Here is a 115,343-nt window from a genome sequence, read left to right on the forward strand (position 1 = left end):
ACCAGTGCACGGGCAATGGACAAACGCTGCTTCTGGCCGCCGGAGACATTACCTCCGCCCTGGGAGATTTCCGAATTGAAGCCGTCCTTCATAGCGGTTACGAAATCATAGGCTTGGGCCACCTTGGCGGCATGAAGGATTTCATCCTCCGTAGCGTCTTCCTTCCCGTAACGGATATTCTCGTTAATGGTACCGGTGAACAGCACGGCTTTTTGCGGGATATAGCCAATCTTGCTCCGCAGATCCTCCTGCGTCATCTGGCGTACATCCACTCCATCGACGCGGATCGCACCTTCAATAGCATCATAGAATCTTGGAATCATGCTTAGCAGCGTTGATTTCCCTGACCCGGTTCCGCCGATAATAGCTGTAATCTCGCCGGGGCGTGCACTGAAGGTAATTCCGGACAGCGCAGGCTGTTCAGCCCCCGGGTAAGAGAAGGATACATTGTCGAACTCCACAAAACCGCGCATTCCGTCACGGCCGTCCGCATGGGTAGCTGTAGCCGTAGTCTTCAGGTCTGCGGTTGTCGGATCCATAATTTCAGGCTGCATATCGAGGACTTCATTGATACGCAGTGCAGAGGCAGAGGCTCTTGGAATCAGGACAAACATCATCGAAACCATGATGAGGGAGAACATAATCTGCATTGCATATTGAATGAAGGCCATTAGTGAACCTACCTGGAGATCGCCGTCGCCAATCCGGATTCCACCATAATAGAGGATAGCGATCATGGAGAAGTTCATCACGATCATCATCAGCGGCATCAGTCCGGCCATAACCTTATTCACTTTGATTGCAGTATCCGTCAGATCTGCATTGGCCAGACTAAACCGCTTATTCTCATGCTCAATCCGATTGAACGAGCGGATTACGCGGATACCGGTCAGATGCTCACGCAGCACAAGGTTTAATTTATCCAGCTTGATCTGGATGGCTTTAAACAGCGGAAGTCCCTTCATTCCAATGAAGAAGATCGCTCCAACCAGCAGCGGAATGACCACTACAAAGATCAGCGAGAGCTTGGCATCCTCGGACACCGCCATAATGATCCCGCCGATCATCATCATCGGAGCACCAATCATCATGCGAAGCATCATAGTTAATACGGTCTGGACTTGTGTAATATCGTTGGTGGTACGTGTAATTAATGATGCCGTACCCAGCTTGTCGAATTCATGCAGCGTGAAGTTCTCGACATGGTTGAACATCCGTGACCGGGTGTTCTTACCGAAGCCGGCTGCAACCTTAGCCGACAGATAGCTGGCAATAATGGAGCAGACTGCACCGCCGGCCGCTACCAGCAGCATGAAGCCGCCGATTCTCCAGATATAAGGCTGATCGCCATCTACAATCCCCTTATCAATAATGTCACTCATCAGGGTCGGGAGATACAAATCCCCCATGGACTGCAGGAATACGAGAATCAGTACTGCGGCTATTGCCAATCGGAAGGGTCTCAAATGCTTTAGTAATTTAATCAAGTTTCTCATCTCCGTTCATTTGTAACCGGTCTAGATTAGGCGGAGGATTGTCTTTCATGAAGGCATGTACTTTAAGCAGCAGCTCTGCCAGCTGGTCAGACTCTTCCTCACCCAGATACTCCACCATTTTGTTAAGCGTGGTGTCCATGTGCTTCTTGGCCTTGCGGGTAATAATTTTCCCCTGTTCCGTCAACTTGATGCGTACCACTCTCCGGTCGGAGGCGTCGGCTTGCCGTTCCACCATCTGCTTAGCCTCCAGACTGTTGATCAGCTGGGTGACCGTGGGCGGAGTCAGCCCCAGAAAGCGGCTGATTTCAGAAACCTTGAGTCCTACATCAGATGAATGGGACGCCCGTGCAATACATATCAATAAAGTCATCTCACTTGGCTTATGACCCTCCACGGAATGATGCAGGTGGCCTTTGCGCAGCTTCCGGAGTGCGGAGAAAAGCTTGTGTCCGACTGAATTTTCATCTTCTCTATTTATCCCAATGTTCCCACCTCCTTTTTAGTTAGGTATACAAATAATTAAATACTATATTAATTAGGCTACCTAATTATATTTTCCGAGCAAACCTTTGTCAATTCCTGAATACGCTATCAATTATTACAGATTGAAGAACGCAGGTAGATAGATGTTTGTACTTTTTTTCACATAACCACGTACAAAAGCTCCCTCAGCACGGATGGCCGGGGAGTAATCCTTAGATAAAGTAATGATAAAGCTAAATAACGCCAAAACGCTGGCTCTCATGATCAGTAACTTCTTCACGCTGTCTTACCTCCCGCAGCAGCTCCCTGTAAGCGGTCTGCTGGGTGTCGGAGGAAGCATCTCTGTTCAATTCGAACAGCGTCACACAATTAATGAAGTCCTTTCCGCTATTCAGCCTGACGGTTAACCGCAGACATTGAATAATATAGTCAATTCCCTTGGAGTACTGTTTACGGGAGATATAATACATGGCGATTTGGTAATAAAGACGGTACACACGGTCCACATTAATCGGGTCCTGAAATTGTTCAAACCGCAGCATTTCCCTGGAAAAGCGTGACAGCACAGCGTCTGCAGAGAATCCGAAACGGTTGGCCGACTCCAGGATAATGACCATACCGGATAGGATCTCACCGGGATGCTCTGCCAAAAAAGCTATATATGCCGGCAGCACCGAAGTATTGCCCATTAATATCTCAAGAGTAAAGCCATTGGCTACAGCAAACAGCCGGAAGCTATCCACGGCACTGCGCCCTTCATCATCCAGCAGCTCAAACCATCCCAGATCCGCATAACCGGCGGTGTATTTCTTGGCCTGCTCATATTCTCCCCGCTTGGTAAGCGCCGAAGCCTTCAATAGATAACCATGGCCATAATAGACTACCAGCGGGCGTTCCGCCTGGAAAGCCTCCACCCGTTTCCCCTTGCTTCTGCGCAGCTCCTCACGGTAGATCCCATGGGCTAATGCCCTCAGCTCATCGGCATATTTCTCTACATCCTTCCAGCGGTGCAGGGCAAAGCATACCTTCGCCAGCTTAAGCAGCCCGTCGAGCTGCATGTCCTCGGGAAGCAGACCGCGAAACGGCTCGAAGCGGATTACCGCGCGCAGCTTCTGTTCCATATCCACATCAGGAGTAGACTGCAGGGATTTGAAAATACGGTACTGGCTGATGGCCAGCCGTTCTGAGTAGCTATCCGGCTCATTCTCTACAATAAGCCTGTAGAACACGACCGACTCCTGTGTCTTGCCGCTGCAGAACAGCCTCTCCGCAACCGTATAGACGATATCCAGCGGCCTGGGGTATTCCATAATTCTGCTCAACACTTCATCAATACACTGCTGCTTGCCAATTTCTGCACACCGGACCAAAAAAGGCTCCACACGGCGCCGGGAAATTCTGTCCTCACTAAAGCACTCTTCCACATATAGCGGATACAGCCAGCCCTCCGGGAATCCGAATGCCCGGGTCATCGCATCCATTTGTCCCAGAGAAATCGGCTTGGGCGGATTGCCATGAAGGATCGCACTGAGACTACCGCGGTTGAGTCCGGATATTTTGGCAAATGAGGCAAGATTATGGCCCGAGCGGGACAAATTTTTCTCAATTTCCGTTCGTAGCGTTGTCAGTTTCGCCTCCACCCGGCACCTCCTCAAGGATTCACTTGTAACCCTTCTATTTATTGCCATTATAGGTGATGACTATTGAAAGCACAACAAAACGGCCCCACATCGTGAGACCTCAACATCCAGACGCTAACTGGAGTTATTGTATAATTCAGACTACTGCTGCAAGGCTGCTTTATTTCTGATCCGCTGGTTTTTGGTGTTCTTGATGTACCCTGCTGCCCCGTTCTTGCGGCTGCGCAGACTCTCCATCATCAGATTCTGGGCCAGGACAATATATCCGTCCAGCCGCTGGCTGAGTTCCAGAACCGCATGATCACTCAGACTCCGCTCCTGAGCCACTTCCAGCAATTCACTTCTTAAGTTTTCTATAGTAAGAAACAGCTCATCTTCTCTATAATCCCTGCTCTGGTTATCGGGAGAATTCTGGTAAAGGTTCACGGTTACTCACCTTCTCTCTATCAACTTCTCCCTTATCATAATTCATGATGCCAAAAAACATATTTTGAAAAAAAAGAAAAAAATGTCGTTTACAGTTCCCCGAGCACTTTCATCGCGAAGGCGATCCACTCCCGCGCCGCGAAGGACAGATAACGGTCTCTGCGCCAGATCATCCCCAGATGCCAGGGAATCACAGGCTCGGTCAGGGGGATGACAGCGATCCGTGAACGGTCCATATCCCGGCATATGGTCTCCGGCAGCAGCGCAATGCCCATTCCGGCAGCTACCATCCGGCTGATCAGATCCCACTGAGAGCTCTCATAGACCACCTTGGGCTGGAAGCCTACTTTGACACATTCCGATATAATCCGGTCATGCAGGGCGAAGTCCTCCCGGAACAGCACGAATTCCTCTTCTGCCAGCTCTTTCAGCGGCACATTCTGCGCCCCGTCCAGACGGTGTCCTGCGGGAACCAGCAATTGCAGCTTCTCCTCCACAAAGGTGAAGCAGTGAAACTTGGCTCTGTTGACAGGCAGGACAATCGCCCCGATATCAAGCAGGCCGGACTCCACATCATCCTCTACCTTTTTGGCGCCGTCTTCATGCAGCCTTATCGTCACTTCCGGGTAACGTCGGTGAAATTCCCCGATGACAGCAGGGAAGAAACTGGCTCCTACCATAGGAGGCAGCCCAATGCGGATATGCCCCTGCTTCAAATTGCGCAGACTGTCCAGCTCTGAGGAGAGGCTCGTGAAGGATTCCACAATATTCTGCGCCTTAACCAGCAGAAGCTCGCCGGCATCGGTCAGACGGATGCTTTTGCCCTCCCGGTAAAATAGATCCGCCCCCAGTTCAATCTCCAGATTGCGGATCATCTTGCTGATCGTGGGCTGGGTAATGTACAGCGATTCCGCCGCCCTGGAGAAGCTGTTCAGCCTGGCCGCCTGCACGAAATACTCCAGCTGTCTGATGTCCATAACGATAACCTCCATGTATAGATGAAAGGAATGTGAGATATTCAATCTATTCATTGTACCTATGAAAGAAAAGGTTGTAAACTTTCAGTAAGACGAAAGGAAGTAATCGCTATGAAAAAGATCGCCTTAGGCTTACTGCAGGTTGCCGGACTTACCGTCTTCTCCCTGCTGGTGAATACGTTAACCTCATTTCTGCATATTCCGCTTCCCGGAAGCATTATCGGGATGATTCTCTTATTTCTGCTGCTGGAGTCCGGTGTGATCCGGCTGAACTGGGTAGAGGTTGGCGCCTCGTGGCTGCTTGCCGAGCTGCTGCTCTTCTTCATCCCTTCCGCTATAGGTGTTATGAAATACTCGAAGCTGCTCGAGGCAGACGGTCTGCAGGTGCTGGCGGTTGTACTCGTGGGTACGTTTGCTGTAATGGCCGGCTCCGGGGTACTCACAGGTGCTATTTATAGAATAAAGGAGCGTAGAAGCTCATGATAACCGGATTATTATTTCTTGGACTCACCATCGCTGTCTACCTCCTGGCCAAACGCATCTATGCCTCCAGCGGCAAAATGTACACTTCACCGCTGATTATTACACCGCTGCTGATCATCGCCTTCCTGCTGATGACGGGCAGCTCCTATGAATCTTACAATGCGGGAGGCAAATGGCTATCGGACCTGCTTCAGCCGGCGACTATCGCCTTTGCGATCCCACTCCATAAAAACTTCAGGGTACTCAAAAAGCACGCCGCCGAAATTGCGGCAGGCGTGCTGTCAGGAACGGTTATTGCCGTGATCTCATCCATGCTGCTGGCCAAATGGCTGCATCTTAGCGGTGATCTGGCAACCAGTCTGGTGCCTCGCTCGGTGACCACACCGATCGCCATGAGCATCTCGCAAAGCATCGGCGGCGTTCCCAGCATTACAGCGGTCTTCGTCATTCTGACCGGTGTACTGGGAACGATGATGGGACCGTCCGTGCTCCGCCTTTTCCGCATTGACAATGAAATTGCGCGCGGGGTATCGCTGGGAACCGCAGCGCATGGTACAGGCACGTCCAAAGCCTTCGAGCTGAGTTCGCTGACCGGCACCATCTCCAGTATCGCGATGATTCTGACGGCGCTGTTCTCTATCGGGCTTGCGCCGGCACTAATCGCGGTTTTCATCCACTAGGCCGTCCCGGCTTGGGCCATAGACCGGCTGCACACGGCGAAAGCCATGCTGCCGGTCTTTTTTCTACATAGTAACCGTACAAGCCTACAGCTTCACCGGCACTCCGCTCTGTGCGGAATCATAAGCTGCGCAGGTCACCTTCAAGGTCTTATATCCGTCCTCATAATCGCTGAGAATGCGGGAACGGTCTCCGGTCCGCACAGCATGCAGGAATGCTTCGCTCTCCACCGCATAGGGGTTACCAGTGTTCTTGAATTCCTTGCTGTCCCCGCTGCGGACTTCCAGCAGACGTTCCGGGTTCCAGTCGAGCATTCCGTTATCATTATAGAAGCTGATGCCCGCTTTACCCACTTCCCCTGGCAGCACACAGGTGTTGGAGATGCTGGCAATGATGCCGCTCTCCAGCTTCAGGGACACTGTACCCACATCGGACACAGTCACCCCTTCATGCTTCTCGTGCATAATCCGGTTGCCGAACATCCCATAGACTTCGGTTACCTCACCAGCCAGGTAACGCAGCAGGTCGACGATATGCGTAGTCTGCTCCGTGAATTGTCCGCCGGACTGCTCCTGGTTGCGCCACCAGGCCACGCCCGGCATCCCGCCCATCCATTCTCCGACGATCATCCCTACCTTGTCCGAACTTAGCGATTGCTTCAGCCGCTGGATGTTCTCCTGATACCGGAAATGATAGCCGACGGAAGTCAGCAGCTGATGCTCCTTAATATCCTGCAGCAGGCTGGCCGGAATGGCCGTGCTTGAGCCCAGCGGCTTCTCGACAAAGAAAGGGATATCTCTTCGGATCAGCGACCGTTCAATCGCCCCGTGTGACTGTGGAGGCACGCAGATATAGACGGCATCCAGCTTGTGCGCATCCAGCATCTCGATGATATCCCCATAGCCCTCGGCTCCGTAAGGACGGGCCATGTCCTCACCCTTTGACTTGCTGCTGCCGCAGACTGCCTTCAGTGATACATCCTCCATCCCTGCCAGCAAATCCGCATGTACCTTGGAGAACCACCCTGTTCCGACTATTCCGATATTTAGCGTCATGTCCTTACCTCCTGTTGTCTGATGAATGCCTTTTCATTCGATTATACCTGCTTATGCCATGACAAAGTAGTCCCGCCACTCCTCGGGGAGCAGCTGCCGGTAAGAATTCTGGAGAAAGCGGTCATCCGCCAGCACAATAATTCCACTGTCGTTCTCGCTGCGGATCAGCCGGCCCCCTGCCTGCTGCACCTTGCACATGCCCGGGTAGACATAGGCGTAATCGAACCCGTTCTTCCCCTGTGCCTGAAAGTAGCTCCGCAGCAGATTGCGCTCCAGCCCCACCTGCGGCAGGCCGACCCCAACCACCATTACACCATTCAGCCGGTCGCCCGGCAAATCCACCCCTTCGGAGAAAATGCCGCCCAGCACGGCAAAGCCGAGCAGGGTATCCGGATTGTCCGGGCGGAACGCCGCGAGGAAGTTCTCCCGCTCGGTCTCGCTCATCCCGCTGCCCTGCAGCAGGGTAGCGACTTCCGGGTATTTCTCAGTGAACACTTCATATACATTCTTCAAATAGAGATAAGAGGGGAAGAAGACCAGGTAATTGCCTTTCCTGGAGACCATCCCTTTCAGTGCATCGCTAAGCGGCTGTAAGGAGGCGTCCCGGTCATGGTAGCGGGTGGATACCGGAAGCACAGATACCTGCCACTGCTCTTTATGAAAAGGCGAGGACAGGCTCAGGCTGTAGTCCTCCTCATCTGCGCCGATCATATCCCTGTAATACGAGAGCGGCGAGAGTGTCGCCGAGAACAGGATCTGGCTGCGGAAGCTCTTAGCCATCTGCTGCAGCAAATGCGACGGATCGAGATTGAACAGCTTCAGGTACACATCACCGCTGCGCACTTCCGCGTAGGTAATGTAGCGCTCATCATAGGTCTTGAACGTACGAAGCATTCCCTGTACCGCATAGAACGTATCCAGCAGGCTGCCGGCTTCCCCCTCCTCCGCCGGCGGAGTAATCAGCGGGGAAGCATGCAGCAGCTCCAGTTCGGCTTCGGAAGCGAAAAGTTCGAGCAGCTCCGGCAGCTCTGCGGGATACTCCTTCCATTCTCCAGCCCCTTTGTCCCCGCAGCTTTTACGCAGCGCAATGAAGAAGGCATTTACGGCTTTCGCGGTGCTGCTTAGCCGCGGATTCACCGTTTTGTATTGCCGCTGAAGTCCCAGGAACGGCGCCTTGGTAAGCGAGGCGGAGTACATCTCCCGCCCCCGGTCCACCAGATTATGCGCTTCATCCACGAGCAGCACCGTTTTTTTCTTCCGCTCCTCGGACATCCGCTTCAGGCTGATCCGGGGGTCATAGATATAATTATAATCGCAGATGACAATGTCGCAGGCGTAGGCGGCATCCAGGGAGAATTCGAACGGGCAGACCTCATGCTTTCGGGCATAAGCGGCAATGGTCTCGCGCGTCATCAGCGTTTCGTGCTCCAGCATATCGAGCATGGCGGCATTGATCCGGTCATAGTAGCCTTCTGCAAAAGGACAGGAATCCGCACCGCAGCTTCCTTCCTCACGGAAACATGCCTTCTCCTTGGCCGTAAGCGTAATCACATGCAGATGCAGCCCCCGGCTGTTCAGCATCATCACCGCCTCCTGTGCCGCAATCCGTGTAACCGTCTTGGCGGTCAGATAGAAGATGCCGGACACCTTGTCCTCACCAAGTGCCTTGACCGCCGGGAACAGGGTGGACATCGTTTTGCCGATGCCTGTGGGGGCCTGCGCGAAGAGATTGGCCCCCTCTGCAATCGAAGTGTAGACTGCAGCAGCGAAATGGCGCTGGCCGGGCCGGTAACCCGAGAAAGGAAACGACAAGCTATGGATGCTCTCTCCCCTCTTCGCCTGGTAGCGGACCATCATTTCAGCATACGGCGCATACTTGGCTACCGTCTCTTCAGCAAAGGCTGTCAGCTCTTCGCGGGTCATTTCCCTGTATAGGCTGTACTGCTCCTCACTTCCCCGCTGCACGTAGGTTAACTTAACCTGTATTGCCGGGAGATCCAGATCCTGCGTGAGGATATAGGCATACATGAAAGCCTGTGCCCAGTGTACCTCCCGTCCTTCCAAGGCGGAATCCGGCGTTCCGGCGATAGATTTGATCTCCTCCACAGTCAGGCTGCCGTCCCCGGCTGCAAGCAGGCCGTCGCAGCGCCCGTCGATGATGAACAGCAGATCCCCATGCGGAATCTCCGTTTTTAAATACACCTCTTTGCGGTCCGCTTCCTTATATTGCTTCTGAATCAGCTGATGGCTGCGCGTACCCTCCACCATAGCCGCACCGCTGCGGAATCCCGGCTCCAGACTGCCGCTGCTGAAGGCATACTCCACAAGTGCTCTCACGGATAAAGCGATTTCTGCATAGCTCATCATGTATCACCTCCATTAATTCCCGGTTTATTCTTTTGGCTCAGACGTCATTTTCGTCCTTTATCAAGGATATAAGCCTGCCTGAGGGCGTTACCGGCCCTTGGATTCATTCAGGATTGATTTTACGCTTTCCCCAAAGGGCATACGGCGGTTTCTGATTTTTGACATTCCTTGCCTGGCGCTGCATAATAGGCTTTATTGATAATGGTATTCTTTTGTCCTCATGCTGCTGTTTCCTCCCAGCCGGGAAACATGTTTATTCTTAAGAAAGAAGGCGAAGCTGTGTCATCCGTAACGATCAAACGATGGTTGCTCAAGCCATTTGTGTTCTTCTCAATTATTTTCGTCCTTAAAAGCCTTTTAGCCTGGGGTGTCATTTTTGAAGACATGCAGTTCTGGAAATCGGTACTGACTGAAATCCCTTTTGTCTGGGCACTTTTCTTCCTGATTGAGCGTTTTGCCTCCAAACGGAAACTCGGATATTACATGACGGTTAATCTGCTGGTCACCGCCATCTTTTTTGCCGCTATTATGTACTTCAAATATTACGGGGTTATTGTCACTTACCATGCGGCAGAGCAGGTGAACCAGGTCACTGCGGTGCGCAACAGCGTATTCTCACTCATGGACCCTTATTATCTGCTGATCTTCACCGACATTATCGTCCTTGGCTTCTACTTCTTCATTAACAAGAACGGGCGCAACTACAAGAAGGATAAAATTAACCGCCACAACGGAAGAATGCTGCATGTCGTCCTGTTCGCAGTTTCACTCGGACTCTGCCTGTTCAATATTCTTCCCAACAAAGCAAGCATGAATGAAATTAAGAAGGCCCAGGAAATGGGTATCCTTAATTATGAAGCATATACTATCTTTGCTCAAGATAAACCAGAGCTTGTAAATGCCAGCGAGATTACACAGGATACCATTAATCAGCTCAAAGGCATCGATCCTTCTGCGGTATCCCCGTATGCCGGGGCTGCCAAGGGCAAGAATCTGATTATTATTCAGCTGGAATCCTTCCAGAACTTCCTGCTCGGTCTGAAGGTGGACGGCCAGGAAATCACACCTAACCTGAACCGCCTGATGGAGGACAGCCTGTATTTCAACAACTTCTATCAGATGGTCGGTCAGGGCAACACTTCAGACGCAGAATTCGTAGTTAATTCGTCCTTCTACATTCCACCGCAAGGCGCAGCTACAATGTCTTATGTGGATAAGGAAGTGCCAAGTCTGCCGCGTCTGCTGCAAGCCAGCGGGTACCAGTCAGCCACCTTCCATACCAATGATGTGGAATTCTGGAACCGCGGCGAGCTGTACAGCTCACTGGGCTGGGATCATTATTACGATCACAAATTCTTCGGGGACGAAGATACCTTCTTCTTCGGCGCTTCCGATGAAGTGCTCTACCGCAAAACTTCAGAGAAGCTGAAAGAAATGAGCGATGAGGGACAGCCGTTCTACGCACAGGTGATCTCAATGTCTGCCCACCATCCGTTCACCATCCCTGCAGAAAAGTATAAAATGAAGCTGCCTGAACGTTATGAAGGTACTTTCGTCGGAGATTATATCCGGTCGCAGAACTATGCCGACTATGCCTTCGGACAATTCGTGGATGAACTGAAGGCGGACGGAATATGGGATAACAGCCTGATTATGGTCTACGGAGACCATATGGGACTGCCTATCTACTCGCTTGATCACGACGACAAGGAATTAATGAAGGAAATCTACGGTTATGATTATGCCTATGCGAATATGCTGAATATTCCGCTGCTCGTTCACGGCAAGGGATTGGCGCCGCAGACACTTGAGCAGGTGGGCGGAGAAGTGGATATTATGCCTACTGCTGCCAGCCTGCTGGGCGTATCGATGGATAACAATATTCATTTCGGCCAGGATTTGCTCAGCCAGTCTTACAATCTGCTGCCTCAGCGGTATTACCTGCCTACCGGTTCGTTTATCGCCAGCTCCGGCCTGCTGATTCCCGGCAACAGCTTTGAGGATAATACACAATATCCGCTTGCTAACGGCGGTCATACTCCGGCCGGCACCGAGGATGAATATACCCGTGCCTTACGGCTGCGCCAGTTGTCGGACAGCTATGTTACACAGCTGCCGGACAAAGAACCGGATAAAGAATAGTTCTGAGCCTATCGTAGAACATACAGAAATAAGCCAGCCTCCCGAAACTTTGGGGGCTGGCTTATTTTATATACTTCATGGCAGCTATCACTGTTCAAGGATTATCGTTCCTGCTTCTCAAGCAGCAAATAATAGTGTGCGAAATTCTCGAGCTCTTCTGGCTCAAGTATGGATAAGTGCTCCTCCAGCAGCAGCATCGACCGGTGTTGCGCTTCTTCCAGAACTCCTTGCCCCTTACCCGTTATCGTCACGATTACCGCCCGGCGGTCGTTCTCATCGGGAACGCGCGCAATCAGCTCCAGCAGCTCCAGACGGTCCAGCATTACCGTGACCGCACTGGATTTCACCTCCATTTTATCGGCCAGATGAATAACCCGTGCCTGTTTCTCCTGAGCAATCATATGCAACAGTCCGAACTGCGGAACCGTTAATCCTATTTCCTTATGCAGAGACATCTGCGACATTATTTTGCGCTGCACCTTCCACATGGATATGCCCACACGTTCGATCAACGGATTGATATCTTGCGTCATCCCTTCAGCTCCCAGTCCGTTTGTCTTATTCCAAGCGTACCATTATCTTGGCTATAGATTCAATGTTTTTCGTTTACACAAATCATCATTCTCCGACACAAAAATACTTTATTCTGGCTAATGCCTTGGCAGCAGCGATGCGCTATAATCGTAGCAGTGATAAGAACTCACTTAATATACTTAGAGTCAGGGCTGGTGATCATTTTTATGAAATTGGCAACAAAATTAACTTGGATGATGCTGATTGTACTGCTTCTGGTCGGATCATCCATTGGCTTCTTCGGTTATAATGCTGCTTACAAGCAAATCGATGAAGCCGCAGGAATTGAACTGGTAGGCTGTGCCAATATAACTACCGGCCTTATTGATCCCGCCGATATAGCTGCTCTTGCTGCAGGCGATACGAGCAAGTTAAGTGCCATTGAAGACCGCATAGGCTGGATTAATGAACATAAACCTATTTTTAAAGAAGCGTTCATCCTCTCGCTCGACGGCAAAGTGCTAGCTGCTGATGCCCGGTTCAAAGAACGAGGTTATAAAGCAGGAGACCCCTTCTATTTCTCCGATGAAGATAAAGAAATGATTACAACCATGAAGCATTCCGCATACTCCAAAGTATATACATATCAAGGAACCTCGCTTAAAACCGGCTACGGCCCCATTTATCAGGACCATGACCCTACCAAACCAATCATTGCTTTGATGGCTATTAACTTTGATGGACCGCTGATTCAGACACGGACTATGCAAATTATTACTCAGCCTTTCATTATCGGGGGCTCGATTCTGATTGTGGCCATAATTGCCGCATATCTGATGATTCGCCGTATGGTGAACCCGCTCACCAAACTGTCCGCTTCCGTAAATACCGTAGCCAAAGGTGATCTTAGCCGGGAACCCCTACTCTTCAAGAGCAGAGATGAGATCGGGAAGCTGTCGAGCGATTTCAATGACATGACCCTGAATCTGCGCAATCTGATTACACAGGTTAATGATACCTCGATGCTGGTCGCCTCCTCCTCCCAGGAGCTCTCCGCCAGTGCGCAGGAGACCAACCGCGCCGGGGAACACAGCGTCAATGTTACCCTCGAATTGGCAGACGGTGCACATACGCAATTGCAGAACCTCGAAGGCAGCTACAAAGCCGTACAGGAAATGTCGCATTTCATTACCGAAATTGCCGACAATGCGGATAGCGCGATGAACAATGCCGCCATTAACGCCCAGAAAGCCCGGACAGGCCGGGAGTCTATGGATTTGACTACATCCCAGATGGGGATTGTGAGCGGAAGCATCTCCGATCTTTCCGGCATTATTCAAACGCTTGGCAGCCATTCCAAGGAGATCGAGAATATTGTCGGTACGATTGCCAGTATTGCCGAAGAAACGAATCTGTTATCCCTGAATGCAGCTATTGAAGCGGCGCGTGCCGGGGAAGAGGGCCGGGGATTCGCTGTTGTGGCAGGCTCTGTCCGCAAGCTGGCTGAACGTTCGGCGAGGTCTGCCGGCCAGATCGGTGAACTGGTCAGTCTGATTGTGAATCAGATGGACAAAGCCGGAGATACCATGAAACGTTCCACGGAAGAGATGCATCAAGGCAAAGAGATGATCATCGCTGCCGGACATTCCTTCTCAGAGATCGAGACCTCCGTCTCCGATATGTCTTCGCAGAGCCAGCAAATCTCGGCAACCGTCCGTGAGCTGGCGCTGATCTCCGATGGCCTTGTAACTGCAATTCAGAAGATTGTAGCCGTCTCTAACCAGACAGCTGAAGGTGCAGAGACCTTATCGGCCTCTTCCCAGGAACAGCTTGCCGCCATGGAGGAAGTAGAATCTTCCGCAGCCTTCCTCTCCTCCCTCGCCGAGAAGCTGCAGGTATTGGTCGAGAACTTTAAAATAGCCTCATAAAGCGGGGCCTGGCTTCGAGGATTACGCAGGTACTATCCGGTGACCCACGGCATATAAATTCTCCTCTTTCAAAAAAAGGCTGTCCCGAACGTGGAATGATCCACGGCCGGGACAGCCTTTTATTTCGAATGAATCTGCATGCATTATGCCGTATTCTCTATGAACCATTGGCCCAGTTCATTGACCGGCATGGGCCGGCCGTAGTAGAAGCCCTGCATCACTCTGCAGCCCAGGGATTGCAGCAGTTCAATCTGCTCTGTAGTCTCTACGCCTTCGGCAACAACCTCCATATTGAGATTGCTGGCTATGGCAATGATATTACTGATAATTGCTTTCTTGGAGTGCATCTTGCTCTTACGGATGAATACCTGATCAATCTTCAGTGTATTGACCGGAATCTCATCCAGATTGCCCAGGGAAGAGAAGCCTGTCCCGAAATCATCCAGCGAGACTCTTACTCCGAGATTCCGCAGCTTGGAGAGCTGGGCAACCGTTTCTTCCATGTTGTTCATCGCAATGGACTCTGTAATCTCAAGCTCAAGGAAATGCGGCTCCAGGCCAGCACGCGACAGCGCTTCTTCCACCACATCGTACAGACTGCCGTTCTCAAACATCCGGGCCGACATGTTGATCGAAACTGCTACATTCGCCACCTTCGCCTTATGCCAGAGCATATTCTGTCCGCATACATCATGCAGCATCCAGTAGGTAATCGGCACAATCAGACCTGTCTCCTCGGCAATCGGAATGAATTCAGCCGGAGAGATGATTCCGTGCTCCGGATGTCTCCAGCGCAGCAGCGCTTCAAGACCTACGGTAACATTCATGAGTGAATCCCACTTGGGCTGATAGACAACCATGAACTCCGAGCGGGCCAGCGCCTTGCGCAGATCCTTCTCCAGCGACATCCGCCGTACCTGATGGCGGTTCATTTCCAGATCGAACACACTGAACTTGTTCTTGCCCGAGTCCTTGGAGGTATACAGCGCTGTATCTGCAGCCTTCATTAGCGCCGAACGGTCCGTTCCATGGGCGGGAGTCATGCTGATCCCTACACTGGCCGTTACATACAGCTCATTGCCTTCGATGCTATAAGACTTCTTAAGCTCCTGCAGAATATGCTGCGCTTCTTCCTCCGCTGCTCCAATCGTACAATCGGGCAGGGCAATCAGGAATTCATCGCCGCCCAGCCGGAAGACCTTGCCCTTCCCGCCCACACAGCGAGTCAGCCGTTCGGATACTTCCCGCAGCAGCAGGTCGCCGATATCATGTCCGAGCGTATCATTAATGGATTTGAAGCGGTCCAGGTCGACGAAGAACACGGCTCCCGAGATACCTCCGAAGAAATCATCCTTGAAATAACGCTCCAGTCCATGCCGGTTCGGTAGTTCAGTAAGCGGATCATGGTAAGCCATACGCTCCAGCACATGCCTGTCCAGAAAAACAGCTCCGCCGGAGAGTGCCAGCATAAACAGGGTAACCAGCGAAATGCCGGTCAGCAGAATGACATCTGCCTCCATGAGTACAGGTTTCGTGCCCAGCCAGTTGTCATACTGCAGATGGCTTGTTGTCAGACTGGTATAATGCATTCCGGTAACCGCAAGGGCGATGAACAGCGCCGAATACAGCCTCCAGCGGCTATAGCCTCTATAATCCTTGAATTTGCGAAACATAAATACTCCGATGTAGGAGGCCAGCAGAGCAATCAGAACGGACAAGGCCTGGTCCTTAATTTCGTAATGAACCTTTGCCTCCATCTCTATGGAGGACATTCCGATATAATGCATGAGTGAGATGCCGCCGCCCAGTATGACACCCCCAATAAGAAACCGCCACATTCTCTGGCGGGAAGCCGTCGCTATCTGGAGTGCCGCATAACAGGACAACATACTGACGAGCAGGGACAGAACGGCTGTACCCGGATGGTAGCTGACCTTGAAAGGGAGATGGCTGGCCATAATGCCTACAAAATGCATGGCCCAAATTCCGCTTCCCAGCACGCAGGCACCAGAGAGCAGCCAGAGACGCCTGACCCGGCCAGTGGAATGGGAAACCTGCGAAATCAGATTAAGCGCAGAGTATGCCGCTGTTGCAGCAAGCGCAAAAGATAGTAAAACAATCCAAATATTATAGTGGATTCCCATTTGATCCATAGTTGACCTCTTCACCGGTTTTATTATCATCGTCATTTGCAGTGTTAATCTCAAGTTAAAAATCAATATACGAATAGTAGATGAATGGAAGAGTGCATAGAGATTATAGGCGATCCCTGAAATATAACTTTAGCTGTATTTTACCTTGTATTTGGCAGACTGTCTAAGTAAATACTGGAACTTAGACCCTTTTTTTAGTGTCGGCAAAAAATGTCCATATTTGGCGTCAGCCCCCCGCGCGGAGGGTTGGAAGCCGGCTGCTGCCCGAATCCTCCGGCAGGAAGGCCCGGTGCCATATCCAGGCATTTGCAGCTGCCAGAATTACCAGATAGATGTATATTCCCGCGGGAATTAAGGTGAACACATAATGTATCCCGGCCAGTCCCGCCAGAACAAACAGCTGCACAAAAGCACTGCCGGTGAATTCCTTCCGCCGCGCTGCCTCATATTTCTCCGAGAACGGCAGCGCCCTGGGGAACAGAAGAAAGCACAGCACCGAATACAGCAGCAACGCAAGCAATACGGCGGCCATATCAGCAATAATCCAGGACCCGAACAAGCCGATGAATACGGCGGCCTCCAGAGTAAACAAAGGCACCAGCAGCTTAAGCACCACTGCCTTCAGCATCCCGCGGTATACCATAGCCGTTCCCGGCAAGGGGATTACTTTATAGATCCATGCGCCTTTGTAGCTGGTGGAGTAGCGGAGCATCTGTACCGCCGTCATCATCAGGAGAGCACTGTAATAGATAAACAGAAACGATCTGGAGCCTCTGATGGCTGCCAGGTCCCCGCTCCACACCTGATTGAAGATAAAGATAAAGGGCAGCACGAGGGACAAGCCTACAGTTGGATATACCCTAAGCTTGAATTCGCGCTCATGCTTCATCATCGACCAGGTGAAACGGAAGAACATCGCCTCTACCTTGTTGCGGCATGTTATCTCTGACAGCCTGCGGGATATCCGCCCGGTGCCCTGTCCTGAAGCGCCTTGTTCAGCCAGCTTCTGGAGACTGCGTTCAAACAGCGGCATCAGCCGGATATAGGTTGCAAACAACACGACAGGAGCTGCGAGAGCGAGTACGGCCAGGATAGTTAGATGCCTGCCTTCCGCTCCCCCAACCAGCAGCTCAAACGGAGCCCCGAACCAGACGGGAGGCAGCGCGAAGTGCCACCAGGCAGGAGTGAAATTCAGGCCGAACTCTGTGATATTGAACAGGCGCGATACGAGCTGAGCACCGACAGTTACGCCAACTGACAGAATAATCTGCACATAATTGATGATGTCCTTAAGCTTTTCACCGTCAAAAAACCTTAAAATCAGCAGATAGACCAGCGCAGTAAACACCAGAATGAAGCCGTCCATCAGGATGATCTCCGCAGCATACAGGAAGAAGAACAGCGCTCCGTGCCGGAATAACGAGAACAGAAGCGAGGGGCCGGTGAAGGTCAGGGTCAACGTGAGCAGATAGATCAGAATATGTATGCTTTTGGCCATGTTTAGCGTCCGGCGGTCCACCGGCTTGGAGAAGAGAATGTTTTTGTCCCGCAAATCCAGCATGACTGTCGAGAAATCCGATATCAGCGTCGTTGTGATCATGAACATCACTATGCTGAACATCAGGCTCATGGTCAGAATATAATTGTCTGCAGGTGCAACCAGCGCGATCAGCATCAGCCCGAGCAGCAGATACAGCCACTGTACCCGGAACGGAGAGCCTTCCATATTCAGCTTGGGTTCCTGCGTTCCCGAGAATATCGTTGGTGTCCGCCGGCCGTCCATCGTGAGCTTAACCTGAAGAATGCGGCGCAGTACGGCATAATCGGCTCCGAGCGCCTTAAATATCCATTGCATCCGGTCCAGCAGCTTCAATACAAAGAAATCACGCATGCGGCGCACCCTCTCCAATCACAGCAACGAACTCACTGGCGATATCCCTGTACTTGTCAAATCCGGTCAGCTGATTGAAAATCTCCTCAAGCGAGCCCTCCCGGCTCTGCTCCCGCAGCTGTGCGAAGGTTCCGTCCGCAACGATATCGCCCCCGTCCAGCAGAATAATCCGGCTGCTGATCTTCTCCACCACGTCCATAATATGCGAGGAATAAAAGATTGTTTTGCCCCTGGCCGCAAGTGTTGCAAAAATCTCCTTCACCACCATTACACTGTTGGCATCCAGACCGCTGAGCGGCTCGTCCAGGAACAGAATATCCGGGTCATGCAGCATGCTGGCAATCAGCAGCACCTTCTGCTTCATCCCTTTGGAGTAGGAGGCAATCCGCATATCGTAGGCCTTATTCAGGTTCAGCAGTCCCATCAGCTTCTCCGCCTTGAGCTCAGCATCCGCCTTCTTCATGCCATACAGCTCTCCGATAAACGTAAGATATTCCCGGGCTGACAGGCTGTCATACAGCTCTGCCACCTCCGGCACATAGCCGATTCTTCTTTTGTAGGCCGTGTCCCCGTCTGAGATATCTCTGCCAAAAATACGCACCGACCCGCTATAGCCCTCCACGAGCCCCAGCATGATCTTGACCGTGGTACTTTTGCCGGCGCCATTGGGTCCGATGTACCCGATAATCTGTCCCCGGTATACCTCCAGGTCAATTCCCCGCAGCACCATTCTGTCACTGTAATTCATCCATAGTCCTTCAATTGAAATGACCGGTTCTTCTGTATTACCCACTACCCTCTCTCCCTTCGGCATGCACATCCATCATCTTCATATTACGTTTTAGCTGTTATCCCTATTTTAGCAAATTTTAACACCAGTTACCTATGAGTTATCGCAACAAGTGCAGTGTAGGGGTAAACGTCAAATAACCCCACAAAGTGGGGCTTAAGCTTCGATGATGATACAGATACTTTGCAGAGAAAACATATCAATTCTTATATTTTCTCTAAGAGCAGCCCTCTGGCCGCCCTTAGAGAAAATGTTATCCTATCATTTACCGGGCAAGCAGGTTGTAGATCACCTGTGCCGCCTCAGCCCGTGTGGAGAATTCCAAAGGATGAATTCTGCCGTTGTCACCTTCTACTACACCGCGCTGCACCAGAGCCTGCAGAGCTTCTTGTGCGTAGCCGGCAACCTGCGGCGCATCGCTGTAGGTGGAGAGCGCCAGATCTGTCGTGGAGTCCGGCAGCTGACCCAGAACATTCAGCGCACGGTACAGCAGGGTAAACAGCTCCTGCCGTGTAATCTGGTTATCCGGCTTGAACTGGTTATCCCCGGAGCCCGTAGCAATTCCCAGACTCTTGGCAGCAGCCAGATAGCCGGAATAATAGGCTGTTCCTGCATCTGTAAAGTTTGCTCCGTTGCTGTCCGGTGCTATTCCGTAGGCCTTGAGCAGCAGGACAATGAATTGTCCTCTGGTTACTAAGGCGTTCGGACTGTAGCTGCTATTGTCCGTGCCGGAAGTGATGCCTCTGGCTGCCAGGAAGCTTACAGCATTGTTGTACCAGGCAGTATCAGCAATGTCAGCAAATGCAACCTTATTGTAGGCAATGATATATTGCGAGAAATGAGTGGTCACAAATTCGACTGCTGCGGTAGCTGCCTTGTACTTGCCCTGAACAACATCCAGGCCGCCTTCCTTGTTGATGTTATATACGATAATAGAATGTGCCTGTTCACCCGCCAGCGGTGTATAAGGAAGACTGATGTGCACCTTCCCGCCGCCGAAGACAGACACCTCGCTATCTCCTGCCCGTACAGTCAGATCATATACCGGTCTGTCTCCAAGTACTGATTTGCCTTCCTCAGTTAAAGACACCTTGGCAATTCTAATGAGTATTGCCCCGCTATCCGCAGCAGCACTGATGCCGGCTACAGCAGTAGAATCGAACGTAATCTGCCCGACGTTCAGAATATTAATCTTAAGACTGGCATTCGTGGCAGAGGCTGCTTCATTAAATGCACTTCGTGGAATGCTGAGCTCCGCTGTCTTGGTATTGGCATCTGCGGCAACGCTGATTTCCAGGACAGCCTTCTTGCCTGCGGCTTCTGCAGCCTTGGCACTGTTCACAAGGCCTGCAGCGGCTTCGGCAGAAATAGAAGCTGTTGTTACGCCTGTAGCTGTATCCGTTGTAGCAGTGGCGGCCGCCACTACAGTTACGGTATCCCCGGATGTCGTAGCAGATGGGGATGGGGCCGGACTGGCGCTAGCTACCGGCACAACCGGAGCTGCGCCGCCATTGCCCCCTCCTCCACTATTCGAACCGGTTGCCGGTGCATATGCCGGTACGACAACACTGGTATCCGGGCTTGCCTTGTAGCCGAGCTTAGCCGCTGCTCTGACATTATAGGTTCCGGCGGACAAGCCCGTAATTTCCTTGTCCGGGGCCGGTGTGTACGCAGAGGCCGTGGACAACTTATATTCAAGCGCTGTGGTGGTGCCCGTAATGGCTCCGTTCTTATTCTCGGATGAGGTTGGGGCAACACCTTTAAGGCCGGTTGGGGCTGCCTGTTCCTGAATATTGCCCGGAACCACCACTTTTGCTACCGGACTGGCTGTGTAGCCTTCTTTTGCCGGATATCTCAGATCGTACACTCCCGGGATTAAGCCCGTGGTTTCTCCCTCTCCCGCATAGACATAGGCAGTAACCGTGGACAGCTTGATCTGTAATTGACCGGTAGTGCCTGTGATCTTCCCGTCCTTGTTCTCCCAGGTTGTCGGCTTCACTCCCGTAAGTCCGGCAGGTGCCGCCTGTCTCTCCGTGAAGGCAGGAATTGTAATATTCGCCTCAGGGCTTGCCGGAATCTCTTCCTGGGCAATATATCTTACCTGATAGCTACCAGGTGTAAGATGGATAGGAGGTATATCCTTGGCATACGTATATTCCGTTACCGTTGTCAGCTTGTACTCCAGCAATTGCAGCTCCTCAGTACTCAGCGCCCCTCTTGCACCGCTGATCTGCCCATCCGTATTCGCTGCGGAGGTCGGCGGGAGTCCCTTCAACCCTGCCGGGGCTGCCTGCTCTCCGGGCAGCGGTACAACAACCTCTACTGCTTCTCCCGCAGCATAAGGTATAACAGTGGTTCCTGCAGGTTTAATGATAGGTCCCTGCGAACCCGTAGTCGCTTTATACCGTACCAGGTAAGTCCCCGGAACCAGGCCAGAAATGGTATCACCTGCGGCCGGCTGATATTCATAGACCGAATCCTGTACAGTCTTGTACTTGTATTCCAGCTGGTCATTGGCTCCTCTGATGGTGCCGTCTGCACTTCCATACAGCCCTGCAGGCACAGCCTCTAATCTGGAATACAGCGTGTTTAAAGCCTGGATTGCATTAGTATATCTGGCACCATCGGAATATCCGCTGCTTACATACTCCGGCTGGATATTCGTCCAGGAGTACATCAGCTCCACATGCCCAAGAATAGGGGCGCTTTCTCCGGCAGCATCCTTGTTATCTTTGTTGTAAGTAAAGAGATACGGCACCTGAAGTCTGTCGCCGGTGACCGTTTCGTTCAGATCATTCACATAGCTGATCACAGAGGGCTTAGCTGCCTGATTGTTCTCTGTCTTGATATTGGTAAGGTAGGTATTAACCAGATCAACATACAGATTGGCATACGGATGATTGCTCGTTCTGATCTGCAGCTCATTGTTATTATGAGGGTTGGCCCGCCCGCTTGTTCCGGTGTTATTGCCGGACTCCGCTACCGTCAGACCCGCATCAAGCTTCGTATCAAAGAAATAGATCTTGCTTATGTTATGGGCTATCGCCTGTTCATTAATATATTTGATGATGGCCTGGGTATTCGGGCACCATGAGCCCCCGAACAGCAGTGCATAGTTCCCGTCACTGGCCAAAATCTGCTGCAGCTGATGATAGGTTACATGCTCCAGCACAAGGTCCTTATCCTCCGGAGTAAAAATAATATTCCCGTTGTTCTCTCCGGCATAGTTGCGGTTGAACGCTGTTTTAATATACTCGGACTCATTAATCACACTATAGGCGGAGGCTGCTTCAAACACCTGACGCACAGAGGCCTTATAATCATTGACCTTGGCTGAGTCAAGCTGGCCGTCTGTCAGGAATTGCTCCCAGGACTTTCCGTCCTTCAGGTAAGAAACAACAGGCGCGCTGTTGCCCTGCGCATCCTTATGATCCTTGTTGTACAAGAACAGGAATGGGGAATCAATCTTGTTGGCAGTAACCGTCTCGCCGGCCGCATTCACATAACTGACATTGTGCTGCGGGTCTGCCTTGTCATACAGCGAAAGATTCTTCAAATACTTATTGACCAGATCCACATATTTATAGGCATACGGATTATTGCTGTCTGCAATATCAAGAGTGGCCCCGTCCAGCCTGGTATCAAAATTATAGATCACCGGCACATTAATGCCTGTTTCCTTGGCAACCTCATTAATAAATCCGATATCCGCCTGTGTGTTCCCGCTCCAAGTACCGCCAACCAGTACGGCATAGGTACCCTCACTCTCAAACAGATTGGCGATATCTTCATATGTAGCCGTCTTATATACATGGTTACGGTCATTCAGCTTTGGATAATTCTCATAAAAATAATTATATGTGCTGACTGCTCCAGCGCCGCCCGCTGGCAGGATTGGCTCTGCAGCCGCCTTGCCGGGGATACCCGGCAAGACAAGGAGAGCAGACGCCAGCAGCGGTGCGAGGATTTTATTAAGTTTTTGCTGTGTTTTCATTAGTTGCACCTCAACTTTATCTTTTTTCTGTACTTTGCAATACCAGCCTGCCCGTCAGTTAGTAAGACGCGAAAATCTTAAGGGCAAACTTCCTCTACAGCAGCCGGGGCAGGGGCAGGAGCAGGATTGCTCACAGCAGGCGCCGGGGCTGAGGTATCAGCAGCTTGAGATGCGGAATTGCCGGAGGCTTGCGATGAGGATGTGCTGGCAGCCGGGGCTGAGGCCGGGGCGCTTGCACTCGCTTTGACCACCTCGGTTGTAGAGAACGTCACCTTCTTCGGAGCGGGCTGTTCGGTGGCCTGTGCCGGCGCTGGAGCGGCCGGAGCCGGGGCGGCCGTTTTAACTGGTGCGGCAGATGGTTGCACAGTCTCAGTCTTCGGCGCGGATGCCGTCTGCGGAGCGGCAGTTGCCTGCGGAGCGGCAGTTGCTTTGGGAGCCGCAGCCGTTTGGGCTTGGGCAGCTACAGCAGCGGCTGCCGTCTTGGCTGTAGCCTGCGGCTGTGTCTCTTTAGCCGCAGGAGCAGCAGTCGCCTTGGCTTCGGCTTGGACAACCTCTGCCGTCCCGGCGGATGCTGCCGAAGCCGTCTTGCCGGCCTCAGGTGCGGAATTCACTGAAGCCGGTGCGGCAGAGGCTGCTGCAGGGGCTGCAACAATCGGCGCGGCTGCCGTCTCAGCCGTGTCTGTTGTTGCAGCAGCTGCCGCTTCAGGCTTAACAGGCTCTGCTGCAGGGGCTGCAGCAGTATCAGCTGGCGCCGGGGTTTCCACAACATTTGTGATTGTGCCTGCAGCAGCTGCCACTTCCACAACTAGGGGTTTTGCGGCTGCTTCAGCCTTGTTGTTCTGCTTGGCTGATACTGCCGCATATGTCAGTACTGAGAACACTACGGCTGCAGTAATTACGGATATAGTAAGCTTTTTCATAGAGGTAACCCTTCCTTTCACTTCGCCCTAGGCAGTTTTTGGGGAACTCAATTACTCATCACAAAAAGACTCAACAAGACACACTGCTCGCGTGCTCATTGAATCTCTGGCGGTCCAGTCGATTCTCCTTACGAATTGCTCTCTTACAGCAGCAGTATCCTATCCCCCCCTTTTAGAATCAAAAAAGAGACTCAACAAAACGCATGGTTATGCGCTTTTGTTGAATCTCTGGCAGTCCAGTCGATTCCTGAATGACTTGCGGATAAGTTCCATATTATTCATACTGACATCCCTTGTCAATTAAAATTTTATTTATCCTATTTGTTTTGTCGGATTAAATAAAATTAACATATTTATACATTGACAATCATAAAATTTGTCTATACATTTGATCTCATTATTCACATCAAAAAACTAGGCTTAGGGGGTCTATAACGGGAATGAACAACATCGACAACAATCTATTATCAGCCATTGAGACAAACTGGTATGGCTTCGTGGTTTCTATTTTTGTGTTTGGCATCCTGTATTTCCTGGCACGCAAACGGGTCGGCTTCGGCACCCGGGTCCTGGTCGGGCTCGGAATCGGGCTGCTGGCCGGAATCTTTTTTCAATATTTCGAATTCGAAACCAATGCCATTACTACCTTCGGCAGTATTTATGTCAGTCTGATCCGCATGCTCGTTGTGCCGCTCGTATTCATTCTGGTGCTCAATAGCATATCCTCACTAACAAATCTTGAATACCTGCGCAAGATCGGAATCAAGACCTTCGCCTGGTTCCTCGGAACAACCGGGATTGCTTCGGTCATCGGATTATCCGTAGCCCTGCTGTTCAATCCCGGAAAGGGCATCCAGCAGGCTGTGCCGGAGGGCTTCACCGCCCGTGAAATCCCCACATTCTCACAGGTTATTCTTGATCTCGTCCCATCCAATCCCGTTAATGAAGCAGCTACCGGCAAGGTTGTGCCACTGCTTATTTTCGCCATCTTCCTGGCGGTGGCCATTATCAAAATCGGCTCCAAAAAACCGGAGGCCGTTAAGCCTGTACGCGATCTTATCGAATCCCTGACCCTGGTGCTGCACCAGGTAGTCAAATTTGTAATCCGGTTAACGCCTTACGGCGTGTTCGCGCTGATTGCCGGAATTACGGCACGATATGGATGGGAGACCCTTCAGGAGCTGGGCAGTGTCATTGTAACCTCTTATGTCGCATTGATTCTGCACTTTGTGCTGGTCTTTGGCGGACTCGTGCTGCTCGTGGTCAAAGTAAATCCTATCCGCTTCTTCCGCAAGGTCTACCCGACGCTAACCGTTGCATTCACCACCAGAAGCAGCTATGCTACACTTCCGGTGAATCTTGAGGTTATTACGAAACGTCTGCATGTCTCACCGCGGATTGCCAGCTTCGTTGCTCCGCTCGGCGCCTCTGTCAACTTCAACGGATGCGGGGGCGTATGGCCTGCTATTGTGGCTGTGTTTACGGCTCAGGTCTATGGAATTCAGCTTACCGGAACCGACTATGTCACACTGGTGCTGGTCAGTATCATCTCCTCCATCGGGGTAGCAGGAGTACCCGGACCGGCTGTAATCTCAACAACCGTCGTATTAACGGCACTCGGCCTGCCGCTGGAGGGGATAGCCATTGTTGCAGGAGTAGAAGCGCTTATCGATATGGGACGTACCGCTGTCAATGCTACCGGAACTGCCGTTACTGCCCTGCTGGTCGCCAACTCTGAAGGTGAATTCGACCGCGAAGCCTTCAACCGGGGCGATAACGAGGATGAAATTCTTCTTAACACAATATAAGTACTCAAGCAGATATAGGATAGCGTCAGATTTAAACTAGTGAAAAAACACTTGTGTGCAGTGACCCGATTACGATATATGCGGTAATATGCGGTATGCTTAATTGTACTTTGTACAACTAAATCGTCTGATTTACAACCGATTATCGGTTTAGTTGTACTTCGTACAATTAAACTGCCGTGTGAACCTTTATTCTCACCATTCGGGCAGATTTAGTTGTACAGACTACAGTTATTAGATGCACGCCTGCCTTTTCGCTGTTTTTAATTGCACATTATACAACTATCACTGAGTCTCCACTTGGAACTGAATACATACATGGCTGCCTTGTTGAATGAATTCACTTCCTTAGTGCTGATGTTGCACTAGAGCATAAAGACATACAGAAACGGATACCGCCCATGGGATGGTATCCGTTTCTCCTTGAAAGAATATTTATTCACGAAGGGAGCTTACTATCTCCTGTGACGGCTACACCAGGCTGATTCTTTCCCGTTTCCGGGCAGATTCCAGGCAGCTCTCAATCAGCTTCATATTAAGCACCGGGTCCTCTTCGGCGATCCAGGGCTTGCCGCTGAATACCGCAGTGGCGAAATGATCCGCCTGCTGCACGTAAGGATTGGCTCCGAAGGCTTCCACCTGCCGGGGCTCTCCGCTGCTGCTATACACGAAGAACTGTGCATCGTCGAACCTGGCGTTGAACGGCATCGGGATTTCGATCCGGCCTTCTGTGCCAAGCACCTCCAGCAGCTGGCGGTTATACGCCCACATGCCGCAATCGAAGATCAGGCTCCGCCCGCCGGAGAACTCAACCAGGCCGGAGGCCATCATGTCTACGTTATCATGCTCCGGTGAGAAGAGCGCCTGCACAGTTACGGCTTCCGGCTCTGCACCGAACAGCAGCCGCGCCGCTGTGAGCGGGTAGCAGCCGACATCATAGAGCGAGCCGCCTCCCCAGGCAGACTTGAAGCGGATATTGGAAGTATCCGTTGCATCGTTATAGGTAAACGTGCCGCGGATGGAGCGCAGCTCCCCGATCTCGCCGCCCGCTATGATCTCCTGAAGCTCAGTGATCCGCGGATGATGGCGGTACATATAAGCCTCCGCCAAGTGAACTCCCGCCTTCCGGCAAGCCTCCACCATCCCGGCTGCCTCGCGGCTGTCCAGGGCAATCGGCTTCTCGCACAGGACATGCTTGCCTGCCTCTGCCGCGCGGATCACCCATTCATAGTGCAGATGATTCGGAAGCGGAATATAGACCGCATCGACATCCGGATCGGCCAGCAGTTCTTCATAGCTGCCATAAGCCTTCCCAATACCGAACTCGGCCGCAGCAGCGCTGCTCTTCTCAAGCCCCCGGCTGGCAATCGCCGTAATCACTCCGGTCTCTGACTGCTGGATGGCCGGCATTACCGATCCTGTGGCGATCTGCGCGCAGCCCATAATTCCCCAACGAAGCTTCTGTGTCATAGTCATACACCTTCCTTATATGAATTCTTCCGCGTATACTCTATAAACACAATATCATAGAATCGGGTATATCTCTAAGCAGGCCATATGGAGACCCATATAACAGCTATACCCAGCACTATGATTCTTGCCGCGCTCATGAGCATGAAATTCTTGACGGACAGAATGAAGGTCGTACCTTTATGCTGCTCCTGCTGGAACCGCGCGATATTGCGGCGCAGCGGAATCAGTGTCAGCAAGAGCAGAAGCACCAGTACCGGATGAATGCCAAGCAGGACCAGCACGATCAGATCAACAAATGAAACATAGTAGAGCAGCTTGAACAGCAGCAGCGCATTTTTGCGTCCGATATACACAGGCAGCGTATACCTGCGGTTATCCATATCATCCTCAATATCGCAGATGTTGTTAGCCAGCATGATGCCGGCAATCCCGAGGATGGCCGGTACTGAGAACCAGAACAAATACAGCACCTCAATGAAATTAATGTGCAGACTGATCCAGTTACCCTGAAGCAGGAGGGTCACCACCGCCTGATCTGAGTGAATGTAGGCCGAGATGAAGATAATGACGAAACCCATGAACAGGCCGGAGAACAGCTCCCCCAGCGGCATCCGCGAGATCGGAATCGGCCCGAAGGAATACAGGATGCCGATCAGGAAGGACAATCCGCCGAGCAGAAATACAATCAGTCCCGTCTGGGAGACCAGAGCGATCCCGCCGCCCGCCGCAAGTACAAGAAGAATGACGATCGTCGCCACCACCGTGCTTTCCTTCAGCTTGTAATGGACGACGGGATTATGGGTTTCATACCCGTAGCCGTGGGTTTTTGCCGCTTTTTTGTAATCATAATAGTTATTGATCGCCGTTGTTGCCATATCGAAGCTGAGGAGCGATACAAACATCAGCGCGAAGCGCAGGATATAGAAGTCCTCGAACCGGTATAACGCATAGAGTGTCCCCAGCAGCAGCGGCAGCATACTGGCTACCTTCGTTGGCAGCTCGACAAACTTGAAGAAGGTTTTTATATTCACGGCCATTCATCCTTATCTGTTAGATGCGCACTGTTACTTTGCAGAGGTTGTAACCGTCACCGGTGACCATTCTGCGATTACCGTCTGCCCGTGTGCGGATACGCTGCCCTCCGGCGTCAGATCCTTCTCGGTCATAATGCCCAAAGCGATAGTGAAGCTGTTGAATTTAACCGGCACATTCTGCTCACGGCGCACCTCTTGACCGTTCACAAAGAATACAGCCTCGTTTTTGCCCCGGTGGTAAGTGATTTTGTAAGTATTGAATTCACGCGCCTTGAAGCCGGTATCCTCTGTGAAGATGCAGAAGTATTTGGTTCCCCCGGTCTCGGGTACTGTTACACCCGGAAACGGCAGAATTCCATACACACTGGCATATTTATCGTTACCGGCAAAGAAATCGAGCGCAGCACCTGTTGTGAAATCAAGTAAATTCAGCGAAACATAGCCGTCATACAGATCGCCCGGCGCTGTCCCCTGCGTACGGGCACGGATCTGCAGCTCGAAGCTGATCTCCCCCTCTTCAGGCACTTCTACCGGCTGGGCCGAATAATACATATGCTTGGCATTATCAAGAATCTGCACATGGTCGTTCTGGCGGCTCAGCTGAGCCCGCACATACAGATATCCATTACGTACAATCACTACGGCTTCCGGTTCACGGTAAGCCCAGAACGAGCCGTCAGGCAGCGTGAAGCCGCCGGTTCTCCAGACCTTACCCTCAGTCAGAATGGTATGGAAATCTCCGATTACGGTTTGTTTGACCTCCGCCGGTTGCACTTCTTCACTAATTGGTTTGTTCTTGTCCATGGGTTCTCCCGCTTTCTGTAATGTAGTAAATTCCGGTTTCAGACCAGTCCCTGAATGAGCAGTGCCACCGCCATGATCATCCCGCAGCGCACAGAGGCCCGCTGTGAGGCGCCCATGAGCGGCAGATAAGCGGCGGATGCATTCTGCGGCTGCAGGTTGCGGTAGACATGCACCGGTGCAATGGCCGTCAGCAAGGCGAGCAGCGCATACACCGGCAGTACATCAAGCAGTACACAAACAATAAGGGATGCATATGAGATATAGAGCAGTACATGAGAGAAAATCAATGCTCTGCGTTCGCCCCATACTACAACAAGCGTACGCTTGCCGGCCTGCTGGTCAGCTCTCCAGTGCAGGAAGTGGTGGTTGAACAGCAGTAGCGTTGTCAGAAGCCCGATCGGCAGAGACAGCAGGACAGGCTTCAGGCTGAATTCCCCGGTCTGAACGAAATAGGCGCCCAGAACAGGCATTAATCCGAACGCAAGGAAGATCGCAAGCTCACTGTAGCCCTTGCCGCGGTAGCCGAAGCGCAGCGGCGGGGCGACATAGAAATAAGCGATCAGCGCACCGCCGGCGACAAACCATAGTATCTCCCAGCCGCTGTACAGGCTAAGCAGTAAGCCGCAGGCGACCGCAACGGCCAGCAGGCCCCAGGTCAGAAGCGCAAACAGCGACTCGCGCATCATTCCTCCGGACAGGAAACCGGAATTCGTAGAGATGGCCTCAGGTGTATTATGCGCCTCCGTGTCGGTTCCGTTGCGGAAGTCCCATAAATCATTCACCATATTGGAGAATAGGTGCGCCGCAGCTGCTCCGACAAAGGTTATAACAAACAAAAACGGATGGAATACTCCCTGCCATACATATGCCCCGACCGTTCCCAGGACAACCGGTATGAGCATAACGGGAATAACTCCAAACCGTGAGGCTTTCTTAAAAATCGTCCATTTTTCCATCATGCCAAGGATTATCTCCTTCAATTATTATTTGATAATAATTATCATTAAATTATTATACATCAAATTTCGACACTTTGGGGAGATTTACGCTGCAAAATATTCCCTAATCGTGGTACACTATTATAGATGGTACTTATTTCCTATTAAGTCTAAAATATTAAAGGGGAACACCATGAAACTCCGCAAAAAAATATTTATCTTCATTGGCTTTGTAGCCGTGCTCGGAATAGGCGCTACCTACCTGCTTCTTCACATGATTCTGCTTAACCGTTTCGAGAAGCTGGACGAGGCGCAGCTGCAGCGCAACTTGACCAAAGCTGTGGCTTCCTATAATGAAGAACTGCAGGACATGAAGACCGGACTTCTTAATTACTCCGTGTGGGATGAAACCTACAGGTTCATGGAATCCGTAAGAAATACCGGCCCGGCCTTATCCGGCGGTACTGCCCCCACCCCCAGCAGCTTTGACCAGACCACCTATGAAATCAACCGTTTCGATATGATCGCCCTGCTGGATTTGAACGGCAGTCCAATATATGGCGGCTCCTACGATCCGGCATTAGGAAATGTTACCCCCCTGACACAGGAACAGCTCACTCTTTTCAAGCTGATCCACAGCCGTCTGCCTGCTTTCACCGGAACCGAAGAGAGCAGGAGCGGCGTTGTTATTCTGGATAAGGGGCCTATGCTGATCACACTCACGCCCATTGCCGGCAGCAGCAGTGACAAGCCGGTGATTGGCACGGCCGTTGCCGGAAGAATGCTACACCCGGAAGAGATTTCGCATATCTGGAAGGACACCCTCTCCACTATTCACGTGTCCCGCGCCACCTCTGCGCTGCTTGCGGAGAGCGGAGGCCAGCCGACCTGGACCCATCCGGTCTCGGACGGTATGATGTCGATTCATACGGCGGTGAATGATTTGTTCGGTGATCCGGGCCTGATCATCTCCCTGAAGGAGCCCCGGCAGCTCTACAATAGCGGACTGAAGTCCATAAGCACCTTCCGCATGCTCTATTTCATCTCCATGCTGCTGCTGCTTGCCGCAAGCATGCTCTTCGTCAACCGGTTTATTCTGGACCGGATGTCATCACTGGTAAGAAATATCCGAGCTATTGGCAGCAGCAAGGATCTGTCTATCCGGATTCCCAGCACCGGGCGGGATGAATTCGGCGAAGTGGAGGTTGAATTCAACCGGATGATCGATTCACTGGAACAGGTGCAGGACGAGCTGCGGCAGCAATCCCTGCTGGACCCGTTGACCCAGCTGCCTAACCGCTCACTCTTTTTTGCCAAGCTGAATGAAGCCATCGCCGCGGCCAAAGGACTCAACCGGCAGATTGCCCTGGTATTTATTGATCTGGATCATTTCAAGACGGTGAACGACACTCTGGGCCATGATTTCGGGGATGCCATCTTGAAGGAGACGGCCTTCCGGATCTCACAGGTTGTCGGCAAACACGATGTGGTCTCCCGGCTTGGCGGGGATGAATTCACCATTCTGCTCTCCGATGTCCCCGATGCCGGGAGCATTCATACGCAGCTGTCGCGGATTCAGGAGGCCCTCTCCATGCCGCACCATATTAAGGGGCATCTTCTATATAATACGGCCAGTATCGGCATCAGTATTTATCCGCAGAACGGTGAAGATGCTGATTATCTGGTCAAACAGGCTGATCTGGCCATGTTCCATGTCAAGGAGACAGGCCGCAATAACATCTTTCTGTATTCAGAGGATCTTGAGGCAGGCATCCGGCGCAAGAAGGTCCTGGCCCAGCAGCTGCTCTCTGCCGCAGTGGCGAACGAGTTCGAGGTGCATTATCAGCCTATCCTTGGTGCAGGCACTTTACAGGTATCGAAGGTGGAGGCGCTGCTGCGCTGGACCAGTCCGAGCTACGGAAGTATCTCACCGGCCGAGTTCATCCCGCTCGCGGAGAGCAGCGGCTCGATTGTCGGCATTGGCGGCTGGGTACTGCGGCAGGTCTGCTCCGATATGCGTGAATTCCGCAGCCGGGGGCTGGAGGTTACCGCTGCGGTTAATATCTCTGCCCTGCAGCTGATGCAGCCCGGCCTCCTCGAACTGCTGCTCGATCTGCTTCATGAATATGAACTGCCTGCTTCGAGTCTGGAGCTGGAGATCACAGAGAGTGTTCTGGTCTCCGGGGACAGCATCTTCCGGTCACTGCAGCAGCTTAGAGCCCACGGCTTCCGGATCTCGCTTGATGATTTCGGCACAGGCTTCTCTTCCTTAAGCTATCTGCGCCGTTTCCCTGTCGATGTCATTAAGATTGACCGTTCCTTCGTTTCCGAGATGTCTCCGGCCCCGCCGGGTGATGTGCTCGTCAAGGCGATTATTGAGCTAAGCCATAACCTTGGGCTGCGGGTCGTCTCCGAGGGCATAGAGCATCAGGAGCAGTTCGACATGCTGCGCGCGCTGGGCAGTGACGAGCTGCAGGGATACTATATTAGCAGGCCTCTTCAGGTCACGGCACTTTATTCTTTTTTAGCGCAGAAAAATTACTTTCCGGAGTCAAAATAAGCAGTAATTTTATAGGCAAGCTACCGGGTATATGATATGATAGGCAAGCTGATAACAGCACCCGCTCCGGGTGCTGTTATCCTATGCGAACAATTATGAAAATTGGAGGCTTTAATTGTTATGTCAGCGCAACCGCAAACAACTCAATCCGTCAAAATTGTCACCGCCGACCCCAGCGCCATCGGCTTGTTCGGATTGGCTATCGTCACCTTGGTCGCTTCTTCACAAAAGCTCGAAATTACAACAGGTCTAAGCTACGCTATTCCATGGGCTATCTTCCTCGGAGCCTTCGCCCAGCTGTTCGCATCCATTCAGGATGCCAAGCACAACAACACCTTTGGCATGACCGCCTTTGGTGCCTATGCATTCTTCTGGTTCGGCATGGGCGCAAGCTGGCTGATCAAGCTCGGGGTATTCGGTACGGTGCTGGCAGAAGGCGTTGATCCCAAGCAGCTCGGATTTGTTTTTGTAGGATATCTCGTGTTCACCCTGTTCATGACGCTCGGCGCCGTTGAAGCAAACCGCGTCCTGCTGGTCATCTTCATTCTCATCGACTTCCTGTTCCTCGGCCTCTCTATGGATGCCTTCGGAGTCGCTGCGGAATTCTTCCACAAGCTGGCTGCCGTTGCGGAAATGGCTATCGGAATTGTATCGCTCTACGGCTGCGGCGCATCTGTGCTCAATGCTCATTTCGGACGTACTTTCCTGCCGATCGGCGCACCGCTGGGCATCTTCAAGAAATAATTACAGGTTCAGGCTCAAGCTACTTGGGCTCCAATCTTAAGAGCAACGGATAAATACTTGCTGCCTTCGGGGCAGAAGGTGTTTATCCGTTTTGAATTTACACGGCTGTTTGTTAGGTTTTTCCTTGCGCAAAGACGATAAAAATGACATGCTATAGAAACACCTACGACATATCTCGACATTTTTCTGCGGTGCAGGAACCGCTTTTTATGAATAGCAAATCTACTGCTTTAATCTTTCGGGTATCGGAGGCAATCCATGGCTTTCATTAATAAAAAGCCTTTAACGATTATTGTCGGCTTCTTAGTCGTCCTGCAGCTCTCGCTGTTCTATTATTATTCCTTGTCCGTGAACCGGGAATACAGGGCTGAGAAGGCCGATCTGTCCTCACAGGCAGTCATGCTGGCCTCAAATATTGAGGAGAGAGTGGCAATTGTCAAAGGCGTAAGTTCCTTTATTCAAACGGTCGGCTTCGATGCTGATCCCGCACTCATTAATAACTATCTGGTAACGGCACACAACAACAACTCAAGCCATGTCACGAACATTATGATCGCTCCTGACGGTCTTATCCGCTACCTCTACCCTCTTGAAGGCAACACAGCGATTCTGGGCAAAAGCCTGCTGCTGGATGCCTCCCTGGCCTCCCCCGGCATGATCCAAGAAACGATACGCTCCCGCGGCATTACGGTAGACGGGCCCCGTACATTAGCCCAAGGCGGCTATGGAATGGTAATCCGGCAAGCTATTTACAAAGACAACTCTTTCGAGGGCATCGTCTCGGTTACAGTGAAGATTGATAACATTGTGAACCAGCTTGCACTCGAGGACAGCAATATATATGTTACAGCCGAGGACCACACGTTCCTCTTTGGCAATGAATCCCATGCTGATGACCTGCAGCTTACCGTTCCTGTTCAGGCCTATAATCAGCATTGGCTGATGGGAATATCCCTGCCTTCCTATAAGAAGTGGCAATTGTTCCGCAGCGTGCTGTGGATTGATATTGCCTTCCTGCTTGTAATTGCTTTCATTCTCTATGTCTCATGGCATCAGAGCCGGTTCAACCGTGAGCTGGAGCGTGTAGTCAGTCTCCGGACCCGTGATCTGAGCATCTCCAAGCGTTTATACGAGAAGCTCGCGCATTACGACAGTCTGACGGACATTCCGAACCGGCGTTATTTCATGGATGAATTCGAGCGGCTGCTGCAATGCTCTGACCCGACTCAGACTTATACCTTGTTCTTTTTCGACTTGAACCGGTTTAAGGAAATCAATGATACGCTTGGGCACTCTACAGGGGATCAGGTGATTAAGACACTGGCCGGCCGGCTGAAATCCGGTGAGCTGCCCTTCAAGCTGTTCGCGCGTACCGGCGGAGATGAATTCGTCATGATCTTCCCTGACCTGCCGCGTGAGCAAATCCCCGTGATTGCCGAACAGATTAGCTTATTAATCTCGCAGACGCTGCTGATCTCCGGAGCACATCTCAGCTTGTCCACCAGCATCGGCATCTCCCTGTACCCTGAGCATTCGAAGAATAAGGATGATCTGCTCAAATTCGCGGATATGTCCATGTACCAGGCCAAGACACAGGAAGACGCCAACTTCTTCATCTTCGACTGGGAGCTGCGCGAGAAGCTGGAGCAGAAGACGATGATCGCTAAGTATTTGCATTCTGCACTGGAGCGGGAAGAATTCGTGCTGTATTATCAGCCGCAGATCAATGCCGTCACAGGTAAAATGATCGGTATGGAGGCGCTGATCCGCTGGAACCATCCCGAGAAGGGTCTGATCGGGCCCGGCACCTTCATCGCCGCCGTGGAAGAGGCCGGTCTGATGATCCAGCTCACCGACTGGGTGCTGCGCGAGGTATGCCGCCAGCTCTGCGAGTGGCGGAACCTGGGAATGCCGCTGCTGCGGACATCGATTAATATCTCCAACAGCTGGTTCTACAACCGCAATCTGATCGAGAATCTGCTCTCTGTCCTTGACCAGTACGGACTGGATACCGATATGCTGGAATTCGAGATTACAGAGAGTACCGCACTGCTGGAAGAACACTATCCGCTGCTGCAGCAGATGCGCGATCACGGAATCATCGTTTCCATTGACGATTTCGGCACGAAATATTCCTCACTGAATTACCTGAAGCATTTTCCCGTGAACAAAATCAAAATTGACCGCACCTTCATCACCGGCATCGGAGTCAGCTCCATTGACGAGACCATCATCAAATCCATCGTCTTCGTCGCCTCGCAGCTCGGCTATGACCTGATTGCCGAAGGGGTAGAGACGCCGGAGCAGCTCGCCTTCCTGGTGAAGCATGATTGCCCGCATATCCAGGGATTCCTGTTCTTCCCTCCGCTGCCTGCCGACGAAATCCGCAAGCTGGCTTCATAAACGGAGGATCGTTCGTTATAATAAAGGTAAGACTGAAGTTAACCCGAAAGGATTATGAGAACATGAATGGATTAACTACCGGCGAAATTGCCGGAACCGTTATATTTGCGCTGATCCTGGCCATCCTTGCCTACCGCATTATCCGCGGCATGCCGAAGATGGCCGGAGATATTACAGCTTTCCGCAAACGCACACTCGTCTGGACCCAGGTGGCATTGGTACTTACAGTTCTCCAGTTGAACTTCAAAGCAGGAGACTGGCGTTTCGGAATTATTCTTGGACTGATCGTGCTCTTTACCGGAAGCATCTGGCTGTCCGCCCGCCGTTATGATAACGCCCGTCTGGCTGAGTCCGCAGCAGAGCCGCAGGACAGCACCAGAGAATAATACACTAATCTTTCAAGTGGAAACGGATACCGTCCTTTTGAAGGACGGTATCCGTTTCAGCGAGAAATAGAAGGACAATTTATAGCGTGTAACATATAAATTCTTATATTTGAATTTGAAGCTCCCGCATGGGGGCTTTTTTTAGGAGGAGTTGCTGTGGGCAGTACAAAAGCATTGGGCATCTACGGCTTCCGCTTCAGTGAGCCGGACCGGCTGCCGCTGCTGAATCTCTTTGCAGCCGGGCATTCGGTTGAGCTGAGCCCGGATTATCACTGGAACGGCCTGGAGCGCAGTGATGGTCCGCTGCTGCTCTTCCAGTACACCGTTTCGGGAAGCGGGATCTATGAGCTTGACGGGGAGAGCTTCAGCATCGGCCCCGGACAGGCCTTCATGGCTGAGATTCCCGGCAGCCACCGGTATTATCATCCCGGCGGCACGGAGCCGTGGGAGTTCTATTTCCTGCTCTTCCGGCCGGAGCCGCTGCTGCCGCTCTGGAATGATATCAAGTCCAGAATCGGGGCAACCCCGGCCCTGGATTCCGGAAGCCCGCCGGTCCGCATGCTGCGCGATATCGTCCGTGAAGCCCACGCCGGACGGATTACCGATCCCTACTCGGCTTCCTCGCTGCTTCACCAATTCATGATGGAGCTCGGCAGGCATACCTCCGGCGGTCCGCATGACGCGGCCGGCTGGCCGCCGGCCATCCGCGAATGCGTCCGGTTCATCGAAGCGAATTACAGCTCCATGATCGGCCAGGAGCAGCTCGCCGGGAAGCTGGGCCTCTCGAAATTCCATTTGCTGCGGACCTTCAGCAAGGCAGTGGGTGTTACCCCCAATGACTATTTGAACCGGGTCCGCATTGAGCATGCCGTGGAGCTGCTGAGAACAACAGACTGCAGCATCGAAGCCATTGCCGGTCAGGTCGGCTATTCCTCTGGCAGTTACTTCATTAAGGTATTCCATAAGCTTACCGGACAGACACCGGGTGCCTTCCGTTCAGGGAACGGCAGCCTGAATTACAGCCGGCTGTTCTTCAGCTGACACTTGAAAGTGTTACCTTTTCCGCACCCCGTAAAGGATCAGACCGAACAGGAGCAGCAGGACTGGAAAGCCGGTGAGCAGCAGAAGAGAAGAGGCCATTCCCTCGTATGAGGTTGTGCCGACTACAATCGGAATCTCAAACACTCCGGATTGGGTAAGTATGAACATTACCAGACCGATACCTAGTCCGATTAACGCCATTCTGGTCATGTGTCTGGAAAATGATGTTGATTTCATGTGGATTTCCTCCATTTTTCATGATTAATAGTGATTAATCTTGGTCCAGCCGTCTTCTTGACAGGTAAGCAGCCGTTAACAAGCCCATGCTGATTAATAGATAGACCATATTCGTAATGAGCAGATTACCCGCAGAAGTCTCTGAATTCCTTGTGCCCAAAAAGTTAAGATAAGGCATTCTGCTGAACGGACCGAGGTACCAGATGATCAGGTATACCAGCTCAAAGGTACGGCCTGTCCCGGTCAACACCCCGCATGCGAGGGCCAGACTGGGAATCAGAAATACCGCTGCAGTCCAATAGAGGATATGTTTACAATCTCCCTCGAGGAGCATTCGCAGGAGCAGACCTCCTCCCGTGATGCAGGTAAGCATAACTCCTGAAATCCACATCGCGGATAACTGACGGGTAGCGTAACGCGGGCTCGAAGCTACAAGGTATTGCGTCCCGCAGCGTGCGTCCCGGCTCCCCAGTCCGGACCAGAGCCTCAGCGGCCAGATCCAGACGGCAGGCCAGATCTTCCACTCGGCTGAGACGGAAATCGGAACCGCGAGTCCCAGGATGAACAGCACGGAGGCAATGACAAGCCAGCGTAGTGTAGCGGCGTCCTTCATCATTAAGCGCCATTCTGCATGGATTAAGGTCAGGAAGGAATCCCTGATGACTACAGGCGGCAGCATGGATACATACACCCCGGAAACGGGGTGCCCAATTTCCTTTTGCAAATCAAACACTGTGTTATCCGCATCCGCGAGCCCCGTTCCAGCCCTCTTAGGCTTTCTTATAGCGTAACCTGTCTCCCTGAATCCATGAAACAGCATAGACGCTGCAGCAATCAGCACAAAGGCTGCTAGCCCAATCGACAGTTGCTGCGACAGCAGCGGCCACGTCCAGTCCACACCTTGCCATTCGAACAGACGGAGCGGCTTCTCCGGAAAGAGAATTCCCATCCCATAGGAGCCCGAGGATTGCGGACTGATCGCCATCAGGTCCTTCTGCATCGCTGAAATAATGAGATCCGGCCCGAATGGCATAACACCCGATCCAGCAGTAAAGAGCAGATATAAAACGAAGTAGAGAACATTACCCAGCGTCCCCTTAAGGATACGGGTTGTCTCGAACCCTACAGCCAGAGCAGCCACAACAGACATGAATGGCAGCGTCAGGAACAGAAATGGAGATACAAGCGGCCACCATTCGATCACCCGTTCCTCTCCCCGGACCCATTGCATAATTACCGAGGCTGCCATGACAGCTACGGTGATAGCGGACAGAACAGCGAAGTTACTGATCCATTTGCCGAACAAATAATATAGCTTCTTCACGGAGGAGGAAGCTATAATCTGTCCGACTCCGGTGGTCTCATCCCGTTCAATGCTGTTCTTAACCAAATAGAAACCCAGCAGAGACAGCAGCAGTGTGGTGGAGATGGCTACGGAGCCGCCGATCCAGGCTGAATTATAAATCCCCCGGTACCCGTCCAGATCCAGAGTGACATAAGCAGCCTCTGCCGGAGGGACAAAGAAGTAAGCCGCCAGCAGGGTTAGGCCGAGGATGACCAGAAATGCGTATTGTCTGATCCTTTCGAGAAAATCCGCCCGCGCAATATAGGAAATAGTCCGGATGATCCTCACTTTACACCCTCCTCCTGTATGGCTCTGGCATACAGGTAGGCTTCTTCAAGACTTGGAGCTGCTTCCACCGCCTGTGGAAGCGGCCGCGCCTCCGAGACCATGCGCACCAGCATCCCGTTCTCCTGCCGGATCGTACCGCTGATCAGCCAGCCGTTACGTCCTACCTGATATTCTTCATCCGGGATGAGGACGGACCATACCTTCCCTTGCACCTTGCCTAAAAGTACAGCCGGATCAGAATAGGCCATAAGCTGCCCACGGGATAGGATGGCAATCTGACTGGCAACAGCTTCGACATCGGAAATTACATGGGTTGAAAGAATTATAATCCGCCCCCCGGACAAGTCTGTGAGCAGGCTGCGAAACCGCATCCGCTCTTCCGGGTCCAGACCTGTGGTCGGTTCGTCAATAATCAGCAGGCTTGGATCATTCAGCAGCGCCTGGGCAATGCCGATCCGCTGGCGCATCCCTCCGGAGAAGCTGCCTATTGGGCGCTTCAAGGTATGCTGGAGATTCAGCAGCTCCAGAATATCCATAATCCGCCTTCTCATCAGACGGCCGCCCAGACCTTTCAATGCGGCTGCGTATTCCAGGAACTCCAGCGGATTCAGATGGGGATATACGCCAAAGTCTTGGGGCAAATATCCCAAGACCCGGCGAAGTTCATCTGGCTTCTTCTGAATATCTGCCCCGTTCCAGGTGATCTTCCCGGCTGTTGGTTGTGAGACGGTCGCCAGAATCCTCATCAGTGTTGATTTACCCGCCCCATTAGGCCCCAGCAAACCTATAATTCCCGGCCTGAGCTGAAGGCTAATCTCCCGCAGTGCCCAGACCCCCTTCTTGTACTGCTTGCTAACCTGTTCTATCTCCAGCATACTCATTCCCCCTGTTGCTCTTATTGTAGGGTTCCAAAGTAAAATCGGAGTAAACGGCAGACAAATATCAGCCTAACTATGCAGCGGCAGCGTTACGCAGACCGAGGTTCCTTCGTTAAGACGGCTTGTCACGCTGATGTCTCCTGCGTGTGCCAGCACCAGCTGACGCGCAATCGCCATACCTAATCCGGTTCCTTCCGACAGGATATCAGTGGAGGTACCGCGGTAATATTTATCGAACAAACGGCTGACGTTCTCCTCGCTCATCCCTGCTCCATCATCTGCAATAACAATCTCCAGCCGGACATCCTGCCTAATGAGAATCTTAATACGGGTATCCGGAGGATTATGAAGAATGGCATTGAGGATTAAGTTATGCAGCGCCCGCCCAAGAAGCCGCGGGTCCAGCTCCGCTTCAATATGGGACTCTGCGGTTTCGAGGGTCAGGTTATATCGGGCAGCACGGGGATCATTAGTCACATCTGCCACAATCCGCCGCACGAATTCAACCAAATCCGTCCGTTCCCGCTGCAGGGGAGTCTGTTGCTCATCCAGCCTGAAGGATAAATTCAAATCACCGATAAGCTCCTGCATGTGATTGGCCTTTTGTTCAATTTCCGTCAGAAATTTAATGGTTTCTTCCTTCGTCCAATCATATTGGGGAGACAGCATCATCGAAGAATAACCTTTAATATAAGTAAGCGGGGTCTTGAGATCATGGGAGATCCCGGCGACCCACTCCATCCTCATCTCGTCCAGATGTCTCCTCTCTTGCTTGCTGTTCTCCAGTATGCCAGATAATGTCTGCAGCTGGACAATCAGCTCTTTGAACAAGCGGTACGGCCGCTTCAGCTTCTCCGATCTCCGGGTATAGATCTTCCGGTCACCCGCCCGATCGATGTATACTCCACCTGCCAGAAGGTCAATTCTGCGGATAATGTAATACAGCGGCTTCCCTAATGTCCAGCCGGCAACGATCATGAAGCAGAACAGGATGGCAGGCAAACTGATCAATACCGCGAGATCCTGTTCTGGCCCCTCGTGCGGCAGAATCTGCTCCGTTAGAAGGACTAGAACGCCACTTATAACCAGAGCAAGCAGAGGCAGACTCAGCATGAGATATAAGACAAGACGAAGACTCTGGCGCAGATTAATCTTCATGAATAGCCGCCGCCTTCCTGGCGGGAACGAATTTGTAGCCGATGCCGCGTAAATTCACTATGTATTTGGGATCTGCCGGATCTTCTCCAAGTCTTTTTCTAAGTCTGGAAATATGAATCACCACGGTCTTCTCATCTCCTGTCAGCGCCTGTCCCCAGACCTGTTCATATAACTGAAGCGCGGTGAACACCTGATTGGGATGCTCGCACAGAAAAACCAGCAGTTCGTATTCTTTCGCCGGACAAGGGGTATCCACTCCATGTACGGTCAGTACAGCAGCGCTTTTATCCACAGCAAACACACCGAAGTCCATAACCTGCGCTGCCGGCGCCGCCGGAGCACCGTACTGATTCTTCCGGCGCAACTGCGCCCGGATTCTCGCCACAACCTCCATCGGGTTGAACGGCTTTGTAATGTAGTCATCTCCTCCGATGCCAAGGCCCATTAATTTATCATAATCGCCCGAGCGTGCAGTCAGGAATAACACCGGAACCGTTGTATACCTGCGGATCTGCTGACACAGCCCGAATCCGTCTGTATCCGGGAGCATCACATCCAGCACAATGAGGTCGAAGGAAGCGCCTTCGACCAGCGCCATAGCTTCCTGCCCAGAAGCTGCTGTTGAAATATGCCTGAATCCCTCTTTATGGAGCAGCAGCTCAAGCATCGTCAGAATCCCTTTTTCGTCGTCTACCAGCAAAATGTGTTCATCCTGCAACCTTATCCCTGCCTTTATCCAGAATATTGAAAATCCTCACCTGTATGCTGTATTCGCCGGGCAGGCATACTTTACCTCCGTACAACCATACTAATGACATTCTATGGATACTGATGGAGGGTTAACGAATGGGTAAAAAATTAAATCTGCTGATGTTCAGCGGAGAATATGACAAAGCCATGGCGGGGCTGATTCTGGCGAATGCCGCAAGGGATATTGAGGTGGAGGTTACGATGTTCTTCTCATTCTGGGGGCTGTTCCTCATCCGGGACCCGGAGACAATGACGCTGGAGGACAAGAGTATCTACGAGAAGCTGATGGATGTTATCACGCCCAAAGGGCCGGAGCAGCTGCCGCTCTCGCGGATGAACTTCAGCGGCCTAGGCAAGCTGATGCTGGAGGAGATGATTGAGGATCAGGGGGCGCCGAAGCTGATTCATTTCCTGAAGGGGGCGCGCAAAAAGAACATCAAGTTCTATGCCTGCAAGCTCTCGGTGGAAATTATGGGCTTCAAGCCGGAGGAGCTGCTGCCGGAGGTGGAGATTATCGACGCTGCGGCATACCTGAAGGACGCACTGGAGAGCGATATTCAGCTCTTCATCTAAGCAGTATTGTGGTCCGGCATGGGCTTTAACCTAATTCCGGGCGCGGGCATATACTGAGGGCAAGCGGAAACGGATTTGCCGTCCTTCTATCAGGACGGTACCGCCATCCCTCCAAGGACGGTCCCCTTCCGTATCCGCGACAACAGATTCATTGTCTGGAGGGATTATCCGTGCTGAGTATCCGCCACGCCGGTGCAGTAGATGCGCCGTCATCACTGCAGGAGCATTTCGCGGCTTTTCGCGAGCATATCATAGGAAACCGTCATATGATTACTACCCCGTACGGCCGGCAGCCGCTGCTGTATGCCGACTGGACGGCCAGCGGGCGGCTGTACGAGCCGATCGAGCGCAGAATACAGGAGAGCTTCGGCCCCTATGTCAGCAATCCGCATACTGATTCCAATACCACAGGGCTAACGATGACCCTGGCTTATAATGAAGCCCGGCAGATCATCCGGCAGCATGTGAATGCCGGTCCCGGAGATGCGCTGCTCTTCTGCGGCAATGGCACTACCGGAGCGGTGAACAAGCTGCAGCGGATCATGGGCCTTAAGCTGCCGGAATGGCTGCAGCAGAACTACGTCTGCCCGCCGGAGGAACGCCCGGTTATCTTCGTGAGTCATATGGAGCATCATTCCAATCTGCTGCCCTGGCAGGAGGGCATCGGCGATGTGGTCACCGTTCCATCCGGGCCGGGCGGGCAGGTTGACCTTAAGCAGTTAGAGGAGCTCCTGCTGCGCTACCGGAACCGCCGCTTCAAAATCGGCTCCTTCACAGCCTGCTCCAATGTCACCGGCATCCAGACACCCTACCATCAGCTGGCCGCCGTCATGCACCGGCATGGCGGAATTTGCTTTGTCGATTTTGCCGCGAGCGCACCTTACGAACGGATCGACATGCATCCCGTATCTCCGCAGGAGAAGCTGGATGCCATCTTCTTCTCTCCGCACAAATTCCTCGGCGGCCCCGGAACCGGCGGAGTGCTGCTCTTTGACGCCGCACTTAGCACCGGCAGCGTGCCGGATGAACCCGGCGGAGGCACCGTGGTATGGGTCAACCGCTGGGGCGGGCGCCGCTATATTGCTGACGTGGAGGTACGCGAGGACGGAGGCACCCCCGGTTCCCTGCAGGCTATCCGCACAGCGCTGTGCATCAGACTGAAGGATCAGATGAACGGACCCGGACAATATATGGTGGTCCGGGAGCAGGAGCTATGCCGGAAGCTGCTCGCGGAGCTTGCGCAGATTCCAGGCTGCTCCGTACTGGCAGGCGCGCAGACTGAGCGCCACGGGATTATCTCCTTCACACTGAAGGAGATCCACTACAACCTCGCCGTCCGCCTGCTGAATGACCGCTTCGGCATTCAAGCGCGCGGAGGCTGCTCCTGCGCCGGCCCGTACGGCCATCAGCTGCTCGGACTGGACCCTGCGGATTCGCAGGCGTTCATCCAGGCGATCCACGCCGGCGACCAGTCACTGAAGCCGGGCTGGGTCCGCCTGTCCCTGCACCCGGTCATGACGGACCGGGAGGTGGAGCATATGGCCTTCGCCGTCCGTTCCATCGTCAGCCGCATCGGCGAATGGAGCAGCGATTACCGCTATAATTCTGCCACCAACAGCTGGCTTCACACCGGGGATACAGGAGAGCCCGGGGGCGAGATCCGCGAATTATTCTCTCTGTAGCGGTTTGCTGCTTGATTCCCGTTCCCGGGCCAGCCGGGCGAATCTGGACTCAATCGCCTTAACCCCCCAGAGCGACACTCCGATAAACAGCAGCACGTAGACAATCTCTCCCGGATGACGAATGAACCGGTCCACATCATTGCCGATGTAGGAGACCGCGAAGACCATAATGGCTTTGCCGGCGCATAGGGCAATCAGATAGGAACGAAGACGCATGGCGGCAAGCCCGGCAGCCATATTAATGACTACGAATGGCCCTACCGGAAACAGACTGAGCAGAAAAACATAGCTGAACCCGCTCTGGCGGACCCAGGTCATGCTTTTGGCGACCTTGGGCCGCTCCGCCCATTTGCGCAGGTAGCGGTGGCTGCCGATTTTACGGATAATCAGGAAGGTAGTTACACAGCCGGCTACAAGACCGATCCAGGAATACAGGAATCCGAGCCATAACCCGTATACCGCCCCGTTAAGCCCCACAATCGCAATGGTCGGCAGCGGCGGCACGAATGATTTCATGAAGGTAAGTCCAACTCCTGGCAGCGGCCCGAGCGAGCGGTACTGCTCCAGCAGAGTCCGCAGCCGCTCCTCGGTCAGCCATGACATTATATCTAAAAAGAACATTTCCTCAGCTCTCCTCATTACATTCTGGAATAGTTGCCGTTATACATAGCATTGAGTTTCAATTATACAATACTTCTGTCCGCCTGACGCCAAAACGTCAACTGACTAGACAAGCATAAGCTGCCGGAGATATGATGAAATCAACTAGTAACAGAGTCGGCGTTAACTTGGATATACTCTTATCTTGTCGAACCAACAGCCAGCCCGAAGTGAGGTCTTCATGAAACCATTTGATTATAGTCTGCTGGCCAAAAGAGCGCTCGCCCTGCTGTGCATCTGCCTGCTTGCCGCATCCGCACTGGTGCCGCTCCTGGGCACCTCTTCTTCCAAATGCTCCAGCCGGCAGAACGGTTATATAGATTTGTCCGCATGTACCTTTAATGATTCCTCTGTCTTCCCGCTGGACGGTGAATGGGAGTTCTATTGGCAACAGCTGCTGGACCCGCAAGACACACTCTCCGGTACCGCGAAGGCTCCGGCTTATATGGCTGTACCCGGAGCCTGGGGTCCGGGCACTGAGACTACCGGGTTCTCCCGTTACGGATATGCCACCTACCGCCTGCTCCTTCAGCTTCCGCCGGAGGTTCCTGCCTTTGCCCTTAAGGTGAACAATATCCGTAATGCCAGCCAGGTATTCGTGAATGGCGAGCTGCTGGGAGAAAGCGGACTTCCGGGGGTATCCCTTCAGAGCACGGAACCGCGCAACAACCCGTATTCCTTTACTTTCAGTGCCAAGGACAATCAGGCTGAAATCCTTATTCATACCTCCAACTTCACCTATGCGAACGGCGGCATTGCCGAATCCATCCGGATCGGCACACCTTCATCCATAGGGGCCATAGACCAGCGGAACAGTACCTACGATATTTTGCTGGTGGCCGGTTTTGCTTTTATCAGCTTCTACTTTCTGGGACAGGGATTCCAGCGCAAAGAGGACAACTCTTCCCTGCAGCTGGCTATGTATTGCTTCACCATCGCTCTTTATATGCTGACGCACAGCGAGAAGCTGTTGTTCCAATACCTTCCTTCCATTTCCTATGAAGCCTTCAGCAAATTACAGGTCATGTCCGGCGTAATCGGGTTCTACTTCGTATCCAGCTATACTTATTCCCTGTTTCCCGCACTCTATTCCCGGCTCTTCCGGCGGATCACCTTCGTATATTCGCTCGGCTTCTGCATTATTGTACTGATGAGTACGATCCTTATTTACTCACGGATCGCAAGTATACTGCTGGTCTTCAGCTTCATTTCGGTCTGCTATACCTTCTATGTTATGGCCAAGGCAACCTGGCGGCGTGAGATCGGCTCCTATTATTTGCTGATCGGTGTGATTGCGGCGATTATGTTCACCTTCTCCCTGGCGGGCAATCTGTTCCTGGGCACGGGACTTTATGCCATTCCGCCGGTATCCGGCCCGATCTTCATCCTTGCCGAGGGCCTCTTCCTGTCTGCACGCCATGCGTATGCTTATCAGACGATCAAGCAGCTCTCCCTTCAGCTCGAACGCAAGGACCGGGACAAGGATGAGTTCCTGCTCAAGACTTCGATCGAACTGCGTACACCGCTGAATGCTATCATCAATATCTCACTGTCTATGTATGAGGGCGCCGGCGGGCCGCTTACCCCTTCACAGCGTGAGGATATGCGGCTGATCCTCGGAACCGGAAGACGGCTTGCCTTCCTGGTCAGGGATATCCTTGATTATGAACAGATCAAGCGGCAGCGCATCACCCTGCACTGGGGTGCTGTGGATATTCAGGGCGTTGCAGAAATTGTAATTGAAGTCTTCCAGTTTCTGAATAAGAACGGCGAGATCCGCATCAAGAACCGCATTCCGCCGGGTGCGTTTCTGGTCCAGGCCGATGAGCAGCGGCTGATGCAGATCCTCTACAACCTGATGGACAATGCGCTGAAATTCACCGATCGCGGCAGCGTGATTATTGAGGCCGTTCAGCTGGATGATTCCATATCGGTAACGGTCACCGATACCGGCCGGGGCATTCCCCGGGAACAGCTGGAGAGCATCTTCCGTGATTATGAGCAGGTTAACGAAGCCGATTCGCTGGAGACTGGCGGACTGGGGCTGGGGCTGGCCATTACCCGCAAGCTTGTGGAATTGCACGGGGGAAGGATCACCGTGTCCTCCACGCTTGGCCGCGGAAGCAGCTTCACCTTCACACTCCCCGCCAGGCAGGCTGACGCAGCCGTTACGGAGGAGCCGGAAGACCGCCAGCTGCTGCTTACGCCGGTGCAGGCGCCTCCGGAAGCTGTGGATGAGGAATGGAAGTACAGAACCACTCCGGTAACGCACTCCACCGGACAGGCAGGCCCCTATGCTCCCCGCATTCTGATTGTGGATGACGATTATGCCAATCTGAAGGCGCTGGCCAACCTGCTGTCACTGGAGAATTATACGATCTCCAGTATGGGCAGCGGCAAGGACGCACTGGCCCTGCTTGCAGAGGACCGTGATTTCGACCTCTGCATCATCGATGTCATGATGCCGGGAATGTCGGGCCTTGAGCTGTGCAGGAGGATCCGCCAGACTTACACGCCGCTGGATCTGCCGATCCTGATGGCCACAGCCGGGCAGCAGCTTCACTTCAATGAGGCGGCCTTCCGTGCCGGAGCTAACGACTTCATCCATAAGCCTTATGCCTGGAGCGATCTCAAGGGACGCGTCAATACCCTGGTTCAGCTGAGACGATCGGTATCCGACCGGCTAAGTTCGGAGATCGCTATGCTGCGCGCGCAGATCAAACCGCATTTTCTCTACAATGCCATTAATACGATCATCTGGATGAGCACACGCGACAATGAGAAAACCCGGCATTTGCTGTACGATTTGAGCCATTTTCTGCGCGGCAGCTTCGATTTCAGCAATCAGGAAACGGCGATTCCGTTTGAGAAGGAGCTTGAACTGATTGAGGCTTATCTGTCACTGGAGCAGGCCCGTTTCGGGAAGCGGCTTAATGCCCAATATAATATTGAAGTCAGTGAATTTTCATTGCCGCCGCTGATTGTGCAGCCGATCGTGGAGAATGCCGTCCGCCACGGACTGATGGAGAAGATTGATGGAGGGACCGTAATCCTCTCCACAAGACAGGAGGGTAATGCCATCCTAATCACCGTCACCGATAACGGTAAGGGAATGAGCGATGAGCAGCTCTCCTCCTGGATGAACGAGGGCTACCGTTCTCCACATGGAGAAGGCACCGGAATCGGCCTGCGGAATATCAACCGCCGGCTGCTGACACAGTTCGGCTATCCGCTTGTTATTACACGCGGGAGCAACGGGGGCATCGAGGTACTTATAACAATCCCATGGAAGGATGAGGTCTCCTGAGTATATCTGTAATGGTTATTGATGACGAATGGCCGGCGCTGGAGCAGATGCGTGAGCTGCTGCTTCAGTGTGACGGCATTTCCTCTGTTCTTGTGTATGATAATCCGCGCGAAGCTTTTACGGCTGCCGTAGAACATAAGCCCGACATTCTATTTCTGGACATCCAGATGCCTGAGCTGTCCGGCTTGGCTTTTGCCGAGAAGCTGCTGCCCTTCTCACCGGACACGGATATCGTATTCGTGACAGCGTACCGGAATTATGCCGTTGAAGCCTTTGAGCTGTCGGCGGTGGATTATCTGCTGAAGCCCGTAGACCCCCCGCGCCTGCTCAAGACGTGGAACAAGATACTCTCCAAGCGTATGCTGCCCGGCGCCACCGGGACAAGAAGTGCGGAAACGGCCTTCCGGCTTCTTGGCGGTTATGAGCTGACCGGTCCGCAGGGCGCCGTGAAATGGAGCACTCATAAGGCGGAGGAATTATTCGCCTATCTATGGATTCACAGACAGGGCAGCGTAAGTGTAATTCTGAATGATGTGTTTCCGCAATGGAACTATGAGAAGGGCAAGCAATATCTGCACACCACTGTCTATCAGATCCGCAAAACCTTAAAGAAAGCTGCGCTGGGGGACAGTATTGAGCTGACCTTCGACAGGGAAAACTACCGGCTGGAATCCAGGGGGATCGAAGGCGATACCGAAAGATTCATGGAGGCAGCCACGCTTGCACTGCAGAACAATCAGCCGGAGGAGATGCGTGATGCTGCCGCCCAGTACACAGGGGATCTGCTGCAATCGCTGGACAGCCTCTGGGTGTATTCCTCCCGCGACAAATACCGCCGGATCTATCTTAAGCTGCTGGAGCAGCTTGCCCTGGAGCTGATACAGTCCGGACGTCATTATGAAGCTGAAGATTACGCCGTACGCCTGGCCGAGCTGGAGCCGCTGGATGAGAGTTATGCCCTGCAATTGATCTCCATTTATTATGAAATCGGCAAACCTCTGAGAGCGCAGCGAAAATTCACCCAATTCAGGGACTCCTACAAAGCCGAGACGGGTGATGACCTGCCGGAATGGTTCATGGAGGTCTATCAGCGCCTGGGTAAATAAGTGCTGAAGCATGTTCAAAGATTAAAGCACACTAAAAAAGCAGCTCCGGCTTCCTTCCTCCTGCCCGGGCTGCTTTTTAGCGCAAATATGTATATTTTGTGCTCACCGTTTCGATATTTTATGTCATAGTTCGACGTTTATCAGCGTTTTATCAGTGACAATTGTTACCATTGTTCTTACACAGGTTGATTCAGGCACAGGATGCATGATTAGAGCTACGGAGGTTGAAGAATGAATACATGGACCGGATTCAAAAAAGTTGTCAAAACTACCCGATTGCTGCCGCTTATGATGTCGATGATTCGTGAGGTTACTGCAGATAGTACGGCTCCTGCGATGTCCGTAGAAGTTACCACGGATAAAAGCGCCTATTTACCCGGTGATGAAGTAACCGTGCAAGTCCTTTTGCGGGATTTCGCTCCCAATGACCAAGGCTACAGCTATTTCAACTTCATTGTGCAATATGACAGTCAGGTATTCGACAACGCTGAATACACGCAGCAGTCTGTCTATATGGATGCAGACTATACTCCCGGCGATGAAGTGAATAATATCTTTCAGTTCAACTTCCAGAACCCGGTTGACGGCAGCATCTATCTCGGAATGAACACCACTATGCGCGGAATCGATATTCAGGTCGAAGCGGCCAATAAACTAAGCTGCATTCCGGCTGTAGACCAGACGCTGGTAACCTTCAAGCTGCGGGTCAGAGAACAGACACTTGCATCCTCCTCGACCATCAGTCTTGCTAATGAATTCACCAGAATCCGAACCTCTGAAGCAGGCAACAGCTTTTATCTATACTCGCCCGATGTTACAGAGATCACTCCAGCCCCTGTTGAAATTACCAGTTCCCCGTCCGTATCTGTCTTCTCATCCCCGGAGTCAACCAACCGTCTGGCATAGCGGAGTACCCCTCAAATCCAGATCCAGCTTCATATTACACTGCAGATTGGCAGCCGTCTCTCCTTCCTGTACTATAGCTGTATACATACTCAGGAAGCAGGTGGATTGTTATGCTGCATTCAGAACTTATAAAGTTACGGGCAACAACCCTGGAAGATCTCGACTTTGTCCTGGATGCCGAGGGGGCTGAGCTAAACCGCCGGTTCATCGGCCAGTGGAGCAGGGATCAGCACACAGCAGCTTTGGATGACGGAGATATTATGCACCTGATTGTTCAAGACTCAGCCGGGGAACGGGCCGGTTACGTGATCCTTACAGGAATTCAGGACCGTAATCTCACGGTCTGTATCCAGCGGATTGTCATCCAGACCAAGGGCTGCGGCTATGGAACAATGACACTGAAGCTGCTGACCAACTGGGTCTTCACCCATACAGATACTCACCGGCTGTGGCTGGACGTCAAAGATTATAACGCCAGAGCACAGCATGTCTATGAAGGGGCCGGCTTTAAACTGGAAGGCACCTTACGCGAGTGTGTACGGACTGAGGAAGGCTTCGAATCGCTGCAGATCATGTCTATCCTGCGACAGGAATACAGATACGAATAGTTACAGCAGAACAGCCGGTCAGCCCATGTTCAGGAGTGATCCGGCTGTCTTTATATTTAGAATGCCGGAACTACCGCCACGATAATATTGGCAAAAAGCCGCGATCCTAAGATCGCAGCCCTCTATCCGTATTGCTGATTTACGTATGGGTTTCGATCGGAGCCGCCGGCTTGCTGCCGCCAAAGATCAGCGTCGTCACATGCTTGCGCGCATCTGCTGTAAGCAGCAGCAGCTCTACCGGTTCTCCGGCCGGCTCCCTGCGGATAAATCGGACCTTCGCGCCGTCCAGATCCTCGAAGATGCCGGTAACCGTATATCCCTGCAGCAGGAGGCTGTCAATCGCCTGCCGCTCTTGGTCGAACTCGTCGAATGCCGACATCTCAGATCACTCCTCCGCTGATTTCCGCCTGGGCCGGACGGGGCGCTTCCGCCTCGAAACGCTTGCGGTGCAAATATTTGCCCGCACCGGCTGTACCGACGAACGCCTTGTCGCGGATAACGAATTCTCCGCGGCTAAGCACAGACACCGGCTCCCCCTTAATCTGCATACCTTCAAAAGCATTATAATCCACATTCATATGATGAGTCTCAGCGGAGAGCGTTCTTTCTACCGCAGGATCGAAGATGACGATATCTGCGTCACTGCCTACAGCGATTGTGCCTTTTTGCGGGAACAGGCCAAACAGCTTGGCACTGGAGGTGGAGATAATATCCACGAACTTGTTAAGTGAAATGCGGCCCTTCTGCACACCTTCAGAGTAGAGTACGCTGAACCGGTCTTCGATGGTTGGCCCGCCGTTCGGAATCTTCGAGAAATCACCCAGCCCCAGATCCTTCTGTCCCTTGAAGTTAAAAGAGCACTGATCAGAACCTATCGTCTGCAGCGTGCCGCTCCACAGCGCATCCCATAATACGTCCTGATTCCACTGCTCGCGCAGCGGAGGAGACCAGACATACTTCGCACCCTCGAAGTCCGGCTTCTCAAGCGCTGACTGGTCCAGCACCAGATACTGCGGGCAGGTCTCACCGTAGACGCGCAGCCCTTTCTTGCGGGCTTCTGCGATCTTCCAGGCGGCTTCGGCACAGGTCACATGCACTACATAGAGCTGCGAATCCGTCAGCCCGGTTAAATATGCAGCCCGGCCGGTGGCCTCGCCCTCCAGCTCGGGAGGTCGGGTCAGTGCGTGATAGATCGGATCGGTGTTGCCGGCAGCCAGCGCCTGGTCGACCAGATACTCGATCACATCGCCGTTCTCGGCATGCACCATTACAAGTGCGCCTTCACGCTTGGCCGCCTGCAGCGTCTTGTACAACACGCCATCATCGGCCTGGAACGTGTTCTTATAAGCCATGAACACCTTCAGCGAAGTGATGCCTTCCTTCTCAATAATCTGCGGCAGCTCGCCAAGCACCTTGTCATTCAGCTCCGACACCATGAGGTGGAAGCTGTAGTCAATGACTGCTTTATCCTGCGACTTGTTATGCCAGGTGTCTACCGCCTGCTGCAGCGGCTGTCCCTTGGTGGTCAGGCAGAAGTCGATAACCGTTGTGGTTCCGCCATAGGCAGCGGCAATCGTGCCGGTCTCGAAATCATCAGCAGTGACGGTACCGCCAAAAGGCATATCCAGGTGCGTATGCGGGTCAATCCCCCCCGGAAATACGTAACAGCCGGAAGCGTCGACAATCTCGGCTCCCGGCGCTTCAAGGTTCAGGCCAATTCCGGTGATGATCCCATCTTCAATCAGGACATCCCCTGTATAAGTATCCGCTGCTGTGACGATAATGCCGTTCTTGATGATCTTCTTCATCTTAACCCACCTCCACTTCCGAATAAGAACCGTTTAATCCGCTAATGACCTGATTACGCTGATTCCAGGTCATCGGGGCCGCTCCGCTATCCAGTGCAACCATATCAATGGCACCCTCCGCCGGGCAGACAATCGAACACAGATTACAGCCTACACAGTCTTCCTCACGCACCTGTAGAATCGCCTTGCCTTCAGCATTCGTAAGCATGTCGATACATTGATGCGAAGCGTCCTCGCAGGCGATATGGCATTTATTGCAGTTGATGCAGTTATCCTCGTTAATCCGCGCAACCACTTTATAGTTGAGGTCGAGATCGCCCCAGTTGGAATACTTGGGCACCGACTTGCCAATCAGTTCCATGACGGAAGCCAGCCCTTTCTCATCCAGGTAATTATTCAGGCCGTCGATCATCTCCTCCACAATCCGGAAGCCATGATGCATAACCGCCGTACAGACCTGAATGCCGGTGGAGCCCATTAGCATGAACTCTACGACATCCTGCCAGGTGGAGATGCCGCCGATTCCGGAAATCGGAACACCGACTGCGCGGTCACGCGCACACTCCGCCACCATGCTGAGGGCAATCGGCTTCACCGCCGGGCCGCAGTAGCCGCCGTGCGCGCCCTGGCCGCCGACATTCGGGATCGTGTTCCAGCTGTGAATATCCACCCCGGCCAGGCTGTTGATCGTATTGATCAGGCTGATCGCATCCGCGCCGCCTTTGACGGCATGCCGGGCTACGACCGTAATGTCGGTGATATTCGGCGTCAGCTTCACAATGACCGGCGTTGTCGCCACTTCCTTGACCCAGGTGGTCTGCGCCTGCACCAGATCGGGCTGCTGGCCGGAGGCTGCGCCCATTCCGCGCTCGGCCATCCCGTGCGGACAGCCGAAGTTGAGCTCAAGGCCGTCTACGCCGACCGCTTCGACGCGCTTGACGATTTCATGCCATTTCTCCTGCTTGGGCTCAACCATCAGCGAAGCGATAATCGTATTGTTCGGGAATCTCTTCTTCGTCTCATAGATTTCCTTGAGGTTAACCTCCAGCGGACGGTCGGTAATGAGCTCGATATTGTTGAAGCCCGCTACACGCTGCCCGTTAAAATGAACGGCGGCAAACCGTGAGGAGGTGTTAATGACCGGCTCGCCCAGCGTTTTCCACACCGCGCCGCCCCAGCCTGCTTCGAATGCACGCTGCACCTGATAACCTGTATTGGTAGGCGGCGCAGAGGCCAGCCAGAACGGATTCGGTGACTTGATTCCTGCAAAATCAATACTGAGATCTGCCATTGATATTCCCTCCCTGTCTTATGAAATCTATACCGCAGAGCCAACCACACTGTCCTGATGGCCCGACATTTGCTTCACAATTGCATAGGCGGCATCCTTGCCCTGCTGGGCGGCGGAGACAACCATCGCTTCACCTGCACCGGAACCGAAGACGATATCACCGGCAGCATAGATCTGCGGATCAGAGGTACGCCCGGTTGCCCCGTCAATCTTCACTACACCCCGGTGATGCTCCAGGCCCAGCGCTTCAATCAGATCCATCCGCCGCTTCTGCCCGATCGCCACTACGACCGCGTCCACAGGCAGAATGAATTCGGAGCCCTCCACCGGCATTGGAGCAAGGCGGCCGTCCGGACCGGTCTCGCCCGTCAGCTTCATCAGCACACATTCCAGCCCGGTAACGTTGCCAAGCTCGTCCCCGACAATCCGCTTCGGCAGGGTCAGCCAGCTGAACTCCACGCCTTCCTGCTTGGCGAATTCATATTCGAAGTCATAGGCCGTCATCTCCGTACGGGTCCGGCGGTAGACCATCTTCACGTTCGCTGCGCCAAGCCGCACGGAGCAGGTAGCCGCATCGATCGCCGTGTTGCCTGCGCCAATGACAGCAACGCGCCGGCCCATCAGCTCCAGGGTAGGAATCCCGGTCTTCGTAGTTTCCACCAGCTCTATCGCATCATAGACACCGGACAGCTTCTCGCCCTCGATGCCCAGCGGTGGGACATAGCCCATGCCTGCAGCCAGCACAATAGCGTCATACCCGGCCTTCAGCTCTTCTACAGAGATATCCACTCCGACCTTCATTCCGGTGCGGATCTCTACACCCAGCTTCTCTACCTGCTCTACTTCCCACAGGGAGATAGACTGCGGCAGCCGGAAAGATACGATCCCATGCGTATCGAGGCCTCCTGCCAGCTGCTTCGCTTCATAGATCACCACCTGGAAGCCTTCCCGCGCCAGCTCTCTGGCTGCAGACAGCCCTGCCGGTCCGCCGCCGATCACGGCAACTTTTTTGCCGTTGGGACTGCCAGCCTTGAATAACTGAACTCCGCTGCTGATCGCCCAGTCAGTAGCGTAACGCTGCAGCAGGCCAATCTGAATCGGCGCCGAAGCGTCATTCAGGACACAGGCGCCTTCGCACAGCTCTTCGGTAGGGCATACGCGGGCGCAGCTGGCGCCTACCGGATTGGAATCCATAATCGTCTGCGCCGAACCCTTGAGGTTATCGGTGGCGATTCTTTTGATGAAGGAAGGGATATTAATGCTGGTCGGACAGGCCTTGATACAAGGGGCATCATAACAATACAGACAGCGGTTGGATTCCTCGATTGCACCTTTGCGGGTAAGTCCCGGCTCAGCCTCGGCAAAATTGCGCATGAACATATCAGGTGTGAATGTTAACGGAAAAGCCTGCTCCATCGGTTATCCCTCCTTCTGTATGATAGCTTCCGCTTTCGAATCAGGTTTGTGTTATATAATATAACATTATTACGATGATTGCCTTAATATTTTACTTACTTATCAGGATTATTGTAGTAAAATGAACTCTAAGCCAACATCAACACTGATTCATATTCAATATTGAGTCATATTTCCTGACATTCTATATTCAAACTATAGCCAATTCGATTTTTCGTTACATTAGACACATTGTCTAATTTCAAAAGTCTATTTTTTACCTGTGGGAATGTGCTGAGAATGGAGAAGCCGCGCAGGCGGGCTGCAAGGCATACGTTCAACGAGGGGGAAGCTTATGGATTGGGAACTTGTATTTACGATCCGCGATGCGCTGAAGAGACCGCTGTTTGCGGAAGCCGAGCTGATTGGAGGAAGAAACGGCCTGAACCGGGCGGTCCGCTGGGTGCATGTGCTGGAGAGCTCAAGCTTCGACAGCCTGATTCACGGAGAAGAGATGATTCTGACCACCGGGATGAGCGCAAGCTCTGATTTAGCCGCTTCATTATCTTTTATGCAGAATTTGATCGATAAGAACGCCGCATGTTTATGCATTGAGCTTGGAGCGTATTTCAGCTCGATTCCGCAGGAAATGATTGATCTGGCTAACCACCACGACTTCCCGCTGATACAGTTTACCCGCACTGTGCGTTTTGTTGATATCACACTCGATCTGCATTCCCTCATCATCAACCGCCATCACCGCATGCTGCAGGAGCTGGAGAGCATCTCCCGCGAATTCCACCGTCTGACGCTGACCTCCCAGGGGACCCTTAAGGTATTGCAGTTACTATGCAAAAGCACCCGCACACAGATTGTCTATATGCAGCTTCAGGGTAAACCCCTGTTCTTCCCGGCCCTGCCGCCCGAGGAGCAGCAGCCGCTGCTGAGTTTCTTCGAGGCCTTCAGTGAAGAAATGGAGGGCGTTCAACCGGATGCCGCACCGCATATCCGTGAGTATGGCCATAAGACCATTGCCCTGAAGCCAGTCGGAGCCTTGGACCAGACCTGGGCCTATATCCTGATGGTCTGCAATCACAAGCCGCAGGAATTCGACTGCCTGCTGCTGGATTCCGCCTCCCTGTCGATCGCCCAGGAGCTGCTGCGCACGCGGTATATGGAGGAACGCAAGCTTTTCTCCGAGAATCTGTGGGTGGATGAGCTCGTTAGCGGCCGCGGCCAGGATGATAACCGCCTCAAAGGGCTGGTCGGACCCGACTTCAACGTGGTTAACGAGCTGCCGTACCGCGTATGCCTGATCGAGATTGAGAACCCCCGCGACGTCAAATGGAACAGCTCGGAGAATGACTGGGAATCGATCACCTTCCATCTCTCGCTCATTCTGCGCTCGATCTTCGAGAAGTACTCCCTGCGCCCGCTGATTACGCTGAAGAATAACCGGCTGACTGTCATTGCGCTGGATATCCAGTCCAAGCTGCCCGGCAAGCTGCGTCTGCAGCAGGCGCTCGATTCCCTGCAGCATATCCGCTCGGATGAGAAGCTGAAGGACCTGCAGCTCGTTACCGGAGTCAGCAAGTCCCATAGAGGTCTGAAACATGCCCATGCCGGATACCAGGAAGCCGTACAAGCGCTGTCTCTCTATTCTTGTTACCAGAAGTCCATTCTGTTCTATGAAGAGCTTGGCGTCTTTCAGCTGCTGCTGAGCCTGAACGACGGCAAGACGCTGGAGAATTTCATCCGCAGCTATCTCGGCCCGCTGATCGACCACGATGAGGCCAAGGGCAGCGAGCTGATGCTCACACTGCGCGTCTACCTCGACCATGACGGCTCGAAGCAGATTGCCGCGCGGAATCTGTTCATTGTACGGCAATCCCTCTACTACCGGCTGGACAAAATCACCGAGCTGCTCGGCGAGGACTTCATGCTTCCGGAGAACCGGATCTCCATTCAGGTGGCCCTGCGGGCTTACCAGTTCCTGTACCCGGAGAAGTTCAGTCTGCCCAGCTCCCGTTCAGCACAGCTTTGAAGGTGTCGATAATGAACTGAATGTCCTCATCGGTGGAGGATAAAGGGGGAGCGAACGTGAGGACATTATTGAAGCCCGCCACCGTATCCCCGTTCTTGCCGATGATCAGCCCCTTGGATTTGCATTCCGCGATAATACCCTTGACTATGCTGAGGTCAGCAGGCTGTTTGGTGGCTTTATCCGCTACCAGCTCGATGCCAATCACCAGCCCGAAGCTGCGGATATCGCCTACCAGCTTGTGATCCAGAAGACTAGCGAATTCCTCGGCCAGCCGCTTGCCCAGAATGGCGGCGCGCTCCACCAGATTCTCCTGCTCCAGAATCTCCAGGTTGCGCAGCGCGAGCGCACAGGCAGCCGGATTGCCGCCGAAGGTATTCACATGGCGGAAGTGCCCATAGTCGTCGCTGTTATCCTTGAAGGCCTCATAGATCTCCTTGCGTACCGCCGTGGCCGACAAAGGCAGGTAGGCGCTCGTCAGCCCTTTGGCCATCGTGACAATATCCGGCTTGATACCGAAGTTGTGGTGGCCGAACTTGCGGCCGGACCGCCCGAAGCCGCAGATCACCTCATCGATGATCAGCAGCACGCCGTGGGTGTTGCAAATCTCCTGCACCCGGTCCAGGTAGACCTGATGCGGCACAATGACGCCGCCGCCGGTAATGACCGGCTCCATAATCACCGCCGCGACCGACTCCACGCCCTCCCAGATGATCATGTCCTCAATAGCCTGCGCACACTGGAGGTTAAACGCTTCTTCCGTCATGCCTTCAGGACGGCGGTAGCTGTCAGGCGGAGCCACATGAAGGAATCCGCCGCCCAGCGGTTCATATTTGTATTTGCGCTGCGCCTGGCCGGTCGCCGACAGGGAGCCCATCGAGCTTCCGTGATATCCGCGGTAGCGGGCAATGAATTTATGGCGGTAATGATGGCCGGTCTGCTGCTGGTACTGGCGGGCGATTTTGAAGGCGGCTTCATTGGCTTCCGAGCCGCTGTTGGAGAAGAAGATGACATAATCGTCCTCCAGCCATTCGTTCAGCTTCTCCGCCAGGGCGATCGCAGGCATATGACTCTGTGTCAGCGGGAAATACGGCAGGGTCAGCAGCTGATTGTAGGCCGCTTCCGCCAGCTCCTTGCGCCCGTATCCAACATTCACACACCATAGCCCGGACATCCCGTCCAGAAATTTGTTGCCATCAATATCGGTAACCCATGAACCGCTTGCGGATGCGGCTATCATCGGCGGGTTCTGCTCGCTGTATGGTGTAATATTATGCCATAAATACTGCTGATCCTTCTTGAGCAACTGCTCGCTTTCTTTGCCCAGGCTCTGCACGGCACTCTCTCCTCTCGGAAATCCCATTTGATATTTGTATGAATCAACTAATAACGCGCGGTGACCATTTTCTTGCGGGTGTAGAATTCAACGCCGTCGCGGCCATTGGCATGCAGATCGCCATAGAACGACTTCTTGTAGCCTGAGAACGGGAAGAATGCCATCGGGGCCGGTACGCCCAGATTAACCCCCAGCATCCCGGCATCGATCTCTTCGCGGAACTCGCGGATCGCCTTGGCGCTGTCCGTATAGATACAGGCCCCATTGGCAAAAGGCGACTCATTCGTGACGGCTATCGCCTCCGCCAGGTCCTTAACACGCACTACAGACAGCAGGGGCGCGAAGATTTCATCACGCCAGATCGTCATGCCCGTCTGCACATGGTCAAAGATCGTCGGCCCGATGAAATAGCCGCTGCCAGAAGCAGCAGCGTCCTTCCTGCCGTCCCGCACCAATTCCGCCTGCTCGGCAAGCCCTGTCTCGATGTAGGCAATCGTCCGGTCCTTGTTCGACTGCCGGATGACCGGCCCCAGGAACACGCCGTCTTCCTTGCCGTCCCCGATCTTCAGCCCGTCGGCCGCCTCCTTCAGACGGTTCACCAGTTCGTCCGCGATTGTCTCATGCACCGCGACCACCGAGCAGGCCATGCAGCGCTCACCAGCCGAACCGAAGGCGGCGGAAATGATATTCTTCACCGCATTGTCCAGATCCGCATCGGGCAGCACAATCGAATGATTCTTGGCTCCGGCCAGCGCCTGTACCCGCTTGCCGTGCGCCGTACCCTGCTTATATACATATTCCGCCACCGGCTGTGACCCGACGAAGGAAATCGCCTTCACCTCTTCATGCTCCAGCAGACCATTCACGACCTCATGTGCGCCATGCACGACATTCAGCACACCCGGAGGGAAGCCCGCCTCTGCGAACAGCTCCGCCAGCCGGTTCACCAGCAGCGGTGTACGCTCGGAAGGCTTCAGCACAAAGGTATTGCCGCAGGCAATCGCCAGCGGAAACATCCAGCAGGGCACCATCATCGGGAAGTTGAACGGGGCGATGCCGCCGATTACCCCCAGCGGGTAGCGGTACATCCCCGACTCCACGCCCGTGGCGATATCCGGCAGCTGGCTGCCCATCATCAGTGTGGGAACGCCGGCGGCAAATTCCACGCATTCGATGCCGCGCTGCACCTCGCCCAGCGCTTCCTCCAGGCTTTTGCCGTTCTCCAGCGTGATCAGCTCCGCCAGCTCATTCCAGTGCTGCACCAGCAGCTGCTGGTACTGGAAGAAATAGCGGGCACGGCGAGGAACAGCTACTCTTTTCCACGATGCATAGGCCTCTGAAGCTGCCTGTACGGCAACGTTCAGCTCAGCACGGCTGGAGATCGGTACATAAGCAATCACTTCGCCCGTTGCCGGATTGAACACCTCCTCTTCCTGCCCGGATGAGGATTCCACCCAAGCACCATTCACATAGTTCTTCACTTTACCGGCCTGCCCCACGAGCAGAGACATAGTCTGCACCTCTTTCCATATTCTGGGCTGTTTATTATAATAGATGACCGCCGTGCCCGGGCGGCCATCTAATATAGCTATATAAGCTGAACTTAAGAATGATGCCCTGCTGATTCTTAAACTCACTATATATAGAAGGAAATTGGTTATTTTGCCGCCATCTCGACAATTTCGTTCGTATAGGCTGCATTCACATCAGATGCCGTCTTGATTACACCGAATTTGAGCGCAATATCGGCTGTCTGCTGGAATGCCGCTGCATCCGTATAACCCATCTTGGAAGCATCGAAGCCCTCCGGCTGAATCAGCTTGGCAACTTCAGTCATCATCGTCAGCTGATGCTCGCGGGACGTGCTGCCTTCTTCCGCAAGCTTCATTACACTGTCAACAGCCGCTTCAGGATCGGCAATCGCATCTGCCCAGCCCTTGAGGGAAGCACGGACGAATTTGGCTGCCGTTTCTTTATTGGCATCCAGCCATTCCTTGTTGGCGAACAGGTTGTCTTCGAGCATCGCCACACCCTCGTCATTCATGTCAATTACGCTCAAATCCTCTGCCTTGATGCCTGATTCCAGCACCACCTGATATTCGTTGTAGGTCATGGCCGATGCCGCATCGATCTCACCGCCGAGGAACTGGTCCATGGTGAAGCCCTGCTTGGTGAAGTTCAGATCCTTATTAGAATCCAGTTTGTATTTATCAAAGAGGGCCAGAATTTCGAACTCGTTACCGCCCATCCAGTTGCCGACCTTCTTGCCCTTCAGGTCAGCCGGTGTAGCGATACCCGCATCCTTCTTGGATACCAGCACCAGGCCGCTCTTCTGGAAGATCTGGGCGATCTGCACCAGCGGCATTTCCTGCTCCTGGCTGGTCAGCAGACTCGCCACCCAGTCTACGCCGATATCCGCCGAACCGCCCGCCACCTGCTGCTCCGGCACGATATCCGGACCGCCGGGCAGAATCTCAACCTTCAGCCCTTCTTCGGCATAGTAACCTTTGTCCTGGGCTAAGAAGTAGCCGGCGAACTGCGCCTGCGGAACCCACTTGAGCTGCAGCTTCACGGTAACCGGATCAGCCGCCGGTTCTGTGGTTGCCGCCGCTTCCGGCGAAGCCGCAGCCGTATTGCCCGCTGTCGCCTCTGCCGCAGGAGCATTATTGTTGTTGCCGCCGCAGCCTGCCAGTAGTGAAATCATCATAATAACCGCAGCCATCATTAACCCGCCACGAAATTTGCTTTTTTTACCGTTCATCTCAGCAACTCCCCCTACCAAATTGAGTTTTGTAATCCGGCCAAACACAGCATGGTTGCCATCGTGATGCTCTATGCATACGGTCATGCGTTGACAGCTTCTCTATATCCCGTCAGCGCAGAAGCCGGATGTAACAGGTACAGGGTGTTACGGTTGTTGCAAGTGTTACGCGCGCTGGGAGGGATGCCACTTGATGAATGCCTTCTCCAGCCGTTCAACGGCCAGGTAAAAGATGACTCCGGCAATGGCTGCCAGCACAATGCAGGACCAGCCCAGCGGCATTTTGGCCACCTTGATGGAGTTGGAGAGCAGATAGCCGAGTCCCCGCGAAGAGAAGAAGAACTCCCCGACAATGGCTCCGATCATACTCGCCGTAGCGTTGATCTTCAGCGCGGTGAATACATAGGGCAGGCTGTTCTGAATCCGCAGATAGCGGAATACTGCCGGTTTGCCCGCTGCATAGGAATGCATCAGGTCAAGGGCCAGCGGATCAACAGCCGCCATGCCCTTGTAGGCATTGATGGCCATGGCCGCCATCGTGGTCGCGGTAACAATAGCGGCCCGTGAGCCGATGCCGTCACCAAACCACAGGTTCATGATCGGGGCAAGCGCCACGATCGGCACGGCATTCAGCGCAGCAACCATTGTCAGGCTGCCCCCGCCCCAGCGGGGCCAGGCCGTTGCGGCCAGCGCAATGAGGAAGCCGCAGGCTGAACCGATCAGCATGCCAAGGACGGCTTCAGTGAGGGTATATCCGGTGTAAGAGAGCAGCAGGCTGAAGTTGTCCCGCATAGCTTCCGCTATGGCCGAGGGCAACGGCAGCTGATATTTCTTCAAATCGAAGATTCGGTGAAACACTTGATATTCCCACAACACCAGGAATATCACCCCGGCCAGGAGGGGAAGGATGATTCCGGGATTCAGCCGCCGCAAGGGACGGCGGGGATTCTTTTGCTTCCCTGGTTCTGATGAAATTCCGTTGTTAGATGCCGGGATTGGAGCAGAACCCGCCTCCGTGCCGGCAGAAGTAATGAATGGGATATCGCGTACAGAATTGCTTGCCATCAGCGGCTCCCTCCTTTGGGACGGAATTCCGGCTGCCAAGGCGCCACCAGACGTTCGGCCAGGCTCATCAGCCAGTAGCTTGCCATGCCGAGCAGGGCGCCGACCAGTACGGTGGACCAGAACATATACGTATGGGAAGGGCCATAGTAGAGATTGCGGAGCATAATTACACCGATGCCGTGCTGCGCACCCATCAGCTCAACGAGAATAGCGCCCGTTACAGCCAGCGGTGCAGCAATCTTCAGGCCGCTGAACAGACCCGGCAGCGCTGCGGGGAAACGCAGCTTCCAATAGACTGCCCAAGGCTTAGCAGCATAGGAATGCATCAGCTCCAGCGCGGATAGATCCACACTGCGCAGTCCGCGCAGCATGTTAAGCGCCACCGGGAAAAAGGTGATATACCCGGATATAATAATCCGCGACACCTGCTCGTCGCGTACAATACCATAGATAATCGGCGCCAGGCCAAGGATTGGAATCATCTGGGAGGCAATGGCATAGGGGAAGGCAAGCTGTTCTATTGTCTTCGACAGGCTCATCAGTACTGCCAGAACGACCCCGGCCAGCGCTCCGATCAGAAATCCGACACCGGCATTGCCGAAGGTGGCCCCGCCCTCTTGCAGGAGCGTCCCGCTATACTTCCAGAGGGTTGCGGCCACTTCATGGACATAAGGCAGCTTAGACTGGGCGAGCGGTGTCTTCGCTACATTCAGCAGCCACCATGAGACAGCCTCCCAGACCACCAGCAAACCAAAGATCCAGACGAACAGCGGCAGCACGCGCTCCCGCATAAACGCACTGTTCTGCTTCATGCCTACACCCCTTCGAAGCTGTCGCGGATGCGGGCGATCAGTTCAAAAAACTCAGGACTGTTTCTCATCTCCGCCGTCCGCGGGCGCGGCAGCGGAATATCAACAATCGCAGACAGTCTTCCCGGATGCGGGGATAACACGAATACTCTGTCTGACAGAAAGATGGATTCAGGGATGCTGTGAGTGACGAATACAATCGTACTCTGGACCTTGCTCCAGACCGAGAGAAGCTCTTCATTCAGGCGTTCGCGGGTAAATTCGTCCAGCGCAGAGAAGGGTTCATCCATGAGCAGAATTTCCGGCTCCATCGAGAGTGCTCTGGCGATGGCTACGCGCTGCTGCATCCCTCCGCTCAGCTGCCAGGGATATTTATCAGCAAACCCCTGTAACCCCACGAGATCCAGCAGTTCCAGCGCCTTATCCTCTCGGACCGATTTCTTAACGCCCATCAGCTCCAGCGGCAGCGTAATATTATGTTTGACCTTCCGCCAGTCATACAGCACCGGACTCTGAAAGACAATCCCATACTTTTGTGCCAGCCGCGCTTCCTTCGCCGTCTTTCCGGCCACCATAATATTTCCGGCTGTTGGTGTTATAAGATCTGCCATCAGTCTCAGCAGTGTGGTTTTACCGCATCCGGAAGGTCCCAGCAGGGACACGAACTCTCCTTTGCCAATATCAAGGCTTACCTGATGCAGCGCAAGCACGTCAGCCGTTTCCGTCTTATAACGCATCTCGACGCTCTCCAGCTGTATTTCAGGAATTTTCGTCGCTACTAATGACATTTCCAGCTCCCCCTTCATCCCTGAATCTATTATATGTTAAATAACATAACACATATGTTGTGAAAAAACGCCTTTTTCTCGTTACATGTTCGATTAACTAACATCTTACACTTTGCTCTGCAGACCCACATTAGACAAATCGTAAAATGGACGCTGAGAAATTCCGTCATTTTGTCCAGGAGCCCGTTTGCATTGTTAATAATCTGGAATTGTGCCGATAAAGTTAGTATGTATTCTCACCCTCTGTTGCCGGATTCCTGCCAACTGTTATCTATGCAGATGTGTGATATCATTTAACTATATCTACTCTTCTATAGGAGACCTTTAGCCAATGTTCAAAGCCTATTCCTACACATGGAGGCGCTACCCATGGAATCCATGATTTCCAACTATATAGTCATCGTCTCTATCTCAGGTGTGCTGAGCGCATTGCTGACGCTGTTTGCCTATTATAGGAAGACAGATTTTTCCGGTCTAAAAGCTTTCATTGTAAGCTCAGCCGCTTCGGCGATATATACCTTCGGGTTCGCGCTGGAGCTCTCCGGCAGCACCATGCAGGAAATCGCGTTGTGGGTTAAGGTGGAGTACCTCGGTATGCCCTATATCGCCCCCTCCAGCATGCTAATGATTATGCACTTCGTAGGTCTGGAGCGTCTGATTTCCAAAAAACTGCTGACCGTCCTGTATTCGGTGCCCGTAATCTCTACCGTGCTCGTATGGACCAACGAGTACCACCACCTGTTCTATCAATCCATGCATTTCCGGGAAGGTGCCCCTACACCGCTGATCGATATCGTCATGGGCCCCTGGTATATTGTGCAAGGCAGTCTGACCTTCGGCTGCATGCTGGCGGGCATGTGCCTTATTCTCTGGCGCTGGAACCGGATGAAGCGGGTGTATCTCCGGCAGATGGTGATTATTTTCATCGGGCAGTTCCTGCCCGCACTGGGCGCATTCCTCTACCTGATGGATGCAACTCCGTATGGAATGGACCCCGTGCCCGTAATTATGAGTGTAACGTCCACCCTGTATATATGGGCTATTCTCTCCCGGGGCATGCTTACCGCCGCACCTATTGCCCGCGAGAATCTGTTCGAGAGCATGCGGGACGGCGTGCTGGTCATGGACCTCTCGGACAAGCTTGTTGATTACAACCGGGCCGCAGCCGAGATGCTGCAGGATCTCGATGCCTCCGCAATCGGCAGGCCGCTGGCCCAGCTGTTCCTTCCCGCCGGCAAGGAAGCTGTCGATTATGTGATGAATTCCAATCCCGGGGACAGCGAGGAGCAGGAGCTCGTCTGGAATATGGGGGAGGATGTCCGTTATTACCAGATCCGCTCCTCCCCTGTGCAGAAGCATGACGGGCATCTGGCCGGACGGATGATTATGCTGATCGATGTCACTGAACGGACACTGCTCCAGGAGAAGCTCCTGCAGCTGGCCACCATCGACAGCCTTACCGGTATATATAACCGGACGCATTTCATGGAACTGAGCCGGGGCTTGCTGGAGGAAGCGGCCGAACGCTCCGCCCCCTTTTCGATCATCCTGCTGGATATCGATTTCTTCAAAAGCATCAATGACCGGTACGGACACCAATATGGCGATATGGCATTGCAGCATGTAGTGGGTGTATGCAGCCGGCATGTGCGGGAAGAGGATATCTTCGGACGTTATGGAGGCGAGGAATTCGTCTTATGTCTGCCGGATACTCCCTTGAAGCAGGCGGCGGTCATCTCGGAGCAAATCCGCGGGGATATCGAGCGCAGCGCTTTCTACACGCTGTCAGGGTCCATTAATGTAACGGCAAGCTTCGGCGTGGTGGAAGCCTTCCGCAGTAATATATCGCTGGAGGAGCTGCTCTCCGAAGCCGATCATGCACTCTACACCTCCAAGCGGAACGGCCGCAATGCCGTTCATCTGTCCAGCGGCTCTGCGATCACGCATTTCAAGCCGGTATAATTTCATAACAGTACAACTACCCCCATGCCCGGACAGAATCCTGAGCACGGGGGTAGTGTTGTTTTTGGGAAAATTCTTATCGGGTACCAAAGGGGATGTAATGTCGTGGATAAGTTAACAGAAATATTAGAGGCCCAGCATGTGGGTTTGAAATCCTCCATCATGAACGGCAGATTCGTACTATCCGTCTATTTACTGCGGTACAGGTGTGCCGTCTTCAACATTGAAGCTTAATCCGCATGACTTGGAGAGGCTGAAACGGGTGGTTGCTTTTTGGGACTAGTCTCGGCTTCGGCTGCGGAGTATCACCTTGCGCCCTCCAGGAAATATTCCACGCTCCGCAATAAGCCCGGCGGCAGCTCTTCCAGCTGAAGATACGTCTTCAGCTCCAGCAGCACCCGCTCGCGGTTATCCCCGAAGACATCTACAATCCGGGCAAGACGTTCCCAAGGTACCAGGTCTGCACGGAATTCCTGTTCCGTCATTGGTACTCCATGTGATTCTACAAGCAGGGCCGCCTTATAGCCGTAGATACGCTCCAGCAGCTTAAGGAAACCGGTACTGCTGTAGCGGCGCGGCCCGCCATATACGGACGGTCCCAGGGCATCTCCCAGGAAAAGAACTTTATCTTCTATAACATGCAGGACGCAGGAATCGGCTGAATGATCACCGCCCACATGGCTTAGCTCACAAGTGACTCCGCCCAGATCTACAGTAATGCTTCCGCTAAATATAATATCAGGCGTATCCACGGTGATTACCCGCGGGGAGCCATATTCCAGGCGGATATGCGCTACACTCTCCTCACTGATTGTCCCCTCCTGCACAAGGCCTTCCAGCTCTTCATCACTTCCGCCCAGCCCTACGAGCCGGTTAAGTACTAGCGCTGTTTCTTCATGGGCAATCACAGGGACGTTCCAGGCTGTCATCCCGAAGGTATGGTCCCAATGCCAGTGCGTCAAGGCCAGCAGATCCGGCTGACGCCAGCCCCTTCTTGCCAGCTCTTCCCGGAACAGCTCCGCATGGGAGGGGGAATTCCCCGCATCCATCAGCAGTGTCCGGCGTGAGCCGGAGACGGCCGCCAGGATCGGGCGGTCCGTGTCATGCTCCGCATGCATGATAAGAATATGCGGACTTAGCTCCTGAAACTTATGTTCCATACACAACTTCCTTTCTATTGCTATACCTTAAAGGGTAGGGTAAGCAGAATAAAAGGCATTCTGCCGGAGTATATCCTCTTCCTCTTTTGGTGATAACAGCACCATTGGCAGTTTTTCATTCACGGTATTCTGTTCCAAATCCTATCTTCATGTTGCCTGAGTTTCAGCTTTTAATCAAATGCCCTTGTTTGCCTTGACGGGTTTTCAGTTTAATAAGAGATAGCCAGTGTTGAAACTGGCATAGAGCAGACTGATACAAGGAGGGCGTTCTATGATTAAGATCGGGCTTACCGGCTTCGGAGACCACGAGGAGCTGTACGGCAAAATCAAACCTGCCGACCGGCTTCCTGCGTATAGCGCTTATTTTTCCATTGTGGAGATCGACAGTTCTTTCTATGCCGTGCAGCCGGTCAAGAATTATGTGAAGTGGGTTAACCAGACGCCGGAGCAGTTCAAGTTCATTGTGAAGGCTTACCAGGGGATGACCGGACATCTCCGTGATAAAAAAAATTATTACGATACGCCGGAGGAGATGTACCGCGCCTTCCATACCTCCATTGCCCCTGTGCGTTCGGCAGGCAAGCTGGCCATGACGCTGTTCCAGTTCCCGCCCTGGTTCGACTGCACCAAGGACAATGTGGAATTCCTGCGTGAGGCTAAGGAAAGAATGCTGGATGTGCCCTCCGCCATCGAGTTCCGCAACGATTCCTGGTACAGTCCTGAGCTGCGCAGCAGAACCCTGCAGTTCCTGGAGCAGGAGGGCTGGATTCATACCATAGCCGATGAGCCGCAGGCGGGTTCAGGCTCGATCCCGATTGTACCGGTCGCTACCACGCCGGACATCACCTATGTACGGCTGCACGGCCGCAATACCGGAGGCTGGAATCAGAGCAGTCATCCCGATTGGCGCAAGCTGCGCTATCTGTACCGTTACAGCACCGAAGAACTGGTGGAATGGAAGAACCGTCTGCTTACACTTACGCAGAGCTGCCGTGATATCTATGTAGTCTTTAATAATAATTCCGCCGGTGATGCCACCCCCAATGCGCAGGAGCTGCAGTCCCTGCTTGGGATTGACGGCGGTTTGGCCCCGCGCCAGCTGGACTTATTCACCTGAGGTTCGGAGGTCTACATAAATCTCTTCTACTCCTTGCTGAAGCAACAGACCCAAGAATTGTTCCATTCGTTTCACAACCCTTAAGGAGGCTACCAGGAATGAAGAGAAACCATACTATGATGCAATTTTTTGAATGGCATGTTGCCGCAGACGGAGAACACTGGAAACGCCTTGCCCAAATGGCCCCTGACCTGAAGGCGGCGGGAATTGATTCCGTATGGGTCCCTCCCGTAACCAAGGCGGTCTCTCCGGAAGATACCGGTTATGGAGTCTATGATCTATACGATCTGGGCGAATTTGATCAAAAGGGTGCCGTACGCACGAAATACGGAACCAAGCAGGAACTGGTCGACGCGATTGCCGAATGTCTGAAGAACGGCATCGCGGTCTACGTGGATCTGGTCATGAACCATAAGGCCGGGGCAGATGAGACAGAGGTGTTTGAGGTCATTGAGGTCGATCCTAACGACCGCAATAAGGATATCTCCCAGCCGTTTGAGATTGAAGGCTGGACCAAGTTTGATTTTCCGGGGCGCGGGGATGAGTACTCCAGCTTCAAATGGAACCACACCCACTTCAACGGCACCGATTTCGATGCCAAGGCAAGCCGGAACGGCGTATTCCGGATCGATGGTACGAATAAAGGCTGGAATCAGAATGTGGATGATGAATTCGGCAATTACGACTATCTGATGTTCGCCAATATTGATTACAGTAATGAAGACGTGAAGAACGAAATGCTGAACTGGGGCAAATGGCTGGTCGACACCCTGCAGTGCAGCGGCTACCGCCTGGATGCCATTAAGCATATCAACCATGAGTTCGTTAAAGAATTTGCGGCGGAGATGAAAAAGAAACGCGGCGAAGACTTCTACATTGTCGGCGAATTCTGGAACTCCAATCTGGAGGCCTGCCGCGAATTCCTGAACACCGTTGACTATCAGATCGATCTGTTCGATGTATCGCTGCATTACAAGCTCTACTCGGCTGCGCTGGCGGGCAGGGACTTCGATCTGACGCATATCTTTGACGATACGCTGGTCCAGACGCATCCGGCCAATGCCGTCACCTTCGTCGACAACCATGACTCCCAGCCGCATGAGGCGCTGGAATCATGGGTCGGCGACTGGTTCAAGCAGAGTGCCTATGCCCTGATTCTACTGCGGAGGGACGGATACCCCGTTGTCTTCTACGGCGATTATTACGGTATCGGCGGCCCGGCGCCGGTGGAGGGCAAGAAGGACGCCATCGATCCTCTGCTCTGTGCCCGTTACAACAAGGCCTACGGCGACCAGGATGATTACTTCGACCATCCCAACACCATCGGCTGGGTGCGGCGCGGTGTTCCGGAGATCGAAGGCTCCGGCTGCGCCGTAGTGATCTCGAACGGGGACAACGGAGAGAAGCGGATGTTCGCCGGCGAAGCGCGCGGCGGGGAAGTATGGGAGGATCTGACCGGCAACCGCCAGGAGACTGTCACCATCGGAGAAGACGGCTGGGCAGTATTCCCGGTGAATGGCGGAAGCGTCTCGGTCTGGGCCCTGCCCGATCCGGAGCCGGAGGACGATTGCGTGAAAGAGTGAGCATTGGAGTCCGGCCAGACGGTGGGCGGGCGGTGGGCGTTGGACAGCCGGGGCTGGCGGTGGACTGGCGAGGATAGTCGGCGGGCTGGCGACGGGCAGACGAGGACAGGCGGGGAGCTTGCGGGGGCTGACGAGGACAGGCGGGGAGCTTGCGGGGGCTGACGAGGACAGGCGGTGAAATCAGGAGCACTTTTGCTCCTCATTTCCTCCTTTTGCCCGCGTCCGGTGAAATCAGGGGCACTTTTGCTCCTCATTTCCCACTTTTGCCCGCATCCGGGTGAAATCAGGGGCACTTTTGTTCTTCACTTCCTCCTTTGGTCAACGTCCGGGTATGATTTGAGGGATTTATCCCTTTAATTTCAGCATACAGCCTACTTTCAGCGGAATTAGAGGGATTTATCCCTTTAATTTCACCATACAGCCTACTTTCAGCGGAATTAGAGGGATTTATCCCTTTGATTTCACCATACAGCCCACTTTCAACGGAATTAGAGGGATTTATCCCTTTAATTTCACCATACAGCCCACTTTCAGCGGAATTAGAGGGATTTATCCCTTTGATTTCACCGTGCTGCCGACTTCCGGGGGATTCGGTGGAATTCCTGATACAAGAACAAATTTGTCCTTCAACCGGATTGGCTCCAAGCTCCAAAGAAACGTAACCAGGACATCATGCACGTTCTATACACTACAGACGGATATCATAATTTTCTAAATAACAATAAAAGAGGCGACTCCCTGCCATACGGCAGCGAAATCGCCTCTTTGCTCCGTGCAGCCAGCCATTAGCCAGCCATTCGCCATCTCAGCCAGCCATTCGCCACCTCAGCTAGCCATTCGCCACCTCAGCCAGCCGTTCGCCACCTTAGCCAGCCATTAGCCACCTTAGCCAGCCATTCGCCACCTCAGTCAGCCACTAGCCAGCCTCAGCCAACCATTCGCTACCTCAGCCAGCCAACTAGCAGCCTCAACTAACCACAGCCAGCTAACGAATGACGGTTGACTTCTCCCCGTCTGCCCAGACGCCGGAATCACTGTTTAAAATACGGTCGATCGGATACACCTTCCACACAGCTGTCACTACGGCAGAGCACAGCACTGCCTTGGTCAGGTCGCCCGGAATGAACGGCCACATACCTGCAGTTAACGCCTTGGTCAGCGAGTCCATGCCGGTTGAGTGGGCCAGCCACCATACGCCGCCAGGATAGACAAGCAGCGCACCAAAAATAAAGTTAGCCGCAAGCAGCTTCACGAAAGTATATTTATCCTGCTTTATACGCTGGGCGAAGAAGCCAATCAGCCAGGCTACGAACGGCCAGGAGAATATATAGCCTGCGGTCGGGCCAACCAGCACCGCGAGTCCGCCGCTTCCGCCCATCACCGGGAAACCCGCTGCAGCAAGTCCGATCACGATCAGTACGGCGAGCGTGCCATAGCGTGCCCCCAGAATAGAACCGGCCAGCATGACAGCCAGGGTCTGCATTGTAATAGGTACAGTAGAAAAAGGCAGAGAGATCTTTAAATAACTCAGAGCGATCATAACTGCGGCGAATAGTGCACTGAATATCAGGCCGCGGGTCGTCCATTTCTTCATTGCCGGGAGTACCCCCTTTTTTTAGGATCACTATATCATCCCCCTCCGGATACATCAATCCTCAAATCTTTGTTATAATGGGGAGCGATTGTTGACTAGAACTGTAAGGAAAGCGGGCATGAGGATGATCAGGGCGCATAATTTGACCTTGTCTTTACGGGATGGCCAGCACAGGCGCCCGGTTCTACAAGGGATTAGTATCCATATTGGACGGGGAGAATGGGTTGCACTCACAGGAGCCAACGGCTGCGGCAAAACATCGCTGGTCCGCATCTTCAACGGGCTGATTCCCCCGTCAGGAGGCAGTCTGTCCGTCGCCGGGCTGGATCTGCGCTCGCCTCAGAACCGCGCGGACGTGAAGCAGCAGGTCCAGCTTGTATTTCAGAATCCCGAGGCACAGACGGTGGGCTCTACGCCCTTCGAGGACATCGCTTTCGGGCTGGAGAACCGCGGGCTGGACCGGATTCTGATGGTTACGCGAATCCATGATATTCTGCAGCAGGTAGGACTGGCCCACAAAGCAGAAGCAGATGTCGCCAGTCTGTCCGGCGGAGAACGCCAGCGCCTGGCTGTCGGCTGCTGCCTTGCCCTGGATGCCGGCATGATCATCTTCGATGAGGCCACTTCCATGCTGGACCCGGCGGGAAGGCAGGATATTCTAGAGCTGGCCCGCCAGTTATGGAGGAGCGGCACAACCGTGCTCTGGGTCACGCAGCGGATGGAGGAACTGGCCGAGAGCCCGCGCATTGCCGTTATGGGCGATGGCCGGCTGCTCTATGACGGTGATCCGCGCACCCTGTTCTACGCCTCCGGCCTGCCGGATGCGCTCGGATGGGTTCCATCGCCCGTGGTCCGCATCGGGAGACTGCTGCAGAGACAGAACTGGCCGTTTCATCTGCTCCCGCTGACCGAGCTGCAGCTGGAGGCGATGCTATGAGGATTCAGGCAGAGCATCTCTCCTTCCATTACAACGGCAAGTACGCCGTGCAGGATATCTCCCTGAATATCCCCTCAGGCACACTGACCGTGCTCTGCGGAGTTAACGGAAGCGGCAAGTCCACTCTGCTGCGCCTGCTCGCCGGGCTGGAGCATCCGGCATCCGGCAATATCATTCATGAGGATATGAAGCCTGCAGACCACAAGGCCGGGGAGGCTGTCGCTATGGTATTTCAGCAGCCGGAGACCCAGCTGTTCGCAGACAGCGTCCATAAGGATATCGAATACGGCCTGACGCAGCGCGGTGTGCCTAAGGTGCAGCGGGACGGCATCATCCGCAGCGCCCTCGCGCGGACCGGGCTGCCTTATGATGAGTTCGCCGGACGTTCCCCTTTCCTGCTTAGCGGAGGCGAGAAGCGCCGGGTCTGTATTGCCGGAGCCATAGCCTCCCGGCCCGGGCTTCTCATTCTCGATGAGCCGACCGCAGGACTGGACCCGCAGGCGGCACAGTCGCTGCTGGAAATGGTGCAGGAGCTGCGGCAGAGCGGCCTGACTTTGATCATCGGCACGCATGATCTGGACAGCTTTCTGCCAGTTGCCGACGGGGTGATCGTGATGAAGCAGGGCGCGGTCCATTATGATGGCCCTGCTGCGGCACTGACAGCGGATCCCGGACTGCTGCGAGCCGCCGGACTTACGCCTCCGGCTTATGCCTCGATAGGCCGCAGGCTTGTAGAACGCGGCTGGCTTGAAGCATTGCCGGACAATCTGGAGGAGCTGCTCGCCGGACTGGATAAGCAGCCTCTGCCCGTTCCACAGTCTGTCAGCATTCCTGCGGCCGCCCACAAGGAGCCCAGCGAATGGAGAAGAAGCGTGACGGAATCTCCACCGGCAAGCGGAGACGCACCAGGTCTATCTGCCGCCACAATAGGCCCGGCAAGCGGAGACGCACCAGGTCTATCTGCCGCTACAATAGGCCCGGCAAGCGGAGACGCACCAGGTCTATCTGCCGCCACAATAGGCCCGGCAAGCGGAGACGCACCGGATCTATCTGCCGCCACGCCAGGCCCGGTAAGCGAGGCCCTGGCTTCAACGATTCCTCAGGGACTTTACGGGGAGCCCGCAACATCTGACCACTTATCAATCAAACAAGCCCCTGGCCGGTTACGCTGGCAGGGACTGGATCCCCGGGTCAAATGGCTGGGGATGATTATCGGATCACTAACCGTGCTGGGGATGGATACCTTCCTCCCGCTGCTGCTGGCTGCAAGCCTGCTGGCCGGACTCACGGTTTCGGCCGGAATTTCCTGGCGTAGGGTCTTCCGCTTCTTCCGCCCGTTCCTCCTCATGTTCCTGTTTCTCTGGCTGCTGTCCGGGCTCAGCTGGAACTCGCCCGGCTTCAGCATCGGCCCGCTCAGCTTCAGTTCTGCGGGACTTCAGCGCGGAGGGATCAGCGTGCTGCGGTTTCTGCTGCTGATCGTCCTCGGGTTTCTGTTCACAGAGACCACTACCGGCGCTCCGCTGCGTGAAGGGCTGGAATGGGGAATTGCTCCGCTGAGACATCTTGGAATCCGGACCCGCAACTGGTCGCTGGCTGTGTCCGTGACGCTGCAGTTCGTGCCCTGGATTCTCGGCAAGCTGACACAGCTGCAGCTGGCGCTAAGCTCGCGCGGCAGGCGGGCCCGCGGACTGGCGCGCTGGTCCCCGCGGCAGATTGCCCTGATCATCGTGCCCCTGATTATCCTTGTCCTGGGCATGGGCGACGAGCTGGCTACAGCCGTTGAATCGCGCGGGTATGATCCCGCCAAGCAGCGGACTCCTGTCTATCAGCTGGCCTGGAACAAGCGCGATACATGGGTTGCGCTAGGTATCCTGACGGCAGCAGGCCTGCTGTGGTGGGTTGCCCGGATCAGCTAAGTGTATAGCTGAGCATGTATTCTGTATTCGGACTGCCGGCTTCTATTCCCGGATCATTAATGGTCCAGGTGCCTGCAATATCCAGCTCGCGGCAGGCCAGCTCGAAATTGCAGGCGGCAATGCCGATATCAATCCGCTGCATCTGGAACCCGAGCTTATTGCCGCTATAATTAGGCGTATGCTCCAAGTAGAAATGCAACTGCTGCCGGTCTGGAGACAAGACAAGTCTCCATGGCTGCTTGTTGGAGGCTGACGGGCCGATCCGGACCATCTCGATGGGGACGGCCAGCTTCCCGGCGGCTTCCGGTGTCAGCCGTTTGCTGAAATCACCGTCACAGAAGAGCTCCTGCCAAGGCTTCTTATTGTCGGCTCTGACCACATACCGCATCGTGGTATCCAGCAGCCGCTGCTTCTCCCGCGCGTAGCCGAGCGGCGTAATGCAGGGAATAATCTCCCCTTCGGCAAGCTCCAGCTCACGGGTAAAGGATTTGCGGTTAAAGGTTCCGCCAATCCAGCAGGTTCCAAGACCCAGCCCGGTCGCAAAAAGAATCAGCTTCTGGAAGGTATATCCGAACTCCAGCAGTGCCAGCTTCCCGTTACGCACGGAGCCTACCAGATAAGCCTGCGGATTCACAATGATCCCGTAAGCGCCCAGCTTCATGCCCTTGCCTTCCCCCGCCCCGCCTTTGGCCCAGATCCATTCAATCCCTGATATCCCGCCAAAAGGACCGCGCAAATTCTCTTCCTTATCCAGATACTCCATAATGGAGGCATGGGCTGCTGTATCAATTGGTGTGGTCTCATAAGTCCGCACAGACTTGCGTTTCTCCATAATTTCCATTACTGCATTCCCCATAACATCCGCCTCCTCAAATTATCCCGCAACCCTGCCCCGCCTTGCCTTGCCTTGCCCTGACCTGAACTGCCCAGTCCTTACTGGCTGGCTCAGCCTTCCTGTTACAGCTTCAAGCCCAAAAAAGAGGGCTCCGCTAAGAACAGGAGCCCTCCCAAAATGATCTATACTCAATAGTTGCCTGTTCTGCGGTCCGGTTGCTGGTAAAATTAGTATCCCCTATTTCAGGAGAATCGTCCAGCTCTTATTCCTTATCTTCCGGACCCGGATGGCGGGAAACCAGTCTCACCAGATCGAGGGTTAAAAGGTAGAGGGTAAGCGATGCAGGATAGGCCAGATACCGCGGCTCCCACTGCGGCCCGAATTTCTCCTTATACCGCCGCAGGCCGGAGAATCCGTACCAGTGGCCGCCGCGTTCAAAGACCAGGCGGGCCACCTTCTCCTCGCGCAGCGCTCCGGTATTCCGGCCGGCACCAGGCTGCGGGGCATGACCCAGATTAAAGCTGCGGAACCCCCGCGACTTCGCCCACTCCAGCAGACACAGGAACAAGTAATCCATAGTCCCGTTTGGGGTATCCTTGCGGTGGCGCATGAGATCAATGGACACGGTCTTGTGTCCGTCATAGCCCGGGGCAACGGAGGCAAAAGCCATGAGTTGCCCGTCAGCTCCGCGCAGCAGCGCCAGCGGAGCGAGCTGCAGATACGGCTTGCTGAACCAGCCCAGCGAAAACCCTTTTTCCAGGCGCCCGTCCAGCCATTCCTCCGACAGCGTCCGGAGCTCCTGCAGCAGGTCTGCAGAATGCGCGGGCTCGGCAATCTTAAAGACATAGCCCTCACGTTCAAACCGGCTTGCCACACCGGGCAGATCGGCATTGCGGGGGCCGCTGGCCTTGAAGTTCTCAAGCGGCACCAACGCTTCCTCGCCCAGCTTGAAGAACCGGTAGCCTTGGCTCTGATACACCGGGAGGTAGGCTGGTGTAGCCTGGTAGAACACTACGGCGAGTCCATACAAATCCGCCGCCTGGCGGAACTCGCTGATTGCGTCATTGACCAGGCCCACCGGACCCAGAGGATCACCCAGTACCACCAGCTTGTCCCTTACTCTGGCAAAAGCGAATAACACTCTGCCCTCCCGGGCCCAGTAGAAGCTTTTGTCGCCCAGAAACAGCATATGGCTTAAGGCATTGCCCCAGCCTTCCGCCAGAAACTGCTCCAGCCGCGCCATATCCTTATCCGCGAAAAGCTCATCGGCCTTGCGCTGCGGCCGGAGAGCAACAAGCATAGTCAGCAGCAACCAGGAGAAGATCAGTCCGCCAATAGCTGTAACCGCCACATTGCTGTGCTGCCGCAGCCATTCCGGCCGGATTCCGGATGGGAGATGCTTCAGGAAACCGTGATGCGAATAACTCCCCAGCCCATAATAACCGAGTGCTACAACTGAAGTCAGAGCCAGCCACCATACGGTGCTCCTGGTACTGAGCGGTACACTGATCCGGTAGAACCGGGTCCGCGAGATCCAGAGGATTAAGCCTACCAGCAGCAGGAACAGCGCCTCTTCATAATCAAACCCCTTCGTAAAAGCAAATACCGCCCCTCCGAGGAGCAGCAGACTCGTCCAGATATACGCTCTACGGACACGCAGGGAAATTCCCCGCGACAGCAGAATTAGCATGAAGCCGATCAGCACGGACAGATGATGGGAAATCTGCATCACCGGCAGGGACAGGAGATCCTCCGTGATCCGCAGCCGGTAGAGCAGCTCAGGTGTAGCTGCGGACAGCAGCAGAATCAGACCGCTGGCCAGCACCAGCTTGCCGAGTGCCCAGACCCCCAGGTCGCTGAGGAAAGTGTACTGGCCGGGCCAGCCCCATATCCTCTGCCATACGGTAACGGGAGTTTCAACTCTGTCTCCGCTGCGTTCAGTCCCCTTCTTACCCGGCAGCCCGATCTCCAGCGCCGCCAGCACCAGTCCGATCAGCCAGGGCACAATGTAATAGAATAGTCTGTAGATGACGAGCACAGCCATGGCCTGATCGCTCCGGATTCCCAGCTGGGTAAGTCCAAGCAGGGCAATCAGGTCGAAGGCACCGATGCCTCCGGGAGCCATACTTAGAATGCCGGCAATGGCAGCAACGACATAGATGCTGAAGACCGTTACAAACGGAGCACCGCCGAGCAGCTGAACGGCAATTATCCAGAAGGTCAGTCCGGCAAAGGTCCACTCCAGAAGGGAAGCTCCGACAGAAGCCGCTACCGTCAGCCAGGATGTCCTGCCCTGCCCCCGGTTAATCCACTTGGCGAATAGTGAGGAACGCTGGAGAATCACAAAAAACGGCAAATAAAGCGCCATTCCCCACACCGCGAATACCAGCCAGCGATGTTCATGCAGAAGGGCATCCGCCGGAAGGATTCCGGTAAGGGTGCACCAGGAGAGCAGCGACAGCCCTGTAATCATCAGCGGTGACAGAAATACGATTGCCGGTGCCAGCACGGACGAGGGCACACCGCTTTTTTTGTAGAGCAGCGTCCGGAGGCCCGCGCCAGCCAGACCGGCAAAGCCGATCAGGTTATTGAACGTATTAGCGATCCAGGCATAGCGGAAGGTGCTTAAGTAGCTGGTCTGCAAGCGGAAATGCCCGCGGATTAAATAATCATAAGTGCTCATGACCGCAACGGAGAGCAGGGAAATGCCCAGCATCTGCAGAATGGCCGGCGCGGGGACTGCTTTTAATTCATGAATGATCATCCCCAAATGAATCTGCTTCAGCTCATTCTGCCCTTCCCAATAGACAAGACCGATGATCAGCAGCGGAACAAGCGCCCTTACCGCCTTAATCCGGTAGATGGACAGAAGCAGCCTCACGAATCTGAAGCGTTCCAATCTTTGTTTCATTGAATGCATGACTTTGAATGCATGACTTCACCTGCCCTTACTGCTGAACTCACCCTTGGCTAAACAATATTCAGCATTTTCCATAGAACCTATTATAGCAATATCAGCAGCAGATGACCCGTATAACGGTTGTATGTTCACCAGAGTTAGACAGCCGGCAAAGTGTAAATCACTGCAGAGTCCGCAGTAACCGGAGAATTGCTTGAGTTTCAGCAGAAAACCGAAGGTTGATTGATCCTGTGATACAAAATACTGGGATACAAAAAATAGGCACCCGGACTGCGATCGGTCCGGACGCCTATTTCTTGCTGCACAAGGGTTACCATACCGCAATAGAGAACCAGTCACCACGGCAATGGCGGTTCTCTACTCAGGCATGCTGTTCACCCGAGTTATACCCGAATGTCAAATCTTCCTTCGCTATCTGTAGTTGCGTTCGCGATTTCCTGTGCAGACGCCGCCGTCAGCCTGCTGCTGTCAGCAGGCTTCTCTGGTGGTGCAGCTGCGCTTCCAGCCGAAGAGGAGCTGCTGGCGCTCTGTGACTTTTGGGCAATTTGCGCTTCGATCTGCTTGATCTGCTGCTCAAGCTGTTTGGTCTTGGTTTCTTTGGTCTTCTCGTCGTCTTTACTTGAACTTACCTTCTCAAGATCAGCTTCCAGCTTTGCCTTCTGCTTCTCAAGCGCGGCTGTGTCCGTTGCACTGGAGGACGTATACGAGGTGGACGTTGATGCGGATACGGATGAAATATTCATGCCTATCCCTCCTTTCACCTCTTCAATATAGCCCCTTCACCCCAGAAGAACGTTAAAATGCGCTGAAAGTTTGCTGAATGTCTGTTGTCCTAAGACTTGCGGGGCTTCCGGTTAACCAGTGTTACGCTCAGCAGGATGATGACCAGTCCGGCAAGGGTATTGGCATAGACCGGCTCATGCAGGAAGATGGCTCCCCACATCAGGCCGAATACAGGCACGAGAAATGTGACGCTGACGGTCTTGACCGGGCCGACGCTGGCGATCAGGCGGAAGTACAGCAGGTAAGCCACCGAGGTACAGATCAGCGACAAACCAAGTACGGAGTATACCGCAGCGGCCGAGGGCAGATGATCCGGGGCAAAAATAACCGCCAGCGGCAGCAGCACCACGCTTGCACCCAGCTGTTGTCCGGCAGCAAGCGCCAGCGGAGTGAGGCCGGAGCCTACACGGGAAGCATATAATCCTCCAAATGCATAGCACAATGCGGCGCAGAGCGAGTACCCTACTGACAAGAGAACTGTACTTGTGAGCGGTACCGGACTCCAGCCGACCAGAACAGCTACGCCAATTAGACCAATGACCAGGCCGGCCGACTTGGCCAGGCCCGGCTTCTCCTGCCGGGTTCCCCAGGCGGCCAGGGCCGCAAACATCGGGGTCGTGGCATTAAGGATTGCCGCCAGCGAAGCACTCAGATGCAGCTCAGCCATGCAGATCAGGGTGAACGGAAGCGCGGCATTAATGGCACCGAGCAGCAGGAACTGCTTCCAGTGCTTCAGGATACCCAGCTTGCGCCGGGTCACAAATGCATAGAGCAGCAGGGCTGCTCCGGCAAGCGTAACACGCAGCTCGGTCGTGAAGACCGGCCCCAATTCAGGAGAGGCGATCCGCATGAACAGGAAGGAGGCTCCCCAGGCGAAGGCAAGCAGCAGCAGGGTGGTGAGATCCTTGCGGCTCATGGCTTGTCCGCCCTTTTACAGAGCAGCAGGTAAGATAAAATGGACAGGATGCCTGCTCCCGCGATGACCAGCGCCATCGGCACAGCAGAGTCACTGCCGCCAAGTCCGACTAACGGAGCCGCACAGCTGCCCAGCAGCAAGGGAAGCAGACCCAGGAGTGCAGAGGCGCTGCCTGCGGTTTCTCCCTGATCCTGCATGGCAAGCGAGAAGCTGGTTGTACTCACCAGACCCACACTGGAGACCACGGCGAACAGGCAGACCAGAATCGGCAGCAGTCCGCCTCCGGCAAGGAGGGTAACCAGCAGCAGGACACCGCCGAAAGTACAGAGCAGAAGTCCGCTAATCAGCAGCTTGCGCTCCCCTACTCTTGCGGACAACCGGCCGGCAATCTGCCCGGAGATAATAATGCCGAGCCCGTTAACAGCGAAGATCAGGCTGTACATTTGCGGGGATACCCCGTAAATAATCTGCAATACGAAGGAAGAACCGGAAATATAAGCGAACATGGCTGCTGTAACGAAACCCTGGGAGAGGGCATAGCCCATAAACTTGGCATTGCCGAGCAGGATACGGAAGGTGAGCAGCGTTCCTTTGAGCCCGCTTTTGATCCGGCGTTCTTTGGGCAATGTCTCCGGCAGACGCAGCAGAATGATGGCCGCAAAGAGCAGTCCGAACACAAACAAAACTACAAACACACCCTGCCAGGTCGTTACTCTCAGCAGCTGTCCCCCGATGACAGGAGCGAAGATTGGCCCCAGCCCGTTGACAATCATCAGCAGCGAGAAGAACTTGGTTAATTCCGAGCCGCTGTACATATCACGGACCGCCGCCCGGGAGATGACCACGCCTACTGATCCGGCCAGGCCCTGGATGAAACGCAGAAACACCAGCAGGCCGATAGAAGGACTGAACGCACAGAGCAGTGAAGAAACCGCATAAATCACCATACCGATAAAGAGCGGAACACGGCGTCCATGCACATCGCTGAGCGGTCCGGCCACCAGCTGGCCCGAGGCCAGCCCCAGCAGGAAGAAGGTCAGGCTGAGCTGCACCATGGCCGGACTGGTGGCGAAATGGGTGCTAAGCGCAGGCAGAGCCGGCAGATACATATCAATCGACAGAGGGCCAATCGTGGCGATGGCTCCCAGAATGACCGCCAGCTGCAGCCGCTGTTTCTTCGAAGGCCCGCCCTCCGCAAGGCTTGAAATATGGTTTTGCTTAATCATAAATAGTGACGCAACCTTTCTTATGGTACCTCTTTAAAAGACGGCAAATCCGTTTTTGCTCAGGTCCGTTTTTTTATTCTTCATACTACCCGATCACAACCTGAATGTTCAATGCTTTTGTGCATTAACGGGGAATAGAACGGGGGAGCAATATATCTTGGACCTATAACCTATATATCGCAAAGAACCGCCTGCAGGAGCCGGCCGGCCGATCATATCACTGATCAGCAGCTACCGCAGGCGGTTGTCTGTATAGTTATATCATTCTCCGGAAGCTGTGAGTCCGGCCAGCCAATCCCTGGCCGCTTCAGCTTCGGCTGTGCTCAGGCGGTGTCCCTGATTGCCCCAGTGCGAGGTGACTTCGGCCCCCGCGCCGCTCAGCAGGGATTCCAGCTCACGTGTCTCTTCGGAGCGGATGATCGGATCATTGGTTCCTGCCCCGATAAAGACCGGAACCCCCTGCAGCGACGGAATCGCAAGGCCGCGCAGCGGCACCATCGGATGCAGCAGCACTGCCGCGCGGAAGATGCCTCCGTAATGGAAGAGCAGGCTGCCGGCGATGTTCGCACCGTTGGAGTAGCCTACTGCAACCAGATTGCCGGCATCAAATCCGTACTTCGCTGCAGCCTCGTCCAGGAACTGCTTCACCTCATGGGTGCGGAAGATCAGATCCTCCTCGTCGAATATTCCTTCAGCCAACCGCCGGAAAAAGCGCGGCATGCCATTCTCGAGTACATTCCCGCGGATGCCCAGTACCGAAGCGCCGGGAGCCAGCAGCCCGGCCAGCGGCAGCAGGTCATGCTCGTTGCCGCCTGTGCCGTGGAATAATACCAGCGTCGGCTGAGTTACATCCGTACCTTGATGGAATACATGCGTCATATTCATTTCTGCTTCACCCCGATTTCGCGGATTTCAAATGGGCTTAAGTTATCTTCTATTGCCGCACGCTGCGGTTCAAACCATGCCGGAAGCATCAGCTTCTGTCCCAGCGCGTCCGGCGCTTCATCACGGGCAAAGCCGGGAGGATCGGTCGCAATCTCGAACAGGATTCCGCCTTCTTCACGGAAGTAGATGGCATTGAAGTACTGGCGGTCCTGCACCGGAGTCGGCTGGTAGCCGTGGCTCTGTACGCGGCGGCCCCATTCCAGCTGCTCGGCATCATCTTTGGCGCGCCAGGCGATGTGGTGGACGGTACCTGTGCCGCCAGCCCCCTGCGGAACCGGAGTAGCCTTCAGATCGATGATATTCCCGATATCACCGGCAGCTCTGTACCGGATGTAGCCGTCACCTTCAGCAATCCGCTCCATTCCCAGCGTACGGGAGAGAGTGTCTGCTGTTTTGTCCGGGGCAGCGCTGTAGAGAACAGCACCTCCGAAGCCTTTGATCGCATGTTCTACAGGTACTCCGGCGAAGGACCAGGTGCTCAAGGAACCCTCTTCACGTTCCACCAGCTCAATCCGCAAACCGTCGAAGTCCGCGAAGGAGAGATAAGACTCGCCGATCCGGCTTACCTTGGTAGCCGGAATCTGATAAGCGGCCAGCCGCTGCTCCCAGAACCCGATGGAGCCTGCCGGCACAGCATAAGTGGTTACGCCAACCTGACCGCCGCCGATTCTGCCCTTGCGTCCGGTAGACCAGGGGAAGAAGGTAATAATGGTGCCCGGTGCACCCTGCTCATTGCCGAAGTAGAGATGATAGACGTCGGGTGCGTCGAAGTTGATGGTTTTTTTGACAAGGCGCAGTCCGAGAATTCCGGCATAGAAATCAGCGTTACGCTGAGCGTCTCCTACAAAAGCGGTGATATGATGAATTCCTGCAGTTTGCATAGTCATGATTATTACCTCCTGAAATTGGGTGTGTTGTACAATCTGTTCTTTTGTAAAATGAGGATGCTATCTTGACGTCCGCCCTGGGCAGCCGCCCGCTGTCTGTGGAGCAGGCCGCCTGGCGTACCGGCTATTATTTAAAGAAAAGTGCATCAAGTGAAATCGAACCCGGACCCGCCAGAGCCACCCCGACCGCAACCACCAGTACCGTTAATGGAAACTCGATCCCGTTAGCCGTAGACCAGAACCCGTTAGGAGCATGGACTTTGACTATTGCGCCAAGCATGGTTGCGGCAATCAGCACAGCAGCTACCGGAGTCAACAGACCGAGTGTGAACAGCAGTCCTCCGACCAGCTCCATCAGTCCTGCCAGCACCGCCATACGTACGCCGGGCTTAATGCCGATCGACTCCATCCAGCCGCCTGTGCCTTTGGGGCCGTAGCCGCCGAACCAGCCGAACAGCTTCTGTGCACCATGCCCGATAAACGCTACACCAATTACCAATCTCATCAACAATAAACCTACACTAACCATTTTAAACACTCTCCATTCTCTCGATTTTAATTATCTTAACGTTAAGATATTAGGTAAAAATTTTTGGTCCTGCTGATCTATATATAATTACCGGTTACATCCGGGGACTTAGCTTGATCATCAATGCCTCATCCCGCTGCTAAAGCTGACTGTCATCTATCGGGCTCCGACCTGCTGTTCAGGTACCTGCTGTGCTATTCCCGGTCTTCTATACACCCTTGCCCAGCTTCTTCAGCAGTTGAGTGGCCTGAGCCTTCTCTTCACTGTCCAGCCCGCCCATCAGGCTGTGTATGGAACTGACATGACGGGGGAAAATATCATCGAACAGCTCGCGCCCCGCTTCCGTAATCTCGGCATAAGTCACACGGCGGTCGTCCTCGCATGGAACGCGCTTCAGTAGTCCGCGCTTCTCCAGCTTATCGATATTGTAGGTGATGCTGCCGCTGGTGACCAGAATCTTCTCGCCAATCTGCTGCAGTGGAATCCGCGTTCTATGATACAGGACTTCCAGCACCATGAACTCCGCCGATGCCAGCCCATGGCTCTTCATATCCTTCACCGCCTGATCCATCAGGCTCTTGTAAGCCTTGGACAGAACAACGAATAATTTCAGTGATGCCGCCTGCTCCTGATCGATTGTACTGTCAGCTGCTGTACCTGCTGTGTCATTATTGCCGCTCATTATGTGCACCTCCTGTCGTGTTCGCGTTTATCTTTAAGTTAATTATCTTTAAGTTAAGATAAATATACAGCATGACGATTTCATTGTCAACTGATTAGGGGAAGATTTTTTATATACCAGAGTATATGGTGACTATATAGGAAGTTGTGTGAAAATACTCAGGGATTAACGGGGGATTACTGAGGGAAGGGATTGATGGAGTAACTTGGTGAGCGCTGGGGGAGTATTGATTGGAGTGCTGATGGAGTGCTGATGTAAGTATAGAGCGAGGTACTAAGGAAGGCTTAGGGGATTAATTTTCGATTAATAGCTTTCGGTCTCCCACCAGACGTCTTGGTTGAACTCCGAATTGCTGGTTGTATAGAGTGAGGCTATCGCTCAAATTTTAACTGTAGTTTGTACAACTAAAAAGACCTATTTCTGCGCAGGAGCAGTTTTAATTGCACTTTGTACACTTATAAAACGCTACTATGCCGTATAAGAGCAGTTTTCCTAATTATAATTGTACGGAATACAGTTATCCTTGCTGATATGGCTTTTCGCTGTCTTTTAACTGCACAAAATACAATTATCCGCTATGCGCTCCGCATTGCCTTCCCCAGATAACCCTCTGGCGCAATGGTCTGTCCCACATGCCAAGTACATTTAAAAGTTCCATCGGTAAAGTCTGTTGTATTTCATACAATTGATTTCCAGATTCCTGCTCAAAGCCGCCGGTTCCACAGTATTCTGCTGTACAGAGTGCTATAGATTCTAATTTCCGGCGGATTTTAGAGCCATCTGCTGTACATAGTGCAATAGGGAATAGAATCCAATCAGGATTGAGCTTAGGATGATTCAATTACAGTTGGATTAAACATCTGTTTCGGAAATTCCTTCAGATCAATCTAGATACAGCTTGAGTTCACTTGATAATGAAAGATTACAGCAAGGACTCGGTTTGACCTCACTCCCAAAACGGCGTATCCTTTTGGGTGCGAATGTAAGGAAGCAGTTCATTACATATAAAGGAGGCAACACCTGGATGGATTCAACGGAACTACCGGAATGGGATGCCCGGGGCCGCGATATAGCGGAAGGGAATTCTGCTGAACTGGGTACAGCTGAGCAGGATTTAGCAGTGCGGGATTCTGCGGAACGGGGTACAGCAGTGCGGGATGGAGCGGTGCGGGATTTTGTTGAGCGGGATTCAGGCGTGCAGGACGGAACAATGCGGGACGCGTCCGGCAATGCTGCCCGGCTTATTCCGCTGGGCGCTAACGTGCTGATCGTGACCGCTGTCGCAGCCGAGCGGGATGCCGTCCTGCGCGGCCTGCAGGGCAGCCGCAGGTGCCATGTCATCGCAGCGGGCGCCGGCACCGCTGCGGCTGCGGCGGGCACCGCCGCCGCTCTGGCAGCCGGCTCCTACGGCTGTGTCATCAGCGCCGGGATCGGCGGCGGCTTCCCCGGCCGTGCACCCGTAGGCTCGCTGGTCGTCGCCAGCGAGATGCTTGACGCGGCCCTCGGCGCAGAGACGCCGGAGGGCTTCCGCAGCGCTGCCGAGCTTGGCTTCGGCAGCGTGTCCGTGCCTGCGCCGGGCGGCACGGTCCAGGCCCTTGCGGCCGCGCTGGCAGCGGCCGGGCTTGCGGTAAGCACGGGCACCGTGCTTACCGTGTCGACCGCGACCGGCACCGCCGGGACGGCCGCGGAGCTTGCCGCGCGCCATCCGCAGGCGGCGGCGGAAGCGATGGAAGGCCACGGGGTCGCCGTGGCCGCACAGGCTCTGGGGATCGCAGCGCTGGAGCTGCGCGCGATCTCGAACCCGGTCGGCCCGCGCGACCGGGCCGCGTGGAAGATCAAAGAAGCCCTGGACGCCCTCACAGCGGCAGCGGCTATTCTACTGGAGGTGCTGTAATGACAACCGAACTTCATATTGCTTTTTCTCCATGTCCGAATGATACCTTCGTATTTCATGCCTGGGCGCACGGGCTGGTACCGGATGCACCCAAGCTGGAGGTGACCTTTGCCGATATTGATATCACCAACGGACTCGCGGCAGACGGCGCCGGTCCGGAAGTGCTTAAGATCTCCTACGCCGCGCTTCCCTGGGTGCTGGATAAGTACAAGCTGCTGCCTTGCGGCGGTGCACTTGGACGGGGCTGCGGCCCGCTCGTACTGACGCGCAAAGGTGCAGGCGCCATCAAACATCCGCGTCAGCTATCCGGCCGCAGAATAGCCGTGCCAAGCGAGCGCTCCACCGCCTATCTGCTCTTCCGGCTATGGGCTGCGCAGCAGGTGCCGGACGGCCCGGCCGAGATCGTCGTCATGCCCTTCGATGAAATCATGCCTGCTGTACAGAATGGCACGATTGATGCCGGGCTGGTCATTCATGAAGCCCGCTTCACCTACCCGTCCTATAATCTTAACCTGCTGACTGACCTCGGCAGCTGGTGGGAAAGCGACACCGGCCTGCCTATTCCGCTCGGCGCGATCATCGCCCGCCGGGATCTGGACCACGAGTCCATTACCGGCTGGATCCGCAGCTCTTTGCAGTATGCCTGGGATCATCCCCTGGACTGCCAGGAATATGTCCTGAGCCACGCCCAGGAGCTCTCCCCGGAAGTAGCCAAATCGCATATCGATCTTTATGTCAACGAGTTCACGATGAACCTGGGCGAAGACGGCTACGCAGCAATCTCTGCCCTGCTGACCCGTGCCGCTGCCGAGGGTCTCGTGCCTGTCATTGATCCGGAGCTGTTGCGCTAGCTTGGACTAATTAGATTAAGGAACAAACAAAACTCATATGGAGGCTGATTCCTATGATTCCTGCAGGCAACAGCAAGCCTAATATTGACCGCTTCTTGGGATATCAGGACGAATACGACCGTTACCGGCCCGAAGCGCCGCCGCTGGTTATTGAGCTGCTGAGTAATTACCTGGGCCGCCGTCCGGCCGTGGTCGCTGATATAGGCTGCGGCACCGGTCTGTCCACCTTCCTGTGGAAAGATGCCGCCGACTCCGTAACCGGAGTGGAGCCTAACCCGGATATGCTGGGCAAAGCGCAGGAGAAGCTGGACCGCCTGCACAGCGGGACTGAATCCGTATCTTTTGTCCAAGGCTACTCCAATCAGCTTCCCTTCGCCTCAGAGGGCGTCGACATCATCACCTGCTCGCAGTCATTCCACTGGATGGACCCGGCCAGCACACTTCAGGAAATCTCCCGCTGCCTGAGTCCCGGCGGAGTGTTCGCTGCCTATGACTGCGATTGGCCTCTGGTACTGAACCCTGCTATTGAAGCCCGTTACAATGGGCTGATCGCCACTTCGGATGACCTGCTCGCCGGGCTTCAGCCAGATGCCGAACAGGCCCGTAAATGGGACAAGGAAGGGCATCTCGGCCGGATCAAAGCCAGCGGATGTTTCACTTACGCGCGAGAAATTGTTTTTCACAACACAGAAGCCTGCGATGCAGAGCGCTATATCGGCCTGGCCCTCAGCCAAGGTGGAATGCAATCGGTTCTGAAGCTTAGCCCGGCCTCACTTGAGCAAGATATTGCCGAGTTCTCGGCAGAGGTTAAGAACTACTTCCGAGGCCGGACATTGCAGGTGCTGATTAGCTACCGGATGCGGATCGGCGTGAAATAGAAACTTTTCCTGCTATATTCTAGTTATAATCAAGCTTGTAGACTATACTTAATAACAGCGAGACGAAGAACGTCCCGGTTGCCCTCAGCGAGGGAGCCGGGGCGTTTTCTATTTTCACGGGGAGGTTGGAGCGTAATGATATTTGAAGAAGCACATCTGCAGTTTATCAACGGACATCTGGGCAGCAGGCCTGAGGGAGAACGGCGGGCACGATTGGATCGGGGGCACCGGCATGCCGAGATTCTGTTCCTGAGGAACATCTGGTGGCCTCTGCGGGGCCACTTTGGCGGACTTCATCCGGAGTATGAAGTCATGGACTGGCGGGGAAGATCTTATTTTACAGATTTCGCCTGGTTACCGGGATACGTGAAGCTGCTCATCGAGATCAAAGGCTATGCCTCACATGTACGCGATATGGACCGGACTAAATACTGCGGCGAACTTAACCGGGAAACGTTCCTGTACGCCATGGGCTATCATGTGATTTCATTCGCGTACGATGATGTTGAGCAGCGCCCTGAGCTTTGTATGACCCTGCTGCGGCTCGTACTGGGCAGATATCAGCCTGCCGAGGCACCTGTGTCACGTGTACAGCTAATGGAGCAGGAGGTAATCCGGCTGATTATCCAGCTGGCCCGGCCCATCCGCCCGCAGGATGTGAAGGAACATTTCTCTGTCGATTACAGAACCGCAGTCCGGACGTTACACAATCTGGTTGACAAAGGCTGGCTCCTTCCCGTCCCCACCAGTAATCAGGAACGGACCGCACGGTATGAGCTGAAACGCAGTGTGCTTGAATATTTTAATTAGTCTCATAAGGAGCAATCTACTTGCGGTTCCGCAGCAGACCAAATTTAATGTAACGGACCAGCATTAATGCGATCCGTTGCGAGGCCGTAGACTGACGTAGATGAACATTGCAACATCAAGTGGATCACCACTATACTTTGTCCGCTCGACGTTTGCCCAGTAACATGTATCCGAAAAGTACGCTGAGCTTTAACCAGAACCGCCAGCAACGTTCAGGCGGATCGTTGAACCCGCTGCTGGCTGTAGGCTATAGTACCGCGAATCAACTGCTGTAACAGTAAGTGGAAAAAGGTATCTTAATTTATCGCTTTCGTAGGATCGTGGCCAAGCAAGTGGAAAAACAGCAACTAATTTGGGTGATTTCAGCTACTTGGGGTGAAATGTAATAATTTAAGTGCTGTTTATCCAACTGCTGTATTCGCAGGGTTTATTTGTTCATCAGCAAGTGGAGAAAATCCAACTAACACTGCCTATTCACTCAGTAGCCGGTGAGGGAGCCATGCAATTCTCCAACAAGTCATGTCCCTCACCTGTGCTCTGACCCTAACCTTCAGCTTCGCCCTTCTAGGCAACCCCTCTGACCCTCGCCTTTCAGCTTCATCCTTCTCCCCTTCCTCTAGCCTCAGCCCTCCAGCTAACTCTTTCTCTTCAATCCCTCTAGCCTTAGCCTCCCCCCTTTCTCTCCCTCCAACTTCACCCTTCTAGCCCAATCCCTCTAGCCTTATCCCTCCAGCTTCCCCCTTCTCTCCCTCAAGCCCTAGCCCCCAGCTTCACCCCTCTAGCCTTAGCCTTCCAGCCTCCCCCTTCTAGCCCAATCCCTCTAACCTTATCCCTCCAGCCTCTCCTTCTCTCCCTCCTTCTCACCTCCCCCTCCAGCCCCATCCTTCTAGCCCCTCCCTCCAGCAAAAAAACACCCGCATGCGAAACCTCCGCATGCGGGCACTCAATGACCGGCAACCTACTTCTTATTCATCTTAAACTTCAGGAACAGCTCGTTATAATGGGCAAGCATCCGCTTGCCAAGGTTGTCGTAGACCTCCAGCCGGTCCGTGATCTCGGCGGGCGGGTAGAAGCGCTCGTCGCCGGAGATGTCCTCCGGCAGCAGCTCCAGGGCAGGAACGTTCGGCGTGGAGTAGCCGACGTATTCCGTATTCTGCGCCGCCACATCCGGGCGGAGCATGAAGTTGATGAACTTATGTGCCCCTTCGATATTGGCTGCTCCGCGCGGAATGACCATGTTGTCGAACCAGATGTTTGAGCCTTCCTCCGGCACCACGTAATCCAGCTTGTCGTTCTCATCCATAATCTCCGAAGCATCACCGGACCAGACGATTCCGACAGCCGCCTCTTCGTTCGCCAGCAGCATCTTGATCTCGTCGCCGACGATCGCCTTCACATTCGGCGACAGCCGGTTCAGCTTGGTCAGCGCTTCCTGCAGATGCTCTTCATTCCTGTCATTGACGGAATAGTGCAGACTGTTCAGCGCCATGCCCATCACCTCGCGCGCTCCATCGACCAGGAAGATATTATTGTCCAGCCGCTTATCCCACAATGAATCCCAACTGCTGAAATCGATGCCCTCCGTCATCTCGGGGTTGTAGATGATACCTACCGTTCCCCAGAAATAAGGCACCGAATACAGGTTGCCGGGATCAAAGGACAGATCCATGAATTCGGACCCGATATTGGCCAGATTCGGAAGCTTACTGTGATCCAGCGGCAGCAGCAGCTTCTCTTCCCGCATCTTAGCAATGGCATAGTCGGAAGGGACCACGACATCGAAGACCGTACCGCCCTGCTCAACCTTGGTCAGCATCGCCTCATTGGAGTCAAAGGTCTGGTAGATCACTGTAATGCCCGTTTCCTCCTGGAACTGCTCCAGCAGCTCGGGATCGATGTAATCGCCCCAGTTGTAGATCGTCAGCGTATTGCCGCCGGAATAGCCTTCGGCCGAGTTCAGCCTGGAGGCCAGGAACATCAGCCCGAATGCTACGATCAGAATCGCCAGAAATGTATTTACGAGCTGTTTCATCTAGGCACCCCCGCTTCAGCAACCGGTTCTGCAATATGCATAGCCGGGCGGCTCTTCCGCTGGTTAAGGTAGTAGTAGCCTATTACCAGCAGGATGGTGAAGAGGAAGATCAGTGTCGACAGTGCGTTAATCGACAATGAGACCCCTTGGCGCGCCCTCGAATAGATCTCAACCGACAAGGTGGAATATCCGTTGCCTGTTACGAAGAAGGTTACCGCGAAATCATCCAGGGAATAGGTCAGGGCCATGAAGAATCCGCTGAAGATCCCCGGCTTGATGATCGGCAGAATCACCTTCGTCAGCACATCGCGGCGCGTGGCCCCAAGATCCCGGGCGGCGTCGGTCAGTGTCGGACTCATCTCCTGGAGATGCGGCAGGATCATGATAACGGCAATCGGAATGCTGAACGCCACATGCGAGAGCAGAACGGAGGTGAAGCCCAGCTTGATCCCTACAATCGTGAACAGGATCAGGAAGGAGGCTCCGATAATGACATCCGGGCTGACAATCAGCACGTTATTCAGCGAGAGCAGCGTGTTCTTGGCCCGGCGGCTGCGGACATGCTGAATCGCCAGTGCCCCGATGATTGCAATCAGCGTTGCAATCGCCGAGGACAGCAGCGCAATGACCAGTGTGTTAATCATAATAATCATCAGCCGGGTATCGGCCACGACTTCGCGGTAATAATCCAGAGTGAAGCCCTCGAATTCATGCATGGTTCCGCCGCTGTTGAACGAGTAGTACATCAGATAGAAAATCGGCGCGTACAGAACCAGGAAGACCAGCACCAGATAGATATTCGCGATCCCGTTTTTGTTTTTGATTTTGTTTCTATTCTTGCTCTTCACGCGCGCCCTCCTTTCCGCGAGCTGCCCGTAAGTATCATGAACAGCGCCATAATGGCGATCAGGAATACCGCTACCGTGGAGCCCATGCCCCAATCCTGTGTGACCAGGAAATGCTGCTCAATAGCGGTGCCGAGTGTAATCACCCGGTTGCCGGCAATCAGACGCGTAATCATAAACAGCGACAGCGCGGGAATGAATACCGCCATACAGCCGGAGCGGACCCCGGAGATCGTGAGCGGGAATACAACCCGCCGGAACGTCGTCCAGCCGGAGGCGCCCAAATCACGCGCAGCATCCACCAGCGACAGATTCATCTCATCCAGTGCACTGAAGATCGGCAGAATCATGAATGGAATGAAAATATAGACCGATACAAACACAAAGCTGAAGCCTGTGAACAGGATCTGCTGCTCCCCGAGCCCCACCAGATCAAAGAAATTATTGACTGGGCCGAAGGTGCCGAAGATACCGATGAAGGCATATGTCTTCAGCAGCAGATTGATCCATGTCGGCAGAATAATCAGCAGCAGCCACAGCTGCTTGTGCTTCGTGCGCGTTAGCAGATAAGCAGCCGGGTACGCCACCAAGAGCGAGAACAGTGTGATCAGAAAAGCATACCAGAAGGAATTCAGCATCATTCTCATATATACCGGCGTGAAGAAATTGACGTAGTTGTCCAGCGTCAGCTTCCCGTCCAGATCGAACAGGGAATAATAGACAACCAGCAGCACCGGTGCAATAACAAACAACGCAATCCACAGGTAATACGGGATGAGATAGTACGACTTGCCCTTACTCTTCATCGCTCTCCACCTCGCCGTAAGCCTCCAGACGTTTGTCGAACTCTTCCTCCGTTTCGCCGAAACGCATAACATGGATCGCTTCCGGATCAAAATACAGCCCGATTTCGCTGCCTACCTCCGCCTTGCGGGTGGAATGGACCAGCCATTCGTGGCCGGAGCCGTCATAGCAGCTGATCTCATAATGCACACCGCGGAACAGCTGGGAATCCACGCGCACCTTCAGTTTGCCCGCTTCTACGGTGGCAATCTCCAGATCCTCAGGGCGGATCACAATTTCCACGGCTTCATTCGGCTTCAGGCCGGCATCGACACACTCGAACCGGTGGCCGTTAAATTCAACCACATAGTCCTCAATCATTACGCCCGGCACGATATTCGACTCGCCGATGAAATCCGCCACGAAGCGGTTGATCGGTTCATCGTAGATATCATTAGGCGTACCACTCTGCTCAATCTTTCCGCCGTTCATGACGAAGATCCAGTCGGACATCGCCAGCGCCTCTTCCTGGTCATGGGTAACGAAAATGAAGGTGATGCCCAGCCGCTGCTGCATTTCCCGCAGAATATACTGCATCTCCGTGCGCAGCTTAAGGTCCAGTGCCGATAACGGCTCGTCCAGCAGCAGAACCTGCGGCTCGTTGACAATCGCGCGTGCAATTGCGACCCGCTGTCTTTGTCCTCCGGACATTTCATTAATGGCCCGCTGGTCATACCCGACCAGGTTGACGAAGCGCAGCGCTTCCTGCACCTTTTGATTAATAACATCCTTCTTAAGCTTCTTAATCCGCAGTCCGAAAGCCACATTCTCGAATACGTTCAGGTGCGGAAACAGCGCATAGTCCTGGAATACCGTATTAACCTGCCGCTCGTTGGCGGGAATGTGGTTGATGATTTTACCATTCAGATAAATAGAACCTTCAGTCGGCTCGGCGAAGCCGGCGATGAGTCGCAGAATGGTCGTTTTCCCGCAGCCCGAGGGGCCCAGCAGAGTATAGAATTTACCGCGTTCAATTTCGAAACTCACGCCTTTGAGTACAGCCTCTTCGTCGTCATATTGCTTAATAACCTGATCAAATGAAATAATAGTGCCTTCCGGGGTAGCTATAGCTAACAACCTCCCTTACCTTATGTAGTACAACCTATTTTACCCGCTTCTTGCGGGAGACAATCCAGAAACAGCATGCTCAGCGCGGATAAGCGACAATTCCTCCCTATGTTCGACAGACTTCAATATATATAGCATATAGGAATAATCCTATATATGCGATAGCTTACATTATTAAATGCATTGCAGAAACTTAACAAGTTCGTAAAAAATGGACCCGGCGGGGCCTGTTTTGAGGTGCTATAATGAAAACGGCTGAAAAACATAAAATTTTTCTTACATTTGCGAAAGAAGATGACTACCATGAACGAGGGGTTACAAGACCGCCTTGAGAAGTTCGGATTATCCCTTTATATGATACGTGTTACCCTTGCTGCATCACTATCCTGGCTCGCGGTACACAGCCTGTATGGCGACCGTTATCTGTACTTTGCGCCGCTGGCGGCGATTCTTATCACCCAGAGCAGTGTCAAAGCCTCCCTCGAAAAAGGGGTGTACCGGCTGCTCGGTATTGTGCTAGGCGGAATCGCCAGCCTGGTTGTGGGCCGCTTCTTCGATGTTGGTGCGCTCTCGATTCTGCTGATGCTGCTGCTCGGCATAGGCGTAGCCACCGCCTGCCGGATTAATATCCAGGCCGTTTCACAGGTTGGTGTCACTTCCGTCCTGGCGCTCACCTTCTATCATGACCAATATATCGTCTGGAGAGTCGCTGAGACCTTAATCGGTGTACTGATTGCCTTAATCATAAATATGATTATCGTTCCGCCCAAGGGGTTCGTCAAGGTCAAAGACTTGGCACTGAGGGGCAGCCTGACACTGTCCGATGCCTTAACCGGTCTAACTTCCGGGGGACGGGATGCCGCACAGGCGCTGACCGCACTTAAGCTTTCCGGTGAACTGCTGGGCAAGAGCAAGCAGCTGCAGAAGGAGCTGCACTTCACGCTCTCCCATTACCAGTGCCGCAAAGAGCTCGGTACGCTGTCACAGGCAACCTCCCATCTCAGCAGGGTGCATTCCTACGTCAAAGGAATTTCCGAAGAGCTCTCGCTGCTCCCTGCCCACTATGCCGCAGCCGACTGGATGACAGAGGTGGTAACGGCAACGGCAGACTGCATTGCCTTATATGGCACCCGGACACTGTCGGATGCGGAATGCGGGCGTTCGCTCCCCGAGAGCCTGCGCCGCGCCCGTGATGTACAGCTGGCCTGGTTCTCTGAGCTGCAGGGCCAATGCCCGCTCGCCGCATTCCGTGATCTTGGCGCGGTGTTCTCGCATCTGAACCGGATTCTTGAAGAGATTGAACGTGCCGATTATGCGGCAATCTCAGCCGCAGCACAACCAGCCAAGGCTGTACCGGCGCGCGCTATACGTTTCATACAAAAAGGACTCTCCCATAAGCTATAAGCTGGGGAGCGTCCTTTTTTTTGGGGGGTGGGGGCTAGTACAAGTGATCCATTCAACAATTTAACAATTCATCAATTATGTGAAGTTTAGACCGAAGTGAGCATTCCGTGATAGTTGTATTCTGTACAATTAAAAACAGCAAAAAGGATGGCTTTCCTCTGATAACTGTATTCTGTACAACTAAATTTGCCCGAATGAGTGAAACCCAATCTATATAGAGCAGTTTAATTGTATGAAATACAACTAAACAGATGATCGGTTATAAATCAGAGGATTTAGTTGTACAAAGTGCAATAAAGTATACCGCATGTACCATAAGGCGGGGCACTGCGTAATTATTATCTTGCCTTCTTCCGGAATATCAAAAAAACCCATGAGCAGCCTGGAATCTACACCGCTTGTCAGGCATATCAAATCGCCCCGCAAGCAATACTTCTGCTTGCGGGGCGTTCGCGCGCTCCAACAGGACATTATTCAATTCACAGGAAGATATCTCCAGCCCCCGTACGCCGTAATGTTCTCGGCTCCGGCGGCAGCATAGCCTTCGCATATGAAGCCTGTCACTTCCCGGCCGTCTTCGAGCACCACCCGCCCCAGGCCCAGCGGAGCGGGTATGAGCGACGCGAATGCGCCCAGCGATGCCGCCGGCATCTGCCACAGCTCCAGCCCGACAGAGCCTCCGCCTGCCGCTTGTCTGAGCAAGCCTGGCTTCGGCGGCACCGTCTGGAGCTTGACCAGCTCATAGCACGGGGCCGTCCGCGCCTCCTGCCAGAACCGGGCACCATGCTCCAGCATCTGCTTCTCCAGCGGGAAGCCGCGCATATGAAGACCGCAGACAGCCAGTGTCATCATACCCGGAGATGCCGTCTCATCAGCAGCACCTTCCGGCGGACCGCTCTCTCCGAGAAGCTGTGCGCCCGCTCCGGCCAGCAGATGCTCGCTGTCCGCCAGAGCGAACATCGTGATGCCGAACGGCAGGCCCTCCGCCGCATCCCCGGCAGGAACCGCCACGGCTGACAGATCAAGCAGGTTGCAGTGGTTGGTATAGCGCCCCATATCGGAGTTGGCCCCTACCGGATTACCGGCAACCTGCTCCCGGGTCCAGGTTCCGCCGCAGGTCGGGAGCACCAGCACGGCATCCTTCAGCAGCAGCTCCGCTTCCCGCTTATAGCGCTGCAGCCGGTGCATGGCCTGGAACAGGCTTGCGGCCGTATGGCTCCCGGCCGACCCGGAAGACAAGATGGACTCCGTCACCGGCAGCACAGCTTCACGGTGATTCTCCACGAACTCACCCAGACCGGCCCAGCGCTCGGCTACCCATGGACCCTCGTACAAGATAGCTGCCGCTTCGGAGAACAGCGTACAGTCCACCCGTTCAACCGGCAGCCCCAATGCCTGCACGGCTGCTTCGGCCCGTCCCCAGGCCTCCCGGTATTCTTCGGCATGGGGGCCATAGAACTCCGGCGGAGCCTCCGGAAGCAGCAGCTTCGCCGGAAGAGCGGCGGGCCCCAGCTTCACGGAACGCGACCAGGGGTCGGCTTCATCGAAGCCGCGCGCTGCGCGGTCCACCGCGAGGGCATCCTCCAGATTGTGCGCAAACACGGTGACGCAGTCCAGGCTGGCACAAGCGGGCACTACCCCGCGCGCCGGCCAGGCGCCGAGGCTGGGCTTATAGCCGACCAGCCCGTTCAGCGAGGCAGGCACGCGGCCCGAGCCGGCGGTATCGGTGCCCAGGCTGAACACGGCCTGGCCACGGGCAACAGCCACGGCGGATCCGGCGCTGGAGCCTCCGCTGATATATTCCGGGCGCAGGGCGTTATGCGTCTCGCCGTAAGGGCTGCGTACACCGACGAGACCGGTGGCGAACTGGTCCAGATTGCTTTTGCCGAGAGGAATGGCTCCCGCAGCAACCAATCTTGCGACAACCGAAGAGTCATGATCCGGCTGATAAGCATATTCAGGACAAGCTGCCGTTGTGGGCAGTCCCTTAACATCGATGTTATCCTTAACGGCGAACGGAATGCCCCACAGCGGATGGCTCTGCGGGTCCAGCTCCCTGAGTCTCTCAAGAAAGGGACGGATATGCGCCTCGGCAGGCGGCTCAATCCAGATGTTCATTTCCTTGTCGCGTGCAGCGCGGCGGATGATCTCCCGGACCACCTCCTCCGGGTCCAGCACACCGCTTAAATATTGCCCGCGCAGCCAGCCTGCGGTCAGCTTGGCGGGAAATTCAGTTATTGCCGTCATGATGCTTCATCTCCTTCTCTGCGGATCCGTACGTACCCTGCGGCCGCTGCTCATCTCGTGCAGCTTAAGCGCAAGCTGCAGCTCCAGCATATCGTCACCGTCATTCTGGCTGAGTCCCAGCAGCTCGCAGGCCCGTTCTATCCGGTAAGTCACCGTATTATAATGGGTGAACAGCTCGGCTGAGGTCCGTTTGATGTTGCGGTTGCATTTGAAATACAGCTGGAGTGTCTGCACGAGAGACACGCCATGCTTGCTGTCATACTCCAGCAGCGGAACGATGTACTGGTCCCTGTACGCGCTGATCTCCGCAAGCTCCGGCAAATGGTACAGCAGCCTGAAGACACCCAGCTTCCGGTAATCCACATAAGCCCCGCTGTAACCGCTGACCTCGCAGATACGGGCGATTTTGCGGGCGGACTCATAGCTGAAGCGCACCTGGTCGGGACCTTCCGCAAGATCTCCGATGCAGAAGGCGCAGCTCTCCTTGGCAAACACCCGGTTCATCTCAGCCAGCAGTCGTCCCAGCGTTTCCTCCAATGGAATATCCGGCTGCTCCGGAACCGTCAGAACCAATTCTCCTTCAAGGATCGTAAGCTTCACATGCTGAAGATCTCCCCGGGCCCGCACCCGCTTCACCGCTTGCTGCAGCTGCTTAAGCTCCGGCTTCTCCTCCAGCCAGCCGACGGTTACGGCGCGCAGCGGACGCTCAGGAAGCGGGCAGCCGCAGGCCTCGGCCCGCAGCTTCAAATCCTCGGCTGCGGCAATCCGGCCGCTGATCCAGTCCTGCAGGAACTGGTCGACATACTTCAGTTCAACCTCCCGGCGGGCACCGGCGTTGATCATCTCCAGCCCGACCAGTACCCCCACCCGGTCAATGGTTAACTGATCTACAACCGCCAGCTCGCGGTTCCACTCCAGCAGCACCAGCAGGCATTGATCCACTCCCTTGTCATGGACGGACGATACATAGGCGCGGATCCGCCGCTCTCCGACCGTCAGGAAGGTTATCCCGAGACTGCCCTCCTGGCGCAGCTGCATCCATAACGGAAGCTGCTCTGCCAGCTCCAGCGCCTCTGCCTGCGGGGAACAGAGGACCTGATCGGTATCATCCAGCAGCACGACCGGATTATGCAGCATACCATCCAGCGTCAGCAGGAAATCCTCGATGCCGTCGCCATGCAGAAGCTGCTTGGACAGCTTCTGGAAGCGGCTCTGCAGCTGGGAGAGCTCCCTGGCCTCCTGCACGAGCACCCGTTCCATAATGTCACGTACAACGTCGGAGAAGGAGATAGCCGCCGGCAGCTCGAAGATCGGGAAATTAAGCTGATCCGCCAGCTCCAGCGCCCGTGCCGGAATTTCGTCAATATAACGTTTTGTCTTGATCCCAAGCGCGGATACGCCCTTCTGGTTCAGCTGGGGAATAATCTCGGTGATGAGCTCCGGCTGACCGTGGAAGGGGAAACCGCTGGTAATCAGAAATTCTCCCGGACGGACCCAGTCAATCACATCGGGAACCTCCATCACATTGACACGGTTAATGTAACGCCCAAGACCTCCGGCTCCCGCCAGGACCACCGCTTCCTTCAGATCGGGAATCAGCAGGATATCGCTGCAGTTCAATCCGGTGATTACATTGCTGCCCATAGCTCCGCCGCCTTTACTTTAGCTTGGAAGAATACACATCCTCGATCAGAGTGGTGCCAAAAAAATGGTTCGCAGGTACATTCGCCTCGGCCGGTACAAAAATACTGATCTGCTCAGACGGCGAATCCCCCGCATTCGCAACGGAGTGGACTACACCCGCAGGTACATGGAAGGTATCCCCGGCCCGGTAGCTGTACCATTCACCCTCGCACAGCAGCTTGACCTCCCCCACAGTGATATGAATAATCTCCACCACATCATGATAGTGTGGTAATACCTGACCGCCAACACCCAGCTTCTCCCACAGAATCGAGCTCATCCGGATGCCCAGACGGTCCGCCTGCGCTGCCGAGACGATCTCCCGGTGGTACAGCTCAATATGATTCGGCATTAACTCCCATGTCATGTCCGCCGCTGTCAGCACTTCCGTTTCCTGTGTATGCATAATCCATTCCTCCATGATGTATAAGTTATAGGTATAGGTTGAAAAAAGCCCGCTATCTGCGGCGGAATACAGCCGCTACCGGCCCTCCGCCCTTCGGGCCCTGGTGCTCGCCTCCGCCGGATACGTAGATCATCGGATCGCCGCCGACATAGGCCAGTACACCGCCGACCACAGCCCGCGCATGCCGGGTATGATTGATATCCGAATCATCCAGCATGATATGGCGCCGTCCGCGGATGACTCCGTCCGGATCAGCTTCAGCTTTGGCCAGCACCTGCACCAGCTCCTCACCGGGATACCGGTCCAGCAGGCCCTGCAGCGCTGCGCCGTCAATAGCATCCTTCATGACTGCATGGTCGATGTGATACGGGCCTTCCGCAGACAGCGAATTGCCGAACACAATCACTTCGCAGTAGGCAAGCTCACTTCCGGCCGAAGTAGACGCCACAGCGCTGAATTTATCCCAGTTCACGCATATATCTTCTTCACTTAAGGTCGAGCGCTCCACTTCACCCAGGGCAACGGCAGTCCCCAGTGCGGATGCACCTCTGGAATATCCCATGGATTTATAGGTATCCTCTGTAACGAGCGATACCTGACGGCTGTGCGCGTCATACATCTGCTCTGCAGTGAGCAGCGGGCATTTAATCTGCACATAATGCACATCCGCTTTCGAGGTGATTCCGGCATCCAGGACCGCCCGGGCCACGGCATCCGCCACAGCGTCCACCTGGCTGAGCCGGCCCAGCTCCTCCGGCCGGAAGGTCCGTGTTCTGGCCGTACCGACCGCAAGTGACTTTAGACCATCAGCATTTACGCCCGTCTCTGCCTGGCCGCTGCGGCTAATTACCGTGAAATGCGGGCTGAGCACACCTTCCGTCCCTCCGGACATCACATAGGATATTTCTGCAGGCCGCTGTTCCTGGGATACCCCGGCGAAGAACGCCTTCAGCGCCATAACGGCATAGCCCCGCGTGAAATCATTGACACAGCCGTTCCCCTCGGTCTTTCCCAGTACAGCTGCAACCTCTTCGGGCCGGAACAGCCCCTCTTCTATCGCCGCCTGCAGGCCGGACATGTCATTCGGCGCACCAGCAGGGATTTTGATCACCGAGCATTTCATCACAGATCATCGCTCCTTGTCCAGAAAATAACCTTCTTCTCCAGCAGCCCGATACACCAGAACAGCAGCAGACCGCACAGCGCCGAAGCAATAATGGCCGAGAACATCACCGGAGTATCCATATGATAGGAAGAGACGAGCACCACATAACCCAGCCCCTTATTGGCCCCGACAAATTCGCCGACAATCGCTCCAACAATGGCAAGCGAGGTCGAGATTTTCAGTGCGGAGAAGATATAAGGCAGACTGGTCGGCAGCCGCAGCTTCCAGAAGATTTCGCTTTTGGTTCCTTTATAGGTGGAGAACAGCTCCCAGGCCTCGTATTCAATCGCCTTAAGACCTTTGACACTGTTCACCAGAATCGGGAAAAAGCAGATCAGCATCGAAGCGATGACCTTCGAGGTATATCCGGTCCCCAGCCACACGACAAGCAGCGGCGCCAGCGCAACCAGCGGTGTAGTCTTAAGGGCAATAGCGAGCGGGAACATCCCCTTCTCAATCGGCTTGGAATGAACAAAAATAACTGCAGTAATCAGGCCGAGTATGTTAGCGAGCATGAATCCGGTCAGGGATTCACCCAGGGTAACCAGCGTATGGGACCACAGCGAACCGTCGATGGCCGAGACCACCTGGGTTGGAGAAGGCAGCAAATACATCGGAACCGACAGGAGCCGTACGGCCAGCTCCCACAAGATCAGGAAGCCGAGCGCAAAGGTGACCGGGTACAGGCTGTCCTTGAGTTTGGCTGTCATAGATGCTTCACCCGCTTTCTCAATTCCTTGACGGTCCGGTGGAATTCCGGCAGCTCTTCCATTCCCGCTTGACGCGGTGAAGGCAGCGGTACCGGAATAATATCTGTCACCCCGGCCGGCCGGGGTGACATCATCACCACCCGGTCCGACAAAAGCACGGATTCTTGAATAGAATGGGTAACCATTACAATGCTGCTTAGACTTGTCTCCGGACTCTCCCACAGACGCAGCAGCTCAAAGTTCAGCTTCTCGCGGGTCAGTTCATCCAGCGCACCGAACGGCTCATCCATCAGCAGCACGGTCGGATCGGCGGCCAAGGCTCTGGCAATCGCCGCCCTCTGCTGCATTCCGCCGCTCAGCTGATGCGGGAAGTGGTTCTGGAAATCCTGCAGGCCGACCAGCCGCAGGGCACTTTCCGCCTTTTCACGCGCTTCCTTTTTGCTGAATTTCTTCTTCGGGCCCAGCTCAAGGGGCAGCATGACATTCTGCAGGGCACTGAGCCATGGCATCAGTACAGGCTTTTGAAAGACCATGCCCAGCGACAGGTCCGGGGAGGAATAGGCAACCTCCCCGCCTCCTTCCGGGCTTAACAGCCGCAGCATCAGCCGCAGTGTCGTTGATTTCCCGCAGCCGCTCGGTCCGAGAATGGAGATGAATTCATTGCGGTATACGTCAAGACTGACATTATCAAGCACAGGCACATTGCCGAAGGAAAGAGAGCAATTGCGCAAGGAGAGCATCGTGTCCCGGGTACCGGGATTCTTCACAGGGGCGGAATCCATCTGTTCTTTCATCGCTGTTGTCATACCGGTTCCCTCCTTAATTCAAGTACTCATTGGTGAACAATGAGCCAATGTCCTGCTGCTTTTTCACAAAGTCCAGATCGATAAGATTCTGCTGCAGCGTCTCCCACGCCGCCTCATCCATCGAGCCGAGCGGAAGCTTCTCCGGCTCCAGCAGCGGAATGCTGGCCTTCATCATGCTGATTTCATGCGCAAGATCAAGCTTTTCTCCGTATTTCAGGCCGAATTCTGCCGCTTCCTCAGGATGCTCCATCGCATAATCCCAGCCCTTCATGGAGGCCTGTACGAAACTCCGGACCATTTCCGGATCCTTCTCAATCACGGACTCCGTGGTAAACAGGGTGTCGGCATAGAAATTGATGCCATAGTCGTTCGGGTCGATAATATTGACTTCCTTGCCCTGCTCCTGCACAGCCAGCACCTCATTAATTACATATCCGGGCCATGCCTTGACCTGGCCGGTCAATAAGGGGCTGAGATCATATTTGATCGGCATCTCTTCGATTTGCGAGGTTTCGATGCCCGCGCTTTTCTCCATAGCACGGAAGGTCAGCTCTTCATTGCCGCCGAGCTTGATGCCCACCTTTTGGCCGACAAGATCTTCCATTGTGGTGATACCGGATTCTTTAAGCGTGAACATTACGAACGGGGTTTTGCGGTATATCGCAGATAACGCCTTAACCGGTACGCCTTTTTCTCTGGCAATAATGATCTGGTCAGCACCGGTTACCCCGAACTCCTCACTGCCCGAAGCGACCATCTGTACCGCCGGAAAATCCGAGCCTCCCGGCCGAATCTCCACATCCAGCCCCGCTTCCTTATAGAAGCCCTTTTCAACTGCGGTATAGAACCCGGCAAACTGCGCCTGATGAATCCACTTCAACCTCAGAACAACCTTCTTAAGCTCACCGGAGCCTTCCGCCCCCTGTCCCTCAGCCTTGCCGGTATCCGAATTGTTGCCGCAGGCTGTAATGAGCAGCATTAGTGAAGTGAGCAGGATAAGCGCTTTGGTTCTGGACTTGTTCCACATGGTGATTCCCCCGTTATGATGTTATTTGGAATACTGGTCATTCGTAATTCGTATTTAGAATTGCTCCAGCGCCTTCAGCACCGCTTGCGAATCACTCACACTGCCGAAGACACCGCCCTGCATTTTGACCATATTGAGCGCTGCCAGGTGATTGGCATAATCCGTAGCACCCGTGCAATCCTCCAGGATCAGACATTCATAACCGCGGTCATTGGCTTCGCGCATCGTCGTGTGTACACAGACATCCGTCGTGATTCCGGTCAGAATCAGATGGGTAATCCCTTTATTCTTCAATATTAAATCCAGGTCCGTAGCATAAAAGCTGCCTTTACCCGGCTTGTCAATAATGTGCTCTCCCGGTATAGGTGCCAGTTCATCAATGATCTGCCAGCCGCGCTCGCCCCGTACGAGAATCCGTCCCGCCGGTCCTTCCGAGCCGATCTCAGCACCGGTCTGTCTGCTCCGCCACCGTTTATTCGCCGGCAGATCGGACAGATCCGGCTTATGGCCTTCCCGGGTATGGATAACGGTGAATCCGTTAATTTCCCGGATGCGTGCCAGCAGCCGCCCAATCGGCTGAATCGCTCTGGATGTTAATGAGAGGTCGTAGCCCATTCGCTCCACGTAACCGCCTTTGCCGCAAAAATCCGTCTGCATATCGATAATCATCAGTGCCGTCTTCGCCGGATCAAGGACGCCGTCATAGGGCCAGGTGTAAGGTGCTGCTGTAATCTGCATGGTTCATGCTCCCCTTCCAGAATTCAATGCATGTATTTAATGTTATGTTTATTAACATTAATTTTATATTTCCTGCTGTTTGTTAGATTATATTACAACAAATTTGCAATGTCTTCGTTTTTATTACGAAATAATGCGCTAATTGTTTGTGTTATTCTACATATATAACATAAACATTACATATAAACCCCGGATTAACCCTATTCATATATTAAAAAAAGCCGCCCAACGCAGGCAGCCTCAGCAGCAGTCCGTTCTCCAGCTCAAAGATCCGGCTGTTCTTGCAGAGCAGACTCCTCCCATAAGCTGTAAGCGCTGGGAAACCAGTTTTTCAAGCAATATAGAGCTGCACATTTCAAGATTATTAATAAATTGGCAGAATACAGTTGAAAAATAGCTCCTTAAGTACTAGAATTAAGCTTGTTTGCAGAAGTTCCTGCAGCGCAGGAACCAGTTATGACCTTTTTTGTCGATTACAGTCGATTGAAATCGCCTCATGCTGAGTGTATATCATTGATCTATTTCTAAAGGCAAACTTCCTGAAAGGGTAGGACGCAAAGCAATGGGCCTAAGAATGCTGAGAATCCGCGTTTATGGTCGCCAGGCTGCCAATAGAGACCACGTAAGCCATCAGTCACCGGGAGATCCCCCAGGCTTTATGATGCTCTTTTCTGTACGAATGCCATTGATTATACGAAAAAGCGAGGTTAAGATAATGCCGCAGCAATTCATCGAACCAACCCGATATGATTTCGTGGAATCCTTGATGCTTGAACGGACCGGATTCCTGGATTCTTTCTCTGTGGAGGGCCGGACTTCCGGCGGGATGAATGGAGATAAGGATGGAATTATCCTTGTGCAGAATAATCAGATCTTCATTACTCCCCCGCTCTCTGGCGGCAAGCCCGCCCGGATCTCCGCTGTTCATCCTGTAGTGCTGAAGATCAACTGGAAGACCGTTACAGAGCCTACTGAGGTAACCTCAGCGGATCATATTACCTGGGAAATTTGCGAGAAGCCACAGTATCAGATTACGGTTTCACCTGACAAGCTCAAAGTGCATTTCACCTTGTACCGTGCAGAGAAGTACGCCTGGAATCTGGTCAATTGCCCGGCTTCCTTCGAAGCCGCAGTCCGGGCTGAGCCTAACCGGGCGATGCTGCTGTCCACGCTCACCATAGAACAGATTCTTTCTTCGCTGGATAACCGCTCCATTCTGCGGAATCTGAATATCCCGGCCCTATACGCCGAACTGAACAACCCTACATATCTCCCTGTCTGTATCGCAGAAGGGAGAGCCCCGCTGCCCGGCAAGAAATCAAGGCTGCAGCTATCCCTCCCGGAGCATACGCTCACAGGCAATGGAATGCTCCGGGAGGGACGAACTGCGGAAGCTGCAGATTCCTTAGATTATCTGCGGTTTCCGGGAGCCCCCTTCGCCAGAGAGGGAGAGGTATTCGCCCGCAAGCTGCCGCCCGAAGAGGGAATTCCCGGATTCGACGTAGAAGGAGGCATCTTGCCTCCACCTCCACCGCAGGATATTTATTTCGCAGCCGGAGACAATGCACGGCTGCTTCCAAACGGGGAGATCGCGGCTCTGCGTACGGGCAGACCCCGCATCTGCGGAGACTCCGGCAGCGTCACAACCTGCGATTTCCCGGACCTATGCCTCATCACCAAGGAAATGGCGGCAACAGCCCGTGAGATTATGTTTGCAGGTGACATCGTCGTACCCTCAGATATTGAAGGCCCTATGTGTATTGAGGCGTTAGGGAATGTGTATATCTACGGCAACGTCTGCCAATCTACAATTACGGCTACAGGCAGTATCTATATAAGCGGTCAAGTAACCGGCTGCAGCCTGCACACCGGACTTGCCGGGGTACACCAGCACCGCCTGCACCGCTTCTCCAGTCTTCTGCTGACTGAAGTTGGCGGACTGCGGGAAGCCGCCCGGCTGCTGGCCAAGAATGTAGAATCCCGCCAGCAATCCGTGAAATACGGTCTGGTGGTTATGCTGCTGCTGGAGGATAAGTACAGCCATATAGAGTGCCTGATTAGCGATCTTAAATCCGCACTGCTGTGCATGGAAGGGGCCCCCCAGCCCGGTACGGATCAGCTCAAGCAGATGCTGGAGGTTTTTACCCATCCGGGGCAGTTCACCGAGTTTATCACTGACAGTGTTCTGAACAGCTTCTCCCGGCTGCTGCGTAATCTGTGTGAAGACATTGAACTGCTCCAGGAGGAGCATGTCTTCATTAATATCGCCCGTTCCCATAACAGTATCCTGGAGTCCGGCGGAGAACTGATCCTGCGGGACGCGGACGCAGAAACGGTCTAAGCCTGCTGTAATGTAACCCCTGACAAACATAAACGGCTGCCCCTCTTCTGAGGGAGCAGCCGTTTGTTTATTCCTTACCCAGACCGGGTACCGGGGTCTGCAGGACACTCCCGGCATTCCGGCCCAGCCTGACATTCACCAGAATAATGCTGCTCACAATCAGCAGCATACCGATGACCAGATTCAACGTAATCTGTTCATGCAATAAGACTACACTGGAGCCGATGGAAATCAGCGGAATCAGAAAGGTGAACGAGCCTACCTTGCCGGCCTCTCCTTCATTGATCAGCTTGAAGTATACCAACCAGCCCAGCGCAATCACGAAGACCGCGATGAACAATGTATTTATTATAAAAGTACTACTCCAGCTAATATCCGCCCAGCTCTCCGAAGCTGAGCCTGCCGCCAGCAGGATTACCCCGCCGATCATGATCTGCATCGCGGTCATCCACAGCATATCTACTCTGGCTGCATTGCGTTTGGTATAGACCGTAGCCAGCGCCCAGCTGAGTGCACTGGCCAAGGCCAGCAGTACGCCTATAGGCGAGATACTTCCGGTTAATCCCCCAAGGCTTAACGAGGCTACCCCGAGGAAGCCGATTACGAGGCCGGCGATCTTAAGCCCGTACATCCGCTCGCCCAGCCAGATCCAGGCAAAGATTCCGAGCAGCACCGGCTGCAGGAATACAATGGCCGAGAATAATCCGGACGGCACATACTGCAGGCCAATCGTCTGGAAGCCATAGTAGAAGACGATACTGAGGAATGCTGACACCAGATAGACGGGCCAGAGCTGGCGCAAATGCAGCTGCTTCCGCTTCGGCAGCGCCGCGATGATTAGTATAATACCGGCAATGACCGTTCGGATTCCGGCGAACAGCAAGGGCGGGGCATACGTTAAGGCAATTTTGGAGAGCGGCCAGTTGATGCCCCAGACAATAACCAGGAACACTAATAAGCCAATGGTTTGCTTCCGCTTCTGCATGAGTTCACCTCTTGTTCTGATTTCTTCCCAAATGATACAATAGATTCAGTCATAATTGAAATGAATTATAATCATGAGGGGCATACCAGATTAGATATGAATAACACTCAAATTCGCCTATTTGTCTTAATCGCTGAGAGCCGCAGCTTCACCAAGGCAGGTCTTGAGCTGAATATGACCCAGCCCGCAGTCAGCCGCGCCATCTCCGCACTCGAAGCCGAGCTGGACGTGAAGCTGCTGCTGCGCGACCGGCGCAGCGGATTGATGCTGACGGATATCGGCAAGCGGATTCTGGTTATCTGCCGCGGAATCCTCAGCGGCCTCGATAAGATAGATCAGGAGCTTGCCGCCGAGAAAGGCCTGGAGAAGGGCCTCATCCGCATCGGCGCCTTTCCGGTTGCCGCTGCCTATTTTGTCCCGAAGATTATCAGTGCCATCACTGCCAAATACCCCGGAATTGAGATCAGATTATATGAAGGTTCCGTCGCCGAGGTGAAGGACTGGCTGGCATCACGGTTCATTGACGCAGGCCTGATGATTCCGCCGGTCGAAGGTTTCGCCTCCCTGCCGCTGTTCCAGGAGAAGCTCTACGCCGTATTGCCCGGGGATCACGAGCTTCGGCACAAGCAGATCATCTGTGTGAAGGATCTGGAAGCTCAGCCTATGCTGCTCTGCCGGTCGGGCTATGAGCCTCCGGTAGTGGACTTATTCAACCGGGCCGGAAGCAGGCTGAATGTGAAATACGAGGTCAACAGCTACATTACCGCACTGAATATGATCAGGGAGGGGCTCGCCGTCGGTGTGATGTCTCAGCTCTCCCTCTTGTCGCTGCCGCTGAATGTCGTGGTCCGGGAGCTGGCGCCTGATGCTTACCGCGACATTCATATCGCCGTCCATTCCCTGGAGGAGACCTCTATTGCCGTTCAATTATTTATTGATACTGCACTGCAGCTGTTCTCCGGCAATGAAGCCGCTCCGCCGTCTCCGGCCGCAGCCGGCCTGATTAACGATACCGATAAGGAGTGATTAATATGGAATATAATCGTCTCGGAAATAGCGGCCTGCAGGTATCTGCGCTGGGCCTTGGAACTAACTCATTTGGCAAAAGGGCGGATCAGGAGACCTCGATCCGTATCATTCATGCCGCAATGGATCAGGGAATCAACTTCATCGATACCGCCAACATCTATGCCGGCTCCGAGTCGGAGAGGATTATCGGCCTCGCGCTTGAGGGCAGACGCCATGAGGCCGTCCTGGCTACCAAAGCCGGCCTTCCGAAGCATGACGGGCCTGACGGAAGCGGCTCTTCCCGCCGCCATCTGATGCAGGAGCTGGAAGGCAGCCTGCGGCGGCTGAAGACGGATCATGTAGATCTGTATCAGATTCACACCTTCGACCCCTACACCCCGCTGGAGGAGACGTTGCGCACCCTCGATGATATGATCTCTGCGGGCAAAGTACGTTATGTCGGGGCCTCCAATTATGCTGCCTGGGAGCTGATGAAGGCGCTGGGCATCAGCGAAGCGCGCAGCTGGGCCAAATACGTCTCGATCCAGTGCAGCTATTCGCTTGCCGACCGCACACCTGAAGCAGAGCTGCTTCCGCTGTGTCTGGACCAGGGACTGGGCATCATCCCGTACTTCCCGCTGGCCGGCGGCATTCTCACCGGCAAATATGCCGGCAGTGCCCCTGCCGGTTCCAGAGCGGAAACCGACCCGAATTTCCGCCGCTTCCTTACCCCGGAACGCATCTCGCTCGGGGAGCAGGTTAGCAGTATAGCGGAAGAGCTGGACACTTCACCGGCGGCGCTCTCTCTGGCCTGGCTGATGAGCAGGCCGGCCGTCTCCACGGTGATTGTCGGTGCCACCCGGGTGGAGCAGGTGGAGCATAACCTGCAGAGTCTCTCCGTCCGGCCGGATGCGGCAACGCTTGAGCAGCTGGATCAGGCCAGCGCCGCCTTCCGCAGCGGGGAGCCGTTCGCCGTCTACCGGCTGCCGTAACCGCAGCCGGCTCATACCAAAAAAGCGGGTCCCCGGTATACCGTGGGCCCGCTTTTTTGTGCGTTACATAGACAAACCCCGCTTAAGTCACCACCAGACAAGTTACCGGCCCGCGGTGGGACTTGCAGAATACGGCATACATCAGATCCTCACACTTGTCTTGTTGCCGGCAGAATGAAGACTATGAAGTAAGCATTGCAGACATAAGTGTTGTACGTTCTACAACTTTGATTCATAGATAGCCGGTTGTGGCGGAGGATTGTTGTAGGAAATACAAGAATTGATCCGCTAAGCCGCCTGAAGCAGGAGAATTCATGCCTTTTATACAACAATTTTGGATTTAGGCCGGTTTAACGGGCAAAATGTTGTATTCCGTGCAGGATTTTAGAATATTACCGGATCTCTGTCACGGATAATGGATGAATCAGGAAATTCCCTGCAAAAGCGGCCATCCGATAGTCTTGTGAGACATAGCGCCGCAGGTTAGACGATCAGCATTCTGTGTTACACCGCTGCTATAAACCGCTCCATGTCTTCCTGTACGGTGGTAATGCCGCCGATGCCAAAGCTGTCTACCAGCACCTTAGCTACATTAGGTGACAGGAATGCCGGAAGTGTAGGGCCGAGGTGAATGTTCTTCACGCCCAGATGCAGCAGCGCCAGCAGCACAATTACCGCCTTTTGTTCATACCAGGCAATATTGTAGGAGATCGGAAGATCGTTGATGTCGTCCAGGCCGAAGACTTCCTTCAGCTTCAGCGCTATGACCACAAGGGAGTAGGAATCATTGCACTGGCCGGCATCCAGCACGCGGGGAATTCCGCCGATATCGCCAAGCGCCAGCTTATTATATTTGTATTTGGCACAGCCTGCGGTGAGAATCACTGTATCCTCAGGCAGCTCCGCCGCGAAGTCTGTATAATAGCTTCGGCTCTTCATCCGTCCGTCGCAGCCCGCCATCACGAAGAATTGTTTGATTGCGCCGCTCTGGACGGCCCCGACTACCTGATCTGCCAGATTCATGACCGCCGCATGGGCAAAGCCGCCGATAATCTCACCCGTCTCGATTTCTACCGGAGCGCTGCAGCCTTTGGCCTGCTCAATCAGAGCGGAGAAATCCTTCACCCCGTCTGCTCCTGCTGCAATATGCTGAACTCCCGGATAACCTGTGTTGCCTGTGGTGTACAGCCGGTTCTTATAGCTTTCTTTTGGCGGTACGATACAGTTCGTAGTCATCAGAACCGGGCCGCCAAAGCTGTCAAATTCTTCAGTCTGCTTCCACCAGGCGTTGCCGTAGTTGCCCACGAAGTGGCTGTATTTCTTGAAGGCCGGGTAATAGTGGGCGGGCAGCATCTCACTATGCGTGTACACATCGACTCCTGTCCCCTCCGTCTGCTTCAGCAGTTCCTCCATATCCTTGAGGTCATGTCCGCTGATCAGAATGCCGGGGTTCGTGCCCACACCTATATTCACTTTGGTAATCTCCGGACTGCCGTAAGCTGCCGTATTCGCACGGTCAAGCAGTGCCATTACATCCACACCGAACTTGCCGCATTCCAGGACCAGGGCAGTCAGATCGCCCCCGCTCAGGGTATCATCCAGCACGGCCGTCAGGCCTTTTTCCATAAAAGCATGTGCGCCTGCTTCATAGAATCCCAGCACCGCCGCATGCTCCATGTAAGCAGCCATTCCCTTCAGACCATAGGTGAGCAGCTCACGCAGAGAGCGGATATCCTCATGCTCTGTAGCAAGCACACCCACGGTTGCCGCCTTGTCCGTCAGTTCCCCGTCCGTACTGGCGCTCCATAGCGCTGCGTCATGTTCTGACAAATATGCGATCACTCCGGCATCCGCAATTCTGCTGCGCCAGTTATCCCGCAGGGCAAGCCCCTCCCGGATCTTCGCAGTGAAGTATTCCGGAACAAAGTTAGCATTGGTAATCGTAGCGAACAGGCTCTCTATAATAAATTTCTCTGTCACCGGATCGGTAATGCCCAGCTCACGGCCGCTGCGTGCGAACACCGCAATGCCTTTGAGCGTGTACACCAGAAGATCCTGCAGATTGGCTACATCACTGGTCTTGCCGCATACCCCCTGAATCGTACAACCCGTCCCCTTGGCCGCCTCCTGGCACTGAAAACAAAACATGTCGCTCATTACACATTCACTCCTTATTATGAATTGGATAGCTGGACAGGACAGCGCTGCGTCCCGCCTTTACAGTTACCAGTAATTGTAGTAGACTTTCGTCTATCAATCGGTAACGGATGTTACCGATTATTATGAATTCGGAGGAAATGTATGAAACCGGAGCCTGCCGCGCTGCAAGCCTGCCTGTTATTCCGCGGGAAATCCGCAGAAGAGATCGAACTGCTGCTGCATACGCTGGCCTATACCGTCAGCACTTACCGCAGGAATGCCATCATCCTCGCCGAAGGCGATCCGGCTGACCGGCTGGGAATTCTGCTCTCCGGCCGGGTCGAGGTGCAGAAGACGCATTCCACCGGCAGCAGCGTTACCATCGCCCACCTCAAGGAAGGACAGACCATCGGGGAGGCTGTGTTATTCCGCAGGGATAATGTAGCCCCCGCCACGGTAACAGCAACGGGACCCTGCAAGGTGATGTTCATCGGCAAGCAGGAGCTGCTGCGAATATTCGCTGCGGACACAGATATCCTCACCCGCTTCATTGAGAATCTGTCCGAACGGCTGGTGCTTGTTAACCGGAAAATCGAGAACCTGTCCGCCGGGCCGCTGCGGCGCCGGATCATAGACTTCCTGCTGGAGCAGGGCACGCAGCAGGCCTCCGATACGCTGAAGCTTCCCTTCAGCCGCAAAGAATGGGCCGGGCATTTGAATACCGCCCGTCCTTCATTGTCCCGGGAGCTTGGATTCCTGCGCGATCAGGGCTGGATTGACTTCAAGGGCAGTGAAATCACACTGCTGGACCGCAGCCGGATGAATGATTACCTCCTGAGCCTGCCCTCTTCAGCAGGCAACCTGTGAAGAACGTCCCCGGTGCAGAGCAGACCGGGCTAGACTAGACGAACCCTATAGATTCACCCGAGGAGGATGCAAGCATGTTGCAGTTAACCGCCCCCCATATCGACCAGCTGCTGGCAGAGCATAGACAATGGTTCAGCAGCGGAATCACGAGAACCCCCGGCTTCCGGCTGGAGCAGCTGCAGAAGCTGAAGGACGCTATCAAGCGCAGCGAGCCCCGGATTATCGCCGCCTTGAATAAAGATCTGCGTAAGAGTGAATTCGAGGCGTACGCCACCGAAATCGGATTTACGCTGGACAGCATCGGCTATATGATGAAGCATCTCCGGCGCTGGATGAAGCCGGTTAAGGTAAGATCACCGCTGCACATGTTCCCGGCGAAGAGCAGCATTCTAGCAGAGCCTTATGGGACTGCACTCATCATCGGACCTTTCAATTATCCGTTCCAGCTGCTGATTGAGCCGCTGATCGGGGCCATTGCCGCCGGCAATTGCGCGGTATTGAAGCCTTCCGAGAGTACCCCTGCTACTTCGGCAGTCATTGAAGACATGATCCGGGAGACCTTTGACCCCGCATATATCCGGGTGGTGCAGGGTGAGAAAGAAACGACAAATCTGCTTATTCACGCGAAATTCGATTATATATTCTTCACCGGCAGCGTGCCTGTAGGCAGAATTGTCATGGAGGCGGCAGCGAAGAATCTGGTGCCTGTAACCCTTGAGCTGGGCGGTAAAAGTCCGGTCATTGTCGACAAGACCGCCAATCTGGAGGCCGCGGCCAAACGGATCGTATGGGGCAAGCTGATTAATGTCGGGCAGACCTGTATCGCCCCGGATTACCTGCTGGTCCATAGCGATGTTGCAGCTGAGCTGATCGGGCGGATCAAACACAACATCACCGCATTCTACGGAACGGATATCCGGCATAACACAGACTACGGACGGATTGTGAATGAACGCCAGCTGCGGCGGATTGAAAAGATGCTTGAGCAGGACCGCGATAAGCTGATCCTGGGCGGCAGCGTTGTGCCGGAGGATCTCTACATCGAGCCGTCCCTGATCTACCCGGCTTCCTGGAGCGATGCCTTGATGGAGGATGAAATCTTCGGACCTGTGCTGCCGATTATGGAATACAGCCAGATTAGCGAAGCTATCCGGAGTATCAACGATCACCCCAAGCCGCTCGCCCTCTATCTGTTCACTGAGGATAAGCAGGTCGAGGAACAGGTGATGGGCAGCGTTTCCTTCGGGGGAGGTTGTGTGAATGATACAATCTCCCATGTAGCCAGCACTCATCTGCCGTTCGGCGGTGTGGGGAATTCCGGGATAGGCGGCTATCACGGTAAGCATAGCTTTGAGCTTTTCTCCCACCGCAAGAGCATTGTTAAGCGAAGCACGAGACTGGATTTCGGGATTGTCTATCCGCCATACGGCAATAAGGTCAAGCTGGCCCGGAAGCTGCTGAAGTAGAGGATTAAGGAGACCGGATAGCCCTCTACCCCACTTTTGCGCAAAAGAAAAAACAAAAAGGAAGCCTCCCCTGCTAAAAGGAGCTTCCCTTTTTGTTGTTATATTACATACCCAGACTATCAACGGAGTACATTCCGTATACTTATTGCTTCAGCCCGCACGCCGTCCGGCAACCCAGCCCGCAACCTCTTTCTCCGGGATAGGCCTGCTGATATAATAGCCCTGAATCTTGTCACAGCTCGTCCGCTCCAGAAAAGCCAGCTGCTCCGGGGTCTCCACCCCTTCTGCGGTAACATTCAGGCCCATATCGTGGCCGATGGTCACAATGGAGCTGGCCAGCGACATGTTGTTCGGGGTATCGATACTGTCAATGAAGGACTTATCAATCTTCAGTGTGGTAATCGGCAGCTGCTTCAGATAGCTCAGTGAAGAATAACCCGTACCGAAGTCGTCCAGCGCGATGCCGATCCCCTTTTCCTTGAGCGCTTCCAGCTTGGAGCTGATGGCCTCGAAGGATTCCATGAAGATCGACTCTGTAATCTCCAGCTCCAGATATTCCGGGGCAAGTCCGGTATCCCGCAGCACCGTAAGCACCATGTTCGTGAAATCATCCAGCATCAGCTGAATGACCGAGATGTTAACCGAGATATGGTAGCCCGCATACCCCTGGCTCTGCAGATCCTTGATGAACTGACAGGCGGTGCGCAGCACCCATTCACCGATAGGCACAATCAGCCGGCAATCCTCAGCAATCTTAATGAAGGACAACGGCGATACGAAGCCCAGTACGGGATTGTTCCAGCGGATCAAGGCCTCGAAGCCCCAAATCTCGTTCGAACCGATATCCACCAGCGGCTGATAATGCAGCGAGAGCTCATTATTGGAGATGGCGTTTCTTAGATGCATCTCAATAATCATCCGCTCATCAAAATGCTGCTGCATCTCACGCCCGTAGATCACATAAATGCCTTTGCCCGCTTCCTTCGCTTTATACATGGCAATGTCGGCATTCTTCAGCAGTTCCTCCGCGTTCACGCCATTCTCCGGATATTGGGCAATCCCGATACTGGCCGAGATATGCACGACACTGGCACTCAGCTGAAACGGCTCCTTGAAGCCCTGAACCAACGAGTCCGCATAGCGGATCACTTCACTATACCCGTCTACATCCTTGAAAAGAATCACAAACTCATCGCCGCCGAAGCGGAAATGCTTACTGCGCCCGTCGGACAGCTCCAGCAGCCGTTCGCCGACCTTCACCAGCAGCTCATCGCCGAAGGTATGGCCCATCGAATCATTGATATACTTGAAATTATCAATGTCCAGGAAGAACAGTGCCGCATGGCCGCCGGAGTGCTCCTGAATAAATTTCTTCAGCTCTTCGGACAGCGACAGCCGGTTCGGCAGGCCGCTCAGTACATCATTATAGGCAAGCAGGCGGTACTTCTCTTCACTGGTCTGCAGCAGCGCCTGGTTCTCCACCACCTTGTTATACTGCTCCAGCAGCTCATCCTGCAGTGCTGTCAGCTCCTCATAAGTAGACTCCAGCTCCTGATAGCTCATCTGCAGCTTGCTCTCATACCCTTTGCGGTCGGTGACATCGACCATCGACCCGGCAAACCGGATATATCCGCCGCCTGCATTACGCAGCACCTTGCCCCGGGCCTGGAACCACTTGTATTCCCCCGACTTGCTGCGCATCCGGTATTCAGCGTAGTAATACGAAGAACGACCCTCCAGATGCTGGGTCCGCAGCCGGTCCTCCTGCTCGGCATCCTCAGGATGCAGGAGGTCTCTCCAGCCGCCGCGGGTCTCATTGACCTCATCCCGTTCATACCCCAGCAGCTCGTACCAGCTGTCCGAGAAGTAATAGATCATCGTGGACATGTCCACGTCCCAGATGACCGCGTCCGCGCCATAGGTGGCCAGGCTGAAGCGTTCATTGCTTTTTTCCAGATTGCTTCTGATCCGTTTCACCAGCTGTACATAGAATAATAATACAAAGATAAAGGTAAGCAGCACGGCAAAAGCGGCAATAATGCTCAGTACCAGCACTTTGTAGGTCTGATAGAAGGAGAACGGCTTGTTAATGATTTCGCTGCCCTCCGGCAGCTTGTCCAGGGGTACGCTGAAATGCTGAAGCTCGTTGTAGTCAAATACATTGCGGACATTGCTGTCAGTCACAACAGGGATATTATCCGCACTCTCCCCCTGCAGGATGCGCAGC

General features: G+C 54.0%; 92 protein-coding genes and 1 riboswitch (2 of these 93 only partly in view). Of the genes, 32 read left to right on the forward strand and 60 right to left on the reverse strand.

Going from position 1 to position 115,343, the window contains the following annotated elements; translation table 11 throughout:
* The 5 genes from P40081_RS34050 to cidR form a co-directional block, all read right to left on the reverse strand.
* Window positions 1-1,487, reverse strand: the 5' portion of a protein-coding gene (locus P40081_RS34050; RefSeq protein WP_042140298.1) for an ABC transporter ATP-binding protein. The gene continues 274 nt to the left of window position 1, outside the view; the window shows 1,487 of its 1,761 coding nt (coding positions 1-1,487); the start codon lies at window positions 1,485-1,487; the stop codon falls past the left edge of the window.
* A complete protein-coding gene (locus P40081_RS34055; RefSeq protein WP_052422143.1) occupies window positions 1,480-1,866 on the reverse strand; it encodes a MarR family winged helix-turn-helix transcriptional regulator in 387 nt (128 codons plus the stop codon). The genes P40081_RS34050 and P40081_RS34055 overlap by 8 nt, the downstream gene beginning before the upstream one ends.
* A 346-nt stretch (window positions 1,867-2,212) precedes the next feature.
* Window positions 2,213-3,619: a hypothetical protein gene (locus P40081_RS34060; RefSeq protein WP_052422144.1), complete on the reverse strand. Its 1,407-nt coding sequence runs from the start codon at window positions 3,617-3,619 to the stop codon at window positions 2,213-2,215.
* 141 nt (window positions 3,620-3,760) lie between these two features.
* A complete protein-coding gene (locus tag P40081_RS39945) occupies window positions 3,761-4,045 on the reverse strand; it encodes an aspartyl-phosphate phosphatase Spo0E family protein (RefSeq protein WP_042140300.1) in 285 nt (94 codons plus the stop codon).
* An 89-nt stretch (window positions 4,046-4,134) separates the two neighbouring features.
* Complete coding sequence (gene cidR / locus P40081_RS34070) at window positions 4,135-5,022, reverse strand: cidABC operon transcriptional activator CidR (protein ID WP_042140301.1); 888 nt, start codon at window positions 5,020-5,022, stop codon at window positions 4,135-4,137.
* Between the two features lie 111 nt (window positions 5,023-5,133).
* On the opposite strand from cidR, the gene P40081_RS34075 reads away from it, so the two are divergent.
* Entirely contained in the window at window positions 5,134-5,505 is a 372-nt protein-coding gene (locus P40081_RS34075; RefSeq protein ID WP_039305543.1) for a CidA/LrgA family protein, read from the forward strand.
* Complete coding sequence (locus P40081_RS34080; protein WP_081970329.1) at window positions 5,502-6,185, forward strand: CidB/LrgB family autolysis modulator; 684 nt, start codon at window positions 5,502-5,504, stop codon at window positions 6,183-6,185. The genes P40081_RS34075 and P40081_RS34080 overlap by 4 nt, the downstream gene beginning before the upstream one ends.
* An 84-nt stretch (window positions 6,186-6,269) precedes the next feature.
* On the opposite strand, the gene P40081_RS34085 is transcribed toward P40081_RS34080, so the two are convergent.
* On the reverse strand, window positions 6,270-7,238 hold the full coding sequence (locus tag P40081_RS34085) for a Gfo/Idh/MocA family protein (protein ID WP_042140302.1): 969 nt from the start codon (window positions 7,236-7,238) through the stop codon (window positions 6,270-6,272).
* 51 nt (window positions 7,239-7,289) lie between these two features.
* Complete coding sequence (locus tag P40081_RS34090) at window positions 7,290-9,602, reverse strand: ATP-dependent DNA helicase (protein WP_042140303.1); 2,313 nt, start codon at window positions 9,600-9,602, stop codon at window positions 7,290-7,292.
* Window positions 9,603-9,854: 252 nt separating this feature from the next.
* On the opposite strand from P40081_RS34090, the gene P40081_RS34095 reads away from it, so the two are divergent.
* Window positions 9,855-11,747: an LTA synthase family protein gene (locus tag P40081_RS34095; protein ID WP_042140304.1), complete on the forward strand. Its 1,893-nt coding sequence runs from the start codon at window positions 9,855-9,857 to the stop codon at window positions 11,745-11,747.
* Window positions 11,748-11,848: 101 nt separating this feature from the next.
* Here the strand turns inward: P40081_RS34095 and P40081_RS34100 are convergent, their stop codons facing one another.
* Entirely contained in the window at window positions 11,849-12,280 is a 432-nt protein-coding gene (locus P40081_RS34100) for a MarR family winged helix-turn-helix transcriptional regulator (protein WP_042140305.1), read from the reverse strand.
* 207 nt (window positions 12,281-12,487) lie between these two features.
* Here P40081_RS34100 and P40081_RS34105 point away from each other — a divergent pair, with 207 nt between their 5' ends.
* Window positions 12,488-14,188: a methyl-accepting chemotaxis protein gene (locus P40081_RS34105; protein ID WP_042140306.1), complete on the forward strand. Its 1,701-nt coding sequence runs from the start codon at window positions 12,488-12,490 to the stop codon at window positions 14,186-14,188.
* A 143-nt stretch (window positions 14,189-14,331) separates the two neighbouring features.
* On the opposite strand, the gene P40081_RS34110 is transcribed toward P40081_RS34105, so the two are convergent.
* From P40081_RS34110 to P40081_RS34130, 5 genes are all read right to left on the reverse strand, one after another.
* A complete protein-coding gene (locus P40081_RS34110) occupies window positions 14,332-16,341 on the reverse strand; it encodes a putative bifunctional diguanylate cyclase/phosphodiesterase (RefSeq protein ID WP_039305555.1) in 2,010 nt (669 codons plus the stop codon).
* 226 nt (window positions 16,342-16,567) lie between these two features.
* A complete protein-coding gene (locus tag P40081_RS34115) occupies window positions 16,568-18,232 on the reverse strand; it encodes a hypothetical protein (RefSeq protein ID WP_042140307.1) in 1,665 nt (554 codons plus the stop codon).
* Complete coding sequence (locus P40081_RS34120) at window positions 18,225-18,980, reverse strand: ABC transporter ATP-binding protein (RefSeq protein WP_231575454.1); 756 nt, start codon at window positions 18,978-18,980, stop codon at window positions 18,225-18,227. Before P40081_RS34120 ends, P40081_RS34115 begins: the two co-directional genes overlap by 8 nt.
* A 307-nt stretch (window positions 18,981-19,287) precedes the next feature.
* Window positions 19,288-23,016, reverse strand: coding sequence for an S-layer homology domain-containing protein (locus tag P40081_RS34125; protein ID WP_042140309.1), 3,729 nt, complete (start codon window positions 23,014-23,016; stop codon window positions 19,288-19,290).
* 77 nt (window positions 23,017-23,093) lie between these two features.
* A complete protein-coding gene (locus P40081_RS34130) occupies window positions 23,094-23,936 on the reverse strand; it encodes a hypothetical protein (protein WP_052422145.1) in 843 nt (280 codons plus the stop codon).
* A 440-nt stretch (window positions 23,937-24,376) separates the two neighbouring features.
* On the opposite strand from P40081_RS34130, the gene P40081_RS34135 reads away from it, so the two are divergent.
* On the forward strand, window positions 24,377-25,744 hold the full coding sequence (locus P40081_RS34135; RefSeq protein ID WP_171720733.1) for a dicarboxylate/amino acid:cation symporter: 1,368 nt from the start codon (window positions 24,377-24,379) through the stop codon (window positions 25,742-25,744).
* A gap of 471 nt (window positions 25,745-26,215) precedes the next feature.
* On the opposite strand, the gene P40081_RS34140 is transcribed toward P40081_RS34135, so the two are convergent.
* From P40081_RS34140 to P40081_RS34155, 4 genes are all read right to left on the reverse strand, one after another.
* The gene (locus P40081_RS34140; protein WP_042140310.1) at window positions 26,216-27,214 is read right to left on the reverse strand and encodes a Gfo/Idh/MocA family protein; all 999 of its coding nucleotides are present in this window, start codon (window positions 27,212-27,214) and stop codon (window positions 26,216-26,218) included.
* Between the two features lie 74 nt (window positions 27,215-27,288).
* Window positions 27,289-28,248 (reverse strand): 1,4-dihydroxy-2-naphthoate polyprenyltransferase, encoded by a 960-nt coding sequence (locus P40081_RS34145; RefSeq protein WP_042140311.1) that lies wholly within the window; start codon window positions 28,246-28,248, stop codon window positions 27,289-27,291.
* Between the two features lie 33 nt (window positions 28,249-28,281).
* On the reverse strand, window positions 28,282-29,055 hold the full coding sequence (locus P40081_RS34150) for a DUF6081 family protein (protein ID WP_042140312.1): 774 nt from the start codon (window positions 29,053-29,055) through the stop codon (window positions 28,282-28,284).
* 38 nt (window positions 29,056-29,093) lie between these two features.
* Window positions 29,094-30,014, reverse strand: coding sequence for a prenyltransferase (locus P40081_RS34155; protein ID WP_231575246.1), 921 nt, complete (start codon window positions 30,012-30,014; stop codon window positions 29,094-29,096).
* A gap of 172 nt (window positions 30,015-30,186) precedes the next feature.
* On the opposite strand from P40081_RS34155, the gene P40081_RS36885 reads away from it, so the two are divergent.
* The 5 genes from P40081_RS36885 (at window position 30,187) to P40081_RS34180 (ending at window position 37,127) form a co-directional block, all read left to right on the forward strand.
* Complete coding sequence (locus P40081_RS36885) at window positions 30,187-32,553, forward strand: bifunctional diguanylate cyclase/phosphodiesterase (RefSeq protein ID WP_052422146.1); 2,367 nt, start codon at window positions 30,187-30,189, stop codon at window positions 32,551-32,553.
* Between the two features lie 120 nt (window positions 32,554-32,673).
* A complete protein-coding gene (locus P40081_RS34165; protein ID WP_042140313.1) occupies window positions 32,674-33,297 on the forward strand; it encodes an acetate uptake transporter in 624 nt (207 codons plus the stop codon).
* Between the two features lie 258 nt (window positions 33,298-33,555).
* Window positions 33,556-35,700: a putative bifunctional diguanylate cyclase/phosphodiesterase gene (locus P40081_RS36890; RefSeq protein WP_052422147.1), complete on the forward strand. Its 2,145-nt coding sequence runs from the start codon at window positions 33,556-33,558 to the stop codon at window positions 35,698-35,700.
* Between the two features lie 62 nt (window positions 35,701-35,762).
* Window positions 35,763-36,086, forward strand: coding sequence for a hypothetical protein (locus tag P40081_RS34175; protein WP_042140314.1), 324 nt, complete (start codon window positions 35,763-35,765; stop codon window positions 36,084-36,086).
* A gap of 156 nt (window positions 36,087-36,242) precedes the next feature.
* Window positions 36,243-37,127: a helix-turn-helix domain-containing protein gene (locus P40081_RS34180; protein WP_042140315.1), complete on the forward strand. Its 885-nt coding sequence runs from the start codon at window positions 36,243-36,245 to the stop codon at window positions 37,125-37,127.
* A 12-nt stretch (window positions 37,128-37,139) separates the two neighbouring features.
* Here the strand turns inward: P40081_RS34180 and P40081_RS34185 are convergent, their stop codons facing one another.
* The 5 genes from P40081_RS34185 to P40081_RS34205 all read right to left on the reverse strand — a co-directional run bounded on the left by P40081_RS34185 (window position 37,140) and on the right by P40081_RS34205 (window position 41,751).
* On the reverse strand, window positions 37,140-37,364 hold the full coding sequence (locus tag P40081_RS34185; RefSeq protein ID WP_042140316.1) for a hypothetical protein: 225 nt from the start codon (window positions 37,362-37,364) through the stop codon (window positions 37,140-37,142).
* A gap of 34 nt (window positions 37,365-37,398) precedes the next feature.
* On the reverse strand, window positions 37,399-38,997 hold the full coding sequence (locus P40081_RS34190; protein WP_042140317.1) for a hypothetical protein: 1,599 nt from the start codon (window positions 38,995-38,997) through the stop codon (window positions 37,399-37,401).
* Entirely contained in the window at window positions 38,994-39,872 is an 879-nt protein-coding gene (locus P40081_RS34195; RefSeq protein WP_042140318.1) for an ABC transporter ATP-binding protein, read from the reverse strand. Before P40081_RS34195 ends, P40081_RS34190 begins: the two co-directional genes overlap by 4 nt.
* 72 nt (window positions 39,873-39,944) lie before the next feature.
* Window positions 39,945-41,033: a sensor histidine kinase gene (locus P40081_RS34200; RefSeq protein WP_052422148.1), complete on the reverse strand. Its 1,089-nt coding sequence runs from the start codon at window positions 41,031-41,033 to the stop codon at window positions 39,945-39,947.
* On the reverse strand, window positions 41,023-41,751 hold the full coding sequence (locus tag P40081_RS34205) for a response regulator transcription factor (protein WP_042140319.1): 729 nt from the start codon (window positions 41,749-41,751) through the stop codon (window positions 41,023-41,025). The genes P40081_RS34200 and P40081_RS34205 overlap by 11 nt, the downstream gene beginning before the upstream one ends.
* Before the next feature lie 128 nt (window positions 41,752-41,879).
* Between P40081_RS34205 and P40081_RS34210 the strand changes: the two genes are divergently transcribed.
* Window positions 41,880-42,356, forward strand: coding sequence for a DsrE/DsrF/DrsH-like family protein (locus P40081_RS34210; RefSeq protein WP_042140320.1), 477 nt, complete (start codon window positions 41,880-41,882; stop codon window positions 42,354-42,356).
* Between the two features lie 170 nt (window positions 42,357-42,526).
* The gene (locus P40081_RS34215; RefSeq protein ID WP_042140321.1) at window positions 42,527-44,038 is read left to right on the forward strand and encodes an aminotransferase class V-fold PLP-dependent enzyme; all 1,512 of its coding nucleotides are present in this window, start codon (window positions 42,527-42,529) and stop codon (window positions 44,036-44,038) included.
* Here P40081_RS34215 and P40081_RS34220 read toward each other — a convergent pair.
* The gene (locus P40081_RS34220; RefSeq protein WP_042140322.1) at window positions 44,024-44,659 is read right to left on the reverse strand and encodes a TVP38/TMEM64 family protein; all 636 of its coding nucleotides are present in this window, start codon (window positions 44,657-44,659) and stop codon (window positions 44,024-44,026) included. The two genes, P40081_RS34215 and P40081_RS34220, sit on opposite strands and share 15 nt — an antisense overlap.
* A gap of 220 nt (window positions 44,660-44,879) precedes the next feature.
* Between P40081_RS34220 and P40081_RS34225 the strand changes: the two genes are divergently transcribed.
* The 4 genes from P40081_RS34225 to P40081_RS34240 all read left to right on the forward strand — a co-directional run bounded on the left by P40081_RS34225 (window position 44,880) and on the right by P40081_RS34240 (window position 50,625).
* On the forward strand, window positions 44,880-48,005 hold the full coding sequence (locus P40081_RS34225; protein ID WP_042140323.1) for an ATP-binding protein: 3,126 nt from the start codon (window positions 44,880-44,882) through the stop codon (window positions 48,003-48,005).
* 11 nt (window positions 48,006-48,016) lie between these two features.
* Entirely contained in the window at window positions 48,017-49,111 is a 1,095-nt protein-coding gene (locus P40081_RS34230) for a response regulator (RefSeq protein WP_042140324.1), read from the forward strand.
* 231 nt (window positions 49,112-49,342) lie between these two features.
* Window positions 49,343-50,017, forward strand: a complete 675-nt coding sequence (locus P40081_RS34235) for a hypothetical protein (protein WP_042140325.1) — start codon at window positions 49,343-49,345, stop codon at window positions 50,015-50,017.
* Between the two features lie 110 nt (window positions 50,018-50,127).
* Window positions 50,128-50,625, forward strand: a complete 498-nt coding sequence (locus P40081_RS34240) for a GNAT family N-acetyltransferase (RefSeq protein WP_042140326.1) — start codon at window positions 50,128-50,130, stop codon at window positions 50,623-50,625.
* Window positions 50,626-50,764: 139 nt separating this feature from the next.
* Here the strand turns inward: P40081_RS34240 and P40081_RS34245 are convergent, their stop codons facing one another.
* Genes P40081_RS34245 through P40081_RS34260 form a run of 4 tightly spaced genes read right to left on the reverse strand, consistent with a single transcriptional unit; the run spans window position 50,765 to window position 55,140 of the window.
* A complete protein-coding gene (locus P40081_RS34245; RefSeq protein ID WP_042140327.1) occupies window positions 50,765-51,004 on the reverse strand; it encodes a hypothetical protein in 240 nt (79 codons plus the stop codon).
* Between the two features lies 1 nt (window position 51,005).
* Window positions 51,006-52,433 carry a dihydropyrimidinase gene (hydA, locus tag P40081_RS34250; protein WP_042140328.1) on the reverse strand — a complete coding sequence of 476 codons (1,428 nt, stop codon included), beginning with the start codon at window positions 52,431-52,433 and terminating at the stop codon, window positions 51,006-51,008.
* Window position 52,434: 1 nt separating this feature from the next.
* A complete protein-coding gene (gene preA / locus P40081_RS34255) occupies window positions 52,435-53,724 on the reverse strand; it encodes an NAD-dependent dihydropyrimidine dehydrogenase subunit PreA (protein WP_042140329.1) in 1,290 nt (429 codons plus the stop codon).
* A 27-nt stretch (window positions 53,725-53,751) separates the two neighbouring features.
* On the reverse strand, window positions 53,752-55,140 hold the full coding sequence (locus tag P40081_RS34260) for an NAD(P)-dependent oxidoreductase (RefSeq protein ID WP_042140330.1): 1,389 nt from the start codon (window positions 55,138-55,140) through the stop codon (window positions 53,752-53,754).
* Window positions 55,141-55,474: 334 nt separating this feature from the next.
* Between P40081_RS34260 and P40081_RS34265 the strand changes: the two genes are divergently transcribed.
* On the forward strand, window positions 55,475-57,163 hold the full coding sequence (locus P40081_RS34265) for a PucR family transcriptional regulator (RefSeq protein ID WP_042140331.1): 1,689 nt from the start codon (window positions 55,475-55,477) through the stop codon (window positions 57,161-57,163).
* On the opposite strand, the gene P40081_RS34270 is transcribed toward P40081_RS34265, so the two are convergent.
* The 6 genes from P40081_RS34270 to P40081_RS34295 form a co-directional block, all read right to left on the reverse strand.
* Window positions 57,129-58,496, reverse strand: coding sequence for an aspartate aminotransferase family protein (locus tag P40081_RS34270; protein WP_231575247.1), 1,368 nt, complete (start codon window positions 58,494-58,496; stop codon window positions 57,129-57,131). The genes P40081_RS34265 and P40081_RS34270 overlap by 35 nt on opposite strands.
* A 47-nt stretch (window positions 58,497-58,543) precedes the next feature.
* Window positions 58,544-60,007, reverse strand: coding sequence for a CoA-acylating methylmalonate-semialdehyde dehydrogenase (locus tag P40081_RS34275; protein WP_042140333.1), 1,464 nt, complete (start codon window positions 60,005-60,007; stop codon window positions 58,544-58,546).
* A 146-nt stretch (window positions 60,008-60,153) separates the two neighbouring features.
* Window positions 60,154-61,257, reverse strand: coding sequence for an ABC transporter substrate-binding protein (locus P40081_RS34280; RefSeq protein WP_042140334.1), 1,104 nt, complete (start codon window positions 61,255-61,257; stop codon window positions 60,154-60,156).
* Between the two features lie 165 nt (window positions 61,258-61,422).
* Window positions 61,423-62,322 (reverse strand): ABC transporter permease, encoded by a 900-nt coding sequence (locus tag P40081_RS34285; RefSeq protein ID WP_052422149.1) that lies wholly within the window; start codon window positions 62,320-62,322, stop codon window positions 61,423-61,425.
* Entirely contained in the window at window positions 62,322-63,134 is an 813-nt protein-coding gene (locus P40081_RS34290; protein WP_042140335.1) for an ABC transporter permease, read from the reverse strand. Before P40081_RS34290 ends, P40081_RS34285 begins: the two co-directional genes overlap by 1 nt.
* A 2-nt stretch (window positions 63,135-63,136) precedes the next feature.
* Entirely contained in the window at window positions 63,137-63,919 is a 783-nt protein-coding gene (locus tag P40081_RS34295; RefSeq protein ID WP_042140336.1) for an ABC transporter ATP-binding protein, read from the reverse strand.
* A 369-nt stretch (window positions 63,920-64,288) separates the two neighbouring features.
* On the opposite strand from P40081_RS34295, the gene P40081_RS34300 reads away from it, so the two are divergent.
* A complete protein-coding gene (locus tag P40081_RS34300; protein WP_042140337.1) occupies window positions 64,289-65,881 on the forward strand; it encodes a histidine kinase N-terminal 7TM domain-containing diguanylate cyclase in 1,593 nt (530 codons plus the stop codon).
* Window positions 65,882-66,186: 305 nt separating this feature from the next.
* Here P40081_RS34300 and P40081_RS34305 read toward each other — a convergent pair whose 3' ends face one another.
* On the reverse strand, window positions 66,187-67,041 hold the full coding sequence (locus P40081_RS34305) for an MBL fold metallo-hydrolase (protein ID WP_042140338.1): 855 nt from the start codon (window positions 67,039-67,041) through the stop codon (window positions 66,187-66,189).
* Between the two features lie 271 nt (window positions 67,042-67,312).
* On the opposite strand from P40081_RS34305, the gene P40081_RS34310 reads away from it, so the two are divergent.
* Both P40081_RS34310 and P40081_RS34315 read left to right on the forward strand, forming a co-directional pair.
* Window positions 67,313-68,158, forward strand: a complete 846-nt coding sequence (locus tag P40081_RS34310; protein WP_042140339.1) for a DUF72 domain-containing protein — start codon at window positions 67,313-67,315, stop codon at window positions 68,156-68,158.
* A 98-nt stretch (window positions 68,159-68,256) separates the two neighbouring features.
* Window positions 68,257-69,741 carry an alpha-amylase gene (locus P40081_RS34315; protein WP_042140340.1) on the forward strand — a complete coding sequence of 495 codons (1,485 nt, stop codon included), beginning with the start codon at window positions 68,257-68,259 and terminating at the stop codon, window positions 69,739-69,741.
* A 985-nt stretch (window positions 69,742-70,726) separates the two neighbouring features.
* On the opposite strand, the gene P40081_RS34320 is transcribed toward P40081_RS34315, so the two are convergent.
* On the reverse strand, window positions 70,727-71,335 hold the full coding sequence (locus P40081_RS34320) for a biotin transporter BioY (RefSeq protein ID WP_042140341.1): 609 nt from the start codon (window positions 71,333-71,335) through the stop codon (window positions 70,727-70,729).
* Between the two features lie 118 nt (window positions 71,336-71,453).
* Here P40081_RS34320 and P40081_RS34325 point away from each other — a divergent pair, with 118 nt between their 5' ends.
* Window positions 71,454-72,272 carry an energy-coupling factor ABC transporter ATP-binding protein gene (locus P40081_RS34325; RefSeq protein WP_231575248.1) on the forward strand — a complete coding sequence of 273 codons (819 nt, stop codon included), beginning with the start codon at window positions 71,454-71,456 and terminating at the stop codon, window positions 72,270-72,272.
* A complete protein-coding gene (locus P40081_RS36895; RefSeq protein ID WP_052422150.1) occupies window positions 72,269-74,188 on the forward strand; it encodes an ATP-binding cassette domain-containing protein in 1,920 nt (639 codons plus the stop codon). The genes P40081_RS34325 and P40081_RS36895 overlap by 4 nt, the downstream gene beginning before the upstream one ends.
* Here the strand turns inward: P40081_RS36895 and P40081_RS34335 are convergent.
* The 9 genes from P40081_RS34335 to P40081_RS34375 all read right to left on the reverse strand — a co-directional run bounded on the left by P40081_RS34335 (window position 74,181) and on the right by P40081_RS34375 (window position 83,911).
* Window positions 74,181-75,044, reverse strand: a complete 864-nt coding sequence (locus P40081_RS34335) for a nitroreductase family protein (RefSeq protein WP_042140342.1) — start codon at window positions 75,042-75,044, stop codon at window positions 74,181-74,183. The genes P40081_RS36895 and P40081_RS34335 overlap by 8 nt on opposite strands.
* A gap of 241 nt (window positions 75,045-75,285) precedes the next feature.
* Window positions 75,286-77,943, reverse strand: coding sequence for a bifunctional lysylphosphatidylglycerol flippase/synthetase MprF (gene mprF, locus P40081_RS34340; protein WP_042140343.1), 2,658 nt, complete (start codon window positions 77,941-77,943; stop codon window positions 75,286-75,288).
* A gap of 383 nt (window positions 77,944-78,326) precedes the next feature.
* On the reverse strand, window positions 78,327-78,686 hold the full coding sequence (locus P40081_RS34345) for a FlxA-like family protein (protein WP_042140344.1): 360 nt from the start codon (window positions 78,684-78,686) through the stop codon (window positions 78,327-78,329).
* A gap of 89 nt (window positions 78,687-78,775) precedes the next feature.
* A complete protein-coding gene (locus P40081_RS34350) occupies window positions 78,776-79,642 on the reverse strand; it encodes a DMT family transporter (protein ID WP_042140345.1) in 867 nt (288 codons plus the stop codon).
* Window positions 79,639-80,868, reverse strand: a complete 1,230-nt coding sequence (locus P40081_RS34355; protein ID WP_042140346.1) for a multidrug effflux MFS transporter — start codon at window positions 80,866-80,868, stop codon at window positions 79,639-79,641. Before P40081_RS34355 ends, P40081_RS34350 begins: the two co-directional genes overlap by 4 nt.
* Window positions 80,869-81,129: 261 nt before the next feature.
* Window positions 81,130-81,747: an alpha/beta hydrolase gene (locus P40081_RS34360; protein ID WP_039308221.1), complete on the reverse strand. Its 618-nt coding sequence runs from the start codon at window positions 81,745-81,747 to the stop codon at window positions 81,130-81,132.
* Between the two features lie 2 nt (window positions 81,748-81,749).
* Window positions 81,750-82,700, reverse strand: coding sequence for a ring-cleaving dioxygenase (locus P40081_RS34365; RefSeq protein WP_042140348.1), 951 nt, complete (start codon window positions 82,698-82,700; stop codon window positions 81,750-81,752).
* A 127-nt stretch (window positions 82,701-82,827) separates the two neighbouring features.
* Window positions 82,828-83,229 (reverse strand): DoxX family protein, encoded by a 402-nt coding sequence (locus tag P40081_RS34370; RefSeq protein WP_039308226.1) that lies wholly within the window; start codon window positions 83,227-83,229, stop codon window positions 82,828-82,830.
* 208 nt (window positions 83,230-83,437) lie between these two features.
* Window positions 83,438-83,911, reverse strand: coding sequence for a MarR family winged helix-turn-helix transcriptional regulator (locus P40081_RS34375; protein ID WP_042140349.1), 474 nt, complete (start codon window positions 83,909-83,911; stop codon window positions 83,438-83,440).
* 1,210 nt (window positions 83,912-85,121) lie between these two features.
* Between P40081_RS34375 and P40081_RS34380 the strand changes: the two genes are divergently transcribed.
* From P40081_RS34380 to P40081_RS34395, 4 genes are all read left to right on the forward strand, one after another.
* Window positions 85,122-85,805 (forward strand): futalosine hydrolase, encoded by a 684-nt coding sequence (locus P40081_RS34380; protein WP_042141783.1) that lies wholly within the window; start codon window positions 85,122-85,124, stop codon window positions 85,803-85,805.
* Window positions 85,805-86,656, forward strand: coding sequence for a 1,4-dihydroxy-6-naphtoate synthase (locus tag P40081_RS34385; RefSeq protein ID WP_042140350.1), 852 nt, complete (start codon window positions 85,805-85,807; stop codon window positions 86,654-86,656). The genes P40081_RS34380 and P40081_RS34385 overlap by 1 nt, the downstream gene beginning before the upstream one ends.
* 53 nt (window positions 86,657-86,709) lie before the next feature.
* Window positions 86,710-87,534: a class I SAM-dependent methyltransferase gene (locus P40081_RS34390; protein ID WP_042140351.1), complete on the forward strand. Its 825-nt coding sequence runs from the start codon at window positions 86,710-86,712 to the stop codon at window positions 87,532-87,534.
* 135 nt (window positions 87,535-87,669) lie between these two features.
* Window positions 87,670-88,344 (forward strand): hypothetical protein, encoded by a 675-nt coding sequence (locus tag P40081_RS34395; protein WP_042140352.1) that lies wholly within the window; start codon window positions 87,670-87,672, stop codon window positions 88,342-88,344.
* Between the two features lie 750 nt (window positions 88,345-89,094).
* Here the strand turns inward: P40081_RS34395 and P40081_RS39875 are convergent.
* The 5 genes from P40081_RS39875 to P40081_RS34415 form a co-directional block, all read right to left on the reverse strand.
* Entirely contained in the window at window positions 89,095-89,226 is a 132-nt protein-coding gene (locus P40081_RS39875) for a hypothetical protein (protein WP_269323201.1), read from the reverse strand.
* A gap of 76 nt (window positions 89,227-89,302) precedes the next feature.
* On the reverse strand, window positions 89,303-90,376 hold the full coding sequence (locus P40081_RS34400; protein ID WP_042140353.1) for an ABC transporter substrate-binding protein: 1,074 nt from the start codon (window positions 90,374-90,376) through the stop codon (window positions 89,303-89,305).
* The gene (locus tag P40081_RS34405) at window positions 90,373-91,200 is read right to left on the reverse strand and encodes an ABC transporter permease (RefSeq protein ID WP_039304962.1); all 828 of its coding nucleotides are present in this window, start codon (window positions 91,198-91,200) and stop codon (window positions 90,373-90,375) included. Before P40081_RS34405 ends, P40081_RS34400 begins: the two co-directional genes overlap by 4 nt.
* A gap of 20 nt (window positions 91,201-91,220) precedes the next feature.
* Window positions 91,221-92,027 (reverse strand): ABC transporter permease, encoded by an 807-nt coding sequence (locus P40081_RS34410; RefSeq protein ID WP_042140354.1) that lies wholly within the window; start codon window positions 92,025-92,027, stop codon window positions 91,221-91,223.
* A complete protein-coding gene (locus P40081_RS34415) occupies window positions 92,017-93,141 on the reverse strand; it encodes an ABC transporter ATP-binding protein (RefSeq protein WP_171720783.1) in 1,125 nt (374 codons plus the stop codon). Before P40081_RS34415 ends, P40081_RS34410 begins: the two co-directional genes overlap by 11 nt.
* 294 nt (window positions 93,142-93,435) lie before the next feature.
* On the opposite strand from P40081_RS34415, the gene P40081_RS34420 reads away from it, so the two are divergent.
* Window positions 93,436-94,536, forward strand: coding sequence for an FUSC family protein (locus tag P40081_RS34420; protein ID WP_042140355.1), 1,101 nt, complete (start codon window positions 93,436-93,438; stop codon window positions 94,534-94,536).
* 474 nt (window positions 94,537-95,010) lie between these two features.
* Here P40081_RS34420 and atzF read toward each other — a convergent pair whose 3' ends face one another.
* From atzF to biuH, 8 genes are read right to left on the reverse strand one after another with little or no spacing between them, the layout of a single operon-like run.
* The gene (atzF, locus tag P40081_RS34425; RefSeq protein ID WP_042140356.1) at window positions 95,011-96,783 is read right to left on the reverse strand and encodes an allophanate hydrolase; all 1,773 of its coding nucleotides are present in this window, start codon (window positions 96,781-96,783) and stop codon (window positions 95,011-95,013) included.
* Between the two features lie 6 nt (window positions 96,784-96,789).
* Window positions 96,790-98,427 (reverse strand): PucR family transcriptional regulator, encoded by a 1,638-nt coding sequence (locus P40081_RS34430; protein WP_042140357.1) that lies wholly within the window; start codon window positions 98,425-98,427, stop codon window positions 96,790-96,792.
* 13 nt (window positions 98,428-98,440) lie between these two features.
* A complete protein-coding gene (locus tag P40081_RS34435; protein WP_042140358.1) occupies window positions 98,441-98,872 on the reverse strand; it encodes a cupin domain-containing protein in 432 nt (143 codons plus the stop codon).
* Window positions 98,873-98,924: 52 nt separating this feature from the next.
* Window positions 98,925-99,995 (reverse strand): cyanuric acid amidohydrolase, encoded by a 1,071-nt coding sequence (locus P40081_RS34440; protein WP_042140359.1) that lies wholly within the window; start codon window positions 99,993-99,995, stop codon window positions 98,925-98,927.
* Window positions 99,995-100,747, reverse strand: a complete 753-nt coding sequence (locus P40081_RS34445) for an ABC transporter permease (RefSeq protein ID WP_042140360.1) — start codon at window positions 100,745-100,747, stop codon at window positions 99,995-99,997. Before P40081_RS34445 ends, P40081_RS34440 begins: the two co-directional genes overlap by 1 nt.
* On the reverse strand, window positions 100,744-101,553 hold the full coding sequence (locus tag P40081_RS34450) for an ABC transporter ATP-binding protein (protein ID WP_052422151.1): 810 nt from the start codon (window positions 101,551-101,553) through the stop codon (window positions 100,744-100,746). Before P40081_RS34450 ends, P40081_RS34445 begins: the two co-directional genes overlap by 4 nt.
* Before the next feature lie 13 nt (window positions 101,554-101,566).
* The gene (locus P40081_RS34455; protein ID WP_042140361.1) at window positions 101,567-102,580 is read right to left on the reverse strand and encodes an ABC transporter substrate-binding protein; all 1,014 of its coding nucleotides are present in this window, start codon (window positions 102,578-102,580) and stop codon (window positions 101,567-101,569) included.
* Between the two features lie 54 nt (window positions 102,581-102,634).
* Window positions 102,635-103,318 (reverse strand): biuret amidohydrolase, encoded by a 684-nt coding sequence (biuH, locus tag P40081_RS34460; RefSeq protein ID WP_042140362.1) that lies wholly within the window; start codon window positions 103,316-103,318, stop codon window positions 102,635-102,637.
* 519 nt (window positions 103,319-103,837) lie between these two features.
* Window positions 103,838-103,931: riboswitch (cyclic di-GMP riboswitch) on the forward strand.
* 102 nt (window positions 103,932-104,033) lie between these two features.
* On the opposite strand from biuH, the gene P40081_RS34465 reads away from it, so the two are divergent.
* A complete protein-coding gene (locus tag P40081_RS34465; RefSeq protein ID WP_042140363.1) occupies window positions 104,034-105,659 on the forward strand; it encodes a flagellar assembly protein A in 1,626 nt (541 codons plus the stop codon).
* Between the two features lie 67 nt (window positions 105,660-105,726).
* On the opposite strand, the gene P40081_RS34470 is transcribed toward P40081_RS34465, so the two are convergent.
* Window positions 105,727-106,644, reverse strand: coding sequence for a DMT family transporter (locus P40081_RS34470; protein WP_042140364.1), 918 nt, complete (start codon window positions 106,642-106,644; stop codon window positions 105,727-105,729).
* Window positions 106,645-106,740: 96 nt separating this feature from the next.
* Here P40081_RS34470 and P40081_RS34475 point away from each other — a divergent pair, with 96 nt between their 5' ends.
* Together P40081_RS34475 and P40081_RS34480 are read left to right on the forward strand one after the other, a co-directional pair.
* Window positions 106,741-107,670, forward strand: a complete 930-nt coding sequence (locus tag P40081_RS34475; protein ID WP_042140365.1) for a LysR family transcriptional regulator — start codon at window positions 106,741-106,743, stop codon at window positions 107,668-107,670.
* A 5-nt stretch (window positions 107,671-107,675) separates the two neighbouring features.
* Window positions 107,676-108,644, forward strand: a complete 969-nt coding sequence (locus P40081_RS34480; protein ID WP_042140366.1) for an aldo/keto reductase — start codon at window positions 107,676-107,678, stop codon at window positions 108,642-108,644.
* Window positions 108,645-109,148: 504 nt separating this feature from the next.
* Here the strand turns inward: P40081_RS34480 and hcp are convergent.
* Entirely contained in the window at window positions 109,149-110,801 is a 1,653-nt protein-coding gene (hcp, locus tag P40081_RS34485) for a hydroxylamine reductase (RefSeq protein ID WP_156118753.1), read from the reverse strand.
* Between the two features lie 144 nt (window positions 110,802-110,945).
* On the opposite strand from hcp, the gene P40081_RS34490 reads away from it, so the two are divergent.
* Together P40081_RS34490 and P40081_RS34495 are read left to right on the forward strand one after the other, a co-directional pair.
* A complete protein-coding gene (locus P40081_RS34490) occupies window positions 110,946-111,650 on the forward strand; it encodes a Crp/Fnr family transcriptional regulator (RefSeq protein WP_042140367.1) in 705 nt (234 codons plus the stop codon).
* A 74-nt stretch (window positions 111,651-111,724) separates the two neighbouring features.
* Window positions 111,725-113,116: an aldehyde dehydrogenase gene (locus P40081_RS34495; RefSeq protein WP_042140368.1), complete on the forward strand. Its 1,392-nt coding sequence runs from the start codon at window positions 111,725-111,727 to the stop codon at window positions 113,114-113,116.
* Window positions 113,117-113,266: 150 nt separating this feature from the next.
* On the opposite strand, the gene P40081_RS36900 is transcribed toward P40081_RS34495, so the two are convergent.
* A protein-coding gene (locus P40081_RS36900; protein ID WP_052422152.1) for an ABC transporter substrate binding protein crosses the window boundary here: on the reverse strand, window positions 113,267-115,343 show its 3' portion. The gene runs 878 nt beyond the window's last position; the window shows 2,077 of its 2,955 coding nt (coding positions 879-2,955); its start codon lies beyond the right edge, outside the window; its stop codon occupies window positions 113,267-113,269.

Origin of the sequence: Paenibacillus sp. FSL P4-0081 (assembly GCF_000758565.1) — a bacterium.
In the GTDB taxonomy this organism is placed as follows: domain Bacteria; phylum Bacillota; class Bacilli; order Paenibacillales; family Paenibacillaceae; genus Paenibacillus_AQ; species Paenibacillus_AQ phytohabitans.

Coding starts and splice junctions, on each gene's coding strand:
- atzF (WP_042140356.1), bottom strand. CDS start 96,783: ATGACGGCAATAACTGAATTTCCCGCCAAGCTGACCGCAGGCTGGCTG.
- P40081_RS34380 (WP_042141783.1), top strand. CDS start 85,122: ATGCGGGACGCGTCCGGCAATGCTGCCCGGCTTATTCCGCTGGGCGCT.
- P40081_RS34130 (WP_052422145.1), bottom strand. CDS start 23,936: ATGAAAAAGCTTACTATATCCGTAATTACTGCAGCCGTAGTGTTCTCA.
- P40081_RS34105 (WP_042140306.1), top strand. CDS start 12,488: ATGAAATTGGCAACAAAATTAACTTGGATGATGCTGATTGTACTGCTT.
- P40081_RS34175 (WP_042140314.1), top strand. CDS start 35,763: ATGAATGGATTAACTACCGGCGAAATTGCCGGAACCGTTATATTTGCG.
- P40081_RS34310 (WP_042140339.1), top strand. CDS start 67,313: ATGATTAAGATCGGGCTTACCGGCTTCGGAGACCACGAGGAGCTGTAC.
- P40081_RS34080 (WP_081970329.1), top strand. CDS start 5,502: ATGATAACCGGATTATTATTTCTTGGACTCACCATCGCTGTCTACCTC.
- P40081_RS34150 (WP_042140312.1), bottom strand. CDS start 29,055: ATGGACAAGAACAAACCAATTAGTGAAGAAGTGCAACCGGCGGAGGTC.
- P40081_RS34375 (WP_042140349.1), bottom strand. CDS start 83,911: ATGAGCGGCAATAATGACACAGCAGGTACAGCAGCTGACAGTACAATC.
- P40081_RS34470 (WP_042140364.1), bottom strand. CDS start 106,644: ATGCAGAAGCGGAAGCAAACCATTGGCTTATTAGTGTTCCTGGTTATT.
- P40081_RS34265 (WP_042140331.1), top strand. CDS start 55,475: ATGGATTGGGAACTTGTATTTACGATCCGCGATGCGCTGAAGAGACCG.
- P40081_RS34480 (WP_042140366.1), top strand. CDS start 107,676: ATGGAATATAATCGTCTCGGAAATAGCGGCCTGCAGGTATCTGCGCTG.
- P40081_RS34400 (WP_042140353.1), bottom strand. CDS start 90,376: ATGAAACAGCTCGTAAATACATTTCTGGCGATTCTGATCGTAGCATTC.
- P40081_RS34230 (WP_042140324.1), top strand. CDS start 48,017: ATGGTTATTGATGACGAATGGCCGGCGCTGGAGCAGATGCGTGAGCTG.
- P40081_RS34210 (WP_042140320.1), top strand. CDS start 41,880: ATGGGTAAAAAATTAAATCTGCTGATGTTCAGCGGAGAATATGACAAA.
- P40081_RS34390 (WP_042140351.1), top strand. CDS start 86,710: ATGATTCCTGCAGGCAACAGCAAGCCTAATATTGACCGCTTCTTGGGA.
- P40081_RS34420 (WP_042140355.1), top strand. CDS start 93,436: ATGAACGAGGGGTTACAAGACCGCCTTGAGAAGTTCGGATTATCCCTT.
- P40081_RS34285 (WP_052422149.1), bottom strand. CDS start 62,322: ATGGCAAGCAATTCTGTACGCGATATCCCATTCATTACTTCTGCCGGC.
- P40081_RS34300 (WP_042140337.1), top strand. CDS start 64,289: ATGGAATCCATGATTTCCAACTATATAGTCATCGTCTCTATCTCAGGT.
- P40081_RS34495 (WP_042140368.1), top strand. CDS start 111,725: ATGTTGCAGTTAACCGCCCCCCATATCGACCAGCTGCTGGCAGAGCAT.
- P40081_RS34335 (WP_042140342.1), bottom strand. CDS start 75,044: ATGGGGAATGCAGTAATGGAAATTATGGAGAAACGCAAGTCTGTGCGG.
- P40081_RS34355 (WP_042140346.1), bottom strand. CDS start 80,868: ATGATTAAGCAAAACCATATTTCAAGCCTTGCGGAGGGCGGGCCTTCG.
- P40081_RS34245 (WP_042140327.1), bottom strand. CDS start 51,004: ATGTCGGCATTCGACGAGTTCGACCAAGAGCGGCAGGCGATTGACAGC.
- P40081_RS34115 (WP_042140307.1), bottom strand. CDS start 18,232: ATGCGTGATTTCTTTGTATTGAAGCTGCTGGACCGGATGCAATGGATA.
- biuH (WP_042140362.1), bottom strand. CDS start 103,318: ATGCAGATTACAGCAGCACCTTACACCTGGCCCTATGACGGCGTCCTT.
- P40081_RS34155 (WP_231575246.1), bottom strand. CDS start 30,014: ATGATGGAAAAATGGACGATTTTTAAGAAAGCCTCACGGTTTGGAGTT.
- P40081_RS34290 (WP_042140335.1), bottom strand. CDS start 63,134: ATGAAGCAGAACAGTGCGTTTATGCGGGAGCGCGTGCTGCCGCTGTTC.
- P40081_RS34140 (WP_042140310.1), bottom strand. CDS start 27,214: ATGACACAGAAGCTTCGTTGGGGAATTATGGGCTGCGCGCAGATCGCC.
- P40081_RS34450 (WP_052422151.1), bottom strand. CDS start 101,553: ATGACAACAGCGATGAAAGAACAGATGGATTCCGCCCCTGTGAAGAAT.
- P40081_RS34135 (WP_171720733.1), top strand. CDS start 24,377: ATGAACAACATCGACAACAATCTATTATCAGCCATTGAGACAAACTGG.
- P40081_RS34260 (WP_042140330.1), bottom strand. CDS start 55,140: ATGGAGCAGGCTTTTCCGTTAACATTCACACCTGATATGTTCATGCGC.
- P40081_RS34110 (WP_039305555.1), bottom strand. CDS start 16,341: ATGGATCAAATGGGAATCCACTATAATATTTGGATTGTTTTACTATCT.
- P40081_RS34455 (WP_042140361.1), bottom strand. CDS start 102,580: ATGTGGAACAAGTCCAGAACCAAAGCGCTTATCCTGCTCACTTCACTA.
- P40081_RS34315 (WP_042140340.1), top strand. CDS start 68,257: ATGAAGAGAAACCATACTATGATGCAATTTTTTGAATGGCATGTTGCC.
- P40081_RS34395 (WP_042140352.1), top strand. CDS start 87,670: ATGATATTTGAAGAAGCACATCTGCAGTTTATCAACGGACATCTGGGC.
- P40081_RS34365 (WP_042140348.1), bottom strand. CDS start 82,700: ATGACTATGCAAACTGCAGGAATTCATCATATCACCGCTTTTGTAGGA.
- P40081_RS34465 (WP_042140363.1), top strand. CDS start 104,034: ATGCCGCAGCAATTCATCGAACCAACCCGATATGATTTCGTGGAATCC.
- P40081_RS34225 (WP_042140323.1), top strand. CDS start 44,880: ATGAAACCATTTGATTATAGTCTGCTGGCCAAAAGAGCGCTCGCCCTG.
- cidR (WP_042140301.1), bottom strand. CDS start 5,022: ATGGACATCAGACAGCTGGAGTATTTCGTGCAGGCGGCCAGGCTGAAC.
- hcp (WP_156118753.1), bottom strand. CDS start 110,801: ATGAGCGACATGTTTTGTTTTCAGTGCCAGGAGGCGGCCAAGGGGACG.
- P40081_RS34305 (WP_042140338.1), bottom strand. CDS start 67,041: ATGGAACATAAGTTTCAGGAGCTAAGTCCGCATATTCTTATCATGCAT.
- P40081_RS34345 (WP_042140344.1), bottom strand. CDS start 78,686: ATGAATATTTCATCCGTATCCGCATCAACGTCCACCTCGTATACGTCC.
- P40081_RS34120 (WP_231575454.1), bottom strand. CDS start 18,980: ATGAATTACAGTGACAGAATGGTGCTGCGGGGAATTGACCTGGAGGTA.
- P40081_RS34295 (WP_042140336.1), bottom strand. CDS start 63,919: ATGTCATTAGTAGCGACGAAAATTCCTGAAATACAGCTGGAGAGCGTC.
- P40081_RS34085 (WP_042140302.1), bottom strand. CDS start 7,238: ATGACGCTAAATATCGGAATAGTCGGAACAGGGTGGTTCTCCAAGGTA.
- hydA (WP_042140328.1), bottom strand. CDS start 52,433: ATGAAGAAGATCATCAAGAACGGCATTATCGTCACAGCAGCGGATACT.
- mprF (WP_042140343.1), bottom strand. CDS start 77,943: ATGCATTCAATGAAACAAAGATTGGAACGCTTCAGATTCGTGAGGCTG.
- P40081_RS36895 (WP_052422150.1), top strand. CDS start 72,269: ATGAGGATTCAGGCAGAGCATCTCTCCTTCCATTACAACGGCAAGTAC.
- P40081_RS34385 (WP_042140350.1), top strand. CDS start 85,805: ATGACAACCGAACTTCATATTGCTTTTTCTCCATGTCCGAATGATACC.
- P40081_RS34325 (WP_231575248.1), top strand. CDS start 71,454: ATGAGGATGATCAGGGCGCATAATTTGACCTTGTCTTTACGGGATGGC.
- P40081_RS34350 (WP_042140345.1), bottom strand. CDS start 79,642: ATGAGCCGCAAGGATCTCACCACCCTGCTGCTGCTTGCCTTCGCCTGG.
- P40081_RS34185 (WP_042140316.1), bottom strand. CDS start 37,364: ATGAAATCAACATCATTTTCCAGACACATGACCAGAATGGCGTTAATC.
- P40081_RS34220 (WP_042140322.1), bottom strand. CDS start 44,659: ATGTTCTTTTTAGATATAATGTCATGGCTGACCGAGGAGCGGCTGCGG.
- P40081_RS34095 (WP_042140304.1), top strand. CDS start 9,855: ATGTTTATTCTTAAGAAAGAAGGCGAAGCTGTGTCATCCGTAACGATC.
- P40081_RS34195 (WP_042140318.1), bottom strand. CDS start 39,872: ATGCTGGAGATAGAACAGGTTAGCAAGCAGTACAAGAAGGGGGTCTGG.
- P40081_RS34430 (WP_042140357.1), bottom strand. CDS start 98,427: ATGGGCAGCAATGTAATCACCGGATTGAACTGCAGCGATATCCTGCTG.
- P40081_RS34475 (WP_042140365.1), top strand. CDS start 106,741: ATGAATAACACTCAAATTCGCCTATTTGTCTTAATCGCTGAGAGCCGC.
- P40081_RS39875 (WP_269323201.1), bottom strand. CDS start 89,226: ATGGGGCTGGAGGGGGAGGTGAGAAGGAGGGAGAGAAGGAGAGGCTGG.
- P40081_RS34440 (WP_042140359.1), bottom strand. CDS start 99,995: ATGAAATGCTCGGTGATCAAAATCCCTGCTGGTGCGCCGAATGACATG.
- P40081_RS34090 (WP_042140303.1), bottom strand. CDS start 9,602: ATGAGCTATGCAGAAATCGCTTTATCCGTGAGAGCACTTGTGGAGTAT.
- P40081_RS34165 (WP_042140313.1), top strand. CDS start 32,674: ATGTCAGCGCAACCGCAAACAACTCAATCCGTCAAAATTGTCACCGCC.
- P40081_RS34445 (WP_042140360.1), bottom strand. CDS start 100,747: ATGACAGCCAAACTCAAGGACAGCCTGTACCCGGTCACCTTTGCGCTC.
- P40081_RS34055 (WP_052422143.1), bottom strand. CDS start 1,866: ATGACTTTATTGATATGTATTGCACGGGCGTCCCATTCATCTGATGTA.
- P40081_RS34280 (WP_042140334.1), bottom strand. CDS start 61,257: ATGAACGGTAAAAAAAGCAAATTTCGTGGCGGGTTAATGATGGCTGCG.
- preA (WP_042140329.1), bottom strand. CDS start 53,724: ATGGCAGATCTCAGTATTGATTTTGCAGGAATCAAGTCACCGAATCCG.
- P40081_RS34275 (WP_042140333.1), bottom strand. CDS start 60,007: ATGTCTCTGCTCGTGGGGCAGGCCGGTAAAGTGAAGAACTATGTGAAT.
- P40081_RS34410 (WP_042140354.1), bottom strand. CDS start 92,027: ATGAAGAGTAAGGGCAAGTCGTACTATCTCATCCCGTATTACCTGTGG.
- P40081_RS34360 (WP_039308221.1), bottom strand. CDS start 81,747: ATGACGCATGTATTCCATCAAGGTACGGATGTAACTCAGCCGACGCTG.
- P40081_RS34320 (WP_042140341.1), bottom strand. CDS start 71,335: ATGAAGAAATGGACGACCCGCGGCCTGATATTCAGTGCACTATTCGCC.
- P40081_RS34240 (WP_042140326.1), top strand. CDS start 50,128: ATGCTGCATTCAGAACTTATAAAGTTACGGGCAACAACCCTGGAAGAT.
- P40081_RS36885 (WP_052422146.1), top strand. CDS start 30,187: ATGAAACTCCGCAAAAAAATATTTATCTTCATTGGCTTTGTAGCCGTG.
- P40081_RS36890 (WP_052422147.1), top strand. CDS start 33,556: ATGGCTTTCATTAATAAAAAGCCTTTAACGATTATTGTCGGCTTCTTA.
- P40081_RS34125 (WP_042140309.1), bottom strand. CDS start 23,016: ATGAAAACACAGCAAAAACTTAATAAAATCCTCGCACCGCTGCTGGCG.
- P40081_RS34435 (WP_042140358.1), bottom strand. CDS start 98,872: ATGCATACACAGGAAACGGAAGTGCTGACAGCGGCGGACATGACATGG.
- P40081_RS34200 (WP_052422148.1), bottom strand. CDS start 41,033: ATGAAGATTAATCTGCGCCAGAGTCTTCGTCTTGTCTTATATCTCATG.
- P40081_RS34370 (WP_039308226.1), bottom strand. CDS start 83,229: ATGGTTAGTGTAGGTTTATTGTTGATGAGATTGGTAATTGGTGTAGCG.
- P40081_RS34490 (WP_042140367.1), top strand. CDS start 110,946: ATGAAACCGGAGCCTGCCGCGCTGCAAGCCTGCCTGTTATTCCGCGGG.
- P40081_RS34075 (WP_039305543.1), top strand. CDS start 5,134: ATGAAAAAGATCGCCTTAGGCTTACTGCAGGTTGCCGGACTTACCGTC.
- P40081_RS34235 (WP_042140325.1), top strand. CDS start 49,343: ATGAATACATGGACCGGATTCAAAAAAGTTGTCAAAACTACCCGATTG.
- P40081_RS34100 (WP_042140305.1), bottom strand. CDS start 12,280: ATGACGCAAGATATCAATCCGTTGATCGAACGTGTGGGCATATCCATG.